Raw genomic sequence first — 109,397 nt, forward strand, 5'->3', positions numbered from 1 at the left:
CGATCCGCACATGCATCACGGCGGCTATTACATCCCTTCGACGACCCGCTTCCTCAACGGCTTTTACCCCTGGCTTCGGCAGGAGATCGGCGCGCCGATGCGCTGGACCACCGAAGGCTGAAAGCGCGACTTCATTTTCTCGCGGGTTGGGTCACTGAGCGAGGTCCGCCGTGACCGCGGCTCCGTTCCTACTACTGACGGAGAAGGAAACAGCAGTCGGGTTCGGCCCTTGTTGCGAAAGACGAGATGATACGCATCGTTGCAAGATCGATCCGGACGCATTCATCGATCGTGCTGAGCGCGATGAAGGCGGAATTCGATTCGGCATCGACACAGGCAGCCGCCGGCCGTCCCGATAGCTCCAGCCGCGAGATTTCCTCCAGAGAATGCGGATCGACGACCGTGGCGCTGTTGTCTTCGTAGTTCGCCACCAGCAAACGGCCGTCAGGCATCATGTAGGCGCGCACGGGATCAGGGCGTGCCGGGGCGCTCTTTCGGATCGTCATGGTGTCGGTGTCGATGGACACGATAGTCTGCGAGATCCGGTTCGTGACGTACAGCGTCTTCTCATCTGCGCTCAGTGCAATGCCCTCCGGCTTCTCGCCGGGCGAAAGGGCAATCGGAGTAACGGTCGCGTCCAATGGCGATATCTTCGTCACCGTATGGCTCAGCAGGTTCATGCAATAGGCCCAGCGGCCGTCGCGCGTGAGCGCGAAGAGGTGGCTCTTGAGCCCGCCGCTGACGGCGGCGCGTGATGGCAGGTCCGCATTGCGCGGATTTTCGAATTGCAGCAAGACGCCGGATGTTTCGCTGAGGGCATAAAGCCGGTCGAAACGATCGATTCCGATGCCATGCAGCCGGTGATAGGGCCTGCAATCGATGCTTCTGACCAGTTTGCGGTTTGCAATGTCGATGACCAGAATGGACGACCCGCCCGCTTCCGGGCTGGACGATGTCCTGATACCGTAATGACCGACATAGGCGAATTGCTGCGCTGAATCGACGACGAACTCATGCGGAAAATCCGGCAATGCGATCGAGTCGACAAGAGCGCCCGTGTCGGCGTTGTAGAAGCTGAGGCAGTGGCTGCTCTTTTCGATCAGCATCAGCAGCTGATCCGTCGTGCGATGGTCTGGCAAGGAACTGTCCTGACAAAAAGACTGAATCAGACGAAGCGAAAGACACCTTCCGCTTCGTCATTGCTGCAGGGCTCGGTCGGCTTATTTGCCCCAGATCTTGCGATACTCGTCGCGATAGCCGTTGCCGGGATCAAAGACGTTCTTGTCGCCGCCGTCAAATGCGATGTTGTCCTTGGTCACGAGATGGATAGCCGGAATATAGCCGGACCAGGGCTGCTTGTTGAAGGCGCGGTTCAGCTCGTCCACGACCTGCCAACCCTGCATCGTCAGCGGCTCGGGAACGGTTGCCGCCTGATACTGGCCGCTGCGGATACGCTGGTAGGCCGATTCGGAACCGTCGCCGCCGGAGATGTTGAACGGTGCGCCATCGCCCTTCAGACCGGCCGAGCTCAGCGACGGTCCCATGAAGTCGTAGTACAGATCGTTGATTGCCAGCGAATAGGTCCATTTCGTGCCGAACTTCTGCAGCATGGTCGTCGTCAGCTGCGGCACGCGGGTTGACGTGTCGGCAAGCGGCGTGTCCTGAAATTCCAGTACCTTGCATCCGCTGCACTTCTTGATGACGGCTTCCATCGCGCGGCCCTTGGCGATCGCGATTGCATAGGCGGAGTCGGCGAAGATCACGACGCCGGCCTTGCCGTCGGAATCCGCGATCGCCTTCATGGCGGCGATTTCGGCAACGTCCATCGCATTCGTCGTGACGTTGACGAAGAGATGCGCGTCTTCCATCGGTCCGGGGATCGGCCCGGCATGCCAGCCGGCGATGATGATCCCCTGCTTGGCCGCGGCTTCGAGCGCTGCCTTCTGCTGAACCGCGTCGCTGCCGCCGACGATGATTGCGTCCGGTTTCAGCGCGACGGCCTGAGCAAGGCCCGCGGCCTGCCCGGACACCGTGCCTTGCCCGTCTATGGCGCGATAGTTCCAGCCGATGACGGCTGCCGCTTCCTTGATGCCATCCGAAACGCCGAGAATGCCGCCGTTACGCATGTCGCCGGCCACATAAACGATCGTCTTGCTGGCGGCCGCCTTGGGGCCGGAGGTCGGACCGTCCCACTTGTCGACCTTTTGGGATGCTGCGGCCACCTTGGCCTTGGCCTCGTCGACCAATGCGTCTGCCGACGCCGTCGAGTAGTTGACGAGCATGCTGGCCAGAACGGCCGCCGTCGTCATGAGAAATCTGTTCATGCGCATGCCATTTCCTCCCTTTAAAAAGCTAGTTTCCCTCAGATTTTATGTTTTTCGGCGTCGAGAACCTCCGCCGCCTCTGCGCATAGCCCGCGATGCAGATCGCGATCAGCAGCGTGACGCCGTTGAACAAGGGCTCGACGAAGAACTCGCCTCCGAACTGCTGAATTCCCGATATGCCGACGGCCAGGATGGTTACTCCGACCATGGTGCCCCAGACATTCACCCGGCCCGATTTGATCGTCGTGGAGCCGAGAAATGCGCCGACAAGAGCCGGCAGCAGGTATTCGAGACCGACGCTCGCCTGGCCTATGCCGAGCTTGGAGGCGAGAATGATGCCGGCGATTGCCGAGAGCACGCCGGACGCAGTGAAGGCGCCCATGACGTAGCGCTGCACCGGAATGCCGTTCAGCGCGGCGGCGCGGGTGCTCGCGCCGATGGCATAGAGGTAGCGGCCGAGTGGAGTATATTCAAACAGCAGCCATAGCCCGATTGCCAGCACCAGCACGTAGTAGCCCGTGATCGGCAGCCCGAAGAGCCAGGTATTGTTGATCGCGAGAAACCCTTCGGGAAGCGTGCCGACAACCTGGCGTCCGCCTGTATGCCAGAGCGCAAGCGCATAGAGGATCGTTCCGGTCCCGAGCGTGGCGATGAAACTGTCGATCTGGGCAACCTCGACAAGGATGCCGTTTATCATTCCGACCACGGCCCCGAGCAGCAGGACGACGACAACCGCGACCGGCCAGGGAAATCCGAACTGCGTCTGAAGGCTTATCGCCAGGATATGCCACAGGACGATGCCATATCCGACTGTCAGGTCGATCTTGCCCGTCACCATCGGGATCATCACCGCGAGCGAAAGAATGGCGATGATCGCCTTGTCGCTGATGATCGAACGCACGTTCAGCAAGGTGGGGAAGGTGTCGGGAAGCGCCAGCGAAAAGATCACGATCAGCAGAAGCGTGAGCAGCACCAGCCCGTAGACGGGCAGGAGATGGACAAGCTTACGGCCAAACGATTTGCCGCGAAGATCGTATTTCGTGGGTTCGACTGCATTGGATTTTATCGATTGCATGGCTTGCGGCTCCTCCGGATACCGTCAAAAATTCAACTGGCCTTGGCGGATGCGGAATGGATGAGGCGATCCATGTTCAACGCATCGCCACTCAGCTCATCCACGATCGCGCCGCGGCTGAAGACGAGCGCGCGATGGCAAAGCTTCTCCACTTCCTCGAAATCCGTCGATATCAGGATGATGCCGAGGCCGCGCGTCAGTCCCTCCCTCATCAGCGCATAGATCTCCGCCTTGGCTCCCACGTCCACGCCGGCCGTCGGCTCCTCCGCGATCAGCAGCGGACAACCCATGGACAGCCAGCGGCCGACGACCACCTTCTGCTGGTTGCCGCCCGACAGCGCCTCGATCGGCAGCGTAGGTTCGTTCGGACGCAGGCCGACCGTCCGGCCGAGCGCTACGGCAAGGCCCGCCTCGCGGCGTGGCGACATGATCGAAAACAACGACCGGCCGACAGCGCCCGGATTGATGTAGGCGTTCTCGCGAATGCTGAGCGCGGCAAAGGTCGATTCCTCCGTGCGGTCGCGGGCGATCAGGCCGACGCCGCGCGCGATTGCCGAGCGCGGCGTATCGGGCTTGTAATCCTGTCCCTTCAGCGCAACGGAACCGTCGAAACGTTCGGTCCCGAAAAGCGCGCGGCCGACATTTTCCTGCCCCGCGCCGCGCAGGCCGACAAGACCGAGGATCTCGCCTTCGCGCAGCGTGAATTCCAGCGGCGGACCGCTGTTGATGCGCATGCTGCGAACCGTGAGAAGTTCCTTGCCGCCGATACTGTCGGCCTTGGCGAAGCTGCGCTCCGGAAGACGGCCGATGATCATGTGCACCAGCTTGTCGGCATCGACGTCGGCGACCCTCTCGTTGCCCACCAGCTGCCCGTCGCGGAGAACGACGACCCGGTCGGCGATCTGGAAGACCTCATCCAGGCGGTGCGATACGAAAATCATGCCCATGCCCCGGTCGCGCAGCCGCCGCAAGGCTTCGAAAAGACGCGTCACCTCGTCGGCGGGAAGGCTGGCGGTCGGCTCGTCCAGCACCAGGACATCCGCTTCGACGGCAAGGGCGCGCGCAATTGCAACCAGAGACTTTTCCGTGCGGCTGAGATCCTGCACGCGCCTGTCGGGATCGATATCGCTGCCGATGAGGTCGAGTGCCGCGCGCGCGGTCCGGCCGGTCTTGTCCCAATCGATGACGCCGATCCGACGCGGGAAGCCGATCGCCAGCGCGATGTTCTCCGCCACCGTCATCCATTCGAGCAGGCCGAGATCCTGATGGATGAAGGCTACCCGTTGCTTCAGGCCGCTTTTCGGCGCGGCATGCTGATAGCGGCTGCCGCGATAGCGCACTTCGCCGCCGTCGGGGGTGTAGACACCGGCCAGAATCTTGATGAGTGTCGATTTGCCGGCGCCGTTCTCCCCGAGCAAGGCGAGGATCTCGCCACTTGCCAGCGAGAAGGAGACGCCTTTCAAGGCCTGAACGCCGCCGAACTGCTTCCTGATGTCGTCGAAGCAGATCAGCTCATCGCCCGCGAGCACGCTTTCTCCTGCCTGAAGACCCGGGGAACCGCTCATGGCCGCACACTTCCTTTCGTGGCAAGCTCGATGGAATAGAGCGACGTGCTGGCCGTGATGAACAAGGTCGAGCGGTCCGCGCCGCCGAAGGTGCAGTTCGAAATCACTTCCGGAACGAAAATCTTGCCGAGGCGCGTGCCGTCAGGGGCGTAGACCTGGATGCTATCGGCGGAGCTGGTGAAGATGTTGCCGTTAACATCGAGACGGAAACCGTCCGACAGACCCGGCTCGATCACGGCAAAAACCCTGCCGTTGCGGGGATAACGTCCATCGGCGACGTCGAAGACGCGGATATGATGATTGCCGTCCGGATCGTGAGAACGCGACGTATCCGACACGTAGAGTAGCTTTTCGTCCGGTGAGAAGGCGAGGCCGTTCGGGCGCTGGAAGTCGTTGCAGGCGATTTCCAGCGAATTGCTTGCCGGATCGAAGCGATAGACGTGGTTTGCGCCGATTTCGCTCTCGGCCTTGACGCCTTCGTAGTCGCTGATGATGCCGTAGGGCGGGTCGGTGAACCAGATCGTGCCGTCGGACTTGACGACGACGTCGTTCGGCGAGTTGAGGCGCTTTCCTTCGAAACGATCGACCAGGGTCACGACCGTACCGTCCGCTTCCGTTCGGCTGATGCGCCGGCCGCTATGCTCGCAACTCACCAGGCGGCCCTCGCGATCGCGCGTATGGCCGTTTGTGTGGTTGGAGGGCGAGCGGAAGACGGTCATTCCCTCGCCGGGAGACCATTTCAGCATGCGATTGTTCGGAATGTCGCTCCAGGTGACGCTTCCGTCGTCCCACCAGACCGGCCCTTCGCTCCAGATCGCTCCGGTGCAGAGCTTCTTCAACTCGGCGCCTGGTCGCAGAAGCGGTTCCAGTCTCGAGTCTTCGATCAGGATCTTGTCTCCCATGGCCTCACTCCCTTCCATGGCATTGTATGTGGGCGGCTTTTACGCTGCCGATTGTCTTGCTCTGCCCGCCATGCGCGCCGCGAGCAGCAGCGCCTCTTCGCTGGCGAGAGGATTGGCGATGCCCTTGCCGGCGATATCGTAGGCCGTGCCATGCGCCGGCGTGCAGACCGGGAAGGGCAGGCCGCCGAGCATGGTCACGCCGCGATCGAAGCCCATCATCTTCATCGCGATCTGCCCCTGGTCGTGATACATCGTCAGCACGGCGTGGAAGCCGCCTTTCAGCGCGCTCAGGAACACCGTGTCGGCTGGATAGGGGCCGTCGACCGTCATCCCTCTGCGCGTGGCCTCTTCGACGGCCGGGCCGATGATGTCGATCTCCTCGCGGCCGAAGCTGCCGCCATCGCCGGCATGCGGGTTGAGGCCGGCGACCGCTATCTTCGGCTGCTCGATGCCCGCGCGCTTCAGGCAATCGAAAGTCAGCGCAAGTTCCGCGAGGATGGCGTCCACGGAAAGGCTGGCAGCCACCTGCGACAGCGGGATATGCGAGGTTACGCGGGCGTTCCAGACACGTTCCAGAACGTTGAATTCCCTCGCCTTGCCGGTGAAGCCGATGATTTCGGAGATGAAGCGGATTTCGTCGTCGTAGCCTGCGTAGGCATAGCGCATCGCCTTCTTGTTGAAAGGCGTGAAGCAGACTGCGTCGGCCTGGCCGCTATTGGCCAGGCGCAGGGCGAAGGCGAAATTCTCTGTTGCGAACTTGCCGCCGACCGGTGTCGCTTCACCTCGGACAACATTCTTTGGATCGAGATTTGCAAGGTCGATGAAGACCGGATGAGCACCGTTCGCCGTGATCGGGCCGTCTGCCGTGACGGTGTCGAAGCGAAGCGTCAGGCCGGCCTCCTTCGCCCCTTGATCGAGCACGCGCCGATCGCCGATAACCAGGAGCCGGGCTGCGGCGGCCACGCTTTCCGAGGCCATCAGTCTTGCTGTCAGCTCCGGGCTGACACCCGCCGGGTCTCCCATCGCGAGCGCTATGACGGGGCGATCTTCAACTTTATTCGACATCGGTGGCACCTATTTCTCAACTGTGTCTGGAGCCTAGATGGCGAGAGATGAGCCGTCAAGTATTTTGTATACAGCACGCAGAATTTTGCCTTTGCTCATCGGCGTGGTACGGAGATGCCAGTTCGGCTGCCCCTTGAGAGAGGTATTTCGAGGGTGGGAAGCGAGCTGGCGTTGCGGCAGGCGGCGAGCGTTATCGCTGGCCTGATGGGGGCGGCTCGGCTAAAGACGGCGCTGCTTGCGGTTTGAAGGCATCGGGCACCGTTATCCATTAAAGTAGGAGCGGCGGGCATATTCCTTGGGACACTCTGCCTGACGCACTTCAAATATACTGTATTTAGTATACAGTGAGATTTAGGCGTCATAAATGGATCCGTTCGAGCGCGCTGAACTCAGCTCAAACGGGCAAGCATCCCCGACTGGGGTGGCAAGGGGATTGAAGCATGAGAAATCCGTCGCCGGGTATCGTTGGCGAGGCAGGTCCGATCGCGAGGGTCTCGCTCCACGACGCGATCGTCAACCGGCTGCGCGACATGATCATCGAAGGCGAGCTGCCGCCCGGATCTCGCCTCCACGAAACGCAGCTGGGTGCGAGACTCGGTGTTTCCCGTACTCCCTTGCGCGAGGCCATCAAATTCCTGGCGAGCGAGGGATTGGTGGAGCTCGTCCCGACGCGCGGCGCGGCCGTGCGGGAATTCAGTGCGAAGGACGTCAAGGACACGTTGCTGGTTCTGATGACGCTTGAAGCTCTGGCGGGCCGAATTGCCTGCGAGCGCGCCACCGACGAGCAGATAGCCGATGTCCGTGCGCTGCACGAGCAGATGCTCGCTTACTATCGGGAGCGCAGGCGCCTCGAATACTACAAGCTCAACCAGAGCATCCACTCGGCCATCGTTGCGCTGTCGGACAACGAGCCGCTTGCCTATACCCACGGCATTCTGCAGGCCCGCCTGAAGCGGATACGGTTCGTCGGCCATGAGGGCGAGGAAAACTGGGCAAGGGCAATTACCGAGCATGAAGAGATGATCAAGGCGTTGGAAGCGCGTGATGCCGAACGAATGGAAAGCGTCGTCCGGCATCACCTCACCGCCGCGTGGGAACGGGTTCAGCAGCACCTCTGAGGACGCCTTCACATGAGGGGAAGCCGTCAGCCTCTGCCGATATAGGGCATCGCCGTCGCCATGACGGTCATGAACTGGACATTGGCCTCGAGCGGCAGCGCCGTCATGAACAGGATCGCCTGCGCGACATTGGCGATGTCCATGGTCGGTTCGCGCTTCAGCGTTCCATCGGCCTGGAGTACCCCCTTCGGCATGGCTTCCGTCATGGGCGAGGCGGCATTGCCGATATCGATCTGCCCACAGGCGATGTCGTAGGCCCGGCCTTCGAGCGAAAGCGATTTCGTCAGGCCGGTGATCGCATGCTTGGCCACGGTATAGGGTGTGGCATGGGGGCGCGGAACATGGGCGGATACGGAGCCGTTGTTGATGATGCGCCCGCCCCGCGGCTGCTGGCTTTTCATCTGCCGGAAGGCAGCTTGCGCACAATAGAAGGCACCGTTGAGATTTACGGCCATGCTGCGCTCCCAATCCGCAGGCTCGATCTCCTCGACCGGTTTGGTGTAGAAGATACCGGCATTGTTGAAAAGCAGATCCAGGCGGCCGTATCGTGCAGATACCGCCTCGAAGAGCCGGTCCACTTCCTCCGGTTTGCTGACATCCGCCGGGTGAACCATGCAGTTTCCGGCTTTGAAGGCCCCGTCGGCGGCGGTTTCCTCCAGCGTTTCCACTCTTCTGGCGGCCAGAACAACGTTCCAGCCCTGTTCGCCGAGCGCTATTGCCGCCCTGCGACCTATTCCGGAGCCTGCTCCGGTGACGACTGCGACCTTTCCCGTCATCTTCTTACTCTCCTGCGGTTCGGGCGAGATCGAGCGCGACGTCCACGATCATGTCTTCCTGGCCGCCCACCATCTTGCGCTCGCCAAGTTCGATGAGGATCGAGCGCGGATCGATATCGTAGACTTTGGCGGCCCGCTCCGCATGCCGCAGAAAGGAGGAGTAGACGCCGGCGTAACCCAGGGCGAGCGTTTCCCGGTCCACCCTCACCGGCCGGTCCTGCAGCGGTCGGACGAGGTCGTCCGCAGCGTCCATGAGCCTGAACAGGTCGCATCCATGTGAGATGCCGGAGCGGTTGGCGACCGCGATCACGGCTTCCAGGGGCGCATTTCCCGCACCGGCTCCCATGCCGGCAAGCGAGGCATCGACGCGATAGGCGCCTTCCTCGACCGCGGCCATGGCGTTGGCGACGCCGAGCGTGAGATTGTGATGCGTATGGATGCCGACCTGCGTTTCCGCGCTCAGCGCGTCGCGGAGCGCCCGCGTTCGGACGCGCGTCGTTTCCGGCGTCAGCGCGCCGGCGGAATCCGTCACGTAGACGCAATGGGCGCCGTAGCTTTCCATCAGCCTGGCCTGACGGGCGAGCTCGGCGGGTTCGCTCATATGCGCCATCATCAGGAAGCCGCTGACATCGAGGCCGATCTTGCGTGCATGCGCGATATGCTGAGCGGCGACATCCGCCTCGGTGCAATGAGTGGCGATGCGGACGGAGGAAACTCCGCTGGCCTGCGCCCGGTCGAGATCGTGGATCGTGCCGATACCCGGAATGAGCAGCGTCGTCAGCCTGGCTTTCTTCAGGACACTCGCCGCAGCCTCGATCCATTCGAGATCGTCATGCGCGCCGAAGCCGTAGTTGAAGCTCGATCCCGCCAGGCCGTCGCCGTGAGCAACCTCGATCGCATCGACGCCCGCCTCGTCCAGTGCGCGTGCGATTTCCGCCACCTGGTCAAGTGTGTAGCGGTGGCGCACGGCATGCATGCCGTCGCGCAGGGTCACGTCTTGAACGTAGATCTGCCCGCTCATGCGGCTGCTCCTTCTCTTATCACCGCAAGCTTTTCGGCCGTGCGCAGGGCGGCAGCCGTCATGATGTCGAGATTGCCGGCATAGGCCGGCAGATAATGCGCGGCGCCTTCGACCTCGAGGAATATCGTTACCTTCATCGCCGGCACATGGTGGAGTTCGTCCGGGATCGAAAGTGAGCCGAGCTGCTCGGCCGATACGGGCTCGAACTGCACATCCTGCTTCAGGCGATAGCCGGGGACGTAGGATTGAACCTCGCCCACCATCGAGTCGACGGAGCGGCGCATGGCATCGATATCCTGACTATGCACGAGTCCGTAGACCGTATCGCGCATGACGAGCGGCGGCTCCGCCGGATTGAGGATGATGATCGCCTTGCCGCGCCGCGCGCCGCCGACGCTTTCAATGGCGCGCGACGTGGTTTCGGTGAATTCGTCTATGTTGGCGCGGGTGCCGGGCCCGGCAGACCGCGACGCGATCGATGCGACGATTTCAGCATATGAAACCGGCGCGACCCGCGAGAGCGCTGCGACCATGGGGATCGTCGCCTGGCCGCCGCAGGTGACCATGTTGACGTTGCCAACGCCTGCCACTGAGGCCATGTTGACGGCGGGGACGACATAGGGACCGATGGCGGCCGGCGTCAGGTCGATGGCCCATTTGCCGTCGGCTTCCAGAATGGCGGCATGCTTCTTGTGCGCGCCGGCGGAGGTCGCATCGAAGACCATGGCGATGTCCTTGTAGAGCGGCATCCGGCGCAACCCTTCGAGCCCATCGCTTGTGATCTCCACGCCCAGACGTTTGGCGCGCGCCAGGCCGTCCGATTGAGGGTCGACGCCGACCATCGCCGCCATTTCCAGCGGACCCTCCGTGCGACGCATAATCTTGATCATCAGATCGGTGCCGATATTGCCGGAACCGACAATGGCCACTTTCACCGTCATCTCTCAAATCTCCTCAGGCATCCGCGGTCGCGGACGCAGTTCAATGGGCATTATCCGCAACGGCGGAACCGCGGCATCCGACCAGAAAATCGAAATCCGCTCCCTTGTCGGGCTGCAACACATGCTGCAGGAACAATTGCTCGTAACCGCCTTTGGGGTGGGCCGGCGCGACCTTGTGTTCTGCCTGCCGCCGGGCGAATTCTTCCTCCGATATATCGAGATGCAGCCGGCCGGCTTCGACATCGAGTTCGATGATGTCGCCGGTCTGCACCAGCGCAAGCGGACCGCCGATTGCCGCTTCCGGTGCGACGTGGAGAACGATCGTGCCGTAGGCCGTGCCGCTCATGCGCGCATCCGAGATGCGAACCATGTCGCGGATACCGCGTTCCAGAAGCTTGCGCGGCAGCGGCATGTTGCCGACTTCCGGCATGCCGGGATATCCTAGAAGGCCGACGCCGCGCATGACGAGGATGGAGTTTTCATCGACATCCAGTGCCGGGTCGTCGATCCGCTTCCTGAAATCGGTCAGTCCCTCGAAGACGATGGCCTTGCCGCGATGCTTCATCAGCGCAGGCGTTGCTGCCGAAGGTTTGATGATCGCACCGTCCGGCGCGATGTTGCCCCGCAGCACCTTGATGCCGGCCTTCGGCTTGACGGGATTTTCAGGGGTGCGGATGACTTCGGTGTTCCAGCAGTCCGCGCCGGCATTGTTCTCGCCCATGCTGAGGCCGGTGACGGATGCCGCACCTCCGTCCACGATATCACCGAGCGCCTGCCACACGGCCGGCAGGCCGCCGGCGTAATAGAAATCCTCCATCAGGAAACGGCCGGACGGCAGGAGATCGACAAGCAAAGGCACGGCGCTGCCGAAGGCCTCGAAGTCGGCGAGGGTCAGCGGGACGCCGATGCGCCCGGCAATCGCCAGAAGATGAATGATTGCATTGGTCGAGCCGCCGATGGCCGCATTGATGCGGATCGCGTTTTCGAAGGAACGCCGGTCCAGAACCTTTGAAAGCTTGAGATCTTCCCGCACCATCGACACGATGCGCCTTCCGCTTTCGTTGGCGAGCGTGTTGCGTCGGGCATCGACGGCGGGGATCGCGCCGTTCTGCGGCAGGCTGAGGCCGAGCGCCTCCACGAGACAGGCCATGGTGGAGGCCGTGCCCATTGTCATGCAGTGGCCGGCGGAGCGCGACATGCAGGCTTCCGCGTCAAGGAACGCTTCCGGAGACAATTTTCCCGCCCGCACATCCTCGCTCATTGCAAACAGGCTCGTTCCGGAGCCGATGTCATGGCCTCGGAACTTGCCGTTCAGCATCGGGCCGCCGGAGACGACGATGGTCGGAAGGTCGCAGCTGGCCGCACCCATGACCAGCGCAGGCGTGGTCTTGTCGCAGCCGCAGAGAAGCACGACGCCGTCGATCGGGTTCGCCCGAATGGACTCCTCCACATCCATGCTGACGAGATTGCGGAAAAGCATGGCTGTCGGGCGAAGCAATGTTTCGCCGAGCGACATCACCGGAAATTCGACCGGAAAACCGCCGGCCTCGATGACGCCGCGTTTCACATGCTCGGCGATTTGTCGGAAATGGCCGTTGCACGGCGTCAGCTCCGACCATGTGTTGCAGATCCCGATGACTGGCCGGCCATCGAACATGCGCTGCGGAGTGCCCTGATTCTTCATCCACGAGCGGTGCATGAAGCCGTTGCGGTCGGCTGGGCCGAACCATTGCGCCGAACGGAATGACGGCGGATCTTTTTCGTTTTCGTCGCTCATCGCTGTAGCCTGCATTTAGAATGCTGTATACAAACTACACGATGTTGTGGCTGTCAAGCATCCTGGCGCATCCTTGTAAGAGGAGCGCGCACCGACGAGCGCGGTGCGAGCACGCGTGCCGCCGCACGCCGCGATTTTCACTCGCAGGCTGCGACGTCCCCGGGGAAGGCGGATGTCATGGCGATTTGTATCTTGCTTTATCGGTCGCGGAATTCTCCGCTTTCCAATCAGGATCGCTCCGGATGGAGGCGTCGGTTGTAGTGACGGCAATGGCATATGGCGGCGGCAACGAAACGCAGGCGTCGGCCCCGATCCACAAGGGCTGCCGTCGGAAGCACGGAGGCGAGCAAGTGGCATCCGTGTATCCAATGCCCATGCTGAAGATGCGGTGTCGGAAAGGATCAATCCAGATCGAGGTGTCTGCTAGGACCCCTTCGTTGCAGCGTTCCGGCTGCCCGGAGCTGCCTCGGCATCCGGCATGGTTCCTCCAGGCGCGACAAGGGGTTTTGCGGGCTATCGCCCTGCTGCTTGTCCTTTGGAAATTCATGCAGCTGTTGGGGCGTCGTGGTCAGATGGATTACAGACGCAACCCTATGAATCCAGGACCCGCTCGAGGCTGGCCGACATGTCCGCTGCGACATCGCGAAGGGCACTGACAAATTTTTTTGCCTGAACGGTGCGCGTGGTCCGGGCAGGCCGCCAGACCGACAAGAGATAAGGCACGGAGACCGAAAGTTTTCGGAAGACCACATTGCGGCCCGTATGGCTTGCTGCCGTCAGCGGATTGATCACCGAAATACCCACGCCGGCCGACACCATGGCGCAAACGCTCGTTGCCGTCGTGGTTTCGGCGGCATAGTCGCGGGCGAAGCCGGCCGACAGGAATACTTCGTCGAGCTTGTGCCGATAGGGATCGTTCTGGCCGAAATAGATGAAGGGCTGGCCGGTGAAATCCGAGGGAGTCAGGGCTCGCTGCCGCGCCAGGCGGTGCCCATGCGGCAGGACGCAAACCATGTCGCCCGCAAGGATGGTTTCACTTGCGGCCCCCTCGCGTTCGGCAAGGCTCTCGGTCAGGCTCAGGTCGAAAACCTGGGTCGTCATCTCGTGCCGCAATGAAGGTTCCTCGTGTGAATGGATCGAGAAATGCATGGGTGGCCGTGTCCGCAGCAGGCACTGGATCGCGCGGGGAATGATCGATTCCGCGTAGGCGGGAATGGTGGCGATGCGGAAATTGGCCGCGCTGCGCGTGCGAATGGCCGAGGCTGCCCGATTGATCTCGTCCAGCCCGACAAAGGAACGCAACACCACCTCATGCAGAAGGACCGCCTGCTCGGTCGGGGTCAGGCGCTTGCCGAAACGCTGGAAAAGCTCGAAGCCGAGCCGCTGCTCGATCTCGCGGATTTCGCGGCTGAGCGTGGGCTGCGAGCTTCCGAGCCGCACGGCCGCTGCCGTGAGGCTCTTGTTGACCATCACGGCGTTGAAGACGTCAATCTGTCGCTGGTTGAGTTTCATCGTGATTCCTCCTCAACGATCCATATCAGAAATGAATAAAAATCGCAGAAGAAGCATTTCATAAACATGCAACAATCTGGAATTCTCTTGGGATCGCAATATTGAATGCAAATTATGATGGATACGATTGCCTCTTCCCCCACAATCAGCACGGGCACTTCCGCGCGCTGGCTCTCCCGGCGCAGCGACGGCAGGCTATATGCCGAGGCTGTCCCGCTCAGCCGTATCGCCCGCGCCGTGGGCACGCCCTTCTATTGCTATTCCGCCGGCGCGCTGCGGCAGAACTATGCCGCGCTGAAAGCGGCAATCGCGGCTTCGGACGTTTCGATCTGTTTTGCCGTGAAGGCCAGCAGCAATGTCAACGTTCTGGCGGAACTGGCGCGCCTTGGCTGCGGCATGGATATCGTTTCGGGCGGCGAGATGGCGCGCGCGCTTGCGGCCGGCACCCCGCCGGAACGCATCATCTTTTCGGGCGTGGGCAAAACGCGCTCCGAAATCCGCGCCGCTCTGGAGGCGGGGCTGCATCAGCTCAATGTCGAAAGCGCGGCGGAATTGGAGGTTGTGGCGTCGGTCGCCCGTGAAACGGGTATTCGCGCGCCGATCGCGCTGCGCGTCAATCCCGATGTGGATGCGCGCACCCACGCGAAGATTACCACCGCAAAGAAGGACAGCAAGTTCGGCATCGCCATCGAGGAGATTCCCGCCATTTATGCCGCCGCTTCGGCGCGAGCCGAACTGAAGATGGTCGGGCTTGCGGTGCATATCGGCTCGCAGATCCTCGACCTTTCCCCCTTTCGGGATGCCTGGGCGGCGCTGGCGGATCTGGTGCGCCGCCTGCGTGCGGCAGGGCTGGGCGTCGACAGACTGGATCTGGGCGGCGGATTGGGAATTGGCGACGATAGGCATGCCGGCCCGGATCTCGCGGAATATGCATCCATCATCGCCGAGACCGTTGGCGACCTGGGCTGTGCTTTGAATGTCGAGCCCGGCCGCTGGCTGGCCGGGCGTGGAGGCGCGCTGGTCAGCGAGGTACTTTACCTCAAGGAAGGGGACGGCGCGCCGATTGCCGTGATCGACGCGGCGATGAACGATCTCATGCGCCCCGCCCTTTACGGCGCCCAGCATCCCGTACTGACGGCAGAGGCGCCGCGCCCGGCGGGGAAGGATGCCGCATGCCGCCTCGTCGGTCCGGTCTGTGAAAGCTCGGACGATTTCGGAAAATATGAGGGGCTCGGCACAATTCTAGCTGGTGATTTCGTCGTTTTCGACAATGCGGGAGCCTACGGTGCTGCCATGTCGTCGACCTATAATTCGCGCGATCTGGTGCCGGAAGTGCTGGTCGATGACGGGCAGTTCCGCATCATTCGCCGCAGGACGAATATTTCCGATGCCCTGAAGCTGGAAGAGCCTGAATCTTGGCTGGCGGGAGATGATCCCGTTCGCTAAATGATAGTATGAACCGCGGGGTTGTGCGACAGGCCTCGCGAGACTGAAACCAAGTCGCTGGTGCAGGGGCCGTGTGAGCGGTCGCTGCCGGGAAACCGAAAAACCGCCAAGAGGTGTAACGTGAATAAGAAGATGAAACTGTTGTTGGCGACCAGCCTGGTCAGCCTTACCCTGTTCTCACCCGTTCTGGCCGAGAACATGCTGCGCGTCTCCTATACGGAAGACCCCAAGACCGCCGACGCCCAGATGACGTCGGACGACTATACGCTCCCGCTGAACATCTTCGATCGCCTGATCGAAGCCGAAACCACCAAGCCGGGCGAATCCGCCCTGGTGCCCGGACTTGCCGAGAAATGGGAGATTTCCGACGACGGTCTGACCTACACTTTCCACCTGCGCCAGGGCGTGAAGTTTCACAACGGCGCCGAGCTGACGGCCGACGACGTGGTCTACACCTTCGACCGGATGCTCAATCCGGCAACCAAGGCGCTCGGCACGGATATCCTCACCTTCGTCGCGGGATCGCAGGATCGGCTCGACGGCAAGGCCGACAGCGTTTCGGGCCTGAAGGCAGTGGACAAGTACACCGTCCAGATCCAGCTCAGCCAGCCTTACGCCGCTTTCCTGGCGCTGCTCGCAAGCCCCCAGGCCTCTATCTACAATCGCGCCTTCACCGAGGCTGCCGGCGACAAGTTCGGCCTGACTCCGGAAACGACCAACGGCACCGGCCCCTTCATTCTGCGCGACTATACGCTGAACGACAGCCAGACGCTGGAAGCCAACGACAATTACTTCCGCGGCCGTCCGAAGCTCGACCGGTTGCTGATCCGCGTCGTCTCGGATTCCGAGACCCTGCGGATGCTGTTCGAATCGGATGAAATCGACGTGTTCGATCTCGACTATGCTCCGACCCAGACCCCTTACTTCTACGGAAGCGACCAGTGGAAGTCGCTGATCCGCTCGGGTCCGCGCGTCGGGCTCTATTACTACAATATCAACCAGAATAAGAAGCCGTTCGACGATCCGCGCGTCCGTCGCGCTTTCCAGATGTCGATCGACCGGCAGGCCATCCTCGACAAGAACTTCTATGGCAGGGGCAAGCTTGAAGATGGCGTCATGCCCCGCGGCCTGACCTGTTACGCGGCGGCGGCCCCCATCGAGTACAATCCCGCCAAGGCGAAGGAATTGCTCGCCGAGGCCGGTTATCCGAATGGCGTCGAAATCAACCTGCAGCAGGTGTCGAGCTGGTCGTCCAAATGGTCGGACATGAACCAGATCATTCAGGCGCAGGTGGCTGAGGCCGGGTTCAAGGCCAACGTCGTCACAACCGACGAGGCGGCATATCTGGCCGCTCGCAAGGCGGGGGATTCGGACGCCTATACGCAGGTCTGGTCGGCTGACTTCAACGATCCGGACAACTTCTTCTACACGTTCTTCTCGGAGAGCGGCAGCAAGGTCCGTGCCTACAACAACAACGACCCCGAGGTATTTACCGCCGTCGACAAGGCGCGCGGCATGACGGATCCGGCAGCCCGCTGCAAGCTCTACCAGGACCTGACGGCGCGCATCGTCGGCCAGGACGCGGCCTGGGTGCCGCTGTTCAGCCTCGATCACAGTTTCGTCGTGCAGAAGCGGGTGAAGAACTTCGTCGTTCCTTGGAACGGTTGGAGCGACATGAGCTATTACAAGGTCGAGGTTGAATAAGCCTGTGCTGTAATACGTCGTGCCGGCCGCGTAATTCCACCAACCTGATTTTGGTTTCGGAGTTACGCGGTGGGGACACGGGGCGCCTATTGCCCGTGTCCCCCACAACCGTCCATTTGCCCTCCCGCACGGGCTCGCTGAAAGAACACTTCGCCGATGCTGATGTTTGCGATCCGACGCATTCTCGTTTCGATTCCGGTGCTGATCGGGATCACAGCTATCCTTTTCGTCATGCTGAACGTGGTGCCGGGCGATCCGGTGGCACTGATGATGAAGGAGCATGCCAGCGCCGAGGTGATCGAGCGTATTCGCGGGCAGATGCATCTCGACGATCCGTTGATCACCCGTTATCTGCGCTTCCTCTGGGATGCGCTGCACGGCGATCTCGGCACGTCGATCAAGCTCAATCGCAGCGTGACCACCCTGATCCTCACCGCATTTCCGGCGACGCTGCTGCTGGCAGCCTGCGCCGCCGTCGTCTCGTGGATCATCGGCATTCCCGCGGGTATTCTGTCGGCGGTGCGGCGCGACAGCTTCCTCGATCATTTCTTCATGGGCTTTTCGCTGCTCGGCGTGTCGATGCCGATCTTCTGGTCGGCGCTGCTTCTGCAATATATCTTCGCCTTGAAGCTGAAATGGCTTCCGGTTTCGGGCTTCTATGGCTGGAAATATCTGATCCTGCCGGCCATCGTGCTCGGCTGGAGTTCGGCAGGCGTAATCGCCCGTCTCACCCGCTCGAGCCTTCTGGAAGTCATGCGCCATGACTACATCCGCACCGCCCGCGCCAAGGGTCTGCGCGAGCTTCGCGTCATTTCGCGTCACGCGCTGAAGAATGCGCTGATCCCCGTGGTGACGATCATGGCGATTCAGGTGGCCACGCTGCTGTCAGGCGCAGTCATCACCGAAGCGATCTTCGGCATTCCCGGGGTCGGCCGCATATCGGTCAATGCCATTCAGTCGCGAGACATGCCGCTGCTGCAGGGCTCGGTGCTCTTTGCCACCGCCCTGGTGATCCTCGGAAACCTGATCGCCGATATCCTCTATTCCGTCCTGGATCCCCGCATTCGCTCCCAGATGAAGAAGGACGCCTGATGAGCCTGTCTGCCGAAGCCGTCACGGGGGAAAATGTCCCCGAAGCCATCGAGGAAGCGAGCTTCCTGGGCGACAGCCTGCGCGCCTTCCGCAAGAACCGCATGGCCATGGCGGGACTGGCTTTCGTCATGCTGCTGGTGTTGCTGGCGATTTTCGCCCCCTGGGTCAGCCCCCACGATCCCTATCGGGTGGCGCTGAACGAACAACTGCTGCCCGCGTCCACGACCTACTGGCTCGGAACCGACAATTTCGGCCGGGACGTGCTGACACGCATTCTCTACGGCGCGCGCGTTTCGCTCGTGGTCGGCATCGTGCCGAGCCTGATCTCGCTGATGATCGGCACGGTGCTGGGTATCCTCAGCGGCTATTTCGGCAACCGCACGGATTTCGTCGTCATGCGCCTGGCCGATATGATGATCGCCTTTCCCTCGCTGCTTCTGGCCATGGTGGTGATGTATACAATGGGGGCCAATCTCCTCAACATCTTCCTCGCCCTGGCGCTGGTGGGATGGGCAGGGGTGGCACGCGTCGTCCGCGCGCAGACGCTGGCGTTGAAGCAGAAGGAATTCATCGAGGCTGCGCGGGCGGGCGGCACCGGCCGGGCCACCATCATGCTGCGGCATATCTTTCCCAACGTGATCCCGACCCTGATCGTGCTGTTTTCGCTGTCGATCCCGGAAGCGATCATGTGGGAATCGAGCCTCAGCTTCCTTGGCGTCGGCGTGCAGCCGCCGGAAGCAAGCTGGGGTCTGTTGGTTGCCAAGGGTAAGGAATACCTGTTTCAGGCGCCGCTTGTGGCGATTTCGCCCGGGGTGGCGATCCTGCTTACGGTCCTTGCCTTCAACTTTATCGGCGACGGGCTGCGCGACGCGCTCGATCCCTCCATGAAGGACTGAACCGATGGCATCCGCATCCGATACCGTGCTCAGCGTGCGCGAGTTGCGCACGGAATTCCGCGGCGACCGTGGCAATGTCCGCGTGCTGGACGATATTTCCTTCGATGTGGGGCGAGGGCGCATCGTCGGGCTGGTGGGCGAATCCGGGTCCGGCAAGAGCATGACCGCACTCTCCCTCATGGGGCTTGTACCCAAGCCGCAGGGCCATGTCAGCGCAAAAAGCATCATGCTCGACGGCACCGATCTCGCGACGCTTACGCCGGACGGGATGCGCCGCATCCGGGGCAGCGAGATTTCGATGGTGTTTCAGGAGCCGATGACCTCGCTCAATCCGGTGCGCAAGATCTGGGATCAGGTGGGCGAGCCGCTGGCGATCCATCATGGGCTCAAACGCAGGCAGATCCGCGACCGGGTGTTGGAGATGTTCGAACTCGTCGGCATTCCCGAACCGAAGGCGCGGCTGGACGCCTATCCTCACGAGCTTTCGGGAGGGCTGCGCCAGCGCGCCATGATCGCCATGGGGCTGATCTGCGAGCCGAAGCTGCTGATCGCCGACGAGCCGACGACGGCCCTCGACGTGACGACCCAATCGCAGATCCTGAGGCTGATGCTGGATCTGCGCGACCGGGTCGGCACGGCGATCATCATGATTACCCATGATCTCGGCATCATCGCCGAAATGTGCGATGAGGTGAATGTCATGTATGCCGGTCAGATCGTCGAACAGGCCAACGTGTTCGACCTCTTCGAGCGCCCCTCCCATCCCTATACGCGCGGGCTTCTTGCCTCCATTCCCAAGGCGGGCGCGGCACGGGTTTCCAGACGGATGCCCAGCATTCCGGGCATGGTGCCCAATCTGGCCAAACTGCCGCCGGGCTGTCGTTTCGGTCCACGCTGCGGCGATGCCATGCCGATCTGTCAGCAGCGTGTGCCGGAGCTCGTCGGTCTGGGGCAGGGTCACGTCGCGGGCTGCTGGCTGCACGCGCCGCAGGAAACGAGCGGGCAAGGAGCGGCGCCATGAACGATATCGTACTTTCGACCCGTGACCTGAACAAGCACTACCCGGTGGGCGGCGGCCTTTTCGGCCGCGGCGCCCGCACCGTGCGCGCCGTCGATGGCGTGTCCCTCGACATCTACGAGCGGGAGACCTTCGCTCTCGTGGGCGAATCGGGCTGCGGCAAGAGCACGCTCGGCCGGGTGATGCTGCGCTTGCTGGAGGCGACGTCCGGCACGATCCGCTATCGCGGGCAGGAATTGACCGCGCTGGACGAGGGCGGAATGCGCAGCCTGCGCAGGAAGCTGCAGATCGTGTTTCAGGATCCCTATGCATCGCTCAATCCGCGCATGCGCATCGAGGAAATCCTGAGCGAGCCGCTGCGCACCCATGGCTACGGATCCGCAGAGGCGATCCGCGAGCGTTGCGCCGAGCTTCTCGACATGGTGGGGCTGCGGCGACAATATCTCCGCAACTATCCGCATCAGTTCTCGGGCGGGCAGCGGCAGCGCATCGGCATCGCCCGCGCCCTTGCCAACGAGCCGGATTTCGTGGTGTGCGATGAATCCGTTTCGGCGCTCGACGTCTCGATCCAGGCGCAGGTGCTGAACCTGCTCTCCGATCTGCAGGAAGAACTGGGTCTGACCTATTTCTTCATCACGCACGATCTGAGCGTCGTGCGCCAATTTGCCGACCGCGTGGGCGTGATGTTCCTTGGTCGTCTGGTGGAGGTCGGACGGACGGAGGAAATCTTCGCCAAGCCGCTGCATCCCTATACGATGTTTCTGATTTCAGCGGTGCCGGTGGCCGACCCCCGCCAGCGCGGCCGCGAAAGGCCGGTGTTGAAGGGCGAGATTCCAAGCCCGATGAATCTGCCTTCGGGTTGCCGGTTTCATACGCGCTGCCCGTTTGCCAAGGATATCTGTCGGGTCGAAGACCCAGCCCCACAACAGCGAGGCGACCGGCTGGTTGCCTGTCATTTTCCGCTGGAGACCTGAAGGAGATGGACTTGGATCTGATCGTGAAACGCGATGGCGATGGCTGGCAGGCGAGCTATGGCGACAAAGTCTGGCGTGCGGCGGTGGGCCGCAGCGGCATCCGCGCCGAGAAGGTCGAGGGCGATGGCGTCAGCCCCATCGGCTGCTGGCCGATCCGCCGGGTGTTCTACCGCGCCGACAAGCTGAAGGCGGCCCCGGTTTCGGTATTCGAGACCACGGCGATCGATCCGCAGGACGGCTGGTGCGATGCGGCCGATCATCCCGACTATAACCGCCCGGTGCGCTTGCCCTTTGCCGCCAGCCACGAGGAGCTGTGGCGAAAGGACGATCTTTACGACATCGTCGTGGTGCTTGGTCAGAACGACGATCCGGTGGTGCCGGGTGCGGGGAGCGCCATCTTTCTGCATATCGCCAGCGATGGCTATGGTCCGACCGCCGGTTGCGCTGCCCTGACGCTGGCGGACCTGCAGGAGTTTCTGGCGATGGCCAGGCCTGGCGCCCGGCTCTGCTTTCAAGGCTGAACCATGAGCCGAATTGATCCCGCGGTGCTGGAAAAGGCGCTGAACCTGCTGCCGGACCGCTATCGGGGGCCGGCCGGGGTGGTGGGTGTGGTGAAGGATGGCGAGGTGATCGCCCGCCGCGCCTGGGGTTTTGCCGACATGGAGCGGCGTTTGCCGATGACCACGGCAAGCCGCCTGCCGATCTGCTCGATCTCCAAGCATATGACCTGTGCGTTGCTGCTCGACATGTTCGGAGATCCGGCGGCACTTGATCCGCTCCTGCAGGATCTGCTGCCGAACTTCCGGGGCTCGCTGCCGCGCGTGGCCGACCTGTGCCACAACCAGTCCGGCCTGCGCGACTACTGGGCGCTGACCGTGCTGCACGGCGCGGTGCCCGAAGGTCTTTTCACCGAAGCGGAGGGCCTGCGACTGCTCTCCCAGGCGAGATACGGACATTTTCCGCCGGGCGCGCACTACTCCTACAGCAACGGCAACTTCCGCCTGCTGGCCGAGCTGATCCGCCGCGCCAGCGGACGCGATTTCGGCGAATTGCTTCGCGAACGCATCTTCCGTCCTGCGGCGATGACCGGGGCGGTTCTTGCGGCGGATACGCGCCGGACGCTGGACGGCGTCATCGGATATGAGGGCAATGACACGGTGGGCTTTGTGCCTGCCAGGAGCGGCATCTTCTGGTTCGGCGATGCCGGCATCTCTGCCTCGCTTGACGACATGCTGGCATGGGAACGGCATATCGATACCACGCGCGACGATCCGGCCAGCCTTTATAATCGCATCAGCGTGCCGGTAAGTTTTGCCGACGGCAAGCCGGCCTCCTATGGCTACGGAATACGCCGCGAGCGGATCGGCGGTTATGATGTCACCGCCCATGGCGGCGGCCTGCGCGGCTTCTGTTCCTACCGAATGCACATTGCCTCGGAACGGCTGTCGATCGTGGTGATCTTCAATCACGAGGCCAGCGCCATGCGGGCGGCATGGTCGTTGATGGAGGCTGCTCTCGGTTGCCGCATTGGCGAGGACACGGTTCCCGCCGAAGGTTGGACGGGCCTCTGGCTGGATGAAGCTCAGGGGCTTTATCTGCGCACAGAAGAGCAGAAGGAGGGTGTGCGGCTGTACTATGCCACCGCCTCCAGCCTCTGTACGCTCCTGTCCGAGGGGACCGCTCGTGCGCGGGACGTAACGCTTCGGCGCGAAGATGGACGGTTGCTCATGGAGCGTCCGGGCGAGAACCTGTCTGTCGCTGCAAGGCCCGTCGTGCCGATGGAATGGGCTGGTGGTGCCGAGATCGCCGGATCCTATGTGTCGGAGGAGATTGGCGCGCGGTTGGAAATCGAAGCTCGGGATGGCGCGGCCTATGTCGGCTTCGAGGGCATGCTGGGGCGCGGGCCTGTGGAGCGCATGTATCCATTGGCGAAGGATCTCTGGGTCATCACGACGAGGCGCTCCATGGACGCCGCCCCGCCCGGAGACTGGACGGTGCAGATTCGGCGGGACCACGCAGGGAGCGTGTCGGGCCTGAGACTTGGTTGCTGGCTTGCCCGTAACATCGACTATCAGAGGATCTAGCATTGTTTGCATGATTTGGGCGCGGGGATCGTGACGCTCTCGCGCTCGTTGCCATGGCCTTCGGCAGATATGTGCAATGAAGAAATTGCCGCTGGCAAACCGGGAGCCGCCACCAATACTCAGCCGGCTACAGGCGTGGCGAGCTGAGTTCGTCTTCCGACGTAGACGTTGCTCAATGGCAACAGGTGCGATCAAACATGATATCTAAAGTCAAGATAAATAACGGATGCGGCTTGTGCAAAGCTGAATGAATGCAGGCACTTATGCTCTCAGGCGACGCGCAAGACCTACCCCTGATGCCCCTATTTTAGACGAGATCTAAAATATTGCGATTGCGAGGCGTCAGTCGATCACCTACTGCCGAAGACCGGGTCCTGCCCAGTTTCATGTCCGGATGAAGTCGATGAACGCCAATACATTTGACATTGCGGGTTTGTATACGTCCGAGCAAGGACGCCTTCGCCGGCTCATCCGGCGCCTCGTCGGCAACAAGACGACCACGGACGACCTTGTCCACCAAGCCTTCGTCAAGTTGCTGGCGGCGGCAGACGGCGGCAATATCGACAATTGCCCGGCCTACCTGAGAACGACGGCCCGCAATCTCGCGCTCAATCATTTGCGCGACCTTAAACGGCACGCCGAAATCGGCGTTTCCGACGCCGAGCTGCATGCGATACCCGACCTGCAGCCGTCTCCCGAAATGACGGTGGTCTATCGTTGCGAGCTGCGACGCGTTCTCCAGGCCGTCGCCTCGCTCCCGCCGAAGCGGCGCGAGGTCTTTGTGCTCAATAAGTTCGAGGGTCTGAGCTATGACGAGATCGCGGCACGTCTCGGTGTTTCGCGAAACACCGTAATCTCCCACATCGTTATCGCTCTTGCCGATCTCGATCGAAAAATCGGCAGCAAATAATCCGGCGTTCTCTTCATTAGATAGCCCTGCGGCGGTGTCATGAAGGTTAAGGCTGTTGGTATGCCGGGGAGGGAAGACGCCCGGACTGTGAGCGACATGAGCGAAGACGCGACCGATCCGATCGTCATGGAAGCCCTGGAATGGTTCGTGCGAATGCGCGACGAGACGGTAACGGCTGCCGATCGCCAGGCCTTCGAGACCTGGCTTGCAGCCGACGATGCCCATCTTGCCGCCTGGAAGCATGCGCAGGCCCTCTGGGCTCGCTTCGATATCATGCAGCCGGAATTCGATCGGTTGCGCCGTGGCCGATCGCCGCTGTCGCGCCGCAACCTCATGCTGGGTGGAATCGCGCTCCTCGGCGGATCGGCTGGCCTTTATACATTCAGCCGACCGGGTCTCTTTGCCGAATATACGACCGATATCGGTGAACGCCGGACGGTTCGGCTGCAAGATGGCAGCTCCGTCGAGCTCGGCAGCTATTCGGCGCTTTCCACCTTCTTTTCCGGGACCGAACGCCGTATCGAGTTTTATCGCGGCGAGGGCTTCTTCGATGTTTCGTCCGATCCGAGACGCGCTTTCCTGGTACATGCGGGCGGCGGGACGACGCGGGCACTGGGAACGAAATTCGATCTGAAGTTCGTCGAGGATGTCGTCACCGTCGCCGTCAGCGAACACGCCGTGCAGGTGGAGACCGAAAGTCTCTCCACCTTGAGGCTGGAGCAAGGCTGGCAGGTGAGCTACGGACTTGCCGGGCTCGGCCAGCCGACCGAAGCAAGCCTCGACGCGGTGGAAGCCTGGCGCAGCGACCGCATCGTCTTTCAGGATGTGCCGCTGCGACGCGTGCTGGCGGAGCTGGAGCGCTATCGGCGCGGGCGCATCATCCTGATGAGCGATGGTATCGGCGACATACCCGTCACGGCGATCTTCGAAACGAAACATGCGGAGAATGCCCTGCAGACGATCGCCGACACGCTCGGTATTCGCCTTCTGAACGCCGCCAACTACGTCACGCTCGTCTACCGGGTCAGCTGAAACCAGAAAACATGAATTTTTTTCTCCACTCATTCATTAGCCTCGCTCGATCGGGTGTCTAACGTTTCGAGGGCATCAGTCCGATGCCTTCTCGAACAGGAATCCCGCAATGGGCGGGGAATAGGATGCAGGTGGGGCAATGCAGGACCGCGAAAACCGCAATCAGGAATCACGACATGGCGACGCAGGCGGCAATCCGATGCAAAGCCGCTCCCTGGCAATCGCCCTCCTGGTCACGACGGCGCTCGGTATCATCGCCTCTTCACCCGCGCCGGTGTTTGCGCAAGCCGCTGAAAAGACCGGCCGGGTTTCGTATGACATCGCGCCGCAGCCCTTGTCCCAGGCTCTTGTCCAGTTCTCGAAAGTGACCGGCGTTCAGCTGTTCTTCAATGCCGATCTGGCGCGGGGAATAAGCTCGAAGGGCGCCAGCGGGCCGCTCACCAGGGCAGAGGCGTTGGAGAGGATCCTCGCGGGATCCGGCCTCATCTACCGTTTCACCAACCCGACGACGGTGACGATTTCCAATTCGGCTCGCTCGGCAGCTGCCGATGGAGCGACCGCCCTTGCGCCTATCGTCGTGCAGGCGGGCAAGCAGAGCGGGTTCATCTCGACGGACGGCAGCGTCGCCTCGAAAACGGACATACCGCTTCTGGAAACGCCGCAGTCCGTACAAGTCGTCACGGCCGCTCAGCTCGATGTCCAAAAGCCGCAGACCGTCCGCCAGGCCGTCGCCTATTCGAGCGGCGTCACCACGCCGGACAGCCCTGATAATCGGCTGGACAATCTTATCGTTCGCGGTTTCCAGGTCGATCAGTACTACAATGGTCTCAAGCTGCAGCAGGGAACCTGGAGCACGCCGAAGGTCGATCCGTTCTTCCTCGACAGCATCGAGGTTCTGCAGGGGCCTTCCTCCGTCCTTTACGGACAGGGCTCACCCGGCGGCATCGTCAACCTGGTGGGCAAGAAGCCGACTGACGAGCCGCTGCACGAAATCCAGCTGCAAAGCGGCAGCTACAATCGCGCCCAGGCTGCCTTTGATTTCAGCGGACCGGTCAACGATGACGGTACGCTGCTGTATCGCCTGACGGGACTGGGGCGCACGACCGGAACGCAGGTCGAAAACCAGCGGGAGGAACGGGTCGAAATCGCTCCGGCCGTCACGATCAAGCCGGACGAAGACACCAAACTCACGATCCTGGGCGACTATCTGAACGATCCGAAAGGTGGCTTCTGGAGCCGTTTGCCGACAACCGGAACGCTCGTTCCGACCAGCCGCGGCACCTATTTCCCGACGGATCAGTTTACCGGCGACAAGGATTTCGACCATATGCGCCGTCAGCAGCAGAGCATCGGCTACGAGTTCGAGCATCGCTTCGACGATGTCTGGACAGTCCGGCAGAATCTGCGCTTCCAGCATATGAGCGTCGACTATGCGGAACTGCAGGCCGCCTCGCTTGCCGCCGACGGTCACACGCTGCGCCGGTCAGCCTACACGGCGCAGGAGCAGCTCAACACGCTCGCAATCGACAACCAGGCCGAAGCGGATTTCGATACCGGGGCGGTTTCGCACAAGGCGTTGTTTGGCCTGGACTATCAATACAAGAACTGGAACAACTTCACCCGCTACGGCACCGGTCCGTCGCTCGACCTCGATGATCCCGACTATATTCAGGCCGTCGCGACGCCGCCTGTTTTCCAAAGTGCGAAGCAGAGGCAGAGCCAGTTCGGCCTCTATGCGCAAGACCAGCTCAAATTCGACCAATGGGCGCTGCTGCTTTCGGCTCGCCAGGACTGGGCTGCAACCGACAGCAACAACTACCTGACCGGCGTCGACACCAACCAGAACGACCATGCCTTCACCTGGCGCGCCGGGCTTACCTATCTGTTCGATAACGGATTTGCGCCTTACGTAAGCTATGCCACCTCCTTCAGTCCGACGGTCGGCGTCAGTTCCTCCGGCGACCCCTTCAATCCCACAACGGGCAAGCAGTACGAAGTCGGTTTCAAATATCAGCCGACGGGCTATGACAGCTTCATCACCGCGTCGCTCTACGACCTGAGACAGCAGAATTACCTGACCAGTACATTGACGACACCCGTCGTCCAGACGCAGGTCGGCGAGATCAGAAGCAGGGGTGGCCAGATTTCCGCTCTTGCAAGCATCACGGATGAGTTCAACGTCACGGCCTCCTACGCCTATCTCGACAACGAGATCCTGAAGGCGAGTGACGGAACGGCGGGCAACCGCGTTGCGAACCTGCCGGCCAATACCGCATCGCTATGGGCGGACTACAAGTTCCAGGATGGCGTGGCCGACGGCCTTGGTCTCGGCCTTGGCGTCCGCTATATCGGCAGTCGCTATGTGACCAATGCCAATACGGCGAAGATTCCCGATCATGTGGTATTCGATGCGGCCTTGAACTACGATCTCGGAAAGATTTCCAATGAGATGCGCGGAGCCACCTTTGCCTTGAACGTCTCCAACCTGTTCGACAAGCACTTCATCAGCGATTGCACGGCGGCCGGTTGCGTCTACGGCATGCGCCGCACGGTTTTCGCGACGCTTGGGTACAAATGGTGACGAAATACCGAAACGGCCCGGCAGCCGGCATCGGTCGTCGGGCGTTGCTGGCGGGCCTTGCAACCTCCTGGATCGGCGGCGGTATCTCCGCGAAAGCCGCCGGCGCTCCCGAGGCGCCCGCCGGCGCGGTTCTCCGGATCGCGGCATTGGACTGGGGAATTGCCGCAACGCTCGTCAGCCTCGGCGTGGTGCCGGTCGGCGTGCCGGCTCCCGCCTGGTATGCTCGCTATGTCGTCGATCCGGTCCTGCCCGGTTCGGTGGTCGACGTCGGTCTGCTGTTCACGCCGAATTTCGAACTGCTTCAGGCCCTTTCCCCGCAACTGATCGTCACGACGCCTCTCCTGCAACAGGCCGCGCCGATGCTCCAGCGCATTGCGCCCGTCTATGGCGACCTGCTGTTCCAGCCGGAAGCGGACGTTTTGGACGTTGCCGAGAAGGGGACGCTTGGGCTGGCCGAAAGGATCGGCGTGCGCGCAGCCGGCGAGAGCCTTGTCGCATCGACGCGCGGCGAACTAACGGCAACGGCCGAGCGGCTTGCTAGCCTGGCAAGCCGGCCGCTGCTCTTGGCAAGCCCGCTGGACAACCGGCATGTCAGCCTCTTCGGTCCGAACAGCCTTTATGGCGGCGTGCTGCGGCGATGCGGTCTGACAAATGCCGAAACGACGATTCAGGGAGAATTCAATGTTGTCGGTCTGGAAAAGCTTGGAGCCTATGGCGACGCCACGATGATCCTGCTCGACAGTCCCGCCGCGCCCGGCATGGCAGCCCGCCTGGCCGAAACCCGCCTTTGGCGGACCTTTCCCTTCGTTCGCGACGGAAGACTGCATGTGCTGCCGGCCGTGCTGGGTTCCGGCGGCCTGCCATCGGCCGCCCGCTTTGCGCGCCTGCTGACCGCCGCCCTGAGCGGCAATGACGGCGGCACGCCATGATCGCGACACAAGACAGGCTTCGTCCGGGGCCCGCGGCGATCATCGCGCTCCTGCTTGCAGCCGCTCTCCTTTCGGCGGCGACGCGGCTTTCCGAATTGCTGCCCGTTCATGATTGGTGGCAGGTGCTCGTCGCCCCCGATCTCAATTCCTATGCGCAGGTTCTCGTCCACGACAGCGTGCTGCCACGGTTCGTCATCGCGCTCGTTGCCGGCGGTGCGCTTGGATTGTCGGGCACGATTTTCCAGCAGGTATTGCGCACGCCGCTGGCCGATCCTTCGACCCTCGGCGTTTCGGCCGGTGCCTATCTTGCCTTGGCGGCAGCGGGTCTCTGGGCTCCCGCGCTCGCCGTGTCGGCGCGGGAACTGATCGCCCTTGCCGGCGGCTTGACGGCTTTCGGGCTCGTCTTCCTGATCGCCTGGCCGCATCGCCTTTCGCCGATATCCCTCATTCTGGCCGGGCTCGTCGTCACCCTCGTCTGCGGCGCGATTGCGGCCGCGATCAGCCTCTCCTACAGCCTGGGAATGAACGGGCTCTTCGTCTGGACCAGCGGTTCGCTGACCCAGAACGACTGGTCGGCGGTCTCGCGCCTCGCGCCCTATGCAGGATTGGGTTGTCTAGGCGCAGCACTGCTTGCGCGGCCGCTGGGCGTTCTGTCGTTGAGCGATGAGGGAGCCAGATCGCTCGGCCTGTCGCTCGCTTCCGTTCGCCTCCTGTCCGTCCTGCTTGCCGTCATGCTGGCTGCTTTCACCGTCAGCGCCGTGGGCGTCATCGGCTTTGTCGGATTTGCCGCGCCGTTCATCGCCCGTGCGAGCGGCGCCCGCAGGCTGCCGCAGCGCATGATTGCCGGCATCGCCATCGGAGCAATCCTGCTGCTTGCCGCCGACGAGGCATTGCAGCAGGCCGCGCGCTTCATGCGGGAGATCCCTGCAGGCGCCGCGACCGGGCTTCTCGGCGCCCCGCTCATCGCCATCTTTCTGGGGCGGTTGCCGGTCGTGGAAGCACCGGTATTGCCGACTGCGGAGCGACGCAGCCGCCGTCCCATGCTTTATCTCGCGATCACCGCGATTGTGCTGCTGGCATTGGTCTGGATTTCGCTTTCGCTCGGCCCGTCGCTTGACGGATGGAGCTTCGCATCCCCCGCGCAGATGCAATCATTGCTGATCTGGCGGCTGCCTCGCCTGGCTGCCGCCGCCGCTGCCGGTGTCCTCTTTGCGCTCTCGGGCACGGTCATCCAGCGCATGACCGGCAATCCGATGGCAAGCCCCGAAATCATCGGTGTCAGCACGGGTGCTGCGCTTGGCATCCTTTTACTCGTTCTGCTGGCGCCTGCCTTCACGCCATTGACGCAGCTGGGCGCCGCCGCTGCTGGCGCTGTCGTCAGCCTGGCCGCCGTTCTGCTGACGGGACGCCGAAGCCGTTACAATCCGGACCATGTGCTTCTCTTCGGCATTGCGATCAATACCGCCTTTGCCGCGCTGATCGCGGTCCTCCTCGGTACGGGCTTGCCGAAAGTCTTCGGCGTCATGCAGTGGATGGCCGGCTCGACCTACAGCACGACCCCGCTGCAGGCGATGATCGCTGTCGCCATGGCGGTCGTGTTTCTTGCGATCGTACCGTTCTTCAGCCGCTGGCTCGATCTGTTGCCGCTCGGCGCCTCCTCGTCGAGAGGCCTCGGCCTCAACATATCGGTCAGCCGGGCCGTACTTCTGCTTTTGTCGGCTGTCTCGGCAGCCGTGGCAACCCTGCTGATCGGCCCTTTGAGTTTCGTCGGCCTCATGGCGCCACATATTGCAAGAACGCTCGGCTTCCAGCGGGCACTGTCGCATATGATCGCAGCGGCCATTGCCGGCGCGGCCCTCACGACGCTTGCCGACTTCATCGGGCGCGTATCGCTGTTTCCGAACCAGCTGCCCGTCGGAATCGTCACCACTCTGATCGGCGGCCCTTATTTTCTCTGGCTGATGCGAAAACAAGGGTGATAAACTCAAGAATAATTGTAGCAATCGAGGCCGATCTCTTGCTAGGACGGACATGCGGTCATTGATCACCCCTCCGCGGGTGGAACGCTACGAAATAACGAAGGATATGAAGAATGGTGACGACTGCCTCCGAAGCACGCCTTGTGCCTCCAGTCGATGGTCCGGCAATGAGCAGCGAGGCGCTTTTCCAGCTTGACGCGGTCTCTTTTGCCATATCCGGGCGCACGCTTTTGCAGCCCCTGACGCTGACACTCGCACCGCGACGCACGGTCGGCCTTATCGGTCACAACGGCTCCGGAAAATCGACGCTGCTGAAACTGCTCGCGCGTCAGCAGCCTCCGGCAGGCGGCACCATCCGCTTTGAAGGCAAGCCGCTGGCAGATTGGGGCGACAGGGCCTTCGCCCGCAAGGTCGCCTATCTGCCCCAGGCGACGCCGGCTGCTGCCGGTATGCTGGTGCGCGAACTCGTGGCGCTCGGCCGCTATCCCTGGCATGGCGCCCTTGGACGTTTCGGTCAGACGGATCGCGACAAGGTCGAGGAAGCCATGCAGCTCACCGATGTGGTCGGCATGGCCGACCGCCTCGTAGACACGCTTTCAGGCGGCGAACGCCAGCGTGTCTGGCTTGCCATGCTGGTTGCCCAGGATGCCGAATGCCTCCTGCTCGACGAACCCATCTCCGCCCTCGACGTGGCCCACCAGATCGAAGTGCTGTCGCTGGTGCAGAGCCTCAGCCATGCCAAGGGGCTTGGCGTCGTCGTCGTGCTGCACGATGTCAACATGGCTGCGCGCTTCTGCGATCACATCATTGCCTTGCACTCGGGCAGGATCATCGCCGACGGACCGCCGGACGATATCCTTACCCCCGAAGCGCTGCGCGCCATATACGGCCTCGAGATGCACATCATGCAGCATCCCACATCGCAGCATTCGGTGGCGATACCGGTATGAGATGACGGGAACGGCGGCGTCGCCTCGACGGTGACCGATGCGCCAAAATTGCTCCGTGCGCTCGACCGCAGGTTCGCGCCTTGGAATTGCTCTGGAGAAATACGCGCTCTTCCATCGGCGTTCAATCGCCGCGAAGAGCGAAGCTGCAAGACTTCATGCATTCTCCCGTTGTCCCCTCCCGCTGTCGCGGGAGCAAGGCTGACCCGCATCCGACATCGATGACGACCGAATGCTTGCGCCATCGATGGATCGGCGGTAGCGTAATATTCAGCCGAATATAACGCTATCTTGGACCATGACCATTCTTCTCAATCACAAGCGCGTACCTGGATTGACGATTGCCGATCTCAATCCGTCGGGAACCATCGTGAAGGCCGTGGATGCGGATCCGCCGGCCAAGTCGCCGCGCCTGAGGACATGGGAGCTTCCATCGATGTTTCATTGTTCGATCGTCGGCACATGCCTGACGACGGGCGAGCTGCGTCAGGTACTGGCGAAGATCGGCGACATCGATGCAAAGAGCGCGTCCGATCACGCGCTCCACAGCCGGGGAGTCCGGGCGGCCGGGCAGCGCGACATCGCCGGAAAACTGCTGAACAAGTCCCTCGACAAGCGTCACGAGCGGATCATCAAGCGCTTTTCGAGGCTGTCGACCGCCGATCAGATCAAGCGGCAATGGAATGAAGCGGTCGACGACGGGGATATTGCAGGCGCTTATTGGGCCGTTATGAGCCATCCCGTCAGCGATCGTGCGCTCATCCAGGAAGTCTTCGGCGAGGTGCACATGCTCTCGCATCTGGTGGGCAGCTCGAGCAGATTGGATATTGCCCGGCTTCGAAAGCTCCAGCTCGAAGTCGAGGCGAAAGACGAGAAGATTGCACGGCAGGAAGAGCGGATCCGCGTCATGTCGGAGGATCGTGCCGGGCTGCAGAACCGTGTCGGGCGGTTGGAGACGAGCCTTCTTCAGGCGCGCGCGCTCCTGATCGACGCCCCACAGGCCTCCGACGGCTCGAAAAAGAGCCTGAATCTCCTGGCCAAGATGGATGCCGCTCAGGAGAGGGCCGAGGAGCTCGCGGCACGCCTTTCCGCCATGGAAGCCAGATTGGCCGAAGCCGAAAGAAGGGCATCGCAATTTGCCGAGCAGAACCGGGTGCTGCAGCACGAGCTCGATCTCGTCGCCGACCTTGTCGAGCCTGCGGGTGTCCAGGGTTCCGTCGTTGCGCCGAACGTGGATGTCGCGGTCCTCTATGTCGGCGGACGACCGGGCTCCTTCGACCGGATAGGGGCAATCGGCGAGCGTCGTGGGGTGCAGGTCCTGTTCCACGATGGCGGCATGGAGGACAATCTGTCGCTGTTGCCGGCGCTGGTCGGACAGGCGGTTTCAGTCGTCTTTCCCGTCGATTGCATCAGCCATTCGGCGGCAGGCATCGTCAAGCGTCTCTGCCGTGAAAGCGGCAAGCGCTATGTTCCGATACGGTCAGCGAGCCTCGCCAGTTTCCTGGCGGCCGTCGAGAGCATGTCCCTGACCGCGGGCTAGTGCCCATCATTGCGAGGATCGCCGGTGCTGATCAGACATTTGTCCTTTTTCGTCGTGCTCGCGGAAGAGAGGCATTTCGCAAAGGCGGCGGAGCTTTGCAACATCACCCAGCCGACCCTGTCGGCGGCCATCCGAAAGCTTGAGGACGATCTGAAGACGACGCTGATCGTGCGTGGCAACCGCTACATGGGCCTGACGCCCGATGGGGAGCGCGTTCTCGAATGGGGGCGCCAGATTCTCTTCGACTACGATAGCCTCCAGAAGGATCTGAAAGGATCGCAGAAAGGATTGGCCGGCACGCTTCGCATCGGCGCCATTCCCGCTGCCATGCCCGCTGTCTCTTTTCTTTCGGAGCGCTTCAGCGAGGAGCATCCGGACGCCACGATCGAGATCAAGTCCATGACCTCGCGCGCCATCCAGCATTCTCTCGATACCTTCGAAATCGACGGCGGCCTGACCTATCTGGAAAACGAACCGCTGGAGAATGTCAGGCGTATTCCGCTTTATCATGAGCGCTACGTCTTCGTATGTCGCTCCGATCACCCCTTCGCCGATCGTCCCTCCGTCACATGGGCGGAAGCCGCCTCCGAAACGCTCTGCCTCCTGAGTGAGGATATGCAGAACAGGCGCATCCTCAATGGCATTGCGGCATCGGCCGGCTTGACGATAAGGCCGCCGGTGGTGACCAACTCCTTCCTCGCGGTCTGCTCCCATATCCGCAACGGCCTTTGGTGCAGCATCGTCCCGCATACGTTTTTCTATGTCTTCGGGGATAGATCAGACCTGGTTGCCATCGACCTGACCGATCCGGATCAGACGCATGCCGTCGGTCTGGTCATTTCCGACCGATCACCGCAGTCGCCGATGACGAAAGCGTTGATCCGCTGCCTGCAGGGAGCGGATTTCGACCGCGAGTTCCAGGATCGGATGCCGATAAATCAGGCGTCATCGACTTTGTCTATCGCGCGGTAGAAAGCTTTCATTTGCCAGCCTCCGGATGCCGTGAGAGCATTCCTCTCGTTGAAACGATGTTCCGTGCAAACGGACCGTGGCTTTAGGAAACACCGGCAACTGACCTGCCTCGGGGCAACCTGGCGCTGGCCAATTCCTCCAGAAACGATCTCTGCGAACGGCGGACAAGTTCACGCTGCCGACGGTGTCTCCCTTTGCCCAAAATCTAAGGAGATGAACATGGCTAAAGTGGTTTGCGTTCTTTATGACGACCCGATTAACGGCTATCCGACATCCTATGCTCGCGATTCACTTCCGGTAATCGAGCGTTATCCCGATGGGCAGACGCTGCCGACGCCGAAGGCGATCGATTTCGTTGCCGGCAGCCTGCTGGGCAGCGTGTCCGGCGAGCTGGGACTGCGCAAATACCTGGAAGCGAACGGCCACAGCTTCGTCGTGACCTCGGACAAGGACGGCCCGGATTCGGCGTTCGAGCGGGAACTGGTCGACGCCGATGTCGTCATTTCCCAGCCGTTCTGGCCCGCCTATCTCACCGCCGAGCGCATCGCCAAGGCGAAGAAGCTGAAGCTTGCGCTGACGGCGGGTATAGGCTCGGACCATGTCGACCTTCAGGCCGCGATCGACCGCGGGATCACGGTGGCGGAAGTCACCTACTGCAATTCGATCAGCGTGGCCGAACATGTGGTCATGACGATCCTCAATCTGGTGCGCAACTATACTCCGTCGCATCAATGGGCCGTCGACGGCGGATGGAACATCGCCGATTGCGTCGAACGCTCCTACGATGTCGAAGGGATGCATGTCGGCACCGTGGCTGCCGGCCGCATCGGCGTTGGCGTGCTGCGCCGCCTCAAGCCTTTCGGAATGCATCTGCACTACACGGATCGTCACCGCCTGCCGAAAGAGGTGGAGACGGAGCTGGGCCTGACCTGGCACGAAACGCGGGAGGACATGTATCCGGCGTGCGATGTCGTGACGCTCAACGTGCCGCTCCATCCGGAGACGGAGCACATGATCAACGACAAGACGCTGAAGCTGTTCAAGCGGGGCGCCTATCTGGTCAATACCGCACGCGGCAAGCTGTGCGACCGCGACGCCGTTGCCCGGGCGCTGGAGAGCGGGCAGTTGGCCGGTTATGGCGGCGACGTCTGGTTCCCGCAGCCCGCGCCGAAAGACCACCCATGGCGGACGATGCCGCATAACGCCATGACGCCGCATATCTCGGGCACATCGCTGTCGGCACAGACGCGCTATGCGGCCGGCACGCGTGAGATTCTCGAATGCTTCTTCGAGGGTCGTCCGATCCGCGACGAATATCTGATCGTCCAGAGCGGTCAGCTGGCCGGTGTCGGCGCTCACTCCTATTCCAAGGGCAATGCCACGGGCGGCTCGGAAGAAGCAGAGAAATTCAAGCGCGGCTAACGAATGGAGGTGCGGCGACCTTGTCGCCGCACCTTTACCTGACATGCCCGTGCGCAAATTTCCTGTCACCATTGATAGTGCAGGCTTGCCGTCACGATGCGGCCATTTCCGTAGAAGCATCCGCCTGCGGAAAAGCATGAGGCCACATAGGTCTTGTCGAAAAGATTGGAGACGTTGACCGCTCCGCGCCATCCTTTCATTTGCGGATGGGCCGCACCGAAATCGTAGCCGAGCGCGGCGTCGAACAAGGTTGCGTCGGGGACGTAGAACGTGTTCGCATTGTTTCCCGCAGATTTCCCGACATAGCGTATTCCCCCGCCAAGGCTCAGGCCCTCGAGTGCTCCGGTGGCGAACTTGTAGTTCGCCCACAATGATGCCGCCTGCTTCGGGACGCCGACCAGACGGTTGCCGATGACCGACGAATCGGTGTCCTTCTCCACGACGGTATCGAGATAGGTGAAAGCGCCGATCAGATCGAGCTCGTCGGTGAGTTCGACACGGGCCTCGAGCTCCACCCCGCGCGATCGTGCCGCGCCCGTTTGAACATAAAATAACGGGTTGCTCGGATCGGTAACGCTGATGTTCGTCCGATGAATGTCGAAGAGGGAGGCGGTGAAGGAGGCATCCCCGCCGATTGGCTGATAACGCAAGCCGACTTCCGTCTGGCGTGCCTTGGACGGCTTGTAGGCCTCGCCGCCGGCATCGACGCCAGCGGTGGGCTGGAAGGAGGTCGAATAGCTGAAATAGGGGGTCAATCCGTTGTCGAAGAGATAGACGGCACCGATCCTGCCCGAGAATGCATGGTCGTACTGGCTCTGGCTTGAGCCGGTCAGGCGATCCTGAGTGTCGCCGAATGCCCAGTCCTCCCGCGCCCCGAGCGTAACAACCAAACGATCCGCGCGGATCTGGTCCTGAAGATAGAGGCCGGCCTGGTCGGTTGACTGGCGGGCATGGCTGGCGAGTTGCGGCCTGTCGAATGGCTGATCGTAGACCGGCGAAAGATAATTGATCGCCGGGACTATACCCCAGCCGGAACTCCTATTGTTATCCACTGTCCGTTGATAACTGACGCCGCCCAGCAATACGTGCTGTAAAGGGCCGGCGTCGGCACGATATTCGACCTGATTGTCGACGGCGACGCCGTCGAGCCTTTCCTGATCCCATATGGCAAGGCGATTGAGGTCGCCCGTCGTTACGCCGAACGGTGCATAATAATTGATAGCGAAGCCTTTGAAGCTCGTATCCACATGGGAGTAGCGGAGGGTTTGCCGAACCGTCAGGGCATCGCTGAAGCGATGCTCGAGATTGTAGCCGATCATGTATTGCTGCCGGTCGTAGTCGTCATAATTTGGGTCTCCCAGAAAGAAGCTGCGGCGAATGCGACCGGCCGGACCTGGAAAAAGCGTACCCTCGGCCGGCAGCCAGCCGGCGAAATTGTTGTCCGGATCGTTCTGGTAGAAACCGTAGATGGTGAGCTTGGTATCTTCGTCCGGCTTCCATGAGAGCGTCGGCGCGAGCACGATGCGTTGTTGCTTGGAGAAATCGAACTGCTCGTCGGTGCGGCGGCCGAGACCGTTCAGCCGATACGACCAGACGCCGTCATCCGTAAGAGGACCGCCGAAATCGAAGCTCGTCTGGATACGATTGCGATTGCCGGTCTCGATGCCGACGTCATGATACGGATCGTCGGTTGGCTGCTTGCTTACCATGTTGACGATACCGCCCGGCGCGGCCTGACCATAAAGAACCGAGGCCGGGCCACGCAGGACTTCAACCCGTTCCAGCGTCGAAGGGTCTATGACCTGTGCGGCATATCCCGTGCCGGTCATGAGCGGCAGCCCGTCGAGGAACTGTGGATTGGTGGCCGCGACACCATAGCCGCCGAAGCCCCGCAGAAACACGCTTTCAAGCACGCCGCCGACACGGCTGTCGGCAAAGACGCCGGGCGTATAGCGAAGACTGTCGCCGACGCTCAAAGGGTTCTGCTGGTTCATCTGTTCACGGGTGACGACGGAAACGGCCTGCGGCACCTCGTTGATCGGCGTATCTGTCTTGGAGCCCGTGGTTGTCCCATGGGCGACTATCCCGTTTACCGGACCATCGCCGCGTTCCCCGCGAAGTACGATCGGCGCGAGTTCGGTCGTGCCGGAGCCGGCGGCGGATTGCGAACCGGCCGCGGCTGCTTTTTCAGCCGCGACGTTGCTTCCGGCGGCTACCCGCCGTGCCTTTGGCGACAGCCGGGAGACCGTTGTCGCGGTCTCGGCCGGAGGGTTCGCAGACCCTAGCGGAGACATCTCCTGGGCGAGGCCATCGGCCGATGAGTACAGCAGGACCGAAAGTGCGAAGCCGGTGGCAAGGATCCTGTGCGGTTTATAAATCCTATCATCCGATGTTTTATGATGGCAATCTGTTCGGCTTGCGATATTCGGCATGTGTTCGGTCCGTGGTCAGTGTGGAATGCGCGGACGGTACGGTGGCATCAGCCCGGAGTCAATAACATAGGATGTTAGAATGTTTATCGAGGGTGCCATCTTTGAGACCGCCGCGTCTCCATCGGCCTTGTGATGCGAACAGGCGCAATTCGATATCCGCTCAACCCTGCGATACGAGGAGAATATCGACCGTCAGGCGTCGGCGAAGCAGCCATGGAGCGGCTGGGCTTCTCATGGAACCGCACACCGCTCTATCTCTGTGTTTTTACGCGATTTCGGACGGAGAACCGCTGTGGACTTTGCCTGAAATAGCTCGAGTACAGCAAAGAGCGCTTTCTTGGTATCGACCGTTCGGCCCGTCCGCGCCCGCATGTGCGTGCCCGGCAAAGGGAACCGGCCGCCGGCGTGCGGCAGCATGGCCGGAAGCGTCTATTGAGAGGATCGGCCTTCCGCCGCCAGCGCCGCGATCAGGGGCGCGACGACGGCCCGAGCTGCAAGCGCGGCTGCTTCACCATCTTGCCGCTCGATGGCGTCCACGATCGCTATGTGGGCTTGCTGATCCGGCTCCGGCAGGCCGGCGTCATCCAATGCCGAAAGAGTGTTGAGGCGCACCGTATTGGAGAAGTAGCGGTAGAGTTCGGCCAGCGCGGTGTTGCCGGAAATTTGGGCGATGGCGCTGTGAAACCGGAGGTCGGCATCGACGAAGGCCTCGCGCTCACGCTTGTCTTCCCGTTCTTTGAGAAGACGGCGGAGCAGAATGACGTCCGCCTTGGTACGACAGTCCGCGGCGAGCCGGGCAGCCTCCGTCTCCAGCATCGCCCGCAGTTCGAAATGATCCCGAAGGCTTGCTCTGCTCACCCGGCGCATCACCTCCGCCGGGTCGACATTCGACCGTACGTAGGTGCCGTCGCCCTGGCGGACTTCGAGAACATTGGCGTGAGAGAGCACGCGTATCGCTTCCCGGACGGTATTGCGGCCAACCTGGAGCATATCCGCGAGTTCCTGTTCCTTTGGAATGCGCTCGCCGACTTTCCAGGTCGCGCTTTCGATCTGGGCGCGGATGAGTTCAATCGTCGATTCAACGAGGGAGCGCCGGGGCGCATGGGGAAGCGTGACAGAGTTGGACATGGCGCGTCTCACAACGGGAAAAACCCGATCATCCTATGTGAGAATGTTTGATTTGCCCAGATGCTTGACCAGGCTTTCTTTTAAACATAGGATGATCCTATATTAAAGTTTCTTGAAGGCAACCGAGGGGCTTGGCCCCCAGTTTCAGTCCGGCCTTTCAACCGGTGATCGGATTGCATTTGAGACAGGATCGGAATGGCAGGCAATGATGGCGGTCACCGCGGCATGGCGAAATCAGTTTGGCTGGCGTATGCGTGCGCGGCTGAAAATCATCCCTTCCATCTGGCTGCGCCTCGATTTGTTTACGCCGCAATGGGGCTATGTTCTGCGCTCGGTGCTGGCTGCCGCGCTTGCTCTCGGGATTGGGTTTGTCTGCCAGGTGGAAATGCCTTATTCGGCGGCCTCGACCGTGCTGCTCGTCGCCAACGCAAGTCAGGGCGCCGTTCTTGCCAAGGGATTCTGGCGCGTCGCCGGGACACTGGTAGGCGGCATCGTTGCGATCCTTCTCATGGGCTTGTTCGCGCAGACTCCCGCCCTTTTTCTGCTCGCATTCGGCCTCTGGCTTGGGCTTTGCACCGGAGGCGCGATGATCTTCCGCCATTTTCGGGCATCGGGAACGGCGGTGGCAGGCTATACGATCGGCCTGGCAACGTATGGCTCGCTCGAGCATCCTGATACATCGCTTGAACATGCCCTCGGCCGCATCGCGACCGTCGTGCTCGGCGTGGTGTGCCTGGCCGTCGTCGCGGCGTTGTCCTCGGCCAGGGTTAGCCCGTCCAGATTCCATGCCGGCTTCGCACGCCTCATCGGTGCCGTGGGACGTGTCATGACGACGAAACTGTCAGGCGAGGCGAGACGAGACATGGCGCCGGCTGTCGGGTTGGTGCCGGAATTGTTCGCCCTGGATGATTTACTGGAACTGGCATCGGCAGAATCCGCCGAAGTGGCCTTGCGTGCGGGCGCCGTGCGTGAGGGGATGGCGGCGCTGCTTGCCGGTCTGGTCGGCGCAACCGCGTGGTCGTCGACCGGGCCTCTGCATCCCATCATCGAGCGTGCAGCGAGCCGTGTCCGGCAGGCCGTCGATACCGCGTCCGAGGCGCTGAATTCGATAGACGGTGTTGAACAGGCACGCGCTTCGATCGCGGCCGCTCGTCACGATTTGCAGGCCCTTGTCGTTGAAGCGGAAAGCCTGGAGGGTGCGGAAAAGCTGGATGTTCCGATCCAGCTCGACCGGATGATCGAGCTGGCCGAGGATTATGAAGCCGCGCTGGTCGGTCTGGCGCGGCTGCGCAGCGGCCGACGTGGTGCCCGCCGATCCTACCGGTTTCACCGCGATTGGCGCGCGGGCTTGGATAACGGCCTACGATCGTTCCTGGCGATTGTTCTTGGGGGTGCCTTCTGGATAGCGACGGCGTGGCCGGACGGATCGCTGATGCTGCTCGTGCTCGCGCCCTATTGTGCGCTGCTGGCCATGGCGGGCAATCCGGCCGCCGGCGCTGTTGAGTTCGTCAAAGGTACGGTCGTCGCGGTTCCCGCCAGTTTCATCTGCGCCTTTATCGTCCTGCCGCAGATTGACGGCTTTCCTCTGCTGATCGTCGCGCTGGCCCCGTTCTGGATCGCAGGGCTCTACGCGACGACGAAACCGAAATTTGCTGCCGCTTCGCTTGCCTATCTGGTGGCGTTCAACACCCTCGTCGGAGCCGCCAACCCGATGACATACAACTTTGCCGCCTGGTGCAATCAGGTTTGCGGCTGGCTGGCCGGCGTGATCGTCACGCTGCTGTGCTTTCGTATCATCCTGCCGCGCAATCCGGGCAAGGAGGCAGGCCGCATAGCGGGGAAGATTCGCGACGACGTGCTTGCCATCGCGAGACGTGACGGGCGATGGGACCGGCATGCCTGGGAGCATCTCCAGCATCACCGCCTGTCTCGCATTGCGCTTGCGTTGAAGGGCGATCCTGCTCGGCAGCGCTTGATGATGGAAGATGGGCTTGCCGGCATCCATGCGGGTCGTGCGTTGTTGCGGATCCGCAATACGCTTCGCCAAAACCATTTTCCAGCCACTGCGCTTTCGCTGACGCTCGCTGTCCTGGCCGATTCAAAAAGCTGGAGCCTTGCGCCTGCCGAAGCGGCAAACACGCTTCGAGCAATTGCGGAGCTGCTTCTTTCGGCCAATTCAGGCGATCCATCAGCGCAAGGGCCGGTTCACCAGGTTGCCGTGGCTTTGGCGGATCTCAGCTCACTGATCGGCGCCCATCCCGGCTTCTTCGCCCTTGCGGAGAGTGCGTAATGCTGGCCGAAGTCAATATTGCGGGCATCTATATCCCGCCGCTTCTATTCTATGCCTGCATCGCACTGCCGGTCTTCATGCTGTTGCAGACGATCTTGGCGCGTATCGGCGTGTTGCGCCGGGTCTGGCATCCCGCATTGGTCGAGTTTGCCATGGCGCTCTCGATCTTCGCCCTCTTTATCCTCTTCATTTGAGTTGCATGATGCATAATTTGAGTCCCTGGATACGCTCCGCCCTTTCCTTCATCATTCTTACTGTCACCGGCTTGCTCGTCATCGCGCTCTGGCAACAATATGTGCTTGCGCCATGGACACGCGATGGCCGGGTGAGCGCGGACATCGTGCGGATTGCGCCCGAAGTCTCCGGAACGGTGCTCTCCGTTTCGGCTGCCGACAACGAATATGTGCGTCGCGGCGACATTCTGTATGCCATCGATCCGAAACGGTTTGAGCTCGCCATCGCGTCGGCGCAAGCCGATCTGGAAGCCAAGCGTCAGGACATGCTCGTTCGCCAGTCGACGGCCCAGCGACGGAACCGGCTGCGCGATGTCGTGTCCCAGGAGGACGTCCAGCAGACAGCCGGGGCTGCAGCGCAGGCGAGCGCGGCCTATCAAGGCGCGCAGGCAGCGCTCGACCTCGCCAAACTCAATCTTGCGCGGGCCACCATCCGATCGCCTGTCGACGGATACGTCGCCAATCTGCGTCTGCGCCCCGGAGACTATGCAACGGCTGGCGAGACGAAGATCGCAGTCGTCGATGCGAGCAGCTTCCGGATTACCGGCTATTTCGAGGAGACGAAGCTTCGGCGGATCGGTATCGGCAGTCCGGCGCAGATCATGCTGATGGGCTTCGACAACCCGCTCTCGGGGCATGTGGAAAGCATCGGACGGGGCATCGAGGACAGCAATGACGCCCCCGGCCAGTCTGGCCTGCCGAGCGTCGAGGCGGCGTTTACCTGGGTGCGGCTTGCCCAGCGCATTCCCGTGCGCATCCATATCGACCGGGTGCCGTCAAGCATCGAGCTGACGGCCGGCATGACGGCAAGCGTTGCCGTGGGACCTGCGATCGCCTCCGACGCGCCAAGAGGCCGTCTGATTTCTCTGTTGCGGGCGGTCGAGTGACCAGGATGCGGGGCAGGCTGTCAGGCATGCGCGCGGCCGTCAACTCGCAACCGTCGGTTCGAATCCGGTCAAACCGAACCGTGAAGCCGATAACCGAGCCATCGGAATGATCTACTCAGGTTTCCGTGCCAAATTGTCGTTGCGGAAGTGCGAAAAACGCTATAAGCGGAGTTTTAAACTCCAGTTTTAGCGTAGTCGCAGGCGCCTCTCGTGACGACAAAGCAATCTGAAATCGAATCTCTTTATGCCTCCGAGCGAGGGCGGCTTGAGCGCCTGGCCGGGCGCAAGGTCGGCCGATCGAATGCCGCGGATGTGGTGCAGGATGTATTTGCGGCCGTCTGGTCTCGGGCGATGGAGCACATCACGCTGACGCCTGCCTATCTCTCGCGCGCAACGCAGTATATGGCGATCAGCCAGTTCCGCGCCGAGCAGCGCCATGAAAGGATTCTCGGCGGTTTGAGGGAGGAGCAGTATGCGCCGCCCGTCATACAGCCCGACCAGATTGTTGCCGCACGCCAGGAAGTCAGGCAGCTGCAAACGGCAATCGCTGGCTTGCCTGAGCGAACGCGTCAGGTCTTCCTGCTCAATCGGCTGCACAATTGCACCTATGACGAGATAGCGTTCGCCCTTAATATTTCCTACAGCACCGTCGAGCGCGAAATCGCAAGGGCGCTTCTTGCCTGCAAGAATGCACCGTAGCAGCGATATTCCTGAGGGTAGGCGGCGCCATCGCGCGATATAAGATATGAGACGCGCATGGGAAGCCGTGTTCGCATGCTGCAGGGCAGGTGATTTAGGTCAATGGCAGACGATCGACAGCATTTACGCGACCAATCATTGATCGAACGGGAAGCGATTGCCTGGTTCACCCGCATGAACGGCAAGCCATCGCGGCAGGAGCAGAGCGACTTTCAACGCTGGCTGGAGGTATCCCCCGACCATCGGCGGGTCTACGACGAAGTGTGCGGCATGTGGCAGGATCTGGGATCGACCGCGTGGCTCGCGAAGGCGGGCGCGGACCCGGACCTGTCGGTCCCCCTGGAAAAGATCCGGCGCCTTCGGGATGGACGGAAAGTTGGGAAGATCGGACCGATTGTCGTCGGCTGTCTTGCTTTCCTCGTGGCAGGTTGCTGGTTCTGGTTGGAGCGGCCGACCCTTCTGCAGGACATGCAGGCGGATTTCGTGTCGCCGCGAGGCGAGCGGCGGCAGATCACCCTTGATGACGGGTCGCGTGTCTTGCTGGATGCGGACACAGCGATCGACGTTGTGCTGTCAGGCCCGGAAAGGCGAGTACGCCTGTTGCGCGGGACAGCCTTCTTTTCCGTCGTTCACACGGGCAAGCCATTTGTCGTCGAGGCGCAGAACGGTGAGGCGAGGGTCCTTGGCACCGAATTCGACGTCGCCATGAAGGAGGATCGCCAGGTCAGCGTTACGCTTGCGAGAGGCAGCGTCGAAGTCGGCATAAGCGGCGATACGCAAGACGTTCTGCTGAAGCCCGGGGAGAGCGTCGACTACGGCGAATCGGGAATCGGCCAGGTGCAGGAAGCCGTTATTCAGGACGAGATGGCCTGGCACGAGGGCCGGTTCGTGTTCAACAACGCGCGGCTCAGCAATGTGCTTGCCCAGATCGGTCGGTATCGGGATGGCAGGATTGTCGTCATCGGTTCGGCCATCGGCGATCTCAGGGTCAGCGGCAATATCACGCTTGACGACACGGACAAGGCCTTGGCTGCCGTTCAATCCTCCGTCGGCTTCCAGATGCACAGCTTCGGCAAACTGACGGTCGTGGGACCATAGGCGGTCGCTGAAGATCCGCCCGGAATTATTTCCATAAAATGTGAGGGTACGCGTTCCTCCCGCGCGATAGACACTATGAGGAGGCCGGCAAGAAGGGCTCGCCGGTTTCTCTCGCGTTTCGAATATAGCAAGGGCGGACGTATGAGGGGCATGACAACGAAAAGCAGGACCTTCGTCCTGCTTGCGGCAACGGTCTTGGCGGGTGTTGCGGAAAACAGCATAAGCTTTGGAGCCGCATGGGCGCAGGCTGTCGATCAGCGAACGCATAATTTCGACATTCCCGCAAAGCCGATCCGCCAGGCCATGAACGATATCGTTCGCGCAACCGGTATCAACGTCGTCTTTCCCGAAACTGCGGCCGCATCGACGATCGGTCGTCCGGTGCACGGTTCCATGAGCACGGCCCAGGCAATCGGCGCGCTTCTTGCCGGCTCCGGGTTGCAATATAATTTCACGAATGCAAATACGGTTACGATCGTCGGCGCCTCTCGCGGCGGCGGTGCCGGCACTTCATCCGACGCGACGACGCTTGCGCCGATCGTCGTCAAAGGCGCATCGGCAACCACCGAGGGGACCAATTCCTATGGCAGCGGTTATGCGAATGTTGCCGGAAAGGAAGAGGTCGCGCTCAAGGAAACTCCACAGTCGGTCTCGGTCGTTACGCGCAAGCGTATCGAGGACCAGAATCTGACGACGCTCGATCAGGCGATCGCCAACGCGACCGGAATGGTGGTGCAGCAGGCGGATTCCGACCGTCCCGCCTATTATTCGCGCGGCTTCCAGGTCAACACGATTCAGATCGGCGGCGTCCCGACGAATATTGCCTTGCCGACGTCGGCGCAGGATCTTGCCATGTACGATCGTGTCGAGGTTCTCAGGGGACCGGCAGGGTTGCTCAACGGGCTCGGTTCCCCCGGCGGCACCATCAATCTCGTCCGCAAGCTCCCGATGGACGAATTTCACGTTACCGACGAAGTCTCCGCCGGCTCCTATCGCAATCTTCGCAACGAACTCGACGTGACCGGTCCGCTGAACAGCGACGGCAGCCTGCGCGGCCGTGTCGTCGGGACGTTGCAGACCCAGGATTTCAAGGAGGACGACACCTACCGCCGGCTCGGGCAGATCTATGGCGTGCTTGAAGGCGATATAACGGACAATACGACGATCCGGGGAGGTGCCTACTACCAGGGCAGCCCCGCGCGGGAAAACTGGGTCGGCATCCCCGTGACGACCGACTACAAATTTCTGGATGCGCCCCGCTCGGCGTTCTTCGGCTCGCCCTGGAATAAAAGCACGTATAGCCAGACCGGCGCGTTCGTCGAACTCGAACATGAGTTCGACAACGGCTGGAAGACGAAGGCGACCCTCAACTACGCCCGCTACCAGAGCAACATCATCGCAAATTCGATCAACAGCATGGTCGATCCTTCCTCGTTGACGGCCAATATCGTTGCCAACAAGTGGGCTCAGGACGATCGGCAATACGGGCTCGACTGGTACACGACAGGTCCGGTTGACCTGGGTGGTCGCGAGCACAAGCTGACATTCGGCGTCAATGCCTCGCATGAGGACCTGGGACAGACGAATTATTACGGTCCCGCCGGCGACGAGTTCTATAGCCATACCGGGAGCATTTTCGACTGGGACGTACCCGAGCCGGATTTCCCGAATGTTTATGGCCGGCACACCCTGACGAACCAGTATGGCGTCTATGGCAATGCCCGGATCAGCCTTGCGGATCCCTTGACGCTGGTCGCGGGCGGACGGGTCATCTGGTGGAACAGCTCCTACAAGCCGAATGCCGATGAAAACTACTGGGGCGATACCAGCACGCACGACGACATCGGCCCCAAGGCCATTCCCTTTGCCGGCCTGATCTATGATTTGAACGACACCCTCTCCGTCTATGGGAGCTACGCCAAGATCTTTCAGCCCCAGGTCACGCGGGATGTGAGCGGTAACCTTCTGGCACCCGTGCAAGGTCAGCAATACGAAGTCGGCCTCAAGGGCAGCTTTCTGGACGACAAGCTGAATGCGTCGGTCGCCCTGTTCAGCCTGACGCAGAAGAACCGTGCGATGGCCGATCCCAGCGATCCCACCGGCTCGATTTACTTTGCTCAAGGCAAGGCGCGCGCTCAGGGGCTCGACTTCGAAATCTCCGGCCGGGTGACGGATCAGTGGAATGTCTTTGCGGGCTATACCTACACGAATACCAGGAACTATGACGACAGCAACAGCACGGACTACGTCGCGTTCAGCTCGATCGCGCCCCGTCACCTGTTCAAGCTGTGGACGACCTACACGTTGCCGAACGATCTCGACAAATGGACGATTGGTGGCGGTCTTTATGCCTCCAGCAGTTTCTACAATGAAGACTCCGGCGGAAAGCTGGTCGCGCCGGGTTACATGACGGCTTCGGCATCGGTGTCCTATAAGCTCAACGAGCACTACACGGCATCGCTGAGCGTCGATAACATCTTCAACAGGGAATATGTTCGGTCGATCAACAACACGACCACCGGCTTCTACGGCGATCCCCGTACCTTCCTCCTCAAGGTGAAGGCAACGTGGTAGGAACCTTCCGGTTCCCTTCAGCCACGTCTTCCAAACTAGGAAGACGTGGCTTCTTGCAGGCCATGGCGCTTGCATTTGCAGGCCTTGCTCCGGGGCATTCCGCGCGTGCCGCAAAGGCCGGTCTTCGGGTTGCGAGCCTGGATATCACGGCGACGCATATCGCCGTTTCGGCCGGCGCCAATTTGATCGCGGCGGCGTCTGCAGGCGGCTTTCGCGCCGGAAGCGCCGACCTCGTTCTGGACGCGGGCATTGTCGATATCGGACATCCGGCCGAACCGAATCTGGAGCTTCTGCAAAGCCTGCGTCCGGATTTGCTGCTCGCGGCATGGCCTCTCGCGGAGGACGCTCCGGTACGTCGCATCGCGCCCGCGCTGACATTGGATCTGTTCGGCAACGGCGACGACTGGCTCACCCGGATAGAGCGCGCGGTTCTTGCAACCGGCGAACGGGTCGGCAGCGGAGAAACTGCAAACGAGGCCCGTGCCGCCGCGGAACGGCAATTCAATGAAGCGAAACAGTCGGTCGCAGGCCGCGAGATTCCGCCGATCTATCTGGTCAATCTGAACCAGGATGGAGCCAGTCTCCTCGTCTATGGCCGCAACAGCCTGATGGACGCGGTGATGCAGCGGCTCGGCATCGGCAATGCGTGGGCTTCCGAAGCCGACATGTGGGGTTGGTCCCGTGCCGATCCGCAGGCTCTCATGGACCGTCCCGAAGCCACGATCATGCACCTCCAGCAATATTGGGAAGGGCCGGGACTGGCCATGCGCCGGCTGACCAGCGGGCCAATATGGAATGCCTTGCCGCAAATACGGACCGGCCGTTTTCGAATCCTCCCGCCGATCGATATCTTCGGCGGCCTGCCCAGTGCCGTGCGTTTCGCGGCACTGATCACCGGCACGCTCGATAGTCGCCAGACCGCCCGATGACGGACCGGGCGATGGTGGGAAAGGTGAAATCCAACCGTGCGGCGCTCGCGCTCATCGCTCTTGCGGTCTTGCTGTCTGTTTCAACTGTTTGCCGCATGGCTCGAATGCTATCGGCCTCAGCCTCCGGCGACACGACCTTCGCGGTGCTCGCCATCGAATTCCAATTTCTGCCCCGCATGGCGGTTTGCCTGCTGGCGGGCGCTGCCCTTGGGCAGGCAGGGCTCGTCATGCAACGGGTCTTGCGAAATCCCCTGGCCGAGCCGACAACGATCGGGGTGTCCGCCGGCGCGCAACTGGCGATCATGTCCGCTTCGCTGTTTGCGCCTTCCCTGCTCCTGTCGGGAAAGGAGTGGCTGGCCATTGCAGGCGGGCTTGCCGCCACCGGTCTGGCTTTCGCCGCGGCGAGCGCTGCGAGGTTCTCGCCCCTGGCGCTTCTTCTGTCGGGATTGGTCGTCGGCCTGTTGTGCAACTCCGTTGCCGGCATCCTGATGCTCTTTCGCTGGCAGTATCTTGGAGACTTCTTCTTCTGGAGTTCCGGCTCGCTGGCTCAGAACGACTGGTCGGCCATTTCGTACCTGCTGCCGCGCGTTCTCGGTTGCACCGCTGCGCTCCTGCTGTTGCTTCGGCCACTATCCGCCATGTCCCTCGGCGACGACGCCGTGCGTGCCCTGGGGCTGTCGGCACGGTCGGTCCGCTTGACGGCTTTGGCCATCGCCGTTCTGCTGTCGGCTTTCGTGGTCGCGGCCGCCGGAATGCTCGGTTTCGTCGGCCTGGCCGCTCCGGCGATCGCCAGGATGATCGGCGCGCGAACCTTCAGGAGACAGTTGGCCATGTCATCGGTCGTGGGGGGCTTGCTCCTGTGGAGCGCCGACGAAGCCGTGCAGTGGGCGGGAAGCCTCTGGCCCGGGATGCCGACGGGGGTCGCGACGGCGCTGCTGGGCGCACCTCTCTTGCTGTTGCTGCTTCGGCGAATACCGCATGGCCCGGCAAGTCCGGACAGTTCGCTTTATGCGTATCGACGGACCCGAAACCCTGCTTTCGTCCTCACCGGGCTAACGATCTTCTCGATCGTGCTCCTCTGGCTTGCCCTCGACTTCGGAAAAACAGCGGATGGCTGGGTGTTTGCTCATTGGGATGATTTCATGTCGCTGGCGACATGGCGCTGGCCCCGTGTTCTGGCGTCGTTCTTTGCCGGCGGCATGATCGCGCTGGCGGGAAGCATGATCCAGAAGACGACCGGAAACACCATGGCGTCGCCTGAAATCCTTGGGATATCCTCGGGCGCGGTGCTCGGCGTCCTCGCCATGTACATGTTTTTTGCCGCGCCAAGTCGAAGCGCCCAGATCGTCGGGAGCAGCATCGGTGCATTCCTGACCTTTGTCATCCTGGCCTTGCTGGAAAGGCGACGCTCCTCCTCGAATGGCGGGCTGCTGCTGACGGGGATCGGGATCGGCACGGTGTTCGGAGCGCTTGTATCGCTTCTGCTCGCAAGCGGCGATCCCAGGATGGGAGTACTGCTGCCCCTGATGACCGGCTCCACCTATCAGGTGACGGCATCGCAAAGTGAGGCAATCGCGCTTCTTGGCATCACGGGCTTCATCCTCAGCCTCGGATGCTCCCGCTGGCTGACGATCTTCTCCCTGGGCGAGCCCACAGGCTTATCGCTCGGCATGAACCTTGTGAACGTCAGAATATTGCTCCTGCTGCTCATTTCGGTGCTGACGGCGGCAGCCACCACGGTCATCGGGCCAATCAGTTTTGTCGGGCTGACGGCGCCGCATCTGGCATCGTTGCTTGGCTGCAAGGGGACGAAAAGCGAGTTGGCGGTTTCAGCCCTGGTCGGTGCCGTGGTGATGGTTGCGGCCGATTGGCTCGGGCGCAGCCTGGCATTTCCCTATCAATCGCCCGCCGGGCTGCTTGCAAGTGTGGTCGGCGTCGGATTTTTCCTGCTTGCCGCGCCTGCCCTCAAGGCGAGGCGATAGGTCTCGTGGCGGATGCGGGCATTGAAGAAAGCAGCGGGCTGAGCTTTGCCGTCATGGCACTTCCCCCTCGACCAGCCTCGGCCGCTGCACACGGTCATCCTCGACGATCCGGCCGTTTTCCATGCGCACGATGCGGTCTGCGACATGGAAGTAGCGGTCGTCATGGGAAATCACGATCAGCGTCCGGCCCTGTGCCTTCAGCTCGGGAAGCAGTTCCTCGTAGAAGACCCGGCGGAAGTCCGGGTCCTGGTCGGCGGCCCATTCGTCGGTGACGATGACCGGCCGGCGCTCCAGCCAGGCCTGGACAAGGGCGAGCCGCTTGCGCTGGCCGGTCGACAGGTCCGTCGTCGTGAAGTGGTCGTCCTGAAGCCTGACCTTGTGGGCGATGCCCAGCCGCTGCAGATGCGGTCCCGCCTCTTCCGGCAGGGCGCCGTAGACGAGGTCGTCGAACAGGTAGTAGTCCGAAAAGATCGTGGAGAAAAGCTGGCGATAGCGGTCGCGGTCCTCCGGCATTACCACGATGCCATCGTGCAGAAGCGAGCCTTGCTGCGGCATATAGAGCCCGAGCAGCAGCTTGATCAGCGTCGTCTTGCCCGAGCCGTTCTCACCGACGATGAACAGCAGCTCGCCGGCATGGATGGTGAAGTCGATCGGCCCCAGGATAAAGGGTGCGATATCGTCCCTGGCGGAAAAGGCATAGGTGACGCCGCGCAACTCGATCGACTGTATCGCCGGAATGGGGGCGTTCCCGCCGGTGTCTGCCAGGAGGGGGATATTGGGCTCATGCTGGTCGAGTTCGGCCGATAGCGCGGCAATCCGGGCAAAGGAAATCCGCGCCTGGTCGAAGACGGGCAGGGCGCCGGCGATCTGCTCGACCGGTCCCTTGACATAGAGCAGCACGATGACGGCGCCGCTGATCACGGCATTGTCGATGCCGAGCTGCTTGCGGCAAGCGAGGAGCAGCCCGATCATGACGAAGAAGACGGCTGAGCCGGCGGCGTCGGCAATCCAGTGCAGCCGCATGGCGCGGCTCTTCAGCGCGGCGATCCGGTCTGCGGCCCCCGACAAAAGGACGCCGAAGACGCGCTCCCGCCGTGGCCGGCTGATCTTCAGCTCCTTCGCCCCGTCGGTGATCGCCCGGTACTGCTTGTGCAGCTCGTCCTGGGCGACCCGCACCTCCTGATAGTCGCGGATCCAGGCGCGCTGGGAGATCATGTTGATGACGATGCCAAGCGCCAGCGAGACGACGGCCAGCAGAAAGACCACCGTCGACAGGGAAAGCAGATAGGCGAAGCTGCCAATGGTGATGGCGAGCGCGATCGCATAGCCCGAGAAATTGAAGGTGAAAGCCGAAACCGTATCGACATCGCCGGTCAGCACCGACATCAGCCGCCAGGAGCGGTGTGCCTCCAGCGCAGCGATCGGCGCGCGCAGGATCCTCGCGGAAATATCCTTGCGCAGGGCGGCGATGATCCTTTGGCCGAAGATGCTGTTGATCGCACCGGAAATCGCCGTGCCGGCGACGCTCAACACACACAGGCCGGCAAACCGGGCAAGCAGCGAAAACGAAATGGTGTCGCCGTCATGCAGGCCGGCATTGATCGTCGCCAACAGCCACGCTGTCGCCAGACCGCCCAGGATCCCGACCACCGTCGCGAACACAACCACCGGCCAGAACGGGCGCAGCAAGCGGAAAACGACGCCGAAAATCTTCTCCTGTTTCAATCGTCCATCTCCAAAATCATCGAGGGCGATCGCACGTCCCTATGTGTTAGACGAACCAGCGCGCGAAAATTGGAAAATAAAATCCGCGGGTTCATGAGATTTGTCTTTGCATGGGCCACAGGAGGTCTGGCCCATCGACACGCTGAATGGATCGCGACATCCGCGATATGGCCAATCACGCCTGTGTGGGGCACTGCGCGGCTAGCCTTCAAATGAGCCGCGCGGCTGGAGAGTTGTTGCGTATTAGTCACGGATCGGAACAAACGTTGTTTTTCGCGGCAGCCAAGTGATGCGGGCAATCCCGGATCACGGAGAGCTTATGCCATGAAAAAACATGATAATTCTAATCATATTTTGTCGAAACGACGGATTTCCATCCGATCGGCCCGCTTTTGAACTATTGCGGTGCCGGTCAATCCTGATTAGTCGCTGACTGCAGCGGGGTAGCAGGTGCAATATTTTCGCGTTGGCGGGAAGTGACTATGAGTTGGGATTTAAACGGTCTCTTTAGACGGCATGCCAAGGAAGTCGTACGCTTCCTGTGCCGGCGCGGCATGAACAGGGAAACGGCCCACGATCTCACCCAGGATGCGTTCGTGCGGTTGCTGTCCTATAATGGCCGCTCCGATCGCGGCCAAGGCAATCCGCGGGCGCTTCTTTTCCATGTCGCCCGCAATCTCAGCATCGATTTCTATCGGCGGGAGCGCTTGGTCCAATATGCCGACCTGACGGATGAAGAGTTTCTTGCGATTCCCGATCTCAGTCCTTCGGTCGAAACGATTGTCTACGATCAGCAGCGCCTCGCAATTACCGCCGCCGCGCTTGCTGAGCTTCCCGAACGCACCCGGCTTGCGTTCGAACTGCACCGGCTCGGCGATATGACGATCAACGAGGTTGCCGAGCAGCTCGAACTGTCGTCGACACGGACATGGGCGTTGATTCGGGAGGCTTACCACCATATTCGCCAGCGCCTGCAGGCTGCTACCGACTGACGTACGGATAAATTGAAGCGCTTGTTCGTTTCCATCTATAGTGTTCAACCGATCAGGCTTACCGACAAGACCAATCATGCAGCACGATATGGGAGATGACGATCGATTGTTCGAAGAGGCGATGAATCTCATCATCCGCCTGCAGAACGATCGCAGCAATCCCGTCGCGCTCAACATGATCCGCCATTGGCGCGCGCTGAGTCCGGCTCACGAGCGCACATGGGCGGAGGTGCTGGAAATCCACGCCATGTCCGGGAAGGTCCTTACGGATCAGTACCAGCTCGAATCCACGCCTGGGATTTCCCGACGCAAATTGATGCTCATGGGGACTTTGCTCGTCGGAACGGCGGCTGTCGGGGGGCTGCTCGGTCCGGGCCTCATTGCCAGAGCGAGCGCCGATTTCGCCACGACGACGGCCGAGATCAAGCGTGTTGCCCTTCCGGACGGGAGTATGATCACGCTCGGGCCGGACAGCGGGATCAAGCTGGCTTTCAACGACCGGCGACGCGACATACGACTGCTCTATGGCATGGCATTCGCAGAGGTTGCCAAGGATGCCGATCGTCCTTTCTCCGTCGGTGTCGACGAGATAACGGCAACGGCGCTTGGGACCGCCTTCGATGTCAGCGATGACGATGGCTTCGTGACGATATCGGTGGATCACGGTCTGGTGCAGGTCGATGCCTCGATAGTCGACCGGGCGCAACTTTCAGCCGGTCAATGGTTGCGGGTCGATACGAATGGGCGGCGTTTCGATCGCGGCACGCGCAACGCCGGACAAATCGCCGTCTGGCGCGATGGCATGATCGTTGCCGACAACGAGCCGATTTCAGCCGTCATCGCCCGGATCACCCGCTGGCAGGCCGGGAAAGTATTGATCGCCGACCCTGGTCTCGGGTCCCTTCCCATCAGCGGCGTGTTCGATCTCAATCAGCCGCTCAGGGCACTCGAAGCCGTCGTCCAGCCCTATGGCGGCAGGGTACGTCAAATTTCGCCGTGGCTCACCGTCATTACGAAAATCTGATTTTTTTCGTCAGGAAAAGAGAAAATCCATCAAACATGCTCGTCTCCATCGATAGGGCGGCAAATACCGAGCTTGACCAGGCAAAGCACGCTCTTTCGCATCTGTATCAATTGGAGTGGTTTAATGGGGCGTGGATTGGCTTTTCTGTTTCGGGGCAGGAATGGCGGCAGTGCAAGCTTGGCTGCGTTGATGGTGTCGACCATGTCGGTCGGCCTGGGTGTCATGCAAGTGGGTCCGGCGCTTGCGCAAACGACAGCCGCGATCAATTTCTCGGTGCCGGCGGGGTCGCTCGATCAGGCGCTTGCCGCCTTCGGCAGGCAGTCCGGCCTTCAGGTCACCTACACGCCGTCGATCACTGCAGGCAAGAAGTCGCCTGGCGCATCCGGACACCTCTCCCCGGATCAGGCGCTTGCCCGAATCCTCAAGGCGTCCGGCCTGTCCTTTTCATTCACCAATTCCACGACCGTCGCGATCTCGGCGGCAGCGGCAAGTGGCACCGTCAATAGCGCCGGTGCGACTGCCTTGGCGCCCATTGAAATCCGGAGCGGGAAGGAAAGCGCGTGGGGGCCGGTGAACGGACTGGTCGCGACGCAGAGCGCTTCGGGCACGAAGACCGATACGCCGCTTGCCGAAACGCCGCAGTCGATATCGGTCGTTTCCCGCAAGCAACTTCAGGACCAGGCTGTGCGCAATGTCGGAGAGGCGTTGCGCTATTCGCCGGGCGTGCTTGCGGAAGAATATGGCGGCACGGATTCGCGTATCGATCGCTACATGATACGCGGTTTTGCCAGCACCAATCCTTATCTGGACGGCCTGACCACCAACACCTACTACACGCTGCTGTCGCCGAAGATAGAGCCCTACGGGCTTGAGCGGGTCGAGGTGTTGAGCGGGCCGGCGTCATCGCTCTATGGCGCCAATAGCCCGGGTGGCCTTGTCGCCGCAGTCAGCAAGCGGCCGACCGATACGCCGCTGCATGAATTTCAATGGCAGGTCGGCTCGCCGAAAGGCGCATCGGGAGCCTTCGACTTCAGCGGGCCGGTCAGCGATGACGGAACTCTTCTGTATCGCCTGACGGGGATTGCCCGGGCGGCCGATACCCAGGTCGACCACGTCGACACCAAGAACTACTACATCGCGCCCGCCTTCACCTGGAAGCCGGATGAGGATACGACCTTTACCTTCCTCTCCAAGTTCCAGCGATCGAACGATGGCGGGTTGGTGCAGAATCTGCCGGCATTGGGTACGCTTTATGGCGCGCCGTTCGGCAAAATTCCAACCAGCCTGTTCATCGGGGAGCCCGATTTCAACGATATTACCCGCTCCAGCAGGTCGGTGGGCTATTCGTTCGAGCATCGCTTCAACGATGTTTGGACGGTGCGCCAGAATTTTCGCTATTCCTATACGGATACGGACATCCAGGAGATCGGGACGTCGGGGTTCATTCCCGGAACCACGCAACTCAACCGCTGGACCTTGGGCGCAAACGCCAATCTTCACGACCTCGCGGTGGATACGCAGGCGCAGGCCAAGTTCGATACCGGGCCGCTCGATCATACGCTTCTGTTCGGTGTCGATTACATGCGCTCGCACAGCCGTTGGTCTGAGAGCGACGGATCGGCGTCGCCCCTCGATGTGCTTGCTCCGGTCTACGGCCAGCCGTTCACCGTGCCGGCGGTCGATTTCGCGACCGACGACCATGTCCGGCAGACGGGGGCCTACGCGCAGGATCAGGTTGCCTTCGGCAATTGGCGCGTTTCCGGTGGGCTGCGTTACGACTGGGCAAAGACCAGCGACATGGACCTGGTTTCGGCCGGCAATCCAACCGTCGAGAATGACGACAAGAAGCTGACCGGGCGCGTCGGCCTCCTCTATCTCTTCGACAACGGCATTGCTCCCTACTTCAGCTATTCGACCTCGTTTCAGCCGACGCCCGGCCTGAATTCGACGACCGGCGACGCGTTGAAGCCGACGACCGGCAAGCAATACGAGATCGGCGTGAAGTATCAGCCGTCCGGCTACAACAGCTACATGACGGTTGCCGCCTATAATCTCGAGCAGACCGATGTGACGACCACCAATCCCGGCCCGCCGGTCACCTACGAGCAGACCGGCGCCATCCGCATGCGTGGTTTCGAAGTGGCAGGGGTCGCCGATCTCGACAACGGCCTGAAGCTGATCGGGAACTACACCTACAACAACGGAGAGATCACCAAGGACGACGATTCCTCCCTGCGTGGGAACCGGCCGAAGGACGTGCCGCAGAGCATGGCCAGCCTCTGGCTGGACAAGACCATCGAAAGCGGCGCAGCCGAGGGGCTCGGGTTCGGCGCAGGCGCGCGCTATGTGGGCAGCCGTTACGGCGATAACGCCAATATGCTGAAGATCCCGGATTATTTCCTCATCGATGCTTCCGTCCACTACGATTACAAGGATTGGCGTTTCGCGCTCAACGGCACCAATCTGTTCGACAAGAAATATGTCGGCACCTGCGATGACGATACGTTCTGCTACTATGGAGAGCGCAGAGCGGTACTGGGCACGATTTCGGTAAAATGGTGATCCGGGACAGGTCCTCCCTCGGGAGTGCTCGACAGGCAGATGGTGGGCCGGGAAACCCGCTGACGCGCCGGCGATTTATCGCCGGCGCAGCCGCATCTCTTGCCGGGTATCCCCTCGCATCGAAGGCGGCGGCGGCAGAGCGCAAAATCGTCTCTCTGAACTGGGCGATCAGCGAGACGCTCTATGCCCTCGGCATCAAGCCGATCGCCGCCGCCGAGACGGCGTCCTATGACCTGGTGGTGGGGCAGCCGAGGACACCGGCCGCGACCGTCGACGTCGGGCTGCAAGGTGCGCCGAATTTCGAATATATCGCCCAACTGTCTCCCGACATCATCCTCATCCAGACCTGGCAGGAATCGTTGCGGGCGCCGCTCGAGCGATGCGCGCCCGTCGAAACCATTGGCATCCATACCGGGGAGGGGGATGTCTATCGGCATGCCTGCGACGCGGTCCGCAAGATCGGAGCCTTGACCGGACGGGCAGCCGAATCGGAAGCATTTCTTGCAGGCGTCGAAGCCAGGTTCGCGTCGTTGCGAAAGAATGTTCAGGCCCGGTCGGTGGCTCCGCTCTATCTCGTGCAAATGATAGACGACAACAACCTGACGGTTTTCTCGCGGGGAAGCCTGTTCGATGCCGCTCTTTCCAAGCTCGGTCTCATCAATGCATGGCAGGGCGAACCCACTTTGCTGTGGGGTGGGTCCGTCGTCGGCATCGAGCAGCTCGCGGCAGATCCCAAAGCCGGAATAATGCTCATCGATTCCCCCGGGCTCGCGCCGGAGGAAGCCCTGACGAAGAGCCCCTTATGGGCGACATTGCCGGCGGTTCGATCGGGTCGCTTTACCAGGATCCCGTCATTCTGGGGGTTTGGAGCGCTGCCGACATCAGTCCGTTTCGCAGAGACGGTCGCGTCCAGCCTCGAAAGCCTCTTCGGGTGATTGCATGAGACCGCAGACTCCATCCTCCGGCACCAATGCACTTGTCATCGGCGGTCTGGTGCTTGCGCTGGCCCTCGTGCTGACAGGGTTCAATCTCAAAACCGCGTTTCCGCGGCTTGAATGGCACGATCTGGCGCAGCGAGCCCGCGAGGGGGATCTGCTCGCAGCCATCGCATTCTATAGCGCATTGCCGCGTATCGCCGTCGCCATGCTTTGCGGTGCCGGGCTTGCCCTGTGCGGAACCATGTATCAGCAGGTGCTTGGCAATCCGCTGGCGGAGCCCTCGACGCTTGGGGTCTCTTCGGGTGCCTATCTTGCGGTATCGACCTTGTCCTGGCTGCTGCCAGGCCTGGGTATGCCGGAGAGAATCCTGATCGCCATGGCAGGAGCGGGGCTCGCCATGGCGCTGGTGCTGATCCTGGCCTGGGGTCACGGATTGTCGGTTCTTGCGTTGTCCTTGAGCGGATTGACCCTGAATCTCGTCTTCGGCTCGCTTGCGTCGATCATCATCACGTTCCATCGCGACGGCATGGTTTCATTGTCGTTTTGGGGATCGGGCGCTCTTCGGCAGAATGACTGGAGGGCGGCCGAAACCCTGGTATTCACCCTGTTTCCCGCCATTGCGGCTCTTGTTCCCGTCACGCGGTCGCTCTCGCTGTTCAGTGTCGGCGATGAGACAATGTCGGGATTGGGCGTTTCGGTCCGAACCTTTCGCCTGATGACGCTGGCGCTGGCCACATGGATCGCGGCCGTCATCGTCGCCTGTGTGGGAATAGTAAGCTTCGTCGGGTTGACCGCTCCCTGGCTTGCTCATCTGTTTGGCGCCAGGCGAATGACGGAGCGGCTATTGGTGTCCGCCATGGTCGGCACCGCGCTGCTACTGGCAACCGATCAGCTGCTAGTTGCATTCGGACCGATGGCGCAGTCGATTCCCGCCGGCTCGTTGACGGCCTTGGTCGGTGCGCCGGTGCTCCTTTGGATATTGCGCAAGCCAAGGGCGGCACAACCGGCTGCCGCTGCGAGCGCTTCCATTTTTTCCGTCCCGCGCCCGTCGATCATCCCGGTGGTGCTTCCTCTTGCGATGTTTGGCATGGCGGCGGCCATGATGATCGGGCGGGACGCCCACGGCTGGCATATTCTCGACTATGATACGCTTGCAAAGGTTCTTCCCTGGCGCTGGCCGCGCGTGCTGGGCTCGGCTGCCGCCGGAGCAGCATTGGGGATTGCCGGTTCCGGCTTGCAGCGACTGACCGGCAATCCGATGGCAAGCCCCGAGGTTCTCGGCGTTTCAAGCGGCGCGGTTCTCGGCGCTCTGCTTGCCATGTTCGTTGCCTCGCCGGATCTACCTGTCACCCAGGACATCGGAGCCGTCGTCGGCTCAGCGGTCGTGGTTGCGCTTCTGGCGCTGCTCGCGCGCCAGGGAAGGTTTGCGGCGGGGCATGTTCTGATGGTCGGAATCGGGCTCGGCACGGTGCTCAGCGCAATTTCCAGCGCATTCGCACTTCTGCCCGATCCGCGCTTTCAGATCCTCCAGCTCTGGATTGTCGGATCGACGGACGGCATCTCGCCATTCTCCGCTGTCCTTGCGGCTATCGTCGCAACGGCTGGCTTCGCCGCCGCCTGCCTGCTGCGACGCTGGCAGGCCATGCTGCAGCTCGGCGCGCCGTTCGCCGCCGCCGCGGGCGTGACCGTCGGCCGGGCGCAAATAGGGATGCTGATGCTTGTATCGGTCCTTTGCGCAATTGCCACATTGATTGTCGGCCCGCTTAGCTTCATCGGCCTCATGGCGCCCCATCTCGCAGAAATACTCGGGGGCCGGCGTGTCGTTCCTCACCTGGTTCTGACGACAGCCTTGGGGGCGCTTGTCATGGTTCTGGCGGATTGGCTGGGCCGGAATCTCCTGTTTCCCTACGAGGTTCCCGCCGGTCTTCTTGCCACGTTCGTCGGTGGTCCATACTATTTCTGGCTCTTGCATAAGCGTGCTGTGTAGGAGCGTAGGCGGCGGCCGACGAAAGCTTGGGGGCAACCATCATGGCCCGATACGAAGCTCGAAGAGCCGGTTGCCAAGGTCTCCGGCATTTGGCCGCGAAGCTTAGGGCGATCTTGCCGGCTGGCTAAAACCGCCCAACGCACCCGGCGCCGCTTCATCCCCGGCCTCATTCGGCAAATGCCCGGGCTTCACATCTGGATGATGACGGAACTGGTCGCTCAGTCGTCAGGTCTCGCATTTTCATCCAAGTGTTCGACGCGCGGCTTCCATTCCGCCAGCTTTGCCAGGCATCTGTCGAGTATTTGAAGTTCTTGCTCGGTGAGCACCTTCAACATGTCCTCGTTCATCGTATCTCCGATGATGTCAGCTTGCTCTGCGAGTTTATCCCCTGCCGGGGTCGCCTGAAGAAGGAATTGCCGGGCATCCTCCTTCGATAGAATCCGTTCGATCAAACCGCGCTTTGCCAAGTTGGTGATGAGGCGCGAGACGAGTGTCCTGTCCAGATTGGATTCCTGAACGACCCAATTGACCGGCTGGCCCGGCGTTTCCACGACAATGGTCAGGATGCGCAGGTGCTGTATGTCAAGGCCGAATTCTCGACGATAAACCTTGTCGGCAGCCTCCTTGGCAGTGCGAGCCACCTTCTCCAAGCGAATGTTCATGTAGCTCCGAAACGAACGCTTCAACTGCACCATTGCCAAATCCTCAAATATGTTATATCTCACAATATGTGCAAAAATAACATAATTATCGAAATCACATATTGCTCCGTAGGGATACGCTAACATGAAGGTTGCTGGCAATACGGGGGTTCAGTCCTTGAAAGACCGGGCAAATCGAGCCGTCGACTCGTTGGCGCCAACGCTCGTATCGCTGTCGCTACGGATCCACGCCAATCCCGAACTCGCTTTCAAGGAATTCGAGGCGTCCGCGGCTCTGTGCGATACGCTCGAAGACCTTGGCTACGCACCCCAGAGGGCCGCATATGGTCTCGAAACCGCCTTTGCCACGGAATTCGGCAGTGCCGGACCCTATGTCGCTCTACTTTCCGAATTCGACGCCCTTCCGCAGGTGGGACACGCTTGCGGACACAACATCATCGCTGTGACGGGGCTCGGCGCATCGCTGGCGCTCGCTTCTCTCGGCGGTGATCTTCCAGGCCGCGTCCGCTATTTGGGAACGCCCGCGGAAGAGGATGGTGGCGGAAAGGAGCTCATGGCCCGTCGTGGCGCTTTCGACGGTGTCGATTGCGCAATGATGGTCCACCCTTCTACGGAGGATGTCGCTGCCTACCCGTTGCTTGCGGTCAATGACGTGACCGTCCGATATCACGGCCGCGCAGCCCATGCCGCCTCATGCCCGGAGGTGGGTCTGAATGCGCTGGACGCGCTGGTATCAGCCTATCAGGCCATATCCGCCCTGCGCCAGCATGTGCCGGCGGGTCAAAGGATTCATGGAATCATCTCGAATGGAGGCGCGGCTTGCAACGTGGTGCCGGACCTCGCCGAAGGGCATTTCGCCGTCAGGGCTCCGACGCTTGAGGCGTTGCGCTCGTTGCAGGCCCGGGTCAATGCCTGCCTTGAGGCCGGGGCTCTGGCGACCGGGACCAGGGCGGAAATATGCTGGAATGACGTTGCCTACGCGGATATGCGCACCAACTGGCCGCTGGCGAAAGTCTATCAGCACAATGCCGAGGGCATCGGGCGGACCTTCGAGCGGTTCGAAGATATTCCGATTGCGCGCGCTGCAAGCTCGGACATGGGTAATGTAAGCCATCGCGTACCATCTATCCATCCGATGATTGCGATGGCTCCGAAGGGAACGGCCCATCATCATCGTGATTTCGCGGTTTGGTCGGCTTCCGACGAAGCTATGCGGGCGGCGATCGACGGCGCCAAGGCTCTGGCGATGACGGCAATCGATTTCATGACTGACGCGGACCTGCGGCAACGAGTCGGTGAAGCTTTTCTCGGCGCTCAAGCCAATCAATCCAGCGGTGTGCTCAGGCCGGCAGCGAAGTAGAGAGCGTTTCGTCTGAAAGGGAGGAAGATTGTGATGACTATCCAGGGTGAGGTGGCCTTGAACTTGAAGAACGGGGAAAGCAAACAGCCAAGAAACCACTCGGCGTCGCGCCTGGATCCCGGCGAAGTCGCGAGCCGTTATGGACTCCTGATCGCCTGGCTTGCGCTGGTGTTGATCTTTTCGATTGCAAGCCCGGAGATATTTCTGAGCAAGGCGAACTTTGCCAACATATTCGGGTCGCAGGCCATACTGGTCGTGATGACGATGGGCATGATCGTTCCCCTCATCGTCGGTGAATTCGATCTCTCCATGACCGGCCTGATGTCCTGTTGCCTCATGATTATCGGGGTGCTGAACGTTCAATATGGCTGGCCGATCGGATGGGTCATACCTCTCGTCGTCCTGCTTGGGTTGGCGGTTGGATTGATCAATGCCTTCATCGCCGTTCGAATTGGCGTCGACTCGCTTGTTGTGACGCTGGGCATGGGAACCTTGCTGACGGGGGCTTCCTACGGCATTAGCGGGCTCAGCATCATCGGAATATCTCCGGTGCTGACCGAACTTGCCAGAACCAAGGTATTCGGCATCCAGATGGCTTTCTACTACGGCCTCCTGCTGACCATCGTCTGGTGGTACATCCAGCGGTTCACCCCCTTGGGCCGAAATATGCTTTTCACGGGCGCGAGCCGAGAGGTGGCGCGCCTGTCGGGCATCGATGTCGATCGCCTGCGCGCGGGCTCTCTCGTCGTGTCCAGCCTCATCGGAGCCGTTGCTGCAATCATTCTTGCCGGTGTTTTGGGTTCGGCCGACCCCAATGCGGCAAACGGATACCTGCTTCCGCCGTTCGCTGCGGCTTTTCTGGGCGCGACGGCGATCACGCCCGGGCGGTTCAATCCGTGGGGTGCCTTCATCGCGGTCTACTTCCTGATAACGGGGATCGTGGGCCTGCAAATACTCGGTCTTTCCGGCTGGATCGAACAGGTCTTCTACGGGGGAGCCTTGGTCGTAGCCGTTACCTTGTCGCGCCTGGCGGCCAATCGTCTCAGGAAGAACTGACGACGCCGAGGCGTTCCATCTATTCATGAAGCGGAGGAGAAAATCATGAAACACGAATCCTATAAGGCCGGTTTTCCCTGGAAGGCGAGAGGGGTCTTCACGGTGTCGTCGGTCTTGGTGATGATGTCTTTGGCCGCCCCGGCGCGGGCTGACGACACGTCGCTGACCGGGCAGGCAAAGCAGATCGTCGAGAAAGCAAGTGCGGCTTTTTCGGAGGGCTCCGGGGCATCTGCTGTCGACGTCGGTCAAAAGCTCTCCGGAAAATCGATTTTCTTTATTTCGGCCGGCCTGAGCTTCGAATTCAGCCAGGAGGTCCTCAAGGGCGTGCAGGACGCATCCGGTGAACTCGGGATGAAGGTCGTTACGGCCGACGGCCCGGATTCGTCGCAGGCATCGGCGGCAATCGATCGCGCCATCAGTCGGAGCGCATCTGCGATCGTGCTGCAGGGCATCGATCCCTATACCGTCCAAGCCTCGATATCGGATGCCGGGAAGGCCGGCATACCGGTCGTCAGCACCGCTGCCATTCCGGCGGGTCCGCTGCCCAAGGACATCGCGGATGCGGGCCTTTCGGCGAATGTGAACATCTCGGTTGTCGACGCCGGCAAGATCACCGCCGCCTATATTGCCGCGAAAGGCGAGCCGGACGCGGAGGTGGCGCTCATCAGCTGCTCCACCTTCCGCTCCGACACCGTTTTTGCCGAGGAATTCACCAAGGAACTGGTGCGGCTATGCCCCGGTTGCCAGATCATCCACAAGGATTCGCCGCTGCCGCAGTGGCAGACGACTTTGCCATCGCTGGTGCGCACCTTGATCACGGTAAACCCGAAGATCACCTATGTCGTGCCCTCGGTCGATTCCATGGTGCCCTCGATAAAACCCGCGATCATTGCCGTCGGCGCGGGTGACAGGGTCAAGATCGTAACGAGCAATGCGTCCCTGCCGGATATGCAGGCCATCGCCCTGAAGACGGACCAGGAGGTTGCCAATCTCGGCGCCTCCAACGAGCGGATGGGGTGGGCTACCGTCGACCAGATCGCACGCCTGCTTACCGGCCAGCCCGCGATCGACAATGTCGAGCCGCAGCGGTTGTTCACCGTGGACAATATCGACGGCGTGGATCTGACCAAGCCCGCCACCACATGGTACGGCTTCGATTTCCGAAGCTATTATCGCAAGCTTTGGGGCATGAAATCATGAGCCCGGCAAATGACATGGCGGTTGCCGATCCGGTGATCTCGCTGCGGAACATCTCGAAATCATTCGGTCCGCGCAAGGTTTTGGATGGCGTGAATCTCACGCTCTCGGGAGGGCAGGTACATGCGCTCCTCGGGCAGAACGGGTCCGGAAAATCAACACTCATCAAGATCCTGTCAGGCGTATACCAGCCTGACGACGCGGGGCAGCATGGCCGGATGCTCCTGCGCGGCGAACCGGTCGACCTGCCTCTCGATCCCAATTTTGCCGCAACGGCCGGGATTGCCGCGGTCCATCAGGATCTTCCCATCATCAATTCCGCCAGTGTACTGGAAAATCTGATGATCGGACGGTTCGAGACCGGGCGCGGGTGGCGGATCGATTGGCGTCGCGTTCGCAATGACGTGGCACGGGCCCTTGGCGAATTTGGCATTCACGCAACGCCGGAGCAACTCGCGAGCGACCTGCCGGAAGCCGATCGCGCCATGCTCGCCATCCTTCGAGGCCTGAAAGGGTTGCCGTCCGACAGGCCCGGCGTGCTCATCCTGGACGAGCCGACCGCACATCTTCCCCGCGATGGGGTAGACCGGGTCTTCGCCGCGATCCGGAAAGTGGCAAGCCAAGGTCACGCGGTGGTGCTGGTGACACACAGGCTCGACGAGGTTTTTGCCGTCACCGATATGGTATCGGTTATCCGGGATGGCATCATTGCGCACGTAGCCGGCACAAAATCATGTACCGAACGGGAGCTGGTCAAGGCCATTCTAGGTTTTGAGCTCGATGCGCTTTATCCGGAAAGGCAAACGAATGCCGGCGAAATCGTCCTCAACGTGGAAAACCTCTATGGGAAGCGGGTCCAGGACTTGTCCCTCGTTGCCCGCCGGGGCGAAGTGGTGGGCGTTACCGGCCTGATCGGCGCGGGCCAGGAGGAAATTCCGTATCTGCTCTACGGTGCAAGAAAGGTAAGTTCCGGTTCGGTAGCCGTGTGCGGCCAGGCTTTTTCGCAAGCCGAGCTTTCACCCGCAAAATCCATTCGTGCGGGAATGGCCCTGTTGCCTGCCGATCGTCGCAACGCCTCGGGCGTCGGCACCGCTTCCGTTCGTGAGAACGTCAGTCTGCCGATCCTGGCCCGCTTCCTGAAGAACGGCATCTTGCGCGAGAAGTCCGAGCGGAATCATGTCCGCGAGCTGCTCGGACGATTTGAGGTTCGGCCCCTGGATCCGGAGCTGCCGCTTTCGGCGCTCAGCGGCGGCAACCAGCAGAAGGCGCTGCTTGCCAAGTGGTTTCAAATGAAACCCGATGTGTTGCTGCTGCATGAGCCGACGCATGGTGTCGACGTGGGTTCGCGGCGGACCATTTTTCGATTGATCAAGGACGCGGCCGACCAAGGCGCGGCCATTGTGCTGTTCAGCACCGAGTATGCCGATCTGGCCAATCTCTGCGATCGTGTCGTTATCATGCGGCATGGCCGCAAAAGCGCCGAACTCAGCGGAGCCTCGCTCAGCGAGCAGCGGATTGTGGCGCTGTGCATGATGGACGAGCAAGGCTCGACCCTCGGGCAAGATGAAATGAGCGACGCCAGTGCGCCTGCTCCGGTCCTTAACTGAAAGAGACAATCTATGAAGCCGATCAAGATCGGGGAAATCAACGCCGAACCCGGTAAGAAATGCCGAACCTCGCTTGGAGCCATTCGCACTCCCTCCGGTTCCGAGCTGAGCATTCCATGCATGATAGCTCGCGGCGTGGAAGACGGTCCGACGCTGGTTCTTTCCGGCGCGACCCATGGCGACGAGATTGCAGGGACGGGGGCAATCATCCGTCTCATGCAGGCGCTCGATCCGTCGAAGATGAAGGGATCGGTCATTGCTCTGCCCGCGGCGAATGTTGCAGCTTTCGACCAGGGAGCATATTTTACCCCACAGGACAGTCGCAATATGGCGTCCGGCATCTATTGGGCCACTGACCCCAAAAGCACCATGACGGCGCGGATGGGCGCGCTCCTTGGTCCCCTCTATCAGATGGCTGATTACTACATCGATATCCACGGCAATCATGAGCCGTGTGTCCCCATGTCGATGATGAATCTCAGTTCCGCGCGCGATTTGGCGGTTCGGGAAAAAACCATCGCGCTTGCCGATGCCTTCGGCGTGACGCCAGTGGATATGAGCGACCCTGTCGCGCATCCGGACTGGGTCGGTTCGGCCGACGACTATCCCGTCCCCACGGCCATGGCGAATGGCGTGCCGGCGCTGATGGTCGAGCTGATGATGTCGCGCACTTGCATGGATGCCGAACGGGGCCGCAAGGGTGTGATGAACGTCATGCGAATGCTGGGAATGATGGAGGGAAGCCTGGAAGAGCAAGTGTCGCCGAAGTCGCTTCCCGGGCGCTACAAGTATTGGGGCTCCCTCAGTTCTCAGGCGGCGGGCCTGCTGTGGCCGAAGATTGCGCCGGGCGAACTGGTTTCCAAGGGGGAGGTGGTCGCGGAAATCACCAATCTTTATGGTGACGTCCTGGAAGTCGTTGTCAGCCCCGCCGACGGATTCATCTGGGCGTTTACCGGCGCGCTGTATGGCTCTGGAACCTTTGCCTTGCCCGAAGGGTCCGATATCGGCTTTTTCGCAGAGCGGGTTTTATAGTCGATCGTCGGATACCTTCGATATTCAGGAAGGATGCCGTGCTCGATCTATTGTTAGAGGTAAAGGCGGCTGTGCCCTCGGGCTCAGCCGCACTTTCTTGCGGTTGGGCGGCTTTGCGGCCGTCCTTGAGGCGGTGACGCCCTGCGCCGACCGTCAGTACAGATCGGCGGTGAGTTTCCCGGGTGTTGCATTGCCATACAGCATGGCAATGTCCTCACGTTTGAACGGCACGCGACCGTCTTCGGGCGCGGTGCCATAGCCCTGCGCGTATTGATGCCCGGAATATACAGCGGATGCTATCAAGCCCGGAGCGAGACAATCGCCAAGCCTCGTTACGGACTTGATGCCCGCATCCGCCCATTCGCATTCCCGCGCCTTCATAGCCAGCCAGAGGTCTTCGTTGGGCAGGCGTGCCGTCACGGGGACCAGTGTCGCACAGTCTATCGAGCTCAGCTTGCCGCTATAGACACATGACAGCGTCAGGCTGTCGCGCGTTCTCCCGGCAAGGCCGACCGACGGGATGATCTGGACCCCGAGATCGATCAGGCGCTTCTGTATGCGCGACTGTTCAAGCGTGTAATTGCTCCAGGGTGAAACCTGCGGCTCGGGCGTCAGGAAAATGACATGCCGGCCGGCTTCGACGAGGACTTCGGCGAGAACGCTGCCCAGGTAGAACGAATCGTCATCGTAAATGACCACCGGGCCATCGTCGGTCACTGCCTGGCCTCCCTCGTCAATGACCGCGTCGGGCGACACGATCTTCCCCTCGGAGAGAAAGGCAAGCGGGAGGCGGTGCGTGCGGCCGACGCCATCGCAACGCCAACGGCTGCCTGTTGCGAGCGCGATATGCGGCACTCCGTACTGCAGCACGTCGTCGACGGTCAACGGGCTTTGCAGGTAGATCTGCGCGTTTGGGCGCACCTGCAACTGCCCCACGCGCCAGTCCCGGACACGCGCCCAGGTCGCCAGTCCGGGCAACCTGCTTTCCCGCGTAATCCGCCCGCCCCACTCGTCGCCGCTGTCAGCCAGAACGATATCGACGCCAGCCTGCGAAAGGGCGCGGGCGGCTTCGAGACCCGCGGGGCCGCCGCCTATGATCAAGGCCGGCTCGGGGCGGTCTTTTACAGACAGCCGCTCGGGATGCCATCCTTTGCGCCACTCCTCGCCGATCGTCGGGTTCTGAGTACAGCGCATCGGTGTGTTTGTGTTGTCACCCGAGGCACAGATGTTGCACCCGATGCATTCGCGGATGTCATCGATCCGTCCCTCCTCGATCTTTCTCGGAAGGAACGGGTCGGCGATCGACGGGCGCGCCGCTCCTATGAAATCCATGATGCCTTGCCTGATCACCCGCACCATGCTGTCGGGTGATGTGTATCGTCCGACGCCGATGACGGGCTTGGTCGTCACCGATTTCACGAAGCCGATGTAGGGTTCTTGATAGCCCTCTTCCGAAAAACGCGCTGTCTGACTGTCGTTGGACCAGTTGGACAGGTTGACGTCCCATAGATCGGGCTCTTCCGCGAGTGCGGAGATAACGTCCCGGCCTTCCCCTTCGCTGGTGATCCCGGCTGGTCCGAGCAACTCATCGACGGCAAGGCGAACGGCGATGGCACAGGTGTCGCCAACCGCCTCCTTGGTGTCGCCGAGAATCTCCCGGAAGAGCCGCAGCCTGTTCTCGAAGCTGCCGCCATACTCGTCGGAACGGTGATTGTGGCGCTTGGACAGAAAGTGCTGCAGCACGCTCATATCGTGCCCCGAATACAGGTAGATGATGTCGAAACCGGCCCGTCTCGCACGGATGGCGGCCTCGCGATACCAGCGTCGCATGTCGATGATGTCGGCCTTGTCCATCGCGCGCGCTTGAACCGGATCAAGACTGTCGCTCACCGAATTCGACGGCGCGAGCGGAATCATTCGGCTGAAGCGGTTGGCGACATGCAAGCCATTGTGAACCAGCTGGATCGCTGCGAGGCTTCCGTGAGCGTGGATTCTTTCTGTTACTGCCGCAAGCGTCGGCAGGTCCCCGTCGTCCCAAAGGCGGGCCTCGTTTGCGGGCGTCAGATCGGAGGTCGGGTGGATTTCCGCCTCCTGCGTCGAAACGACCGCCCAGCCCCCCTCCGCCTTGATCCCGCGAAGATGGGCCTCGGCATTGGGATAGCGATAACCCATCCCCGAACAGTGCGGCACTTGATAGAATCTGTTGCGGGCCGTCAGCGGTCCGATCCGGACGGGTTCGAAGAGGATATCAAACCGGGGGTCGCGTTTCATGGTGTTCCCTTATTGGTTGTGAATATGCTCGCCCTATACGAACAGGTGCCCTGAGCACAGGAAGGATATCGCGTTGCTTGTTCCATGCAAGCAAAAAATTATACGATCGTATAATATCTTGTAACCTACTGATGAAATGGCCGATCCGTGTCGGTTCCGCCGTCCAGACGGTGCGGCAGGGCGATGCGAGAAAGCCGATCACCGCCCCGCCCGGCCTCCTCGCAGACCTCTTCGAGGCACAGCCGGAGACGCGTTTGACATGATGCGGGTAAGACTATGTAGGTGAGGCCAAGGCGGCCATATGCCCGTATAACAAGCTTGAAATACCCGCTCGTTCATCTATGAGGGGGTGAAACATAAAATATATCAATGGCATCGTTACCCATGGCTCGCCAGCGTGAGGATACCGGTTTGACGAAAAACGATCCGACGAAATCCCGGGCGCGCTTCCGTCGTGAGACCCCTGACGATCGCCGTCGACAGCTGGGCGAAGCGGCGCTGCGCTGCATTGTCAAGCATGGAAACGCAGGTGTTTCCGTGCGCCAGATCGCTGCCGAAGCCGGCGTCACTCAAGGATTGATCACGCATCATTTTGGCGAGCTGAACGAACTTGTCATCTATGCCTTCGACATTATGGCGAGTGAGATGCTGCAGGGATTGATGAACGTCGTCGATCAGGCGGATCCTACGCCGCAAGGTCGCCTGAACGCATTCATAGAAGCATCGTTTTCGTCGATGCTGTTCGATCGTGATGTTCTCGGCGTATGGGTCGTTTTCTGGGGGCTCATCCTGCATTCTCCCAAGCTAAGTTTCTCGCAGCAGCGAGAGTTCTCCGGCTACGTGAAGGCTGTCGAAGCTCTCTTGAAGGACCTTGCGGATGACGAGGAAATTGCCGTTGGAGACATGCGGCTTGCAGCGCTTTCCTTCAGCGCGTTGCTGGACGGCCTGTGGCTGGCGTGGTGCTTGAACCCGACGACTTTCAAGCCCGAGGAAGGCGTTCAGTTGTGTCACAACTGGATCAAGGGATTGCGGCTAGGCGCCTACGCATAGCGAGTGCCCGCTCCGCCACATCGCTTCCATGAACTCGGACGCTTGGTGCCGAGCCGAAGAGCGCTCAGGCGGAAGCCAGCGACGCCACAGATCCAGGTTTGATCGAACCGATCTGGTTGCGACGCCGACGGCCCCGTCATGGCCAGCCCACCATCGTGAGGTGGCCCGCGTTGCCCGAAGTCCTACTTGTGGAAGCGTTCCGGCCTGAACTGGGCGAAAAGAGGGTGGCGCTTGCCCGTGGCGATTTCGTCGGCAAGGAGTTCGCCTGCGATCAGCCCAAGGGTCGCGCCGCTATGGCTGAACGCGACGAAATACCCTGGGATGGAACGCAGTTCACCAAAAACCGGCTCGCCGTCGCCTGGGATCGGCTTCAGGCCGACACCGAAATCGTTCAGCTCCAGTTTTGGATGCCCCTCGAGAACCTTCGACGCCTCCTCAAGCAACCCGTCCAGAGTGCTTTGACGGATGTCGTAGCTGCCGTCTTCCTTGACGCCCACTTCCTCCTCGGACCATGCCGAGTCAAGTGCAAACGCACCGTCGGGCGTCGGCCTGATTGCGACGCGAGGGGTGTTGAGGACCGCCTTTAGCGGGTGTTCAAGAGGCTTTGTGCGGACAAGCAGCGCGACCGGCGTCTGATCGCCGATATGAATTCCCGCCTCCTGCACGATGGCAGGCACTTCTCCGCCCGCGGCAAGCAGAACCGCATCCGCCGGCCATGTCTTTCCGTCGGCGGTCCTTACGCCGATTGCCCGACCATTTTCGACCTCAACCGTCGCCCGTCCGGCACCCGTTTCGATCATGCCGCCGAGCGACTGGAATTCCCCGGCAAGGACCGCGATCAGGGATGGCAGGTCGACCCAGCCTTCACCGGGATTGAAGATGGCGCCCTGCGGCGTGATCCGGGCGCCGTCGATGCCGGGAACGGTCGCGGCGATGGTATCGACGTCGACTGATATGGCGTGGTATCCGAGCTCGCGCTCATAGTCGAACACGGCGGCGATCTGATTGGCGCCGTCGTCGGCGTCCCAGGTCAGGCCGCCATCGAAGCGCAGCCACTTTGCGTCGGGATATTCGTGCGAGAGCGTCCGGTAGCGATCGATGCCGGCGAGGCGCAGCCGATGATAGGCGTCGGAGCGCATTCTCGATGAGTTCAGCCAGGCCAGGGAGCGCCCGGAAGCCCCGTTGGCGAGAGGGCCGTCATTGATCAGCGTCGTCTTGATGCCGAGCCTGGCGAGATGAACCGCCGTCGACATTCCGAAAATACCGCCACCGACGACGATCACATTCTCTGGTTTCTTTCGTTCGCTCATCTTCATGGTCCTGGTTTGCATGATGGTTGTCAGGGTTGTTCGAAACGGCGGCAGTGCCTCGCGCGGAAAAGCGCGTCGATGACCTCCACGCCGCCGCTGGGCGGATCGCGCTCCTCATCGCTGGTGATGCGGCTGCCTGGGCTCAAAGTCTGGGGAGCGATCCTGGCGGTGCTGGGAATTCCCCAGCGGAGCATCTTTTCCATTTGCAGATTTCCTTGCTGCTTTTCCCTCGATCACAGAACTTCCGCCAGGAAGCGGCGAAGCCGATCGCTTTTCGGGGCGTCGAAAATCTCCGTCGGCGATCCGACCTCGACGATGCGCCCTTCGTCCATGAAGACGACCTGGTCGGCCACCCGCCTGGCAAACCCCATCTCGTGCGTGACGACCGCCATCGTCATCCCCTGCCGGCCGAGATCGGCCATCAGGTCGAGCACGCCCTTGACGAGTTCCGGATCCAGCGCGCTCGTGACCTCGTCGAAGAGAATGACTTCGGGATCCATGGCCAGAGCCCGGGCAATGGCCACGCGTTGCTGCTGGCCGCCGGACAGGCCGGCCGGACGATGATCCTTCCGGCCGATCAGACCGACTTCGCCAAGCCTAGCCTCGCCGATACGCCGGGCCTCGCTGCGGGACATGCCCTTGATCTTGCGCAACGACAGCATGACGTTCTCAAGCGCGGTATGGTCGGGGAAGAGGTTGAAATGTTGAAACACCATGCCGACGCGCCGACGGAGCGCTTCCGGCTTCATGGTCAGGATGCTGTCGCCATCGAGAAGGATGTCGCCGCCCTTCGGCTCGACCAGCCTGTTCAGGCATCGCAGCAGCGTCGATTTTCCCGATCCGGAAGGCCCGATGATGCAGGTCACCGAACCTCGCGGGATGGCCAGGTCGACGCCCTTCAGCACGTCGAGGTGACCGTAGCTCATACTGAGGCCACGGATATCGAGCGAGCCGCCGGCAACCTTCTTACTCGCTTCGGAAACGGCCGGCGGCGTCTTGGCCGCCTTCAGCTCGCTGACTTCCACGAGACCGCTCGCCGCGCCCGTCGAATGTCCCTGCTTGCCCATGCGAAGGCGTTGATCGATGTAGTTGACGAGGTGCGTCAATGGAACGGTGATGACGAGATAGAAGATGCCCGCAAGCAGAAGCGGAGAAAGATTGCCGGTGACGACGGCCTGATCCTGTCCGACGCGAAAGATCTCGCGTTCCGAGGCCAGAAGCCCGAGGAAGTAGACAAGGCTCGAATCCTTGACGTTGCCGATGAACTGGTTCACCAGGGCGGGAAGGACGCGCCTGATCCCCTGCGGAATGACGATCAGGCGCATTCCCTGGCCGTAGCTCATGCTCAGCGCCCGGCACGCTTCCATCTGTCCGCGCTCGACGCTTTGGATGCCCGCGCGAAAAATTTCGCCGATATAGGCGCCGGCAATCAGGCTCAGCGCAATGATACCGAGCGGAAATGGAGACGGGCCGAACAGCTCGCGGCCGATACGGGCGAATCCCTGGCCGATGATCAGAATAGTGACGATCGCGGGCAGTCCGCGAAAGATATCCGTGTAGATGCGTGCGGGCAGTCGCAGCCAGCGGGATTGCGATATGCCCATGACCGCCAGGATCATGCCGATCACGACGCCTAAAATCGTCGAGGCTGCGGCCAGAATAAGCGTGTTCTTCAGGCCGACGGTGATCATGCTTGGCAGCACTTCCGCCATGGCGTCCCAATCGAGGAAGCTGCGGCGAAGATTTTCGAGCCAGTCCATCCAATTCCCCATGAGTTATCGCGCGGCGGTTGGCTGCGTCATCCTGCCTTATGCTCCGGCGGGACAGGTTTTCGGCCGCCCGCTTGCGCGGGCGGCTCTACCGGTCATTTCTTGGGAAGATACTGGTCCGGCATGGGCGAGCCGGGGAACCACTTTTCGTAGAGCGTTTTCCAGGTGCCGTCCTGCATGGCTTCGTGAAGCCCTTTGTTCAGCGCTTCCCGGAACGCATCGTTGCCCTTCCTTACGACGAAGCCGGCCGGGGCGTCGAATGAGGGGATATTCACCGCGATCTTGAGGGTCGGATAGCGTTCGCCGTACTGCTTGGCGGCTTCGTAGTCGAGGAAGTGGGCATCCACCGTTCCATTGTTCAGGGCGGCTACGGCTGAATTGTTGTCCGGGAATTTGACGAGGTCGGTGCCGGTGAAGTTCTTGGTCGCATAGGCCTCCTGCAGCGTACCCTGCACGACGCCCAGACGCTTGCCTTTCAGTGTGGCGGCATCCTTTATGCTGCCATCGGCGGTCAGGACGGAGAGATAGCCGGCCAGATAGCCGTCAGAGAAATCGACGGTCTTCTTGCGCGCTTCGGTCGTGCCGATCGCGGCGACGGCAACGTCGAATCTCTGGTTGGCGACGGAGGGCAGCAGCGCGGAGAATTCCTGGCCGGTAAACGTAACCTTCTCCTTGGGGAAACCGATCCGCGAGGCCACGTTCAGGAACAGTTCTATGTCGAACCCCGTGAACTGTCCGTCCGCGGTCGTAAATGTGTAGGGCTTCGCATCTCCCATCGTTCCGACGCTGATCACGCCGGGATCGATGAGGCCATACGGATTGTCGGCGGCGATCGCCGATCCGGAGGCCGCGGCAAGGAGTAGGCATGCGGCAATGCCGGCCCGAACCGGGGTCGTGACGGCCGCCCATAGGCTCTGTTTAAACATTGTCATTCTCCGCTCTGAAAGTTGCTCTTATTGGCACTTCAATCGATTTTGATCGCCGACAGGAATCGGCAATTTCTGGTAAAGATACCGGTCTCATTTAAAAAGAGACCGGTCTCACATCGAATTTGATATAGGTCAATTGACGACCCGTCAATAACTCTTGTAGTCGTGGTGCATGAAAGATTTCGCCCCTTCGAAGCGGCCCGTTACCGTCGCAGACGTCGCCAAAAGCGCAAAAGTATCCAAAGCCACCGCGGCTCGCGTTCTGGGGGGCTATGGCACCGTCAGCGATAAGGTTCGAAGCCAGGTTACGGCTGCCGCGGCGGTGCTGGGGTACAGGCCGAACGAGCTTGCCCGGAGCATGACGACCGGCCGTTCGGGCACGATCGGCGTCGTCGTCGGCGACATCGAGAACGCCTTCTTCAGCCTGGCGGTCCGCGGCATCAGCGACGTCGCGCGAACCGCGGGCTTCAATGTCATCATCGCGAATTCAGGGGAAGAGCTTTCGGCGGAGAAGGCCGCCATCGACCTCCTCATCGGAAGACGCGTGGACGGTCTGATCGTGACCCCCTCCGATTGCGGTGCGTCGGACCATCTCAGCGATGCAATCGGCGTGGGGGTTCCGCTGGTTCTGTTCGACCGTGCGATCCCGGCGCTGCAGGTCGATGCCGTGACGGGGGCAGACCGCGACGCGGCCATGATGGCGACCCGGCATCTCCAGAGTTTCGGACATCGGCATATTGCCTACGTCACCGCTCGGGAAGGCGAGGTCGGGGAATATTTCACCGACGAGAGCCAGCTTCCCGCGACTTCGGTCCTTCGCCGCGTCGAAGGATTTCTTGCCGCACAATCGGCCAACGGCGTGCAGGATGCCCACCGCCTCGTTCGGCTGGGAGCCGTCGACCAGGACCATACGGACGCAGTCGTCGCTCACCTTCTCGGCGGCACGCCGAGGCCGAGCGCGATCATCGCCTCGGACAGCGTCGTCGGCCTCGAGGTGTTTCGCTCGCTGCAGACACGCGGCTTGTCGGTTCCCCGCGATATATCGATAATTTCATTCTTCAACGCGGACTGGACGACAGTCACCACGCCACCCATAACCGTGGTGGACCAGCCGGTATATGAGATGGGAAGACGCGCAGCGGAGCGGCTGATCGCCCGGATCGACGGAGGGGCCGAAGCCAGCCAGCATTTTACCATTCAGACGACGTTGATTTCACGCGGCTCGGTCGGGCAGGCAAGCTGAGACCATCCGGCGGGTTGCGGCTTCGCTCAACCGGCACCGGGTTCCCGCTTTTGGCGTGGCCATGGCCTATGCCAACTTGGGGGTCAGCATCTCGAACCTGTCGCGGATCGTCGAACAGGTATCGCCGCCCAGCCGTGCGATGGAGTCGATGATGTTTGGATCGACATGCAAGCCCTCATCCACTGCGCCTTCATGATAATGCGCAAAGACGATCTCGCCCATGATGATCTGGCGCGATTTGCCCAGCTCCAGCGTGATATGCCTGCGGCATTCGAATGCGGCGGGGGCCTCCTTTATCCAGGGTGACGCAACCATTTTGCCGGGCAGGGCCGTCAGGCCCGCCTCCGCCATCTCGTCGACGCCTCTCGGGTATTTCGCGCCGCAGACGTGCATTGCCTCGGCTATGGCATGCGAGACGATATTGACCGTGAAGACCTCCGTCATCCGGATGTTGTGACCGGTATCCTTGAAGGACATGTCCGGCTTGTTTTCAACGCCGATCGCCACGATCGGCGGATCGGCGGAAAGGCAGTTGAAGAAGCTGAAAGGAGCCGCATTGTATCGGCCGTGTTCATCGACCGTCGTCACCAGCGCGATCGGCCTCGGGATGATCGTGCCGATCATCAGCTTATAGCGTTCATGCGCGGTAAGCCTGGTAAAATCGAAGGCGGTCCTGTCGCTCGGAGCGGCTCGGTTCTCATTCATATGGATAGCGTTGTTGTTCATTTGACACCAAAAACCGCTTCGTCGCCGCTCAGGGATTCAAATCCGCTGGCGGTCAGTACGCATGGCATGCTGGCGCCGACGCAACCGACGCCGTCCTCGTAGAGGCAGGGGGTCACATGGAAGCACATGCCTTCCTCGAGAACGGCATCGAAGTCGCGGCGGATCGCCATGACGTCGTCCTCGCCCCAGCCGGGCGGAAACGAGCCGCCGATGCTGTAGGCCGGGCGCGTGACCATCCATTCGGCAAAGCCACGGCGTTCGATCACGCCTTCGAACAGACGGGCGGCTTCGTGCGCCGTCATTCCGGGGCGAACATGGGCGAAGCCTTCGTCGAGGGCTTCCTTGCACACATCGAACATGCGGCGAACCCGGTCGGACGGCGCTCCGATCGAGTAGAAGCGGAAGATCGGCGTGTGATAGTCGAAGACGGAGGCGGCTGGCTCGATATTGACCAGTTCCCCGCGCGAAATGGATGCCCCGCACCAGGTGACATGGGCGCGAGCCGTGCGCGGGCCTGCGCAGACATTCGCCATCTTTGCCGGCCGGTGGCTGCCGTTGGCGAGCATGCTGTTGGTGACGACTGCTGCAAGCTGCGCATCGGTCATTCCTTCATGCAGCGCCTCGAAGCCATCCCGGCACGATTGCGCGGCGATCTGGCCCGCGCGCCGCAGAAGTTCGATTTCGGCGGGGCTTTTGACGCGGCGCAGCTGTTCGACAAGGCCGGAAGCGTTGAGGATAGCCCCGTTCTTCGGACCAACGAAGCCGCGCAGAGCCGTCTGCACGGTCCCGTATTCGACCGCGATGACGGCTTTGCCGGGCACGAAATCGGCGAGCGTGCGATCGAGGACGGTCGAATAGTCCTGGCCGTCCCGCACGCCGACGCCTTCATCCGCCCAGATCTTGCCCTTGAGGGCCCTGATATTGCTGAGTTCCGTCAGGCGCATCACCCAGATCGCCTTGCCGTCGGCTCGAACGATCAGGGAGGTTGCGCCATGGGCAAGCGATCCGAACCCGGTGAGGTAATACATATTCTCGGTCGAGTTCAGCACACAGGCATCGATGCCGTGCTCGGCCATGAGTTTTCGCAGCGCGTCCCTGCGTGCCAGGTACTCATTGGGTTGGAAAGGCAAGCGGTCGAAGTCGGTCGGCATGTTTCTGCTCGCTGTTGGATGGTCGATCTGATGGCGGCCGGCGTCAGGCCGGCAGTCCTCGGCGTTGCATCAGTCGCTTTTCTTGACGTTCCAGAACACCGGAACATCCTGCGTCGTCAGCACGCCGGAAAGCTTGTTCGAATACGCCACGAAGGTATTCCACTGGCCGAGCGGGATGTGATGCCCGGTTTCGAAGGCGCGTTTGGAATATTCCGCCGCGACGGCTTTCTGTGCGTCGATCCCGTCGGCAAGGGCCCATTTCAGGCGCAGATCTTCAAGCGTCTTGTCGCAAGGCCAGCCGAAAATGCCCTTCTCGCAGGCGGCGGAGAAGGTGATGCTCCAGACCGGATTTGCGACGACCTGTCCGCCGACATAGGAATGAAGGAGGTTCCAGCCACCCTTGTCCGTCGGCTCGGTGGAGTTCCGGCGCTTCAACACGGTCGCCCAGTCCATGGCCTGCACGTCGACCGTCAGGCCGATATCGCGCATTGCCTGCACCGTCACGACCGTTTCCGGATGCACGATGCTCTCGTCGGTCGGGTCGAGGATCACGATCGGCTTGGAAAAGTCCCAGCCGGCTTCCTTGAAAAGCGCCTTGGCCTTCTCGGGATCGGGCGCCTTGAGGGCATCGAGCCCGGCCTCGGTCTCCATCGGGCTGCCGCATATGAAGAAGGAGGCACAGGTCTTGTAGTAATCCGGATTGCCGTTGACCGCCTGGAGGTAGGCCTGCTGGTTGGTCAGGTAGAACATCGCCTGCCGGGCTTTCGGATTGTCGAAGGGCGGCTGCGTGTGGTTGAAGAAAAGCGTGCCCTGCGTGCCGGTCTCGTTGATGACCTGCGTTTTCAGGTTGCCGGCCGCTTCGATGATCGGAAGAAGATCCAGCGAAGGGTTCTGCCAAAAATCGATTTCGCCGCTCATCAGGGCTGACAGGGCCGTCTGCTGGTCCTTGATGATATCCCATTCGACCCGGTCGAACTGCGCGACCTTGCCGCCGGCCAGGCCGCTGGCGGGTTCCGGCCTGGGAACATAGTCGGCGAACTTCTCGTAGACGATCTTGCTGCCGGGGATCCACTGGGCCTTGTCGAACTTGTAGGGGCCTGAGCCGATATATTCGGTGATTTCCTTGTAGGGATCGGTCTCGGCGATCCGCTTCGGCATCATGAAGGGGACGTTCGAGGCCACCTTGCTCAGAGATTCCAGGACGATGCCGTAGGGCTCCTTGAATTCCAGCTCGAAGGTCTTGTCGTCGATGACCCGCATCTCCTTCAGCTCGCGCGCCATCAGCTGCCCGGCGGCATCGCGCGCCTGCCAGCGCTTCAGCGACGCGACGCAATCCTCGGCCTTGACCGGCTGGCCGTCATGCCATTTCAGCCCGTCGCGCAGCGTGAAGCGATATGTCTTCTTATCCGCCGAGAGCTGCATGTCCTGGACCATTTCGGGCTGCGGCTTGAAATGTTCATCGAGCGCGTACAGCGTGTCGTAAATCATGAAGCCGTGCATCTTCACGATATCGGCCGTCGACCCCATGGGATCGAGAACCTGAAGGTCGGCGCTTGGAACGATCCGGAGTGTGGTTTCCGCCCAGGCGGCACCGGCGCCGAGGCTTGACAGCAGGAATGCCGAGGCAAGCAAAGTCCTGCATGAGGCCTTTATCGAGTTGATCATTGTCATTCCCCTTTTTGTTCAGGTCGTTTTCTCAGGCCGGAAGCTTCTGCTCCGCCCTGCCGGGTATCGAGGCAAGAAGTTCGCGCGTGTATCGATGCGCGGGAGCGGCAAAGATCGAGGACACGGGTCCCTGCTCGACGATTTCGCCGCGATGCATCACGATCAGCCGATCGCAGATTTGGGCCGCCACCCGAAGATCATGGGTGATGAAAAGGATCGCCAGATCGAAGCGCTTCTGGATATCGTCGATCAGGCGCAGGACCTGCGCCTGAACCGAGACATCGAGCGCCGACACCGCCTCGTCCGCCACCAGAATGTCGGGTTCCATGGCAAGCGCCCGCGCGATCGAAATGCGCTGCCGCTGGCCTCCGGAGAACTGATGCGGAAAGCGATCCACCGCATGCGGCTCCAGCCCGACGAGCTGCATGAGTTCGCGTGCGCGATCCAGCGCTTCGGCCTGGCTTCGTCCGAAGTTCATCGGCCCCTCGATGATCGATTGGCCGACAGTGCGCCGCGGGTTGAGCGACCTGTACGGATCCTGGAAGATCATCTGCATGCGCTGACGCAAAGTGCGGTCGCCCTGGACCCGCGGCAATTCCACGGTGCCGGATGAAGGCTCGATCAACTGCATGATGCAACGCGCAAGCGTCGATTTGCCGGAGCCGGACTCGCCGATGATGCCGAGCGTTTCCCCGCGTCGAACCGAAAGGGAGGCTCCCTTGAGGGCATGGACGGTTCGGGCTTTGCGAAACAGGCCGCCGCTTCGATATGTCTTCGTGAGCGCCTCGGCCTTGAGAGCGACGTCGCCGGTGACGACATGCCCGTTTCGCTTCGGCTCGAGCGTGGGAACCGAGGCAATCAGCATGCGCGTGTAGTCGGAGGCCGGCGCATCGAGCACCTGGTTGACCGCGCCCTGCTCGATCATCTTGCCGGCTCTCATGACAACCACACGGTCGGCGATTTCGCGGACGACGCCGATGTCGTGCGTGATGAACAGCACACCCATGCCGCGCTGGCGCTGAAGGTCGCGGATTTGCGCCAGAATTTGCGCCTGCGTCGTCACGTCGAGCGCCGTCGTCGGTTCGTCCGCGATCAGCAATTTCGGTTGAAGAATCAATGCGGCTGCGATGAGAACGCGCTGCCGCTGGCCGCCGGAGAGCTGATGCGGAAAGGCGTGATACAGGCTTTCCGGCTCCGGCAGGTGAACTTCCGCCATGGCGGCCAGAACCTTCTCGAAGCGTTCCCTGGACGATAGCGACAGATGGGTCCTCAGAACCTCGTCGATTTGCTTGCCCACGCTCTGAACGGGATTGAGCGCCGTCATCGGCTCCTGAAAGATCATGCCGATGCTGCGCCCGCGCAGCTCCCGCATTTCGGCGGGAGTTGCCCTGGTGATGTCCTTGCCTTCGAACAGGATGCGTCCGGCGGGCTTCGGGAAAACCTTCGGCAACAGCCCCATGATGGATTGTGCCGTCACCGACTTTCCGGACCCCGACTCTCCAACGACGCAGACGATTTCGCCGGCGGCGACCGAGAAGGAGACGTGATCGACGGCAAAGCCGCGATCGCCGCTGCCGGGAAGGGAAATGGCGAGGTTTTCGACCTCGATGACTGGTGGGGTCATTTTCATCGAAATTCCCTCACATCCGTTTTGCGATCCGGGGATCGAGCGTATCGCGCAGCCCATCCCCGAGCAGGTTGATGCCAAGCACCGTGAGAGCCAGGAAAAGGCTCGGCAGGAAGACCAGGCGGGGAGCGACCTGGAAGAAGGTGCGGCCTTCGGAAATCATGTTGCCCCAGCTTGGAATTTCCGGCGGTAATCCCGTCCCGAGGAAACTCAGTCCCGCCTCGATCAGAATGGCCGAGGCGCAAATGTAGGTGCCGAGCACCATCAAGGGTGCGTAGGCGCTGGGCAGGATATGGCGCACGAGGATCTTCGGGGTCGGCGTGCCGACGGAGATGGCCGCCTCGATGAACGGCTCCTCGCGCACGGTCAACACGACGCTGCGAACCAGGCGGACGACGCGCGGGATCTCGGGGATCGTCAGCGCGGCGACGACGCTTGCGATGCCGGCGTGGGTCAGCGAGACGAGAGCGATGGCCAGCAGGAATGTGGGAATTGCCATCAGACCGTCCATGATGCGCATCACCACGGCGTCCACCCAGCGGAAATAGCCCGTCACCAACCCGATCGTGACGCCGGCAGTCAGCGCCACCGTCGCGACGCAAAGCCCGATGAGGATCGAGCTGCGCGCACCGTAGACCGCACGGCTGTAAACGTCGCGCCCGAACAGGTCCGTTCCGAACCAGGCGAGGGCTGAGGGCGGCTTCAGCCTCATGCCCGGCGCGATCCGCGTGGGATCGACGGTTCCGAGGAGGGGAGCAAGGATCGCGGCGATGACGATCGCCGCAACGAGCAATCCGCCGATGAGGATGGACGGATGGGATAGAGGCGCCGGAAGCCAGGGCTTTCGGGAGACCGGGGCGACGGAAGACGAAGCAGGGCTGTTCATCAGTAGCGTACTCGCGGGTCGAGGAAGGCATAGCCGATATCGATCGCCAGATTGACGAGGACATAGACGCCGGAAAATACGAGGATGACCCCCTGGATGACGGGATAGTCGCGCTTCAATATCGCATCCACGACAAGGCGGCCGACACCGGGAATGTTGAAGACAGTCTCGATCACCACCACGCCGCTGATCAGAAGCGCAACGCCGATGCCGATGACGGTCAGGATCGGTATCGCCGAGTTGCGCAGGGCGTGCCGTGTCACGACGATGCGCTCCTTCACACCCTTGGCCCGCGCGGTTCGGATGAAATCCTCGCCCATCATTTCCAGAACGCTTGCGCGCGTGATGCGTGCGATCAGCACGAGATAGGCAAGACCCAGCGTCATGGTGGGCAGCGCGATGTTGGAGAGGAAAGGGAAGATCCCCTGCCGGATGCTGGTGAACCCCTGCACCGGCAACACATGCAGCTGCAGCGAGAAGACATAGATGAGGCAGTAGCCCAGCACGAAGACCGGGATCGAAAACCCGAGGACGGAGATGAGCATCAACGCCCGATCCAGCCAGCTTCCCGCCGTGGCACCGGCAATCGTGCCGAGAGGAACCGCAATCAGGATCGAAAAGAAGATCGTCGTCAGGGCAAGCGAGGCCGTGGGCTCCAGGCGCTGCAAGATAAGATCGGTGACGGGAATGTTCGAGAAGATCGACACGCCAAGATCACCGCGCAAAAGCGAGCCGACCCAAAGGATAAACTGGGTCAACAGTGGCTGGTCCAGTCCGAGGGTCGCGCGGATTCTCTCGATCGTCGCGGCATCGGCATTGTCGCCCGCGATGACGACGGCGGGATCTCCCGGGCTGAGTCGCAACAGCAGGAAAACCACGATGGAGACGATCAGAATCACTGGAATCAGGCTCAGGATTCTCTTGGCGATGAACGATAGCATGCAATAGTTCCCGCTTCTTCTGATTTATTATTGTATGCAATTTGTGCTATTTTATGCATGCAATCTCTGTTTCGTAAAGTGCCATTTGCAGTTCCGCGAAAATAAAGCGGCAAATACCAACCGAAACGGCGGGTCAAAAAAGGCTGGACACACACAATGGTCGTATGCAATTCGAGGAGGAACCCAAAGGTTGGAGATCCGGAATGGCAGACAAAGCGAGCGATGCTGGCGGTGGCCGCTCCCAGGCTGTTCACCGCGCTTTGAAGCGAGCGATTATCGACCAGGCATTGCCGCCGGGGTCGAAGTTGCCGGAAGATTCGATCGGTGAGCGAATGGGTGTCAGCCGGACCCTCGTCCGCGAAGCGCTGGTTCGCCTGAGCCAGGAAGGACTGGTCGAACTGCGCCCGAACAAGGGAGCGGCGGTTGCCCGGCCCAGCCTGGAGGAGGGCCGCGATCTGTTCCTGACGCGCATGGCGCTGGAACGGCTGGTGGTGGAAACACTTTCAGGCAATTTGACGCGGGATCAAATCGACACGCTTTCGGCTCACATAGAGGCAGAGGATTCCGCCAGAGCGCAGCATGCCACATCGATCCGCCTGGCGGGTGAATTCCACACGCTTCTTGCGCAGATGACGAACAATTCCAGCCTCATTCGTTACGTGAACGAACTGGTCGGGCGCAGTTCGCTGATCCTTGCGCTTTACGGAAGACCGCATTCCTCCGAGTGTGCGGTATCGGAGCATCGGGATCTGCTGGACAAGCTGATTGCCGGCGACACGGCCGAGGCAACCGCTCTCATGACCCATCATCTCGATTCCATAACCACCCGCGCCGTCCTGCCCAAACAGGATGACATCAGGGATGTGCTTTCCGCCTATGCCACGGCGGAAGGTCTCGGTTAGGCAATGGTGCAGTCCGGGTGGGCGCTTTGCCGATGCTCGCCGGTCGACGGCGGAGTTCGGCCATTCGCGCACGCCGCCACGGTCCGATCCGTCATCGCAGCGGGCCGATGTCGAGACGGCGATTAAGCCGGGCTGACCGTTCCTAGTCGTGCGTTGTCCTGAAATAGCGCTCCAGAAACCGGCTGTAGCTGCCCATCAATGCGCTGAAGGCGAAATAGACGGCTGCTGCGAAGAGGTAGCCCTCCAGGACCGCAATGCCTTGCCAGGCAGGGTCGCGCATCGCAGACCGCACCGTATCGAGAAAATCGAGAAGACCGACGATGGTCACAAGCGTCGTGTCCTGGAAAAAGCCGATGAACAGGCCGACCAGCGGCGGGATGACTTTCTTCATGGCTTGCGGAAGTACGATTTTGTACATGACCAGCCAATAATGCAGACCCAGGGACGATCCGGCCTCGCTCTGCCCCCTCGGAACATCCTGCAGGCCGCCACGGACGATTTCGGCGATATAGGCGGCGGCGAAAATGATGATCGCAACCTGCGCCCGGACCAATTTGTCGATCGTGATGCCGTCCGGCATGAACAGGGGCAGCATCACCGTGGCCATGAACAGGATGCTGATCAGCGGAACGCCGCGCACGATCTCGATGAAACTGATCGCGAGGATGCGGATGATCGGCAGATCGGATATGCGGGAGAGGGCCAGGAGGATTCCCAAGGGCAGAGCGCAGGCCAGCCCGACGAAGGAAAGCAGGAACGAGAGCGGCAGGCCTCCCCATTGGCTGGTCGGCACGGGCATCAGGCCGAAAAAACCTCCTGCCATGAGAATATAAAGCACCGGCATCAGCACCAGGAACCACGCGCCAAGCAGGGCCCGCCCCCATAACCGCGGCAGCATCGACACCAGGGCGCCGCCGACGAACAGGATCAATGCCAGAAGTGGCCGCCACTGCTCTTCAAAGGGATAGAAGCCGAACAGCATATAGCGCAGCTTGGCGGCAAGAAACGGCCAGCACGCACCCGTGGCGCTCTTGCAGTCGGCCGGCGTTCCGGCGAATGTGGCGTTTACAAGCAGCCAATCGATCACCAGCCTTCCCAGTGTGAACAAGGCGCCGGCGCAGACAAGCGTAACCACGGTGTTGCCTGGTGTCCCGAACCATGTCCGTATCCACTGGGCCTGCCGTCTGGGTGGCCGTTCCGATGCAACGGCGGTCAATTGCAGATCCATATCGGCCATCGTCAGCGCTCCCTCAACGCAATGCGGGCATTGGACCAGTTCATGAGGAGCGAGATCACAATGGAAAGGCCGAGATATACCGCCATGAACACCGCTATCGTTTCCATGGCCTGTCCGGTTTGGTTCATGATGGTATTCGACACCATGACAAGATCGGGATAGCCGATAGCGATCGCCAGCGAGCTATTCTTGAAGACGGTCAGATATATGTTCGTGAGCGGCGGGATCATGATCCGCAACGCCTGCGGCAACACGACCAAACGCATTGTACGGCCGCGTGAAAGGCCCAGCGCCATCGAGGCTTCCCATTGCCCCTTGCCGATGGCTTGAATTCCGGCCCGTACGATCTCGGCTACGTTTGCCGACACGTTGAGCGCGAGGCCGAAGAGAAGCGCCACGAATTCAGGCCGGATCTGCAGGCCGCCGCTCAGGCGGAAGCGACCCGGCTGGGGATTGTCCCAGCTCAAGTTGACTCCGTATACAAGCCAGACCAGCAGGAGCGGAGCGACGGCAACGGCAAACGCAATTGTGCCGCCATAATTGGGTTGTCCGTGAGCGAGACGGCGATGCAATGCAATACGATGGACGAGAACGGCTGCCATCAGCCCGATGACAATCGCAGTCAATGGAAGAGCAAATCCATCCGCTGCCGATACGGCGGGAACGGCAAGCCCGCTGTTGGAAAGATAGACATGCGGAGCTATTTCCAGCGCCGCACGAACCGGTGGCAAGACGTTTATGACCAGCGCATACCAGAAGAGCAGATACAGCAACAAAGGAACGTTGCGCAGCAGCTCGACATAGACAAGCATCAAGCGCTGCAGCAATGGATTGCGCGACATTCGCCCGATACCAACGAGCAAGCCGATGAAGGTGCCAAATAGTGCCGATAACAGCGAGACTTTCACGGTATTGGCGATGCCGACCAGCAAAGCACGCGCGACAGTGTCGCTTGGCTGGTAGTCGATCGCCGCTTCGCTGATGACGAAGCCTGCCTGTCTTGACAGATAGCCGAAGCCGGTCGCGATATCCTGCTTGGCCAAATTCTGGCTCGCCGTCGTGAACATGGACCAGCCGAGGACGGCGACGAGCGCGACCACCAGGCACTGATAGAACAGCGCGCGATACCTCACATCATGAAGCAAGGTCATGCATTCTTCCGAAAATTCGAGGGCCGGGGATGTCCCGTATTCGGAATGCCGAATACGGGACCGGTTTCCTTAGCGGAAAGGCGGGGCATACAGCAGGCCCCCGGCATTCCATGGCGTATTCGGACCGCGCGTCAGACCCAGGCGAGTCTTTTCGCCGAGATTGCGGTCGAAGATCTCACCGTAGTTCCCGACCGAGTTGATGATGTTATAGCCCCACTTCTTGTCCAGCTTCAGCATCGGACCGAGCTCGTCCGTCGCGCCGAGCATGCGCTGGATTTCCTGGTCGTCGCTTTTCAGCTTTTCGTCGACGTTGCCCTGGCTGATGCCCTTCTCTTCGGCAGCCATCAGCATCCAGATGGACCAGGATACGATGTCCCGCCAGTTGGAATCGTTCTGCCGAACTGCCGGCGCGAGCGGTTCCTTCGAAATGGTTTCGGGAAGAACCACGTAGTCGTCGGGGTTGTTGGCAACCGCTCGGATCGAGGCCAGGTCGGAACGATCGGAGGAAATGGCCTCGCAACGGCCGCTGAAGAAGGCGGCGCGATTTTCGTCAGGGCTCTCGAATACCACCATTTCGAACTTGGCGCCTTGGGCTGCAAAGAAATCGCTGAGATTTTGAGCCGTGGTCGTTCCGGGCAGGGTGCAGATCGCGGCGTCTTTCAGCTCCTTGGCGCTGGTGATCCCCAGTGATTTCGGAACCATCAGTCCCTGGCCGTCGAAAAAGACGTAAGGGCCGAAATCGAGGCCGAGCGAGGCATCGCGGGAAAAGGTCAGCGTCGTCTGCCGGGACAGGATGTCGATCTCGCCGGACTGAAGCGCCTGGAAGCGAGTATTGATGTTGGTCGGAACAAACTCCACTTTTTCGCCGTCGCCAAACACCGCCGCGGCGACCGCGCGGCAGATATCGGCATCGAAGCCTTCCATCCGCCCCTTGTCGTCCGGTGCCGCGAAGCCAGGGTTGGCAAGCGATACGCCGCATACCACCTTGCCGCGCTGCCTTACCGCATCGAGCGTGTCGGCTCGGGAAATCGTCGGAGTCAACATGCCCAGCGTGGCGAACGCGCAAGCGACGCCAGCCCACAAGATCCCATATTTCATAAATTTCCTCCCCATTTTCAGATATGCGCGACGCCATGCTCCCCCGCACGGTTAAACTTCGCACACATTGGTTGTATACAATGAAAGTATACGTAATACAACATCGCGTTTTGAAGCCGCGCTGATATTCTTGTAAAGGTTGGGCACGGCAGTGATTCTGTTGCCGCCGATGCCGGGGTGGGGAATTGACAGACGTGGAAAAAAAGCCGAGCCGCGCCAATTTTGTGTACAATGCGTTGCGCGAGGCCATTCTCGAGCAGGCCCTCAAGCCGGGAACAAAATTGGCCGAGGACATTATCGCGGAGCAGTTCGAAGTCAGCCGCACGAGTGTCAGGGCCGCACTTCAGCAGCTGCGTGGCGATGGGCTCGTGGACATAGAGGCCAATAAGGGCGCATCCGTTGCCGCGCCATCGGCAGAAGAGGCGCGGGACATATTTTCGCTGCGGCGCATGCTGGAAGCCGAAGTCGTTCGCAGGCTTGCCGGGCAGCTCAGCAAGAAGGAATGCGACCGGCTTCGTGCCCACGTTCGATCCGAGCAGCAGGCGAAATCCAGCAATTCGTCTCTGTCCATTCGTTTGACGGGTGAGTTTCACATACTTCTGGCGGAACTCACGGGCTCGCCGTCGTTGACCCGCTTCGTGCGCGAGGTGGTTTCACGCTGTTCCCTCATTCTTGCCCGCTTTGCCCGCAACCATTCAACGGAATGCGCTGTGGACGAGCATGAACGCATCATCACGGCCCTCATGTCCGGGGATGGCAAGGCGGCCGAAGAGTTGCTGCTCCATCATCTGGATTCCGTGGCGGAGCGCGCCGATCTGCGGGAAGTCCCTTCGGACAGCAACATGGTCGATATTCTCAAGCACTACGCCTTGAGACGGTCGTCATAGCAGCCGTCGCAGCGATGGAGTGAAAGTAGGGCAGGCACTGGCGGCTAAGCCGCTTTGCAGCCTTCCGGAGTTTCTATCCGGTGATCCAGGCAAATCTGCCGGTGGGGCAATCCTTTCCGCAAATGAATGGTGTTTTACGTATTCGCGTAGAGGATCTTAAGGAAATCATAGCTAATGGACCTGGGTGCAATTGATCCGGCGGTTTTGCTATGCGCATTGTTCTGATCAAAGCCGTTTTGACCGGCTTCCTATCTCTCGCGGCTTCCCTGGCGATCTGCTTCAGCATCGTTCCTGCTCTCGGCGGCCAGGTTGATGGCCTCGGGTTGATGATGGCCATCCTTTGCCCGCTGACCATAGCGATCCCCGTTTCCGCCTTCCATTTTCGTCAGTCGGAAAAGCTTCGGAGAGCCGAAGCGCGGGCAGCAGATGCGCTCTTGCGGCTTGCCAGCGCCTATGAGGAGCTACGGCTGCAGTCACGGCGCGACGGGCTGACGAATGTTCTCAATCGCCAGGCCTTTCAGGAGGATCTGGACGGCTTCGGCAAATCGGGCATGTCGGGAGGTTTGCTGTTTCTCGATCTCGACCATTTCAAGTCGATCAACGATCGATACGGGCACGCGGCCGGCGATGAGGTTCTGCGCTGTGCAGGTCAGGTGCTGAATGCCCATTGCGGTCGCGACGACCTCGCGGGCCGCCTGGGAGGCGAGGAGTTTGTGCTTTTCTTTGGCGGACTGTCGGCCGAAGACATGCCCGAACGCTCCGAGGCGATCAGGCTGGCCATCGCGCATCTGGACGTTCGCGTGTCTTCCGGAGCGATCGTGCGCGTTTCCGTAAGCATCGGCGCGGTATGGTGCGAAGCAGGCTTCGATGCCGAAAAGTGTCTCGATGCCGCGGACAGGAATCTCTATGCGGCGAAGGCAAACGGCAGGAATATGGTTGCATTCGCCGCTTCCGACGCGTGATAGGGACCGGTGAAACTCAATCTGAAGGGCTCTGGAGCCTTTCCGCCTTTCTTCGAACTGCGAAAACGCTCCATCCTTTTGTTTTCACGCAATGCCGGACGGAAAACCGTTATGCACCTTTCCTGGAATTGATCGAGGACATCGAGCGTGGAGGGGCCGGCTTCCTGGTGAATGGCGCTACGCGATGCATTTCGGATCGCGTATCGCGACCTCTTTCGTCATCGGCAGCGCCTTTTCGTAGGTGTGTGGAGCCAGCCGATACGTCAGTACCATGACGATCATCACGTTTGTCAGGTGGAGCATCCAGCCAGCCTGGTAGCCGCCTGTCAGATCATGCAGAACTGCGACGATCCACGGCGGAATAGCCGCGATCAGGAAGCCGCCGCCCTGCATCAGGGCCGACAAGGCCCCGGCGTGCGCGGGGACCGCCAGATGGTCGAGCGCCACCACCATCGACAACGCGAAACAACCGCCGAGCCCGGCGCCGATCAATGCGGCCCAGACCGAGGGCGCAAGCTGTGGCCAGAACCCCAGGCCCGCAAAGCCCGCCGCTTGAAACAGGAGCGTCAGCCATACCCACTTTCTGCGATCGCCGTCCCGGCCGATCAGCATGGGAAAGAACAGCGCCGACGCGGCCTGGCATACGGCCATGACTGCGAGCAGGCTTCCGCTTGCGGGGCCGCTCCATCCTTGTGCCTGATAAGACGGCGCCAGCCATGCGACGGCGGAAGAATAACCACCGTTGACGAGCCCGAAACAGGCCATCAGGAGCCAGGTACGCGGGCGCCTGAGCAATCCTGAGGCGACATTCCCGGCCGGCCCGGATTGGTCATCCGATGGCAGATAGACCCATGCGAGAAAGACGGCGACCACGGCGGGGATGGCAAGCCACGCGAGGCCCATGTGCCAGTCGCCTGTCGTGTCGGCGATGAGCGGCGAGACTTTTGCCCCGAATGCGCCGCCGCCCATCAGCATCGAGGAGTAGAGGCCCATGACGCGGGCGGCGTTTGCCGGAAACATGCGTTTTATGACGCCCGGGAATACAGCCTGCACGATTGCGACGCCGAAACCGATCACCGCCGCCGTTGCCACCAGCGCCCAGCCCGAGTTGGAAAAGAGACGCAGGACCGATCCCGTTCCCAGCACGGCAAGCGCCGCGATTATCGACCGGCGTGCGCCTATTCCGCTTTGAAGCGAGGGGCCGACGAAGGCGACGAGCCCCATCAGGATCATCGGCACAAGCGTCAGAAGGGACATGCCCTGCAGCCCAAGGCCGGTTTCCGCCCGGATATCGGCGGCAAGCGGCCCGATGCTGGTGATAAAAGGCCTCAAGTTGAGTCCGATGATCGCAACGGCCAGCAGAAGCGGGCCCGTGGAAGTTGGCAGGGTGGTCTTTTCCATAATTTAAGCTCGGGTTTCCTGCCGGCGCTTCCAGTCGGCGTAGAGGTCGGGCCGTGATTTCAAGCGAACCGCGACATGATCGATTTTCATCGACTGCTCGGCGAAGGGCTTGGCCAGATCCTCGTAAATCGCTGCGGTCGAAAGGCCAAACGGCGCGCCGTCATCATTGGAGTAGGCATAGACGACCCGATCTATGCCCGCCAGCCGCATCGCCGCCATGCACATGGGGCAGGGGTGGCCGCTAGCATAGACGGTACATCCCTTAAGGCTGGCTGACTGGAGCTTCCGGCTGGCGAGGCGGATGGCGGTCATCTCCGCGTGAGCCGTCGGATCGTTGGTGCTGAGGATTTCGTTGACGCCGGTTGCGATGACATTGTCGTCTTTAACGACGAGAGCTCCGAACGGACGACCGCCCTGTTCGGAATTCGAGTAGGCGAGTTCGATCGCTTCGCAAAGGAATGGCGATTCCTTGTTCATGGTGGTCTCTTTATCTTGCGCCGGCTTTGAGGAGAATGTCGGCGATTGTCGCGTAGCCGCGACTGCGGGCGAGCTGGAGAGGCGTCGCTCCTTCACCGTCGGCAAGATTGACGTCGGCCTTCGCATCGACCAGGGCTTGAACGATCTGCTGATGCCGTTCTCCGCCATCGCTCAAGATGATGGCCTCGATCAGGGCGGTCCAGCCGAGGTTGTTGACGTGGTCCACATCGACGCCCGCTTCGATCAACGCTCGAACCGTCTCGACATGCCCGCGTTCCGAAGCCGGGATGAGGGCTGTGCCGCCGAACCGGTTCGTGCTTTTGAGATCCGCACCATGGCCAAGCGTCATCTTCAGAATTTCAAGATGGCCGCGCGCTCCGGCATACAGATAGGGGCTGTCCAGGATCATGTCCTTGGCGTTCACGTCCGCGCCGGCCTCGATCAACGCCTTGGCCGCCTCGATATTGTTTTTATGTGTTGCCACCAGCAGCGGGGTTTCGCCCGATTTGTTTCGCGCATCGATATCCACGCCGCCGGCAAGAAGTGTCCGGATCTCGCCGATATCATCGCTGGAAGCCGCCGCAAATAGCTTTGCCTCGCTCATTGTCCGTTCCGATGCAAAAAGCGGAGTAACGATAAATGTCATGAAGACCATAACGCTGATAGCGAGTCTTCTTCGCACCTATCATCTCCTCCTGTTTTCAATAGTGTTTAGGGGGCGGCGGCCGATACGCCGCTTCAACGTGCCTTTGGGCTTATCGACTGCCGCGATTGCCAGAACCTCGGCAAAGCCGCATTGCGCAGGCGGCAGGAAACATCGGTTTCGTCATCACAACTCTCTTGATTGTCATGTTTGCGTGCGGCCCGATTGTCCTGAACAGATAGTCCGGCTCGAGGGGCTGGACTCGCCTGGTCGCAGCTGGGCGGCGCGGGAGCCGGCTCGAATGTAGGTGAAATTGCCGACATTCTGAAATTAAATGTTTCCATAGATCATATTCATATTGTGCATGATACAAGGATAGGATGTGGATGTGAAAAGTTCGGATAGCATGTCGCAACCCGATCATTCGAAGGTCTGATGGATTATGTTGGATCAACGCCTGTTGCGCGCCTTTGTCACCATAGCGGATACCGGAAGCTTCACCGCCGCCGCCGAGCGGCTGCACATGACCCAATCGACGATCAGCCAGCAGCTCGGCCGTCTCGAGCAGGCGGTCGACCGCGTCCTTATCGATCGAACGGATCGACCCGTCAGGGCGACGGAGGCAGGCGAGCGGCTTCTAGGCTACGCCCGGCGCATTCTCTCTTTGCAACACGAGGCTGAAACGCTGCTTGCCGATCCTGCCGGCACGGCCGCTATTCGTATTGGACTTCCAGACGACATCGTCACCTTGCCGATGAGCGAAACCTTCGCGTCCTTTTCGGAAGCGCATCGCGAGATCCGCCTCGATGTGACGACCGGTCTCAGCCGTGATCTTACCCGACGCTTTCGCACTGGGGAGTTCGACATCGTGGTCGTCAAGGAGACGACGGCAAGCGCCGATCATCGGGCGAGCTTTCCGGAGGCCGTGGGCTGGTTTGAAAGTGCAAAAGCGCCCCGCATCTGGGTCGATCCCATTCCGCTGGTCGCTTTTTCCGTGGGTGGTCTCTATCGTGAAACGATGTTCGAGCGTCTGGAACGTGAACGCCGCCGCTTCTATGTCGCCTTTACCAGCACAAGTCTCAATAGCGTGCTTGTTGCCGTCGAAGCCGGCCTTGGCATCTCCCTGATTCCGATCAGCACGGTCAAGGACTATGATATCCGGCCGGCGGGGTTTCTGGGTATGGAGACGGCAATGGTCACGTCGATCTACTCCTGGGAGAAGACCGGCCGTGTTGCCGAGCTTGTCGAGCTCATGTCCGCGGTCCTGGCCGAGCGTTATCAACTCTCCGCACGATCATGATCGCAGACGGATGAAAAGCCGGAGCATGGCTCCGGCTTTCTGTGTATTTTATCGTCGCGTCGATGCTTAGTTGTTCAAGGCGCCGCCGATGATCGCACCGAGTGCAAATGCGGCTGCAGGATACCAGAGGCCGTCGCTGTGGCGACGATAGCCGGGCCGCCGATCGCGGTAACCCTGATAGCCGTGATAGTAACCGCGCACGTCCTTGCCGCGATGCGGTCCCCATCCGGGACGTCCGGGTCCGTGCGGGGGAGCGTTGCGATGCACGTCTCCATGACGGTCATGGTGGCGACGGGGCCATTCCTGCGCATTGGCAAGAGGCGCTGCGAGCGTTGCAGCGGCAACGACGGCAATGAAAATCTTCTTCATCGGTACTTCCTTGTTATTGGCAAGGCGACCTTAGTAATCATAAGGTGAACGAGGAGTAAAATTTCTCCCTTAAATGTTGCGCCTGAAGGATTCCACGCCTTCTATGTGTGTCTTCAAATCGGGTCGTCGGGCTGGATGACGAGCGCCGATGTTCGCCTGTGGCGCGAGCGCAGAAGACATAGAAGCATCCTTGCACGCTCGATACAGCCGGCTGTTGGGATTGTTTCGGCCTTCGTATCCTTCCCGTTGCGGTGTCTCAATCATGGGCATGGCTCGCAGGCGGATCGAGGCGGCGCTTCAACCCGCGTGTCGCGAAATCGAGAAAGACCCTTACCTTCTGCGGAACCAGCCCGCGTGACGGGTAAAGAATGCTGATGGGCCAGGGGTCTTGTTCGGCCTCGTCGAGCACTGTTTTCAAGAGCCCTTGCGCGACGAGATCCTGAACCTGGTATGAGAGCACGCGAACCAGGCCGAGCCCGGCGACGGCGGCATCTATGGCGGCTTCCGCTGTGTTGACGGCAAGGCGCGAATGAATTGCTACATTCTCTTCGGATCGGTCCTTTCGAAAGGACCATGACTGCGTCGACATCAAGCCTTCGAAGCTGACGCAGACATGTTGTTGCAGGTCATCCGGTTTCTGGGGACTGCCATGCTCCATCAAATAGCCGGGGCTGGCGCAGATGACGCGCCGGGTCGTTCCGATATTGCGTGACAGAAGGCTGCTGTCGGGTGGCTTGCCGATGCGCACTGCCAGGTCCACATGCTCCTCGGGAAGATCGAAAAGCCGGTCCGACTGGACCAGGCGAACGTCGATCTCGGGATAAGTCTTCAAAAATTCGACAATGACGGGAAGGAGATGCAGCCGGCCGAAGACAAGCGGCGCCGTGACGACGAGATTGCCCTTCGGCGCACGAAACTCGCCGGACGCCAGACGCTCGGCTTCCGTTACATCCTCCAGGATGCGGCGGCACGCGGACGTGTAGTCCCTTCCGATTTCCGTCAGGATCAGGCCGCGTCCCGCGCGCTGGAAAAGGCGTGTTCCCAGATGTGCCTCAAGTTCCGAAATCTTGCGGCTGACGGTGGCAAGCGGAAGATCAAGTCTGCGCGACGCTGCCGAGAGACTGCCCTCATCGGCGACAGATACGAGGATCGACATGGCTTCGAGGCGGTCTGGCATGATTTCCATAAAATGAGAGGATCATTCCCATTTATAGACGATAGTCGCGGAATTCGAAAGTATCTAACTTTTGTTGCGGGTCACGAAGAAAGGAAATCCCATGTCCCGCATTGCCATTCCCGCCTCTATCGAAGCGGCACCGTCGGCATCACAGCCCCTGCTGAACGCCGTCAAGCAACAACTCGGCGTCGCGCCGAATCTCTTTCGCCTGATGGCGGTGAGTCCCCAGTCGCTGGAAGGCCACCTTGGTCTTTTTGGGGCGCTTTCAAAGGGCAAGCTCTCGGTCCAGACACGGAACCGCATAGCGCTGGCGGTCGCCGAGGTTAACGGTTGCGACTATTGCCTTTCGGCACATAGCTATCTCGGCGAGACCCTGGCCAAACTAAGCGCATCCGAAATGGAAGCAAATCGGCAGGGACGGTCCACCGATCCGAAGGCCGAGGCCGCGATCATCTTCGCGGTCAAGGTTGCGCGCGAGCGCGGCAGCGTCACACAGGACGACGTGGAGGCCGTCAGGGCTGCGGGCTACGACGATGCCCAGATCATCGAGATCGTGCTGCATGTCGCCCTGAATACATGGACAAACTACATCAACAAGGTCGCCGACACGGACATCGACTTTCCGATTGTCAGGGCCGGAAAAGCCGTCTGATGCCGGCCGGCCGCTCGTTTGTGCGGCCGGCATATCTCTGTGATCGACAACAACCCCTGCCCAATCAGGTGAACCATGTCCGAGACGAATTCTGGCCATGCCAGCGATATAGCGTTCAGTCCAATAGTGAAGGCGATCCAGGTTCGCAAAGGATCCCGGCGGGCCTATGAACGAATGGAGACGGGAGGTTCGTGGCAGACGGCAATCTCGACGGACCTGAAGGCCTTCATCGAAAGCCGGACGACCGCTTTCCTGGCGACGGCGAATGCCGAAGGCCAGCCCTATGTTCAACACCGTGGCGGGCCGCCGGGTTTCCTGAGGGTTCTCGACACCAAGACCATCGCGTTCGTCGATTTTGCCGGAAACCGTCAGTACATCACGCAGGGGAACCTGGAAGAGAATCCGAAGGCCCATCTTTTCCTCATCGACTATGCCTATCGCCAGCGCGTCAAGATCTGGGGAAAGGCAAGGGTGGTCGAAGGAGACGAAGCGCTGGCCGGGCGGCTGTTTCCGGAGGGGTACAAGGCGCGCGTCGAGCAGGTGATCCTGTTCGATGTCGCGGCTTGGGATGCCAACTGTCCCCAGCACATTCCGCAGATGTTCGAGGCAGCGGCGGTCCAGGCGGCGTTGGCCGAGAAAGACGGCGTGATTGCCAGGCTCGAACAGCAGATCCATCAGCTGGAGCTTGAGCGCAATCGCGCTGCTTCCGCCCAGCAATAAAAGATAGCGCGTCGGCGACTTGGAGGCCATCGATGCCGGGGGCTAGCGGCTGCCGATGAAATCACTGAGCACCACGGCGTTATTGTGCTCGGTGTCCTTGGCGCCGTAAAGAAGCGTTGCCGTCGATCCGCCGATCTTTCGCCTGAGTTCATCGACGGCCACCGGATTGCTCTGGAGTTCGGCAAGGTAGCGCTGGCGAAACGCGTCCCACCTGTCGGGATCGTGACCGAACCAGCGTCGAAGCTCGGCACTGGGCGCTATGTCCTTCAGCCAGAGGTCGATATGCGCTTCCTCCTTGCTGACGCCGCGGGGCCATAGCCGATCGACAAGGATGCGCGTTCCGTCTTCCTCGGCTGCGGGTTCGTAGATTCGTTTGATCTGCAATGTCATGTCCAAGCTTTCGCCTTCAATGCATACCGAACCATCGGCTTCCTCAATCAGATGTCTCTCGCTCGAAGTCTTTCAAGATGACCTGTATCGGGCGTCATGCTCTTGTGGATCGTGACCTGACAATACAGGCTGAACAAGCAAATTTCACCTCGGCCTCGGTGCTGACGGCGCCGAGGCTATTCCATTGAACGGATATCGACGGCGTCGGCCCTGCTAGTATTGGGCGCTCTTCTTGCGCGCGCCCTCCATGCGGCGTTCCCACAGGACGAGCAGCAGGCTCGAGGCGATGATGAGAAGTGCGCCGACGAAGACATTCGCGGCCGGGATCTCGGCCCAGATCAAGTACCCGTAAATGAAGGCCCATACGAGGCCGCTATATTCGATCGGCGCAAGCGTGGAAGCGGGGGCGTATCGGAAACCTTCGTAGAGCAGGAATTGCCCGATGGTCGAGATGACGCCAAGCCCCAGCATGAGCGCCCAGCCGCTGACATCAGGCGTTTTCCATATCCACGGAAATGACAGCGCGCAGGCTATCCCGAACAGCAGGCTCGTGGCGTACATCTGGGTGAGCGTCGTCTCGCTTCGGCTGACGAGGCGGATGAGGATCGTGCTCCACGCCCAGCAGAAACCCGCAACCACACACATCAGAGCGGGCACGAGGTTTGGAGAATGACTGGGATTTGCGGCGATCGCGACACCGATGAAGCCGCCTATGCAGGCGATCCAGCGACCCGCGCCTATCTTCTCCTTGAGGATGAAGATCGACAGGACCATGACGATAATGGGCGCCGAGAAATAAAGCGTCGTGAGTTCGGCCAGGCCCAAATGGCGGGCCGCGTTGTAGAACAGGAGCCAGGCAAGCAGCATCAATGCAGCGCGCAGAACGACCGTGCCCCGATATGGGCTCTGGAAGATCGACGGGTGGCGCCGGTAGCGCACGAGCACGCCGGCGACCACGACGATGACGAGGCTGCGCATGAAAAGGATCTCCGGCACTTCATAGCTGGCGACAAGCCACTTCACCATCGCATCCTGCAGCGCGAAGCAGGCATAGCCGGCGCAGGCGAGCGCGATGCCGGCAATCGGGCCTTTCTCGGGTTTTCCGGAAATCATGGAGCCTCGCAATGATGCTTCGAATCGATATTCCCAACTGCATTGCAGGAAGCGGCGGGCGGCGCAACCGGTCGCAGGCGCCGCCTGACGCGGCCATGTCCCGGTTTCCGAACCTGTGCCGCTCCTGCAACAGGCTACATCTTAAAGTCTCTGCCTGCGACTAAACTCAACCTGTGTACATCCTTTCGCCTTTTTCTCACAGTCGGTCCTCTCCGCGACTGAAAACTAACGAACGAGGTTGGAGAATAGGATTGAGAAACTGGAAGATGACGTGGGTGTTTGTGGCTGTTGCACTGTTCATGCTTGGGGCGTGTTCAACCAAAGCTGAAGATATCGAACTCTCCAGCAGCAGTGTGACCGTATCTTCGGCCGTATCCGATACGCCGAGCCTGATAACGACCGCGGACGAAGGCGACGACCCGGCATATCTATATCGCGAAATGATCGACGCGGGATTCAGAATTCCAGCTGTCGATGTCGCAAAGATGAATCCTGACCATATTCGCCGGGAGGTCGACTTCGAAACGAGCGAGCCGGCGGGCACCATCGTCGTCGACCAGCGGGCACGCTTCCTCTATTTCGTCAGGCCGGGCGGCAGGGCCATTCGCTATGCGGTGGGCGTCGGGCCCATGAGCCGGAGTTTTCGCGGGACCGCGACAATCGCGCTCAAGCGCACCTGGCCGCGCTGGGTTCCAACGGCCAACATGATCCGACGCAGCCCGGAGCACTACGGGCGCTTCAAAGATGGTGTGGATGGAGGCCCTGGCAACCCTCTCGGCGCGCGCGCTCTTTACATATACAAGGACGGGCAGGACACCTACTATCGCGTGCATGGAACCAATGCACCGTCGTCGATCGGCAAGGCGGTTTCCGCCGGTTGCATCCGTCTCCTCGCACAGGATATCATCGATCTCTATGGCCGTGTGAGCACCGGCTCCCGTATCGTCGTGCAATAGGGCAAGCGTATCTGGCCCGACGACGCTCGGGTGTCGAGAGGGACGACATCGGCGACCCCGATCGAGCGTCTTCCGGCCGGAGATGGCACGCGTTCAAATGCCATTCGCAACAAGACGGTGTTCGAGGGACAGCCTCTTGCTATCCGGAACAAAGGAACCGGCGGCCCGGCTCGCTTGAGGTTGTCCTCGTGGCAAGATCGCCGCCGCCGGCGGGGGGCGAAGAGGCCGTTTTGATGGGCTGGCGCGCGGCTGATCGGGCCGAATAGAGCGCCGGCACCGCACGGTCCGTTACCGCCAAGAAATTCCTTTATATTTCAATGTGTTGCAAGCATTATGATATGCGCGGATCGCGAGCATTTCCATACGGTCTCCGATAGATAAATCGGAGCTATTCTGCCTCAAGAACCGTTTTTTAATCATAAGTTGCTATGAATTTAAAGTTGAGGCCCGAAAAGGCTGCGCGAATTCGGATTTTTGACTGGCGATTGGAAGTTTTACCTTGAATTAAATGGAATTTCAGCACGAATTGGGAGGGGTGAATGCTGTTTGGATCAACGACAAGTCGTAATTTGTTCTCTATCGCTGCTTGCGGCGTCGTGGCGGTCGTCGCCGCTTCCGGTGTTCTGTTCTATCGTTCCTACACCGATGTTCGTACCGGCAGCATCGAGCAGATGCGCGGGATCGCGAGGGCCGAGGCCCTCAAGGTCGAGAGGGATATCGGCGGCAAGGTGCGCATCGCCGACAGCCTGGATACCGTCCTGGCGACGATGAAACAGATCGGTGACGCCGATCGCGCCAAAGCCGACAAGATCCTGCTCAATATCCTGCAGGCCAATCCCGAAATTCTTGGAACCTGGACGGGTTGGGAGCCGAACGCGTTCGATGGCAAGGACAAGGATTTCGTCGGCAAGGAAGGGCACGACCAGACGGGTCGCTACATACCGTACTGGGTTCGCAGCGGCGGTCAGATTACGCACACGGCGCTGGCAGACTACACTGTTTCAGGTGCGGGCGATTACTACCAGATCCCGTTCAACCAACGCAAAACGATCATTCTCGAGCCCTATTCCTATGCGGTGGATGGCAAGGATGTCCTGATGACCTCCGTTGCCGAGCCGATCATTGTCGATGGCAAGCCGGTCGGCGTTGCCGGGCTCGATCTATCGCTTCAGGATACCAATAAGGCGTTTTCCGCCATCCGCCCGATGGGAAGCGGTTTTGTCGGACTGGTGACCGGCGCTGGCAAGATCGTCAGCCATCCCGACGCGGGGCTGATCGGAAAAAGCCTCTCGCAAAGCGGTGCGGAAACCGCCGGATGGGACGGCTTGATTGCCAAGCCGGGCATCGAGCAGGAGATAACGAGCCAGGATGGCACGGCGTCCCTTGCCGTCGCCGTTCCCGTCAAACTGGTGGAGGGATCGGATTGGTTCGCCATCATCTCCGTGCCGAAGGCAACGCTGTTTGCGCAGCTCTACAGAATGATCTGGGATGCGGTCGCGACGACGGTGGCGGCGGCGTTGCTGCTCGGTTTCGCGGGATGGCTGATCGCACGGCGCTTCATCGGCCGCATCTCCAATGTCATCGGCGAGACCGCGGAGCTTGCCGCGGGTAGGCTCGATGTGCGGTTTAAGGACATTGGCGCAAAGGACGAGCTTGGCGATCTGTCGCAATCGTTGAATCTTCTTCTGGAAAGCAATCGCGAGAGAGCGCGTTTGGAGGCGGAGGCGCATGCCGGCCGCGCGCAGCAGGAGGCCGAACGCATCGAGCGTGCGCGGGTTCACCAGGCGCAGGAGGCCGATGTCAAGTTCGCCGTCGGCGAACTGGCGGTGGGTCTGGCGAAACTTGCCGACGGCGACATGACGACTACACTCGAGCAGCCTTTCACGGCTGCCCTGGACGAGACGCGGACGAATTTCAACGCATCGGTGGCCAAGCTTCGCTCCGCCATGCTTTCATTCAACCAGAATGCCTCCGTGATACAAAGCGGTGCCGACGAAATCCGTTCCGCTGCCGACGACCTCGCACGCCGGACGGAGCAGCAGGCGGCATCGGTGGAGGAAACTGCCGCAGCGCTCGAACAGATCACGACTTCGGTAAAGGATTCCACCAATCGAGCCGAAGAAGCAGGCTCGATGGTTGCCCGTACAAAGCAGAACGCCGAGCGGTCGGGCGAGATCGTCCGGCGTGCGGTCGAGGCGATGCATGACATTGAGGGCTCGTCGAAATCCATCTCGAACATCATCGTCGTCATCGACGAGATTGCCTTCCAGACCAACCTGCTTGCGCTCAACGCCGGCGTCGAGGCTGCCCGCGCGGGTGAGGCGGGCAAGGGTTTTGCCGTGGTGGCGCAGGAAGTTCGCGAACTGGCGCAGCGTTCTGCCGGTGCCGCCAAGGAGATAAAGGCCTTGATCAGCTCGTCGGGCGATCAGGTCCGGCACGGCGTCGCGCTCGTGACCGAGACAGGCGATGCCTTGCAGGGCATCGTCCAGGAAGTGCAGCAGATCGACCGCAACGTGCATGCGATCGTTCAATCGGCTCGCGAACAATCTACCGGGCTTCAGGAAATCAATACGGCCGTCAACCAGATGGACCAGTCGACCCAGAAGAATGCGGCGATGGTGGAAGAATCGAATGCCGCCTCGCACACGCTTGCGACGGAAGTTTCTGCTCTTTCGCAACGACTGGCGCAGTTCCGCCTGACCGGTTCGCCGGCCAGCGCGCCGGCTGCGATCCACACGCCGCGTCCGGTCCAGCGCCGCGTGCAATCCGGACAGAAATTCGCATCTCTGGAAACCTCCAGGCCGGTCGCATCGCCGGCCCGCTCCTTGAATTCCAAACTGGCCGCCGCATTTGGCGGCAGCTCGGCATCCGCCGCCGCTGCAGTCGAAGGCGAGTGGGAGGAATTCTAAATCGGCATGATCGGGCGGCATGCGCCGGGCATTTCCCGCGCATGCCGCCGTCAGACAACCACTCGCTCGGGGTTCTCTTGCCTCTTTCGGGAACGCAGGATTTCACGATTACCCTCGCCATTACTGGCGCGAGCTGTGCCGGCGAGCATGGTGAGCGTCCGCGCCATGTCCTGCAGTCCCTGATCTTCTTCTTGAGCGCTTCGATGTGGCCCTGAGCCGGGCGTTCGATCTCGGCGACCGAAAACTGGATGTTGCCGTCCGTGGTCGCATACGCGCGACGAGCGTGAGGGACGCTTTCACTGGCGGCGGGTTGATGTTCGGGTCTTGCGCAAACAGCAAGTTGCGCGCTTTTATGTCAGTGCGTCCTACTGCAAGAAGCGCTCGCAACGGTCATGGAGGTGAGGTCGGATGCGATCACGCGGTGGATGCCAATTTGTTTCGGCGGTGGCGTTCAAGGGGAGGATTCAATGGCCACTACTCATCAGACGCTCTATCGCGAACGCCTGCGTTCCGCACATGAGGCCGTTGCCCTGATACCATCCGGCGCCAAGATCGCCATGCCGATCGCCGCCGGCCAACCGCCGGCCGTTCTTGCGGCGCTCGCGGAGCGCGCCAGGGCGGGGTCCGTGAGGGACCTCCGGCTCTACTATCTGCTCTGCACAGGCATAGCCGGCACCAGCGTGTTCGATTTCGACCTGCGCGACCGCATCATTCCCATGAGTTATTTTCACGGAGGGGTGGAGCGCGCCCTCGACAAGAGGCGGATGACGGAGATGTTGCCCGCCGTCGACCTTGTGCCGTGCCATTTCAGCCAGGTGCCGCGCTCCCTGGTCGAGCATGTCGGCGTGGATACGCTGATTGCCACAGTCTCGCCCATGGATGCGGACGGGAATTTCAGCCTTGGCGCCAGTACCGATTATTCCCTTGCGGTATCCCGCAAGCCCGGCACGCGGCTGATCCTCGAGGTCAACCCCAACATGCCCTATGTGCGCGGCAATTGCATGATTCCGGTGTCGAGCGTCGCGGCAGTGGTCGAGAATGACGTCAGCCTGCCGGCGCTCGCTCCTGCGCCGCGCTCGGATGTCGATGATGCCATCGGTGCGATCATCGCCGGCCTGGTGGACGATGGCGATTGCTTGCAGATGGGTATCGGCGCGCTGCCCGACGCCGTTTGCGCCGGTCTTTCGCAACATCGTCACCTCAGCATCCATACCGAGATGATGACGTCAGGGCTTGCCGCCCTGGTCAAGGCGGGTGTGGTCGACAACAGTCGCAAGCAGACCCATGTCGGGCGATCGATCTTCACCTTCGCGCTGGGAGACAAGCCGCTTTACGATTTCCTGAACAATAATCCGGATATTGAAGCGCATCCGGTGGAATATGTGAACAATCCCTTTGTCATCGCGCAGAACGACCGCGCGGTATCGGTCAACGCCACGCTGCAGATCGATCTCAACGGTGCGTGCAATTCCGAATTCGTCAACGGAAGGCAGTTCAGCGCATCGGGCGGTCAGGTGGATTTCGTGCGCGGCGCATATGCTTCGCGCGGCGGACGCTCGATCATCGCCTGCCATGCGACGGCGGCGAAAGGAACGCTTTCACGGATCGTTCCCACATTGACGGGCCCGGTGACGACATCACGCAATGATATCCATATCGTTGTCACGGAATATGGTTGGGCCAATCTCAAGGGTAAATCCGTGGCCGAGCGGGCCAAGGCGCTCATTGGGTTGGCCCACCCCGATTTTCGCGAGGAGCTGGATCGGTCAGCCCATCAGGCGGGGTTGTACGCACCGGCCTGATGGATCGAGGTCTTCGGCAAGGAACTTGGGGCTCTCCGAAAGCGCGGCATCCGTTGCTGCCGAAACATCATCGCTGGCGGCAAATCGTTCGGATGCTTCGATATGCCCGAGGCATTTCTCTGAAAATCGCGATAGCTTCCAGGCCGTGGACATGAAGAAAGAAAAATGCTGCCGTCCGGCTATCGTCGCCGGGCGGTTGATTGCAGCTTAGAGGTTGGAATGCGAAATACCGAGGAAGCCGAGCACTGGATCGCGACACCAAGGGGAGATTTGTTTGCCAAGTCATGGACACCCCGTTCGGAGAGCGGCGGCGTGCCCGTTATTCTGCATCACGATTCGCTTGGATGCGTCACGCTCTGGAGAGATTTTCCGGCATTGCTGGCGACGACTCTTCAGCGGCGCGTGATCGCTTATGACAGGCTTGGCTTCGGTCAGTCGGCTGCACGCCATGACAGGCTCGATTTGAATTTCCTGCGCGACGAGGCGGTCCATCAGCTTCCGTTCGTTCTGGACAGCTTTGCGATCGACCGCTTCGTGGCATGTGGGCATAGCGTCGGCGGCGGCATGGCTGTCGAGACCGGCGCCTTCTTTGCGCAGAGATGCGAAGCCATCGTCACCATTGCGGCGCAGGCCTTCGTCGAAGACCGGACTGTCGACGGCATCAAGGCGGCCCAAGAGGCCTTCGCCGCGCCGGGAGCCCTGGACCGGCTCACCCGCTACCATGGCGAAAAAGCCGATTGGGTTCTCAAGGCGTGGATCGAGACCTGGCTGTCTCCCGCGTTCGAATCCTGGAGCCTGGAGCCGACGCTCGCCAAGATCAGTCGTCCCGTTCTGGCGATCCACGGGGATCGGGACGAATACGGTTCGCTTGCCCATCCCCGCAGGATTGCCAGCGGCCGCGGTGTCTGCCGTATCCTGCCGGATATCGGACACACGCCGCACCGGGAATGCCCGGATCTGCTTGCCGATGAGATAGCCGGATGGCTGACGAGGTTGAAAGGCTCCGGCACGGCGGCGTAGCTATGCCGGTCTTTAACGCGCCCGTGAACGTAGAGAGCGGACGCCGGGTGGTCGTCATAGCCGGGACGTGAATGTCACTTCGGCGCTTTCTTCTTGAATTCCTCGTAGTACTCATCCGCCAGCTTGCGGAGCGACCGGCCGATTGCCGCATATTCGTATTCATTGAGGTTCGCGAGCGAAGCACGCCCGGAGGGTTGCTGGGTGCCGAAACCGCGGCCGGGAAGCAAGACGATACCGGTCTCGTCGGCAATGCGGAACAGCAGCTCGTTAGCCGAGAACTTCTTCTTGACCCATTTTGCGAACTCCGCTCCGTAGAGCTTGAGGGAGATGTCCTCGAGGTCGAGAAGCGTGTAGTAATCGACGGAATTCGGATTGTCGGTCACGGAAACGCCGAGCTCGCGATAAAGCGCGGCCTCGCGCTTGCGGATGATCTTCTTCAGCGTCGATTTGTAGATGTCGTTCTCGTCTATGAGCGCAAACAACGAGAACAGCACCATCTGGACCTGCTGCGGCGTCGACAAGCCGGCGGTGTGGTTCAGCGCGACCGTGCGGCTGTCCGCGACCAGGCGGTCAATGAACTTCAGCTTTTCGACATTCGGTAGCAATGAGCCATAACGCCTGTCGAGCGCCGTCTTGGTAGCCTTCGGCAAGGCATGAAGCTTGTCATCCAGAACGTTGTTGTGGTGGGTGGCGACGACGCCGAGGCGCCAGCCAGTGGCGCCGAAATATTTCGAGAAGGAGTAGACAAGAATGGTGTTGTTTGGGCAGGTCGCAAACAGCGACCGGAAATTATCGGCGAAGGTGCCGTAAACATCGTCCGTCAGGATGATCAGGTCCCGCCTGTGGTTCTTGACGATATCCGCAATCCTGTCGAGGCTGCGATCGTCCAGCTTCACCGATGGCGGGTTGCTGGGATTGATGCAGAAGAACACCTTGATGTTCGGGTCCTTCAGCTTGTCGAGCTCCTCGTCGGTATATTGCCATTCTTGTTTCGGATCGGCGTTGATCGCGACTTCGACAAGGCCGTATTCGTCGAGCTCGGGGATCTCGATATAGGGCGTGAACACCGGCATGCCGATGGCGACCTTGTCGCCCTTGCTGACGATGCCGTTCTGCTTCAACGTGTTGAAGATATAGGTCATGGCGGCTGTTCCGCCCTCGACGGCGAAGAGATCGATGCTGTCGCCCGTCAGCGAGCCGCCTATCATCTCCTTGACGATGTATTCCCGGACGATCTGCTCGCTGATCTTCAGCATGCGCGGCGGAACGGGATAGTTGCAGCCGAGAATGCCCTCGACCATTTCATGCAGGAACTGCGAGCCGGAGAGACCCAGCTGGTCGCGGACATAGCTGAGCGCGCGCTGCAGAAAGGCCACGCCGGCCTGATCTCGATTTTCGCTGGTAAAGCGCTCGAAGCGCGCCTCGATGCCCTCGATATTGGGCAGGCCGCCGATCCATTTCTGCATGTAGGAATAGGAAAGCTCGGATTCCGCGGCGGCAAAGAGGCCGAGCCGGAAGAAGGCGCGGCGCGGCAAGGTCGCCATGAAATTCGGATTGCCGCGGCCGGCATTGAGCATGATGCGGTTTTCTTTGGCCGAAGCCAGTTTTATGAGTTCGTCCTTGAGTTCGAAAGGGCTCAGCTTCGCAAACTTGCTGTAGTCGGTCATGGTTCTCTCCTTGCTCGGTCGAGCATGTCAGACGAAGGCGACGACGAGGGGGCCAAGCAGGGTCAGGAAGACGTTGGCCAGAGCATAGGTTATGGCGAAAGGGGTCGTGGGAACGCTGTTGCCGGCCTTGTCGAGGATTTCGCCGAAGGCCGGATTGGCGCTGCGCGATCCGGAAAGCGCACCGGCAAAGATAGCGGTGTTATCGTACCGCAGAACGTAGCGGCCGAAGAGCATGGTGATGATCAGCGGCAGGATGGTGACGACGACGCCGATCAGGAACAGCGAAATGCCGCTTTCCGCGATCGTGTGCACCGCCTGCTGGCCGGACTGCAGCCCGACGACGGCGACGAAACCGGCAAGGCCGAGATCGCGAAGCAGCGTGGAGGCGCTCGTCGGCATGTTGCCGATCGCCATGTTGCGGCTGCGGTACCAGCCGAAGACCAGGCCTGCCAAGAGCGCGCCGCCGCCGCTGCCGAGCGTCAACGGAATGGAGCCGATGCGCAAAACGAGCAGGCCGACGAGCAGGCCGATGACGATCCCCAGCCCATGGAACACGAAGTCCGTCTTGTCGCTGGGAACGATGACGGTGCCGACCTGCTTCGCGATGCGCTGGAGGTCTTCGCGAAGGCCGTGGATCGTGACGACGTCACCAGCGGCGATGCGGGTATCGGCAAGCAGAGTGAGCGGGCTTCCGCCGCGCTTGACCTGGAGGACGAAGACGCCGTGACGCAGGTCCTTGGTCGCCTCGATGATCTCGGCGACCGTATGGCCTGCATAATCCTTGTTGGCGATCACGACGTCCTGTGTCGTGACAACCATGTCCATCCCTTCCGAGGACTGCAATTCCGGTCCTATGGTTGCCGCCAGCGCGACCACGCCGGCGCGTCGGCCGACGACGAGCACGATATCATCGGTCTGCAGTTGCAGGCTTGGCTCGACCCCGATGATGGTGCCGGCGCGCTTGACGCGTTCGATGGCAACGGCGCCTCCGTCTCCCGCGCCGGCCTCTATCTCGGCAATCGAGCGCCCGGCGGCCTGGCGGACCTGAAACAGGCGGCCGACGAGATCCGGCAGTGCGGCGGCCTCGCCGGGTCCATAGAGTTTGGCGCCAGCTAGGAGCGCTGCCTCCGCCTTGATCGCGTCGTCGCGGATGCTGCGGCCCATGAACCAGGGAAGGATGTTGACGCAGACGATGATCGCGCCGAAAGAGCCGAAAATATAGGTGACGGCATAACCGATCGCGACATTGGCCTGCAGGCGCTGCGTCTCGTCCGCGGCAAGGCCGAGCTTGCCGATCGCGGAACTTGCCGTGCCGATGATCGCCGACTGCGTCAATCCGCCGGCGGCGACACCTGCGGCCAGTCCCTTGTCGAGCCCGAACGCCTTGGACAGCACGATAACGGTCAAAAGCCCGCTGATCGCGAGCACGACCGCCATCAGAATCTCACGGATCGACTGGCGCCCGAGCGAACGGAAGAATTGCGGTCCGCTTTCAAAGCCGACGGCGTAGATGAACAAGGCGAACAGGACCGCCTTGATGCCGTTGTCGATGGTGATGCCGATCTGGCTGAGGGCGACGGCAACCAAGAGTGACCCGGCGACGCCGCCGAGTTGAAATTTTCCGAACTGGAACTTGCCGATCCAATATCCGATGGCCAGCGATAAAAAAAGAGCGATCTCAGGGGCTTGGTGAAAAATAGACTGTAGAAACGCCATAGGTGCTCCGCTTACAAGTCTTTTCGCTTTCGCCCGCGGATTAGAAGCAAGGGTTGCATTGCCTGTCAAGCAAGACTTTTAGGAAAAGCTTAATAAGGGCGCAATGGGGATGGGTGGGTGAGGCCGCACCCATCCCAAGATGAAGCGCCGCCGTGGTTTCACCCGCCGCGCGCGCTTGAACATTTCCGCTGTACTGGCGGTTTCAGGCCGACGGAAACAGTCCATTTCCCGCGAGAAATATGGTCTGTGCCGCCTCTCCGGGCATCAACCTGGAGTGAGGACGACTTTCCCGGTGGATGCGCGGGATTCGATCAGCCGATGCGCGTCGCCCGCGCGCTCCAATGGAAAACGTCCGCCGATGACCGGCGTCAGTCGGCCTGCGGCGATCAGATCGAACAGCTCCGCGAGATCCCGACGCAGGTCGCTTGCCTGCACCAGCGGCAGCAGCGCCAGACCTTCGATCGCCTGGCTCTTCGCAAGCAAGCCGTTGATCGTCTCGTTGTCCAGGCTGAACCTGCCGAGAGCGCCGAAGAGCAATGTTCCCGCCGGTGCGAGCACGCTGGCGAGGGTATTTGTCAGCGCGCCGCCGACGAAGTCGTAGACGATGTCGACGCGGGATTCGGGTCCCGTCTCCGGCCATCGGGACAGCCATTTCCCGTCCCGATGGTCGATCGCCATGTCGGCACCGAGCGACAAGGCGAGTTCCAGCTTTTCGTCCGAGCCCGCCAGTGCGACGACATGTGCCGCACCGGCGATCTTGGCGAGCTGAATGAGCAGCGTTCCCACCCCGCCGCCGGCTGCCGTGACCAGCACCGACTTGCCGCGTGGGGATGCGCGCCGGACGGCGTAAAGCGCGGTCAATCCCTGAACGAGGCAGGCGACCCCGGCATCGAACGAAATCGCATCGGGAAGCGGGATCACGGCGGCGGCCTTGACCACGATATAGTCCGCATATCCACCGTCACGGCCGATCGCGAAAAGCGGCACGACGACACGGCTGCCTGTTTCGATATCGACGTCGCGGCCGGCTGCCTCGATCGTCCCTGCGACCTCGACCCCGAAGGTCATCGGCAATTGCGGCGTGACGGCATAACGGTCCTGTCGCATCAGCACCTCGAAGAAATTCACCCCGGACGCATGAACCCGCACGAGAACCTCGTCCGCGTCGATTTCGGGTCGCGGAACGTCCAGTATCCGAAAGACATCAGGGCTGCCGAATTGATCGATACGCGCAATTTTCATTACCATTCTCCTGTATTTCTGCTCACAGGAGCATATTTTTATCTGTAAGGTGGCATGGAGCTCTACAGACAGATTTCTCCCATACGCACCAAAAGGTAAGCATGACCAAGCTATTGAAAAGATTGCCGGTGCTGCCGATCGAACGTGCCATCCGGACGATATCGGGCCGATGGAAGGCGGTCATTCTCTATCATCTTCTCGATGGGCCGAAGCGGCTATCCGAACTGAACCGGCTCGTTCCGTCCGTGACCCAGAAAGTTCTGGTGCAGCAGCTTCGGGAGATGGAAGCGCATGGATTGGTAAGCCGGGAAGTCTTCCGGCAGGTCCCCCCTCGGGTGGACTATTCGGCGACCCCCCTCGGCCTCAGCCTCGAGCCTGTGATGCTGGCGCTTTGCGATTGGGGGCAGCGCCATGCCGAAGCGCTCGACGAAGTCGACGCCATCGCAGACTGTATCGTTCGTCCGGTCAATACCTGAGTTGCGGGCCTGCCGTGGCTTGCGCCGGCCGTGCAACGGACATCCATGCGATCGCTTCGGTTCTCCGTACAACCCCGGAGTTGCGATCAATCGGACGATGGGCGTTCAGCGAATGAGTGTAAACAGCTCCATCGGCTCGGCGAAGCCCTTCAAGCGGTGCGATCCGATCGAGGCGGCGTCTTTGATTTCGGCTTGCCGATAGAAGGCGTCGGATAGGAGAAGCGCTTCGCCTCTCTCGCTGCAGACGCTCTGGATGCGGCTGACGACATTGACGTCGGGGCCGATCAGCGTGAAGTCCAGGCGGTTGCCGGAGCCGACATTGCCATAGCTGACCTCGCCATAATGCAGCGCGATGCCGACCTTGATGCCGATGCCGTCATACTGGAAGCCATCCACCTCGTCGAGGATCGTCTTTGCCGCGCTCAATGCGGCATTGCAGGCCCCCGCCGCGTCGATGCCCGGGAAGAAGGCGAGAACGGCGTCGCCCATGAATTTGAGCACCTCGCCGCCCTCGCGGCTGATCGCCGGTACGACCTTGTCGAAGTAGGCGTTCAGGAGGCCGAGGACGGTGGCTCCCGCAAGCCGGTTGGAAAGCTCGGTGAAACCGCGCAGGTCGCAGAGCAGAAGGGCCGCCTCCATGGATTCGATCTCTCCGCGGCGGATGTGCCCGGCAAGGATCCGGCTTGCCGTCATGGGGCCGATATAGGTGTCGAGCAGGCTGAGCTCGCATTGCCGTAGGACCCGCAGCTCGCAGGTATTGCGCAGCGCCGGCAGGATGCGCTCGAGCACTTCCTGTTCGACCGGCGTGAAGCCGCCGGGGCGGTGCGTGCCGAAGACGGCCGTGCTGATCGGCCCGTCCGCGTTGCAGAGTGGCGCTATCATCAGTTGCACCAGCCCACGGCCGGAAAAGATGTCGATGTGCTGCCAGGGGCCGTACGGGCTATCGCCGGGACCGACGATCAACGGTTCCCGCATTCCCTGCGCCTTGAGCAGCGGCGTATTGGCGAAAGCCAGGCGTGTGCCATGTTCACGGTCATGTATTTCCACCGGCTCGCCCGGCGCCCAGGCAAAGGTGCGCCCGACGAATTCGGGATGCAGCGTCGTCAGGTGCAGGCTCAATCGGTCGACGGGAAGCCCGAGCGCCTGCAGGCGGCGTCCAAGCCCGGCAACCAGGCTCGCTTCGTCGAGAGCGTGGCATTCGTCACCCGTCAGCCATTCGACGAGGCTCAAGGTCGCTGCGGTATTCATGCCGTCGCGCGCGGATCTGGAATTCACACTTACGATCTTGGGCATATCGTGCAGCAATGTCATGACGTTCTCCTTCTCTTCGAGGCGCGGCACGTCAGTGAGCGGCGCCGCCAGAGAGGTGAGCGGGTTTCTTTAGGATCAGGCTTGAGGAGAGCGCGATGATGAGGGCGATGCCGATGAGGAAGAAGGTATCGCTGAATGCCATGATGTTTGCCTGTTTGCGCAGGCTTGCCGCGACGGCGACGATGGCCTTGTGGGAGGCGAGGGCCTGGTCGCTGACGCCATGGCTCATGAAGTAGCCGGTGAGGCTTGCGATGC

92 protein-coding genes and 1 pseudogene (1 of these 93 cut by a window edge) are annotated in these 109,397 nt (G+C 61.1%); 52 read left to right on the plus strand and 41 right to left on the minus strand.

What is annotated here, in order from left to right; all coding sequences use genetic code 11:
- Nucleotides 1-121, plus strand: partial view of a hypothetical protein gene (locus tag GR212_RS21220; RefSeq protein WP_163989099.1) — the end only. Its footprint begins 524 nt before the window's first position; only the last 121 of its 645 coding nucleotides appear in the window; its start codon lies off the left edge, out of view; it ends in the stop codon at nt 119-121.
- 70 nt (nt 122-191) lie between these two features.
- Here GR212_RS21220 and GR212_RS21225 read toward each other — a convergent pair whose 3' ends face one another.
- The 6 genes from GR212_RS21225 to GR212_RS21250 form a co-directional block, all read right to left on the minus strand.
- Nucleotides 192-1,139 carry a YncE family protein gene (locus tag GR212_RS21225; protein WP_204326690.1) on the minus strand — a complete coding sequence of 316 codons (948 nt, stop codon included), beginning with the start codon at nt 1,137-1,139 and terminating at the stop codon, nt 192-194.
- Between the two features lie 81 nt (nt 1,140-1,220).
- On the minus strand, nt 1,221-2,330 hold the full coding sequence (locus GR212_RS21230) for an ABC transporter substrate-binding protein (RefSeq protein ID WP_204326691.1): 1,110 nt from the start codon (nt 2,328-2,330) through the stop codon (nt 1,221-1,223).
- Nucleotides 2,331-2,352: 22 nt separating this feature from the next.
- A complete protein-coding gene (locus tag GR212_RS21235; protein WP_163989103.1) occupies nt 2,353-3,399 on the minus strand; it encodes an ABC transporter permease in 1,047 nt (348 codons plus the stop codon).
- Nucleotides 3,400-3,431: 32 nt separating this feature from the next.
- The gene (locus GR212_RS21240) at nt 3,432-4,964 is read right to left on the minus strand and encodes a sugar ABC transporter ATP-binding protein (RefSeq protein WP_163989104.1); all 1,533 of its coding nucleotides are present in this window, start codon (nt 4,962-4,964) and stop codon (nt 3,432-3,434) included.
- A complete protein-coding gene (locus GR212_RS21245; protein ID WP_163989106.1) occupies nt 4,961-5,866 on the minus strand; it encodes an SMP-30/gluconolactonase/LRE family protein in 906 nt (301 codons plus the stop codon). Before GR212_RS21245 ends, GR212_RS21240 begins: the two co-directional genes overlap by 4 nt.
- A gap of 39 nt (nt 5,867-5,905) precedes the next feature.
- Complete coding sequence (locus GR212_RS21250; protein ID WP_163989108.1) at nt 5,906-6,931, minus strand: 4-hydroxythreonine-4-phosphate dehydrogenase PdxA; 1,026 nt, start codon at nt 6,929-6,931, stop codon at nt 5,906-5,908.
- A 440-nt stretch (nt 6,932-7,371) separates the two neighbouring features.
- On the opposite strand from GR212_RS21250, the gene GR212_RS21255 reads away from it, so the two are divergent.
- Nucleotides 7,372-8,049, plus strand: coding sequence for a GntR family transcriptional regulator (locus tag GR212_RS21255; RefSeq protein WP_163989110.1), 678 nt, complete (start codon nt 7,372-7,374; stop codon nt 8,047-8,049).
- Between the two features lie 26 nt (nt 8,050-8,075).
- On the opposite strand, the gene GR212_RS21260 is transcribed toward GR212_RS21255, so the two are convergent.
- The 5 genes from GR212_RS21260 to GR212_RS21280 form a co-directional block, all read right to left on the minus strand.
- Complete coding sequence (locus GR212_RS21260; protein WP_163989112.1) at nt 8,076-8,825, minus strand: SDR family oxidoreductase; 750 nt, start codon at nt 8,823-8,825, stop codon at nt 8,076-8,078.
- A gap of 4 nt (nt 8,826-8,829) precedes the next feature.
- Nucleotides 8,830-9,846, minus strand: a complete 1,017-nt coding sequence (gene dmpG, locus GR212_RS21265; RefSeq protein ID WP_163989114.1) for a 4-hydroxy-2-oxovalerate aldolase — start codon at nt 9,844-9,846, stop codon at nt 8,830-8,832.
- Nucleotides 9,843-10,787, minus strand: coding sequence for an acetaldehyde dehydrogenase (acetylating) (locus tag GR212_RS21270; RefSeq protein WP_163989116.1), 945 nt, complete (start codon nt 10,785-10,787; stop codon nt 9,843-9,845). The genes dmpG and GR212_RS21270 overlap by 4 nt, the downstream gene beginning before the upstream one ends.
- Nucleotides 10,788-10,827: 40 nt before the next feature.
- Nucleotides 10,828-12,564: an IlvD/Edd family dehydratase gene (locus GR212_RS21275; protein WP_163989118.1), complete on the minus strand. Its 1,737-nt coding sequence runs from the start codon at nt 12,562-12,564 to the stop codon at nt 10,828-10,830.
- A gap of 591 nt (nt 12,565-13,155) precedes the next feature.
- Nucleotides 13,156-14,076: a LysR family transcriptional regulator gene (locus GR212_RS21280; protein ID WP_163989121.1), complete on the minus strand. Its 921-nt coding sequence runs from the start codon at nt 14,074-14,076 to the stop codon at nt 13,156-13,158.
- Between the two features lie 114 nt (nt 14,077-14,190).
- Between GR212_RS21280 and lysA the strand changes: the two genes are divergently transcribed.
- The 17 genes from lysA to GR212_RS21365 all read left to right on the plus strand — a co-directional run bounded on the left by lysA (nt 14,191) and on the right by GR212_RS21365 (nt 35,602).
- The gene (gene lysA, locus GR212_RS21285) at nt 14,191-15,522 is read left to right on the plus strand and encodes a diaminopimelate decarboxylase (RefSeq protein ID WP_246725849.1); all 1,332 of its coding nucleotides are present in this window, start codon (nt 14,191-14,193) and stop codon (nt 15,520-15,522) included.
- 132 nt (nt 15,523-15,654) lie between these two features.
- Nucleotides 15,655-17,226 (plus strand): ABC transporter substrate-binding protein, encoded by a 1,572-nt coding sequence (locus GR212_RS21290; protein ID WP_204326692.1) that lies wholly within the window; start codon nt 15,655-15,657, stop codon nt 17,224-17,226.
- 156 nt (nt 17,227-17,382) lie between these two features.
- Nucleotides 17,383-18,318 (plus strand): ABC transporter permease, encoded by a 936-nt coding sequence (locus GR212_RS21295; protein ID WP_163989125.1) that lies wholly within the window; start codon nt 17,383-17,385, stop codon nt 18,316-18,318.
- Complete coding sequence (locus GR212_RS21300) at nt 18,318-19,214, plus strand: ABC transporter permease (RefSeq protein WP_163989127.1); 897 nt, start codon at nt 18,318-18,320, stop codon at nt 19,212-19,214. The genes GR212_RS21295 and GR212_RS21300 overlap by 1 nt, the downstream gene beginning before the upstream one ends.
- Nucleotides 19,215-19,218: 4 nt before the next feature.
- On the plus strand, nt 19,219-20,235 hold the full coding sequence (locus tag GR212_RS21305) for an ABC transporter ATP-binding protein (protein ID WP_163989129.1): 1,017 nt from the start codon (nt 19,219-19,221) through the stop codon (nt 20,233-20,235).
- Nucleotides 20,232-21,206, plus strand: a complete 975-nt coding sequence (locus tag GR212_RS21310) for an ABC transporter ATP-binding protein (protein WP_163989130.1) — start codon at nt 20,232-20,234, stop codon at nt 21,204-21,206. The genes GR212_RS21305 and GR212_RS21310 overlap by 4 nt, the downstream gene beginning before the upstream one ends.
- A 5-nt stretch (nt 21,207-21,211) precedes the next feature.
- On the plus strand, nt 21,212-21,727 hold the full coding sequence (locus tag GR212_RS21315; protein ID WP_246725850.1) for a L,D-transpeptidase family protein: 516 nt from the start codon (nt 21,212-21,214) through the stop codon (nt 21,725-21,727).
- 3 nt (nt 21,728-21,730) lie between these two features.
- On the plus strand, nt 21,731-23,290 hold the full coding sequence (locus GR212_RS21320) for a D-aminopeptidase (protein WP_163989133.1): 1,560 nt from the start codon (nt 21,731-21,733) through the stop codon (nt 23,288-23,290).
- 403 nt (nt 23,291-23,693) lie between these two features.
- Nucleotides 23,694-24,200 carry an RNA polymerase sigma factor gene (locus GR212_RS21325; protein ID WP_163989135.1) on the plus strand — a complete coding sequence of 169 codons (507 nt, stop codon included), beginning with the start codon at nt 23,694-23,696 and terminating at the stop codon, nt 24,198-24,200.
- Between the two features lie 96 nt (nt 24,201-24,296).
- On the plus strand, nt 24,297-25,232 hold the full coding sequence (locus GR212_RS21330) for a FecR family protein (protein WP_163989277.1): 936 nt from the start codon (nt 24,297-24,299) through the stop codon (nt 25,230-25,232).
- 139 nt (nt 25,233-25,371) lie between these two features.
- On the plus strand, nt 25,372-27,813 hold the full coding sequence (locus GR212_RS21335) for a TonB-dependent siderophore receptor (protein ID WP_163989137.1): 2,442 nt from the start codon (nt 25,372-25,374) through the stop codon (nt 27,811-27,813).
- Nucleotides 27,807-28,742 carry an ABC transporter substrate-binding protein gene (locus tag GR212_RS21340; protein WP_163989139.1) on the plus strand — a complete coding sequence of 312 codons (936 nt, stop codon included), beginning with the start codon at nt 27,807-27,809 and terminating at the stop codon, nt 28,740-28,742. The genes GR212_RS21335 and GR212_RS21340 overlap by 7 nt, the downstream gene beginning before the upstream one ends.
- On the plus strand, nt 28,739-30,721 hold the full coding sequence (gene fhuB, locus GR212_RS21345; protein ID WP_163989141.1) for a Fe(3+)-hydroxamate ABC transporter permease FhuB: 1,983 nt from the start codon (nt 28,739-28,741) through the stop codon (nt 30,719-30,721). The genes GR212_RS21340 and fhuB (GR212_RS21345) overlap by 4 nt, the downstream gene beginning before the upstream one ends.
- Before the next feature lie 167 nt (nt 30,722-30,888).
- On the plus strand, nt 30,889-31,671 hold the full coding sequence (locus GR212_RS21350) for an ATP-binding cassette domain-containing protein (protein WP_163989279.1): 783 nt from the start codon (nt 30,889-30,891) through the stop codon (nt 31,669-31,671).
- A 295-nt stretch (nt 31,672-31,966) separates the two neighbouring features.
- Nucleotides 31,967-33,208 (plus strand): DUF2325 domain-containing protein, encoded by a 1,242-nt coding sequence (locus tag GR212_RS21355; protein WP_163989143.1) that lies wholly within the window; start codon nt 31,967-31,969, stop codon nt 33,206-33,208.
- A 24-nt stretch (nt 33,209-33,232) separates the two neighbouring features.
- Entirely contained in the window at nt 33,233-34,180 is a 948-nt protein-coding gene (locus GR212_RS21360; RefSeq protein ID WP_163989145.1) for a LysR substrate-binding domain-containing protein, read from the plus strand.
- A 219-nt stretch (nt 34,181-34,399) separates the two neighbouring features.
- On the plus strand, nt 34,400-35,602 hold the full coding sequence (locus tag GR212_RS21365; RefSeq protein WP_163989147.1) for an NAD-dependent formate dehydrogenase: 1,203 nt from the start codon (nt 34,400-34,402) through the stop codon (nt 35,600-35,602).
- Nucleotides 35,603-35,667: 65 nt separating this feature from the next.
- On the opposite strand, the gene GR212_RS21370 is transcribed toward GR212_RS21365, so the two are convergent.
- Nucleotides 35,668-37,896, minus strand: coding sequence for a TonB-dependent siderophore receptor (locus GR212_RS21370; RefSeq protein WP_163989149.1), 2,229 nt, complete (start codon nt 37,894-37,896; stop codon nt 35,668-35,670).
- A gap of 567 nt (nt 37,897-38,463) precedes the next feature.
- Nucleotides 38,464-39,162, minus strand: a complete 699-nt coding sequence (locus GR212_RS21375) for a FadR/GntR family transcriptional regulator (RefSeq protein ID WP_163989151.1) — start codon at nt 39,160-39,162, stop codon at nt 38,464-38,466.
- Nucleotides 39,163-39,367: 205 nt separating this feature from the next.
- Here GR212_RS21375 and GR212_RS21380 point away from each other — a divergent pair, with 205 nt between their 5' ends.
- From GR212_RS21380 to fhuB (GR212_RS21415), 8 genes are all read left to right on the plus strand, one after another.
- Entirely contained in the window at nt 39,368-41,452 is a 2,085-nt protein-coding gene (locus tag GR212_RS21380; protein ID WP_163989153.1) for an FUSC family protein, read from the plus strand.
- The gene (locus GR212_RS21385) at nt 41,452-41,646 is read left to right on the plus strand and encodes a DUF1656 domain-containing protein (protein WP_163989155.1); all 195 of its coding nucleotides are present in this window, start codon (nt 41,452-41,454) and stop codon (nt 41,644-41,646) included. The genes GR212_RS21380 and GR212_RS21385 overlap by 1 nt, the downstream gene beginning before the upstream one ends.
- Before the next feature lie 8 nt (nt 41,647-41,654).
- Entirely contained in the window at nt 41,655-42,572 is a 918-nt protein-coding gene (locus GR212_RS21390; RefSeq protein WP_246725860.1) for an efflux RND transporter periplasmic adaptor subunit, read from the plus strand.
- Nucleotides 42,573-42,782: 210 nt separating this feature from the next.
- Nucleotides 42,783-43,271, plus strand: a complete 489-nt coding sequence (locus GR212_RS21395) for a sigma-70 family RNA polymerase sigma factor (RefSeq protein WP_163989159.1) — start codon at nt 42,783-42,785, stop codon at nt 43,269-43,271.
- A gap of 102 nt (nt 43,272-43,373) precedes the next feature.
- A complete protein-coding gene (locus GR212_RS21400; protein WP_163989162.1) occupies nt 43,374-44,369 on the plus strand; it encodes a FecR family protein in 996 nt (331 codons plus the stop codon).
- Between the two features lie 150 nt (nt 44,370-44,519).
- The gene (locus GR212_RS21405) at nt 44,520-46,943 is read left to right on the plus strand and encodes a TonB-dependent siderophore receptor (protein ID WP_163989164.1); all 2,424 of its coding nucleotides are present in this window, start codon (nt 44,520-44,522) and stop codon (nt 46,941-46,943) included.
- 62 nt (nt 46,944-47,005) lie between these two features.
- Nucleotides 47,006-47,872: an ABC transporter substrate-binding protein gene (locus GR212_RS21410; RefSeq protein WP_163989166.1), complete on the plus strand. Its 867-nt coding sequence runs from the start codon at nt 47,006-47,008 to the stop codon at nt 47,870-47,872.
- A gap of 23 nt (nt 47,873-47,895) precedes the next feature.
- Entirely contained in the window at nt 47,896-49,854 is a 1,959-nt protein-coding gene (gene fhuB, locus GR212_RS21415) for a Fe(3+)-hydroxamate ABC transporter permease FhuB (RefSeq protein ID WP_163989168.1), read from the plus strand.
- A gap of 51 nt (nt 49,855-49,905) precedes the next feature.
- On the opposite strand, the gene GR212_RS21420 is transcribed toward fhuB (GR212_RS21415), so the two are convergent.
- Nucleotides 49,906-51,579, minus strand: coding sequence for a cyclic peptide export ABC transporter (locus GR212_RS21420; RefSeq protein ID WP_163989169.1), 1,674 nt, complete (start codon nt 51,577-51,579; stop codon nt 49,906-49,908).
- Nucleotides 51,580-52,061: 482 nt separating this feature from the next.
- Between GR212_RS21420 and GR212_RS21425 the strand changes: the two genes are divergently transcribed.
- From GR212_RS21425 to fhuB (GR212_RS21445), 5 genes are all read left to right on the plus strand, one after another.
- The gene (locus GR212_RS21425; protein WP_163989171.1) at nt 52,062-52,571 is read left to right on the plus strand and encodes an RNA polymerase sigma factor; all 510 of its coding nucleotides are present in this window, start codon (nt 52,062-52,064) and stop codon (nt 52,569-52,571) included.
- Between the two features lie 76 nt (nt 52,572-52,647).
- A complete protein-coding gene (locus GR212_RS21430; RefSeq protein WP_163989174.1) occupies nt 52,648-53,595 on the plus strand; it encodes a FecR family protein in 948 nt (315 codons plus the stop codon).
- A 177-nt stretch (nt 53,596-53,772) separates the two neighbouring features.
- Entirely contained in the window at nt 53,773-56,157 is a 2,385-nt protein-coding gene (locus tag GR212_RS21435; protein ID WP_163989176.1) for a TonB-dependent siderophore receptor, read from the plus strand.
- Nucleotides 56,151-57,092 carry an ABC transporter substrate-binding protein gene (locus GR212_RS21440; protein WP_163989178.1) on the plus strand — a complete coding sequence of 314 codons (942 nt, stop codon included), beginning with the start codon at nt 56,151-56,153 and terminating at the stop codon, nt 57,090-57,092. The genes GR212_RS21435 and GR212_RS21440 overlap by 7 nt, the downstream gene beginning before the upstream one ends.
- A 4-nt stretch (nt 57,093-57,096) precedes the next feature.
- On the plus strand, nt 57,097-59,082 hold the full coding sequence (gene fhuB / locus GR212_RS21445; protein WP_163989180.1) for a Fe(3+)-hydroxamate ABC transporter permease FhuB: 1,986 nt from the start codon (nt 57,097-57,099) through the stop codon (nt 59,080-59,082).
- A 218-nt stretch (nt 59,083-59,300) separates the two neighbouring features.
- Here the strand turns inward: fhuB (GR212_RS21445) and GR212_RS21450 are convergent, their stop codons facing one another.
- Nucleotides 59,301-59,777 carry a MarR family winged helix-turn-helix transcriptional regulator gene (locus GR212_RS21450; protein ID WP_163989182.1) on the minus strand — a complete coding sequence of 159 codons (477 nt, stop codon included), beginning with the start codon at nt 59,775-59,777 and terminating at the stop codon, nt 59,301-59,303.
- Nucleotides 59,778-59,868: 91 nt separating this feature from the next.
- Between GR212_RS21450 and GR212_RS21455 the strand changes: the two genes are divergently transcribed.
- Genes GR212_RS21455 through GR212_RS21475 form a run of 5 tightly spaced genes read left to right on the plus strand, consistent with a single transcriptional unit; the run spans nt 59,869 to nt 65,996 of the window.
- The gene (locus tag GR212_RS21455) at nt 59,869-61,104 is read left to right on the plus strand and encodes a M20 family metallopeptidase (RefSeq protein ID WP_163989184.1); all 1,236 of its coding nucleotides are present in this window, start codon (nt 59,869-59,871) and stop codon (nt 61,102-61,104) included.
- Between the two features lie 33 nt (nt 61,105-61,137).
- Nucleotides 61,138-62,160, plus strand: coding sequence for an ABC transporter permease (locus GR212_RS21460; RefSeq protein ID WP_163989186.1), 1,023 nt, complete (start codon nt 61,138-61,140; stop codon nt 62,158-62,160).
- Between the two features lie 45 nt (nt 62,161-62,205).
- Nucleotides 62,206-63,360 carry a sugar ABC transporter substrate-binding protein gene (locus GR212_RS21465; RefSeq protein ID WP_163989188.1) on the plus strand — a complete coding sequence of 385 codons (1,155 nt, stop codon included), beginning with the start codon at nt 62,206-62,208 and terminating at the stop codon, nt 63,358-63,360.
- Complete coding sequence (locus GR212_RS21470) at nt 63,357-64,964, plus strand: sugar ABC transporter ATP-binding protein (protein ID WP_163989190.1); 1,608 nt, start codon at nt 63,357-63,359, stop codon at nt 64,962-64,964. The genes GR212_RS21465 and GR212_RS21470 overlap by 4 nt, the downstream gene beginning before the upstream one ends.
- Nucleotides 64,965-64,976: 12 nt before the next feature.
- Nucleotides 64,977-65,996 carry a succinylglutamate desuccinylase/aspartoacylase family protein gene (locus GR212_RS21475; protein ID WP_163989192.1) on the plus strand — a complete coding sequence of 340 codons (1,020 nt, stop codon included), beginning with the start codon at nt 64,977-64,979 and terminating at the stop codon, nt 65,994-65,996.
- A gap of 153 nt (nt 65,997-66,149) precedes the next feature.
- Here GR212_RS21475 and GR212_RS21480 read toward each other — a convergent pair whose 3' ends face one another.
- Entirely contained in the window at nt 66,150-68,267 is a 2,118-nt protein-coding gene (locus GR212_RS21480) for an NAD(P)-binding protein (RefSeq protein WP_163989195.1), read from the minus strand.
- A gap of 131 nt (nt 68,268-68,398) precedes the next feature.
- On the opposite strand from GR212_RS21480, the gene GR212_RS37550 reads away from it, so the two are divergent.
- Nucleotides 68,399-68,530, plus strand: coding sequence for a hypothetical protein (locus tag GR212_RS37550; protein WP_281411065.1), 132 nt, complete (start codon nt 68,399-68,401; stop codon nt 68,528-68,530).
- A gap of 106 nt (nt 68,531-68,636) precedes the next feature.
- Nucleotides 68,637-69,317 (plus strand): TetR/AcrR family transcriptional regulator, encoded by a 681-nt coding sequence (locus tag GR212_RS21485; protein ID WP_163989197.1) that lies wholly within the window; start codon nt 68,637-68,639, stop codon nt 69,315-69,317.
- Between the two features lie 182 nt (nt 69,318-69,499).
- On the opposite strand, the gene GR212_RS21490 is transcribed toward GR212_RS21485, so the two are convergent.
- The 4 genes from GR212_RS21490 to GR212_RS21505 all read right to left on the minus strand — a co-directional run bounded on the left by GR212_RS21490 (nt 69,500) and on the right by GR212_RS21505 (nt 73,322).
- A complete protein-coding gene (locus GR212_RS21490; RefSeq protein ID WP_163989198.1) occupies nt 69,500-70,627 on the minus strand; it encodes an NAD(P)/FAD-dependent oxidoreductase in 1,128 nt (375 codons plus the stop codon).
- 29 nt (nt 70,628-70,656) lie between these two features.
- The gene (locus GR212_RS21495) at nt 70,657-70,830 is read right to left on the minus strand and encodes a hypothetical protein (protein ID WP_163989200.1); all 174 of its coding nucleotides are present in this window, start codon (nt 70,828-70,830) and stop codon (nt 70,657-70,659) included.
- A gap of 30 nt (nt 70,831-70,860) precedes the next feature.
- On the minus strand, nt 70,861-72,387 hold the full coding sequence (locus tag GR212_RS37555) for an amino acid ABC transporter permease/ATP-binding protein (protein ID WP_163989202.1): 1,527 nt from the start codon (nt 72,385-72,387) through the stop codon (nt 70,861-70,863).
- 104 nt (nt 72,388-72,491) lie between these two features.
- Nucleotides 72,492-73,322 carry an ABC transporter substrate-binding protein gene (locus GR212_RS21505; protein WP_432444388.1) on the minus strand — a complete coding sequence of 277 codons (831 nt, stop codon included), beginning with the start codon at nt 73,320-73,322 and terminating at the stop codon, nt 72,492-72,494.
- 175 nt (nt 73,323-73,497) lie between these two features.
- Between GR212_RS21505 and GR212_RS21510 the strand changes: the two genes are divergently transcribed.
- Entirely contained in the window at nt 73,498-74,568 is a 1,071-nt protein-coding gene (locus GR212_RS21510) for a LacI family DNA-binding transcriptional regulator (protein WP_163989206.1), read from the plus strand.
- Between the two features lie 66 nt (nt 74,569-74,634).
- Here the strand turns inward: GR212_RS21510 and GR212_RS21515 are convergent, their stop codons facing one another.
- The 6 genes from GR212_RS21515 to GR212_RS21540 form a co-directional block, all read right to left on the minus strand.
- On the minus strand, nt 74,635-75,273 hold the full coding sequence (locus tag GR212_RS21515; RefSeq protein WP_163989208.1) for a flavin reductase family protein: 639 nt from the start codon (nt 75,271-75,273) through the stop codon (nt 74,635-74,637).
- A gap of 17 nt (nt 75,274-75,290) precedes the next feature.
- Nucleotides 75,291-76,445: a M24 family metallopeptidase gene (locus GR212_RS21520; RefSeq protein ID WP_163989210.1), complete on the minus strand. Its 1,155-nt coding sequence runs from the start codon at nt 76,443-76,445 to the stop codon at nt 75,291-75,293.
- Nucleotides 76,446-76,514: 69 nt separating this feature from the next.
- Nucleotides 76,515-78,110: an ABC transporter substrate-binding protein gene (locus GR212_RS21525; RefSeq protein WP_163989212.1), complete on the minus strand. Its 1,596-nt coding sequence runs from the start codon at nt 78,108-78,110 to the stop codon at nt 76,515-76,517.
- Between the two features lie 31 nt (nt 78,111-78,141).
- Nucleotides 78,142-79,734 (minus strand): ABC transporter ATP-binding protein, encoded by a 1,593-nt coding sequence (locus GR212_RS21530; RefSeq protein ID WP_163989281.1) that lies wholly within the window; start codon nt 79,732-79,734, stop codon nt 78,142-78,144.
- Between the two features lie 16 nt (nt 79,735-79,750).
- Nucleotides 79,751-80,623 (minus strand): ABC transporter permease, encoded by an 873-nt coding sequence (locus GR212_RS21535; RefSeq protein WP_163989214.1) that lies wholly within the window; start codon nt 80,621-80,623, stop codon nt 79,751-79,753.
- Nucleotides 80,623-81,564 carry an ABC transporter permease gene (locus tag GR212_RS21540; RefSeq protein WP_163989217.1) on the minus strand — a complete coding sequence of 314 codons (942 nt, stop codon included), beginning with the start codon at nt 81,562-81,564 and terminating at the stop codon, nt 80,623-80,625. The genes GR212_RS21535 and GR212_RS21540 overlap by 1 nt, the downstream gene beginning before the upstream one ends.
- 203 nt (nt 81,565-81,767) lie before the next feature.
- On the opposite strand from GR212_RS21540, the gene GR212_RS21545 reads away from it, so the two are divergent.
- Nucleotides 81,768-82,466: a GntR family transcriptional regulator gene (locus GR212_RS21545; RefSeq protein WP_163989219.1), complete on the plus strand. Its 699-nt coding sequence runs from the start codon at nt 81,768-81,770 to the stop codon at nt 82,464-82,466.
- A 142-nt stretch (nt 82,467-82,608) separates the two neighbouring features.
- Here GR212_RS21545 and GR212_RS21550 read toward each other — a convergent pair whose 3' ends face one another.
- From GR212_RS21550 to GR212_RS21560, 3 genes are all read right to left on the minus strand, one after another.
- Nucleotides 82,609-83,703: an amino acid ABC transporter permease gene (locus GR212_RS21550; RefSeq protein WP_163989221.1), complete on the minus strand. Its 1,095-nt coding sequence runs from the start codon at nt 83,701-83,703 to the stop codon at nt 82,609-82,611.
- Between the two features lie 2 nt (nt 83,704-83,705).
- Entirely contained in the window at nt 83,706-84,854 is a 1,149-nt protein-coding gene (locus GR212_RS21555) for an amino acid ABC transporter permease (RefSeq protein WP_163989222.1), read from the minus strand.
- A 69-nt stretch (nt 84,855-84,923) separates the two neighbouring features.
- Entirely contained in the window at nt 84,924-85,952 is a 1,029-nt protein-coding gene (locus tag GR212_RS21560) for an amino acid ABC transporter substrate-binding protein (protein WP_163989224.1), read from the minus strand.
- Nucleotides 85,953-86,146: 194 nt separating this feature from the next.
- Between GR212_RS21560 and GR212_RS21565 the strand changes: the two genes are divergently transcribed.
- Both GR212_RS21565 and GR212_RS21570 read left to right on the plus strand, forming a co-directional pair.
- Complete coding sequence (locus GR212_RS21565; RefSeq protein WP_163989226.1) at nt 86,147-86,839, plus strand: FCD domain-containing protein; 693 nt, start codon at nt 86,147-86,149, stop codon at nt 86,837-86,839.
- A gap of 209 nt (nt 86,840-87,048) precedes the next feature.
- A complete protein-coding gene (locus GR212_RS21570) occupies nt 87,049-87,801 on the plus strand; it encodes a GGDEF domain-containing protein (protein ID WP_163989228.1) in 753 nt (250 codons plus the stop codon).
- Nucleotides 87,802-87,978: 177 nt separating this feature from the next.
- Here the strand turns inward: GR212_RS21570 and GR212_RS21575 are convergent, their stop codons facing one another.
- The 3 genes from GR212_RS21575 to GR212_RS21585 are packed head-to-tail and all read right to left on the minus strand — an operon-like array spanning nt 87,979 to nt 90,283.
- Entirely contained in the window at nt 87,979-89,202 is a 1,224-nt protein-coding gene (locus tag GR212_RS21575) for a cyanate transporter (RefSeq protein ID WP_163989230.1), read from the minus strand.
- Between the two features lie 3 nt (nt 89,203-89,205).
- Nucleotides 89,206-89,679, minus strand: coding sequence for a nucleoside deaminase (locus tag GR212_RS21580; RefSeq protein ID WP_163989232.1), 474 nt, complete (start codon nt 89,677-89,679; stop codon nt 89,206-89,208).
- Nucleotides 89,680-89,689: 10 nt separating this feature from the next.
- Entirely contained in the window at nt 89,690-90,283 is a 594-nt protein-coding gene (locus GR212_RS21585) for an ankyrin repeat domain-containing protein (protein ID WP_246725851.1), read from the minus strand.
- Between the two features lie 481 nt (nt 90,284-90,764).
- Here GR212_RS21585 and GR212_RS21590 point away from each other — a divergent pair, with 481 nt between their 5' ends.
- On the plus strand, nt 90,765-91,622 hold the full coding sequence (locus tag GR212_RS21590) for a LysR family transcriptional regulator (RefSeq protein WP_163989234.1): 858 nt from the start codon (nt 90,765-90,767) through the stop codon (nt 91,620-91,622).
- A gap of 66 nt (nt 91,623-91,688) precedes the next feature.
- Here the strand turns inward: GR212_RS21590 and GR212_RS36875 are convergent, their stop codons facing one another.
- Together GR212_RS36875 and GR212_RS21600 are read right to left on the minus strand one after the other, a co-directional pair.
- Complete coding sequence (locus tag GR212_RS36875) at nt 91,689-91,991, minus strand: hypothetical protein (RefSeq protein WP_204326695.1); 303 nt, start codon at nt 91,989-91,991, stop codon at nt 91,689-91,691.
- 256 nt (nt 91,992-92,247) lie between these two features.
- Nucleotides 92,248-93,168 (minus strand): LysR family transcriptional regulator, encoded by a 921-nt coding sequence (locus GR212_RS21600; protein WP_246725852.1) that lies wholly within the window; start codon nt 93,166-93,168, stop codon nt 92,248-92,250.
- Nucleotides 93,169-93,268: 100 nt separating this feature from the next.
- Between GR212_RS21600 and GR212_RS21605 the strand changes: the two genes are divergently transcribed.
- Both GR212_RS21605 and GR212_RS21610 read left to right on the plus strand, forming a co-directional pair.
- On the plus strand, nt 93,269-93,820 hold the full coding sequence (locus GR212_RS21605; RefSeq protein WP_163989236.1) for a carboxymuconolactone decarboxylase family protein: 552 nt from the start codon (nt 93,269-93,271) through the stop codon (nt 93,818-93,820).
- 75 nt (nt 93,821-93,895) lie between these two features.
- Nucleotides 93,896-94,540, plus strand: coding sequence for a pyridoxamine 5'-phosphate oxidase family protein (locus GR212_RS21610; protein ID WP_163989237.1), 645 nt, complete (start codon nt 93,896-93,898; stop codon nt 94,538-94,540).
- Nucleotides 94,541-94,582: 42 nt separating this feature from the next.
- On the opposite strand, the gene GR212_RS21615 is transcribed toward GR212_RS21610, so the two are convergent.
- Together GR212_RS21615 and GR212_RS21620 are read right to left on the minus strand one after the other, a co-directional pair.
- The gene (locus GR212_RS21615; RefSeq protein WP_163989239.1) at nt 94,583-94,930 is read right to left on the minus strand and encodes a DUF488 domain-containing protein; all 348 of its coding nucleotides are present in this window, start codon (nt 94,928-94,930) and stop codon (nt 94,583-94,585) included.
- A gap of 213 nt (nt 94,931-95,143) precedes the next feature.
- Nucleotides 95,144-96,043, minus strand: a complete 900-nt coding sequence (locus GR212_RS21620; RefSeq protein WP_163989242.1) for a DMT family transporter — start codon at nt 96,041-96,043, stop codon at nt 95,144-95,146.
- Nucleotides 96,044-96,528: 485 nt separating this feature from the next.
- On the opposite strand from GR212_RS21620, the gene GR212_RS21625 reads away from it, so the two are divergent.
- From GR212_RS21625 to GR212_RS21645, 5 genes are all read left to right on the plus strand, one after another.
- Entirely contained in the window at nt 96,529-96,999 is a 471-nt protein-coding gene (locus tag GR212_RS21625) for a L,D-transpeptidase (RefSeq protein ID WP_246725853.1), read from the plus strand.
- Nucleotides 97,000-97,538: 539 nt separating this feature from the next.
- Nucleotides 97,539-99,908 (plus strand): methyl-accepting chemotaxis protein, encoded by a 2,370-nt coding sequence (locus tag GR212_RS21630; protein WP_163989243.1) that lies wholly within the window; start codon nt 97,539-97,541, stop codon nt 99,906-99,908.
- A gap of 41 nt (nt 99,909-99,949) precedes the next feature.
- On the plus strand, nt 99,950-100,123 hold the full coding sequence (locus GR212_RS21635; RefSeq protein ID WP_163989244.1) for a hypothetical protein: 174 nt from the start codon (nt 99,950-99,952) through the stop codon (nt 100,121-100,123).
- 252 nt (nt 100,124-100,375) lie between these two features.
- Nucleotides 100,376-101,710, plus strand: coding sequence for an acetyl-CoA hydrolase/transferase family protein (locus GR212_RS21640; RefSeq protein ID WP_163989245.1), 1,335 nt, complete (start codon nt 100,376-100,378; stop codon nt 101,708-101,710).
- Between the two features lie 219 nt (nt 101,711-101,929).
- On the plus strand, nt 101,930-102,730 hold the full coding sequence (locus GR212_RS21645; RefSeq protein ID WP_163989246.1) for an alpha/beta fold hydrolase: 801 nt from the start codon (nt 101,930-101,932) through the stop codon (nt 102,728-102,730).
- 74 nt (nt 102,731-102,804) lie between these two features.
- Here GR212_RS21645 and GR212_RS21650 read toward each other — a convergent pair whose 3' ends face one another.
- From GR212_RS21650 to GR212_RS21660, 3 genes are all read right to left on the minus strand, one after another.
- Nucleotides 102,805-104,397 carry a bifunctional aspartate transaminase/aspartate 4-decarboxylase gene (locus tag GR212_RS21650; RefSeq protein ID WP_163989247.1) on the minus strand — a complete coding sequence of 531 codons (1,593 nt, stop codon included), beginning with the start codon at nt 104,395-104,397 and terminating at the stop codon, nt 102,805-102,807.
- A gap of 27 nt (nt 104,398-104,424) precedes the next feature.
- Nucleotides 104,425-106,113, minus strand: a complete 1,689-nt coding sequence (gene aspT, locus GR212_RS21655) for an aspartate-alanine antiporter (protein ID WP_163989248.1) — start codon at nt 106,111-106,113, stop codon at nt 104,425-104,427.
- Nucleotides 106,114-106,377: 264 nt separating this feature from the next.
- Entirely contained in the window at nt 106,378-107,355 is a 978-nt protein-coding gene (locus GR212_RS21660; protein WP_163989249.1) for a quinone oxidoreductase family protein, read from the minus strand.
- Between the two features lie 101 nt (nt 107,356-107,456).
- Between GR212_RS21660 and GR212_RS21665 the strand changes: the two genes are divergently transcribed.
- On the plus strand, nt 107,457-107,831 hold the full coding sequence (locus GR212_RS21665) for a winged helix-turn-helix transcriptional regulator (protein ID WP_163989251.1): 375 nt from the start codon (nt 107,457-107,459) through the stop codon (nt 107,829-107,831).
- 105 nt (nt 107,832-107,936) lie between these two features.
- On the opposite strand, the gene GR212_RS21670 is transcribed toward GR212_RS21665, so the two are convergent.
- A complete protein-coding gene (locus tag GR212_RS21670) occupies nt 107,937-109,124 on the minus strand; it encodes an adenylate/guanylate cyclase domain-containing protein (protein WP_432444391.1) in 1,188 nt (395 codons plus the stop codon).
- 49 nt (nt 109,125-109,173) lie between these two features.
- Nucleotides 109,174-109,397, minus strand: a pseudogene (locus GR212_RS21675) (EmrB/QacA family drug resistance transporter); the annotation flags it as partial.

Source organism: Martinezella lusitana, from assembly GCF_010668395.1.
Taxonomy (GTDB): domain Bacteria; phylum Pseudomonadota; class Alphaproteobacteria; order Rhizobiales; family Rhizobiaceae; genus Rhizobium; species Rhizobium lusitanum_A.

Coding starts and splice junctions, on each gene's coding strand:
- GR212_RS21370 (WP_163989149.1), bottom strand. CDS start 37,896: ATGTCTCCGCTAGGGTCTGCGAACCCTCCGGCCGAGACCGCGACAACG.
- GR212_RS21575 (WP_163989230.1), bottom strand. CDS start 89,202: ATGGAAAAGACCACCCTGCCAACTTCCACGGGCCCGCTTCTGCTGGCC.
- GR212_RS21440 (WP_163989178.1), top strand. CDS start 56,151: ATGGTGATCCGGGACAGGTCCTCCCTCGGGAGTGCTCGACAGGCAGAT.
- GR212_RS21350 (WP_163989279.1), top strand. CDS start 30,889: ATGAGCAGCGAGGCGCTTTTCCAGCTTGACGCGGTCTCTTTTGCCATA.
- GR212_RS21310 (WP_163989130.1), top strand. CDS start 20,232: ATGAACGATATCGTACTTTCGACCCGTGACCTGAACAAGCACTACCCG.
- GR212_RS21250 (WP_163989108.1), bottom strand. CDS start 6,931: ATGTCGAATAAAGTTGAAGATCGCCCCGTCATAGCGCTCGCGATGGGA.
- GR212_RS21375 (WP_163989151.1), bottom strand. CDS start 39,162: ATGTCCAACTCTGTCACGCTTCCCCATGCGCCCCGGCGCTCCCTCGTT.
- GR212_RS21290 (WP_204326692.1), top strand. CDS start 15,655: ATGAAACTGTTGTTGGCGACCAGCCTGGTCAGCCTTACCCTGTTCTCA.
- GR212_RS37550 (WP_281411065.1), top strand. CDS start 68,399: ATGAAATGGCCGATCCGTGTCGGTTCCGCCGTCCAGACGGTGCGGCAG.
- aspT (WP_163989248.1), bottom strand. CDS start 106,113: ATGGCGTTTCTACAGTCTATTTTTCACCAAGCCCCTGAGATCGCTCTT.
- GR212_RS21560 (WP_163989224.1), bottom strand. CDS start 85,952: ATGAAATATGGGATCTTGTGGGCTGGCGTCGCTTGCGCGTTCGCCACG.
- GR212_RS21535 (WP_163989214.1), bottom strand. CDS start 80,623: ATGAACAGCCCTGCTTCGTCTTCCGTCGCCCCGGTCTCCCGAAAGCCC.
- GR212_RS21270 (WP_163989116.1), bottom strand. CDS start 10,787: ATGACGGTGAAAGTGGCCATTGTCGGTTCCGGCAATATCGGCACCGAT.
- GR212_RS21580 (WP_163989232.1), bottom strand. CDS start 89,679: ATGAACAAGGAATCGCCATTCCTTTGCGAAGCGATCGAACTCGCCTAC.
- GR212_RS21475 (WP_163989192.1), top strand. CDS start 64,977: ATGAAGCCGATCAAGATCGGGGAAATCAACGCCGAACCCGGTAAGAAA.
- GR212_RS21545 (WP_163989219.1), top strand. CDS start 81,768: ATGGCAGACAAAGCGAGCGATGCTGGCGGTGGCCGCTCCCAGGCTGTT.
- GR212_RS21275 (WP_163989118.1), bottom strand. CDS start 12,564: ATGAGCGACGAAAACGAAAAAGATCCGCCGTCATTCCGTTCGGCGCAA.
- GR212_RS21550 (WP_163989221.1), bottom strand. CDS start 83,703: ATGGCCGATATGGATCTGCAATTGACCGCCGTTGCATCGGAACGGCCA.
- GR212_RS21555 (WP_163989222.1), bottom strand. CDS start 84,854: ATGACCTTGCTTCATGATGTGAGGTATCGCGCGCTGTTCTATCAGTGC.
- GR212_RS21635 (WP_163989244.1), top strand. CDS start 99,950: ATGCCGCCGTCAGACAACCACTCGCTCGGGGTTCTCTTGCCTCTTTCG.
- GR212_RS21390 (WP_246725860.1), top strand. CDS start 41,655: ATGCATAATTTGAGTCCCTGGATACGCTCCGCCCTTTCCTTCATCATT.
- GR212_RS21330 (WP_163989277.1), top strand. CDS start 24,297: ATGAGCGAAGACGCGACCGATCCGATCGTCATGGAAGCCCTGGAATGG.
- GR212_RS21520 (WP_163989210.1), bottom strand. CDS start 76,445: ATGCCGACCGACTTCGACCGCTTGCCTTTCCAACCCAATGAGTACCTG.
- GR212_RS21255 (WP_163989110.1), top strand. CDS start 7,372: ATGAGAAATCCGTCGCCGGGTATCGTTGGCGAGGCAGGTCCGATCGCG.
- GR212_RS21590 (WP_163989234.1), top strand. CDS start 90,765: ATGTTGGATCAACGCCTGTTGCGCGCCTTTGTCACCATAGCGGATACC.
- GR212_RS21280 (WP_163989121.1), bottom strand. CDS start 14,076: ATGAAACTCAACCAGCGACAGATTGACGTCTTCAACGCCGTGATGGTC.
- GR212_RS21650 (WP_163989247.1), bottom strand. CDS start 104,397: ATGACCGACTACAGCAAGTTTGCGAAGCTGAGCCCTTTCGAACTCAAG.
- GR212_RS21300 (WP_163989127.1), top strand. CDS start 18,318: ATGAGCCTGTCTGCCGAAGCCGTCACGGGGGAAAATGTCCCCGAAGCC.
- GR212_RS21620 (WP_163989242.1), bottom strand. CDS start 96,043: ATGATTTCCGGAAAACCCGAGAAAGGCCCGATTGCCGGCATCGCGCTC.
- GR212_RS21625 (WP_246725853.1), top strand. CDS start 96,529: ATGAATCCTGACCATATTCGCCGGGAGGTCGACTTCGAAACGAGCGAG.
- GR212_RS21450 (WP_163989182.1), bottom strand. CDS start 59,777: ATGGTGCAGTTGAAGCGTTCGTTTCGGAGCTACATGAACATTCGCTTG.
- GR212_RS21660 (WP_163989249.1), bottom strand. CDS start 107,355: ATGAAAATTGCGCGTATCGATCAATTCGGCAGCCCTGATGTCTTTCGG.
- GR212_RS21335 (WP_163989137.1), top strand. CDS start 25,372: ATGCAGGACCGCGAAAACCGCAATCAGGAATCACGACATGGCGACGCA.
- GR212_RS21385 (WP_163989155.1), top strand. CDS start 41,452: ATGCTGGCCGAAGTCAATATTGCGGGCATCTATATCCCGCCGCTTCTA.
- GR212_RS21525 (WP_163989212.1), bottom strand. CDS start 78,110: ATGATCAACTCGATAAAGGCCTCATGCAGGACTTTGCTTGCCTCGGCA.
- GR212_RS21490 (WP_163989198.1), bottom strand. CDS start 70,627: ATGAGCGAACGAAAGAAACCAGAGAATGTGATCGTCGTCGGTGGCGGT.
- GR212_RS21640 (WP_163989245.1), top strand. CDS start 100,376: ATGGCCACTACTCATCAGACGCTCTATCGCGAACGCCTGCGTTCCGCA.
- fhuB (WP_163989141.1), top strand. CDS start 28,739: ATGATCGCGACACAAGACAGGCTTCGTCCGGGGCCCGCGGCGATCATC.
- GR212_RS21340 (WP_163989139.1), top strand. CDS start 27,807: ATGGTGACGAAATACCGAAACGGCCCGGCAGCCGGCATCGGTCGTCGG.
- GR212_RS21320 (WP_163989133.1), top strand. CDS start 21,731: ATGAGCCGAATTGATCCCGCGGTGCTGGAAAAGGCGCTGAACCTGCTG.
- fhuB (WP_163989180.1), top strand. CDS start 57,097: ATGAGACCGCAGACTCCATCCTCCGGCACCAATGCACTTGTCATCGGC.
- GR212_RS21245 (WP_163989106.1), bottom strand. CDS start 5,866: ATGGGAGACAAGATCCTGATCGAAGACTCGAGACTGGAACCGCTTCTG.
- dmpG (WP_163989114.1), bottom strand. CDS start 9,846: ATGAGCGGGCAGATCTACGTTCAAGACGTGACCCTGCGCGACGGCATG.
- GR212_RS21665 (WP_163989251.1), top strand. CDS start 107,457: ATGACCAAGCTATTGAAAAGATTGCCGGTGCTGCCGATCGAACGTGCC.
- GR212_RS21235 (WP_163989103.1), bottom strand. CDS start 3,399: ATGCAATCGATAAAATCCAATGCAGTCGAACCCACGAAATACGATCTT.
- GR212_RS21380 (WP_163989153.1), top strand. CDS start 39,368: ATGATGGCGGTCACCGCGGCATGGCGAAATCAGTTTGGCTGGCGTATG.
- GR212_RS21425 (WP_163989171.1), top strand. CDS start 52,062: ATGAGTTGGGATTTAAACGGTCTCTTTAGACGGCATGCCAAGGAAGTC.
- GR212_RS21365 (WP_163989147.1), top strand. CDS start 34,400: ATGGCTAAAGTGGTTTGCGTTCTTTATGACGACCCGATTAACGGCTAT.
- GR212_RS21430 (WP_163989174.1), top strand. CDS start 52,648: ATGCAGCACGATATGGGAGATGACGATCGATTGTTCGAAGAGGCGATG.
- GR212_RS21405 (WP_163989164.1), top strand. CDS start 44,520: ATGACAACGAAAAGCAGGACCTTCGTCCTGCTTGCGGCAACGGTCTTG.
- GR212_RS21505 (WP_432444388.1), bottom strand. CDS start 73,322: ATGTTTAAACAGAGCCTATGGGCGGCCGTCACGACCCCGGTTCGGGCC.
- GR212_RS21570 (WP_163989228.1), top strand. CDS start 87,049: ATGCGCATTGTTCTGATCAAAGCCGTTTTGACCGGCTTCCTATCTCTC.
- GR212_RS21460 (WP_163989186.1), top strand. CDS start 61,138: ATGACTATCCAGGGTGAGGTGGCCTTGAACTTGAAGAACGGGGAAAGC.
- GR212_RS21585 (WP_246725851.1), bottom strand. CDS start 90,283: ATGAGCGAGGCAAAGCTATTTGCGGCGGCTTCCAGCGATGATATCGGC.
- GR212_RS21630 (WP_163989243.1), top strand. CDS start 97,539: ATGCTGTTTGGATCAACGACAAGTCGTAATTTGTTCTCTATCGCTGCT.
- GR212_RS21230 (WP_204326691.1), bottom strand. CDS start 2,330: ATGCGCATGAACAGATTTCTCATGACGACGGCGGCCGTTCTGGCCAGC.
- GR212_RS21465 (WP_163989188.1), top strand. CDS start 62,206: ATGAAACACGAATCCTATAAGGCCGGTTTTCCCTGGAAGGCGAGAGGG.
- GR212_RS21315 (WP_246725850.1), top strand. CDS start 21,212: ATGGACTTGGATCTGATCGTGAAACGCGATGGCGATGGCTGGCAGGCG.
- GR212_RS21530 (WP_163989281.1), bottom strand. CDS start 79,734: ATGACCCCACCAGTCATCGAGGTCGAAAACCTCGCCATTTCCCTTCCC.
- GR212_RS21400 (WP_163989162.1), top strand. CDS start 43,374: ATGGCAGACGATCGACAGCATTTACGCGACCAATCATTGATCGAACGG.
- GR212_RS21260 (WP_163989112.1), bottom strand. CDS start 8,825: ATGACGGGAAAGGTCGCAGTCGTCACCGGAGCAGGCTCCGGAATAGGT.
- GR212_RS21540 (WP_163989217.1), bottom strand. CDS start 81,564: ATGCTATCGTTCATCGCCAAGAGAATCCTGAGCCTGATTCCAGTGATT.
- GR212_RS21410 (WP_163989166.1), top strand. CDS start 47,006: ATGGCGCTTGCATTTGCAGGCCTTGCTCCGGGGCATTCCGCGCGTGCC.
- GR212_RS21295 (WP_163989125.1), top strand. CDS start 17,383: ATGCTGATGTTTGCGATCCGACGCATTCTCGTTTCGATTCCGGTGCTG.
- GR212_RS21515 (WP_163989208.1), bottom strand. CDS start 75,273: ATGAATGAGAACCGAGCCGCTCCGAGCGACAGGACCGCCTTCGATTTT.
- GR212_RS21610 (WP_163989237.1), top strand. CDS start 93,896: ATGTCCGAGACGAATTCTGGCCATGCCAGCGATATAGCGTTCAGTCCA.
- GR212_RS21325 (WP_163989135.1), top strand. CDS start 23,694: ATGAACGCCAATACATTTGACATTGCGGGTTTGTATACGTCCGAGCAA.
- GR212_RS21645 (WP_163989246.1), top strand. CDS start 101,930: ATGCGAAATACCGAGGAAGCCGAGCACTGGATCGCGACACCAAGGGGA.
- GR212_RS21455 (WP_163989184.1), top strand. CDS start 59,869: ATGAAGGTTGCTGGCAATACGGGGGTTCAGTCCTTGAAAGACCGGGCA.
- GR212_RS21615 (WP_163989239.1), bottom strand. CDS start 94,930: ATGACATTGCAGATCAAACGAATCTACGAACCCGCAGCCGAGGAAGAC.
- GR212_RS21600 (WP_246725852.1), bottom strand. CDS start 93,168: ATGCCAGACCGCCTCGAAGCCATGTCGATCCTCGTATCTGTCGCCGAT.
- GR212_RS37555 (WP_163989202.1), bottom strand. CDS start 72,387: ATGGACTGGCTCGAAAATCTTCGCCGCAGCTTCCTCGATTGGGACGCC.
- GR212_RS21510 (WP_163989206.1), top strand. CDS start 73,498: ATGAAAGATTTCGCCCCTTCGAAGCGGCCCGTTACCGTCGCAGACGTC.
- GR212_RS21670 (WP_432444391.1), bottom strand. CDS start 109,124: ATGCCCAAGATCGTAAGTGTGAATTCCAGATCCGCGCGCGACGGCATG.
- lysA (WP_246725849.1), top strand. CDS start 14,191: ATGATGGATACGATTGCCTCTTCCCCCACAATCAGCACGGGCACTTCC.
- GR212_RS21480 (WP_163989195.1), bottom strand. CDS start 68,267: ATGAAACGCGACCCCCGGTTTGATATCCTCTTCGAACCCGTCCGGATC.
- GR212_RS21355 (WP_163989143.1), top strand. CDS start 31,967: ATGACCATTCTTCTCAATCACAAGCGCGTACCTGGATTGACGATTGCC.
- GR212_RS21470 (WP_163989190.1), top strand. CDS start 63,357: ATGAGCCCGGCAAATGACATGGCGGTTGCCGATCCGGTGATCTCGCTG.
- GR212_RS21240 (WP_163989104.1), bottom strand. CDS start 4,964: ATGAGCGGTTCCCCGGGTCTTCAGGCAGGAGAAAGCGTGCTCGCGGGC.
- GR212_RS21305 (WP_163989129.1), top strand. CDS start 19,219: ATGGCATCCGCATCCGATACCGTGCTCAGCGTGCGCGAGTTGCGCACG.
- GR212_RS21605 (WP_163989236.1), top strand. CDS start 93,269: ATGTCCCGCATTGCCATTCCCGCCTCTATCGAAGCGGCACCGTCGGCA.
- GR212_RS36875 (WP_204326695.1), bottom strand. CDS start 91,991: ATGAAGAAGATTTTCATTGCCGTCGTTGCCGCTGCAACGCTCGCAGCG.
- GR212_RS21485 (WP_163989197.1), top strand. CDS start 68,637: ATGGCATCGTTACCCATGGCTCGCCAGCGTGAGGATACCGGTTTGACG.
- GR212_RS21495 (WP_163989200.1), bottom strand. CDS start 70,830: ATGGAAAAGATGCTCCGCTGGGGAATTCCCAGCACCGCCAGGATCGCT.